Origin of the sequence: Gardnerella swidsinskii, from assembly GCF_023277705.1 — a bacterium.
Taxonomy (GTDB): domain Bacteria; phylum Actinomycetota; class Actinomycetes; order Actinomycetales; family Bifidobacteriaceae; genus Bifidobacterium; species Bifidobacterium swidsinskii.
Genome location: NZ_CP083176.1, coordinates 1,499,211 through 1,602,355 on the forward strand (window position 1 = coordinate 1,499,211; position 103,145 = coordinate 1,602,355).

A 103,145-nucleotide genomic window follows, 5' to 3' on the forward strand; every position below is an offset into this window, starting at 1 on the left:
CATGTAGTCGGGAAGTTGATCTTTTAGAGCATGAAATTCGTCAATAACAATAAGCAATGAAGGTTCAGCTGGGGTTACTTGTGCAATATTATTACATCCATGATGAGCTACTAGTCTTTCTCGTCTATTTAGTTCTAGTTCGAGACCTTTTAGAGCGCGTATTGCGTGTTTAAGATTTAAATCTCCCACATTTCCCATAGCATGTGGGAGTTTAGATAGTATGTCAAAAGTTGCTCCTCCTTTAAAATCCATAAAAACAAACCGTAGCTGCTGCGGACCGTATTGAAAAGCCAAAGCTAAACACCAAGTCGTAAGAAGTACTGATTTACCAGAACCAGTTGTTCCAGCAACTAAAGCATGTGGCCCATTGTTAATTAAATCTAAATAGCAGTAGCCATTATTACTTATTCCAAGTGGAGTTATAAGGTGTTTAGTTTTTGAATTAGGCAAGTAGTTATAAATATTTGTATTTAGATTTTCCTTCATACTATTGGATTTGTTTTTTATGTCGTATGTTCCTGCATTTTTTAGCCATGTTTGCAATACTTCTTTCCAGTGATGTTGCGTATTAGAAATTGCATTTCTTCTCATAAGTAATGTTTCTAAACTTACTGGTGTAATAGTATCTGGCAAACTTTCTACAGTTTGTTGATTATAAGTTACGTTATTTGACGATTGCGTAGTGTTTAATAATTGAATTTGCTGATTTTGTTGAACATTTTGAACAGAATTTTTCTCAGATATGTATTGAAAAATTTGTGGAATAAGACTTGCTATGTACATCATAATGCTTGGAATAATCATGGTTAGCATCATCCAATTATCTTGCATCCATGCCATTATAGCCAATGCTACGTGAGCGAATATGGGAACTATACTCGCTGTCATCTGTACATGCATAAGTACTTTAGTTGTAGACATTCCTGTATTAGATTTGTTACTCATAAATGTATGAGACAATATTTTTGATTTTTGTGCAATACTTATGCAAGATTGTGGTTAAAAGATACGAGTTTAGTGCTTTCTAAGTTGTGGTATCTAATTGAAGTGTTGTTTACACAACAATACTTCGAAATTATTGTTGCTCTGCAAGAGTTCCAACTGATCCAGGTTTATGAGTTCCTGATGCAAGTTGGTTGAATAAATCTAAGTTTTTAGCATCATCGAGAAGCACGGATGAACCAACTCCTGGAACTTGATAATCAGGATTCGTCCAATATATTGTTCCAGATATGCCTGACGGCCCAGTTGCTTCTTTGAATGCTTGAGCCATTTCCCATAATGTTCCTGGATTGGTTTTCTCGTCAAAAATAACTGAAGCAAGTCCCGTTTCAGCAAGTTTTTTTACTTTTCCAAAATTCAATAAGGTATTGTGATCTAATGCTTTTTTCATAATAGCTGCAATAACCATTCGTTGACGTGCAGCTCGTCCAAAATCAGATTCTGGATCTGCGTATCGCATTCGCGAAAATGCCAACGCTGTATTCCCATCAACGTGATGGCATCCAGAAGTCCAATTTAACCCGCTAAACTTATCGCTTACTGTACGGTTGTAGCATAAATCAATGCCATCTATAGCGTTAACAACATTAGTAAGACCGCCAAAACGTATTTCTGCAACATGGTCAATGCGATGACCTGTAATTTTTTCTATTGCTGCTGTTAATGCTTTATTTCCAGCTGCTTGCGCAACGCTATTAATTTTTACTTGTTCGCCATTTAAAGAAACAAGAGAATCTCGAGGAATAGAAATTAGAGAGCTGTGACCATTGCTCGGCTTTGTCAATACAAGAATAGTATCTGTTCTAAATCCTGTTATCTCTTTAGCTTCTTCGCCTTCTCGTTGATCAGAACCAAGAATAAGCCATGCTTTGCCTTGAGTGCTAGGAGTACTAGTAAGCCAAGTAGTGCGGTTAATTCTTGAGTCAACCCAGTTCCATGAATATACCCCAAAACCAGTTACACCTATTGCCAGAACAACAAAAAATGCAATAAATGCATGTAAAATTCTGTGCGGTTTGTGCGGTAGTATTTTTGCTGTACTTCCAACTGCTTTATTTATAGTTGTTGGAATACGCATTTGTGAAATAGAACTTGTGCGCGGTGCTGGTCTTGGTTGCAATTGCGATGTGTAAGAAACAGGTCTAGAAGAACATTGTTCTGGACTTTTTAAGATTCTTGTTCTTTGAGTTGTAGGCGCAAAAGACGGCGCTTGTGATGGAAGTGCATTAGACTCTATTTTGCCTCTTTTTACGCGTTTTGGAGTGAAACTAGGAGGCACGTTCGAGTTAGATGAATCGTTATTATGAGAAGGAGTGAAGATAGGTGGGTTTATATTATCTTCAGAAGGGTCCTCATACAATCTCGAATTCATTCATCCTCCAAAATAAGCATGTATCTTCAATGACTATGAATACATAATATATAAATTTTATGTTCGTACATTATATATTCATAGATTACATCTTGCTTAAGTGTTTATTTTTTTCTAGGCACAGCGCAAAGTACATTGTTTGCATACTTGTCTGCAAAGCCAACGTATTGTCCTGTTTGTGGATTGTGAATAGTTCCATTTTCAGGATTTACAATTCCTCCAGTATTTGGATCAATAAGTTGTCCTTGAGAATTTTTTATTAATCCTGTTTTTGGATCAACACGTCCCATCTTCTTTGGATCTGTAGTTTTATTAAGCTTGTCGTTTTCGTTTATATTGTTATCGTCATCCGTATCTTCATTGTCTTGATTATTCGTATTCTTAGACGAATTATTGGCATTCTTTTTGTTAGTGCCGTTAGTTTTATGATTTAGCGATAGCGGTTTATTTTCACGCATCAAATCCCAAATATTGTTTGCTTCATCAGACCACACAACACGATTTGGATCATAAGGATCTGGAATAACAGGAGTAGTACGAGCATAAATATGTGAAGAATCTAATTTACGCATGCTTAATGCCAAACCGACCAAAGTGGTAGGATTGGCCAAGCCTTCACTTATATTCAATGCTCCCAACGATGCTTTTGCAAGCTGGTAAAGCTCACTTGTCTGAGTAAATAAGTTTTTAGATAGTGCTTGATGTAAAAGCTGTTTAATCAAGTATTGCTGTCTTGTTGTTCGCATTATGTCAGAGCCATCGCTTGCTGTATCGTGGCGCATTCTAGCGTATTGAGTAGCAAGTCGACCATTAAGATGCTGCATTCCTTGTTTGAAATTCACGCCCGTATAGGCATCGCGAGTTGCTGTTGGGATGCACACAGATACTCCACCAACTGCATCAATCATATTGCTTAATCCACTGAAATCAGCGACTATAAAATGATGAATATTTAAACCGGTAAGTGAATTAACAGCTTTTAACGAGCATGATGCTGCTGAAGCTAAATCTCCACCTTGCGCATATCCTAAGGCGAAAATTGAATTAAACATCACATGTTTTCTTGCAGGAATATGTCCTTTTGTAGTGTCGCATGCTGGTGCGTTTACCATAGAATCTCGTGGAATAGAAACGATATTCATGTATGATCTATCTGCGCTAATTTGAACTACCATAGTAGTATCTGACTGATGATCACCAGTTTCGCCGTCATGTGTAAAGCTCTGATTATTCCCATCTCGAGAATCTTGACCTAAAACAAGAAAAGTTACTGGTTTGCCTGCGTTAATATCAAGTGTTTGATTAGCTTCTGGATCTTTAGATATAACGTTTATGACTCTGTTACTTACAGCAGAAGAAAAATCTAACCACACTGCAGCTATGATTGTTGAAAAGAATGTAAGTACTGAAATAACAAACATGCACAGTATCTTGCGCGTGCGGTTAATCATTCTATAACCAAGACTATGATGAGGAGTTGAGTTCCAATCTTCGCCTGGTTGGTACCGCATGCCTTCAGGATACCGTGAAGTTGTCATCGTACCTTCTTTCTCAATAATGAGTAACCTTTTAGGTTGTGGCAATATCATTTCTTTTGTCATCAAATAAATCAATATTCAATGGACACATATAGCGTGTAATTATAGCATGCTGCAGTGAGATTTATGACATCTGGTTGTGTTGAATATTATTTGATATTTTAAAGAAAATTTTAATAAGTTTACGCAAATATTCTAATTAAATTTATATGAAGCATACTGGTTAATATGAGCAAAAATAATTAATAAAATATGTATAAATTTATTTAGAATTACGACTTGTGTTTTGGCGGATACATACCCCCTGCGTAAACTGGTAAGTATGGATTCGATAACCGCTCATAATCTTACATTTGAAGACGAAGTTTTACAGGTGCTGTCATCTGCGAAAGATGCGCATCCTCATGATGTGGATTCGTCCATTATGGCAATGATGTGTGTGGAGCGAGATACTCGTTTTTATGCTGATACGTTACATGCAGTACTAAGTCAATCAATTCTTCCTGGAACTTTAGTAATAGTCGATTGTGCTAGTCGAGTAAAGCAGACTATGCAAACGAATTTACAAATAAAAATTAATTCATCTAAGCTTGCGGGAGCAATTAATACTAGGAAATCATTATTGCAGAATGCTAATAATATCGATTCCAATAATGCAATTGATAGCGATTCAAAATATAGACCAAATACTAATCGCGTAAATAATACTCGCGTAAACAATAGTGAAAATAAATCTGTACACATAATTATTATTCCCATTTCTTATGCTCATTCTTTTGGAGATGCAATAGAAAAATCTTTGCGCAAGATTTTGCCTTGTGCAGGAGTTTCTGCATTATGGCTTTTGCATGATGATTCTCGTCCTGCAGACTTCCATTGCTTAGAATATTTGCGTGAAACTTGGCACAATACTCCGACTGCATCAGTATTGGGAGCTAAACAAGTTGATTGGCAAGGAAATATCTTGCACAACGTTGGAATGTATGCTTGGCGTCACGGTGTTCATACTCTTACTGTTGACGGCGAGCCAGATCAAGAACAGTATGATGGGCGTGGAGATGTGTATGCAGTATCGCTAGCAGGTGCTTTAGTCACATTAACTGCATGGCAGACTTTACGCGGTACGCAACCATGGATGACAACTTTTGGCGAATCAAGAGATTTTTGTCGTAGAGTATGTCTATCTGGAGGTCGTGTTGTTGTAGTTCCTTCAGCTCGTATCGCACACAGGCGTGCAAGGTTAGAAGGTATCCGTACTCGTAACGGTGATGCTAGAAATCATAATAATTCAGGATCTAAGTATGGTGTAGCAGCTTCTCTCGTAGCTAAGCAGCGTTACAAATACACTGATATTAGTATTTTTTTGTGGCCTCTTATATGGATTCTTAGTTTGCCTGCTTGTTTCGTTGGCGCTTTGCATTCGCTGTTTGCTAAACATCCTTATATAGCGTGGATTCGTCTGCTTTTGCCATGGCTTGCTATTATGCAATTACCTAGAGCAGTTTTTGCTCGCAGAAGGGTTGCAAGGAATACTCGTGTTCCCTTAAAACGACTTGTTCCTCTTATCGCAGATCGTCATCAAGTTGCACGTTGGCGTGATCGTAGTTCTGCTTTCCAAGCTCAACAGCATTTCGTGCTGTTAAGTCCTCTAGCGAAGCGGCATTTGCATATTCGAGTGTTGCGTAGGTGGAGTGCTGTTATTCTTGCATCTCTTCTTCTTTTTGCAGTCATATTGAATTTATATGGCTCTCCATGGCGTGAAATTTTAAGTGGCGCTTCTTGGAATGCACAGCAATGGTTACCAACGGGTGCAGATTTCAATCAACTATGGAATTCTGCTATTGGTGCATGGGTTCCTGATGATGGTTTTGGACCTGCAATTCCTCCAGCACCATGGCTAAGTATTTGGGCAATCGCATCAATTGTGGTTGGTGCTAACCCGTTATTGGCTGTCACATTAATGTTCTTCTTAGCTGCTCCAGCTATGTGTTTAAGTTTTTGGGCTCTTGCTGGCGTATTTACGCGCTCGGATACTGTGCGTGTATGCGCTGGTATTTGCTGGACTATGATTGCTATTGCTTTTGGTTTGTTTGCACGCGGTGATTTGCCAATGTTAATGACTATGGCATTTTTGCCTGCAGCATTTGCTTTTGCGTTCCATGCTGTTGGAATGTACGTAACAGAAGATCCTGTGCGTCCTGTTCAATCCACTCAATGTGCAGCATGCGCAGCATTATGCTTTATGGTTCCAGTAGCTGCAGAACCGCAGCTTGTTTTGTCTCTTATTGTTATTTTTATTGCGTCGTTTATTATGGTGCGCTCTCATCGTATTATGTTCGCGCTTATGCCTATACCATCGATAATTGTTTTGCTTCCTACAATAGGAAGTGCTATTAGATATGGCGAATCTGGAATGTGGCGTCAATTGTTCTCTAGTATGGCTTTGCCATTGAGAAGTGTGCAAGGTGCTCCACGCGTAAGCGATTACGCTGATGTTTTGTTGCACGCTTTTAATATGGCTTCTCCTAATGTTGAAATTAATATGCCATTGATGAGCTTAAGAACAATAATAATGGTAATTTTTGCAATTCTAGCTGTTGTTATGGCTGTTACGTCATTAACTTTGCCTTTTGCTTTGCGAGTTTCTCGAATGATGTGGGTTGTGATTATTTCCGGAATGCTGTTATCTCTTATTGCCGCTCGTGTTGTAGTTGCATCCGATATTTCAGGACCTGTTGCTGCAAGCGTTTTGCCTGGAGTCGCATTATCTACTGTCGGCATTTTATCTTGTATGTGCATGGTTGCCGGTCAAGCTGTTCGACGCTTTGAGCCACTACGTACTTCGAAGGAATCTGAGTCTCAAATTTTTGATAACTATAAAACTCGTGCAAGTAGACGTGCTGCAATGCGTCGTTCTGCGGCACAATTGTTGCAGCGCATAATTCGCATAGCACGCGCTGTTCTTGCAAGTAGCATGTTGACTATGGCGGTTCTTTTGGGTCTTTTTGCTGTATTGAGCGGACCTGCTACATCTATTTGCGCAAATAACAATGAGCTCCCTATGGTTGTTTCTGATTATTTGCGAAAAGACGATACTCGGCGAATACTTGCTTTAAGAGCTCAAAGTAGCCATGATTTGTCAATCTCTATTATGCGAACATCTAAGGGAGATGCAATAGACGAATCTCCAGCACTTCGTGTTAGACAAGTAATGTTTGGTGATTCATCAAGCAATAAAGCAATATATCGTGCCTCAGCACAGTTGTTATCTCATGCAGATAATGGCGCAATTTCAACGTTAAAGCAACTTGGAATTGGTGGTATTTATATTGTTAATAGTTCAGAAAATAAGCAGGTTTCCCATAAAACTTCTATGTCAATACAACAATTGTTACATCCTTCTGTGCAAACTGTGAGTAATATTAACAAAGAAGCTACTGAACAATTAATTGCACACGTTAACGCTTCTGACGGTACACAATTGGTTGTTTCATCACCGCAAGGAACTTATTGCAGATTTGATGGTGTGCCTGATTCTAAGTCGTTGTCTTCTACATCTCCGTATTATCGATCTAGGCCTCTTGCGTGGAGAGTTCCTTGGATTATTGTTTCTTCTATGGTATTACTGCTGTACTGTATTGTTGCCGTGCCTCGATTTGGCAGACATGCAATGATAGAACGTTCAGATGACAGGCATGAGGAGGAATTAGATGAACTGGCATAAAAATCCTCATGAGGGCTCTAAGCATGGTGAAGTAAATGCAGATGTAGATATTAATCGCAAGAACAAAATAGTCAGTATTGTCTCACTTGCTATTTTTAGTGCAATAATACTTATTGCTTCTGCATGTGTTGTTGCATTATGCCTACCAATGCCTCACTTTGTAGATAATCCTAATACTCCATCTAGTGGCGTTATAAGTAGTGTTGGTTCTACTCGTTTGCAAACTATTTGTCCTATTCGATTGTCTCTTCCAGATTTGACTCAATATGGTGATAGCGAATATAACGAATCAGAAGGCGATTTACAATCTTCTGCTCGTTATGGTGCTTTTGGAGATGTGTATAGTTCTAGCTTGCGTAACATACGAGATAACAATGATCAATCTATTACGTTGAATTCAAAATCAACTGATGATGATACGTCAGCTTTTATTGCTAACAATAATGTAAATCATGACGCTCAAGTTCTAGAAGGACATTTGTCACGAGTTGGATCTGGCACTGGAATATCTGCTTCCATGGTTTCATGGGCTACTAAAGGTGACGTAAAAGGTTTATCTGCAACTACCTGTTCCATGCCGTCTATGAAACAGACATTCCTAGTTCCAGAATCTGCTGATGGAATTTCTATTCGTTTAGAAGCATTTAATGCTGCTTCAAAATCTACTGTTGTTCGTGTTAAAGCTTGGTCTGCAGAACATGGCAACAATCAGTTAAATCTTTCTACAGGAAGTGCTTTTACTGTTCCTGCTCGTTCTCACGCATATTTTGATCTTGCTGCTGCTTCTCCTAAGACTTCTGGATTATACGTGCAAGTTGAAAGCGAACAGACACCTATAGCATCATTTGTAAAAGTCGTTCATATGAGTGGCTTATCTGTAAAAGGTGTAGATATTGTTCATGAATTAAGCACTCAATCTAATACAAATATTCTTTCAGGTATTAGTGAAGGCGATCAATCTAAGTTATATGTATGGCCAAATAAAGATGGTAATGTAACACTTTCATGGATGAATGATACAGGTTCTAAAGAAGTAAAGAATTTGACGTTAAAAGCGCACCATTTGCAAGTTGTCGATCTTGGAAAAGTTCCAGAGCATGTTAATGCTTTGAGCGTAAGTGGAGATGTTCCTACTCAAGTAATGATGTCTATTACTAAAGATGGCAAAGATAATCAATCAGATGTAGCTTTTATTACACCATCTAGCGTGCAAGGTAGTGGCGCAATTGTTTCACCTGTTTCTGCTAATGAAACAGCTCTATACCTTTCTTCTTCAAGTGATAAAGATACTTCTGTGCGTTTGCAAGGATTTGATTTAAATGGTGTATTAGCTGCTACAAAAAACGTAACGATTCCTGCGAATGCATCTTTAAGAATTCCTGTTTCAGACATTTCGCACGATGTAGTTATGTTTATTGCGAAATCGCATAGCAAAGTTTCTTTGTCTGCCCGTATTCATAAAGATGAAATCGATAAGGCTGGTATAGCAGGTATTTCTTGGCTTTCTGCGCAATCTTTGGAGCCGCAAGAAATGAAGGTATACGTTAAAACTGACAATCATATTGTGCAATAATACGAATAAAAATATTGCTATAAGCGACTATAAATTAATTAAAATACTTGATAATTTTAATTAATTTAAAAATTGTTTACAGACCCCAATCTGGATCAATTTCTTCTGGTCTGCGACCGTATAGTTCTGCTAAGCGTTGCACAAGCTCATCTCTGATAGCATATTGAAGTTCACTTCTGCTGCTTACATGAGTGCATAGCGGAAGCCTATACAATACAATTCTAGATTGCATACCACGGCTAGCTGGAAACGCTTGTGAAAGTATTCTGCGGTTTTGTTCCCATAACAGTGGTTGTGAAGGTGGCACATCTTCTACTGCAAATTGAACGTCTTTAGTTAATGCTCTCCAAGCACTGTTAAGACGTCTAATTTGAGCCGCTACCATAGCATCGAACATTCCGCTAGCGGTTCTATATTGTGGCAGGCGAGTACCAAATATTGGTGCCCTAAGACCTCTACCATGCCTATTTCTATAGTGACGTTCTTCCCAAATTAGACCTGTCATGCTTCCACTTTACGAGAAGGCTAGGGCAATAATATGTAAATAATTAATATGCGGTGTGTGAAATACGCTCACACTATAGAATACTGTATATATGGTTTTAAAAGTCAGGAGGATTTGTAATGCTCAAACCAATAGTGCATGATTGGAATGAGTTTAATCTTGACTTGAGCATTGCTGAATCGTCTCTTATTGCTTTTGATTTAGATAACACACTGGCATGTTCTAAAAAACCTATGCTTAAATCGATGGCTGAATCATTAAGTAAGCTGATTGATATAATTCCTGTTGCTGTAATAACAGGTGGCTGCTTAGAGTTAGTTAAGAAGCAAATTTTAGATATGCTAACTACTGGCACTAATCTTAAAAATATTCACATAATGCCTACTAATGGAACTAGTTATTATCGTGTGAATAATGACATGTCATTGCAATGTGTTTATGAACATACTATCGATTTTAAGCAAGCGCAATGCGTTATTGATGCAATACACAAGTGTGCAAAAAATATGGGCGTTTGGAAAGAACCCGGCGATCCAATGCTGTGGGGAGAACAGATAGAGAACCGCGGTAGTCAAATTACTTTTTCGGCACTAGGACAACTAGCTCCTATTGAATATAAAAAAACTTGGGATCCTAGCGGTTGTTTGAAAGCTCAACTTGCACAAAGCATTTCTCAAGCTTTACCTAATTTTGCTGTACGCGCTGGAGGAGATACTAGCATCGATATATACAGGCGCGGTGACGATAAAGCTCAAGCTTTGCGAATGCTATCTCAATATTGTGATTTTAATATTGAAAAAATTACTTTTATTGGCGATCGTATGTATCCTGGAGGAAACGATTATCCTACTGCCTTTACAGGAGCGTTAGTTGTTAAAGTAAGTAATCCTTCGGATACCTTAGAGCTTTGTAATAAGGTACTTAATATTTTAGAAATATAGAATTTTATTAATTTTTCATTTTAAGATACCTTTTATCCACAATAACATTTTTTATTTGCATAGCCAATAAGCTATCGCATATGCTGTCATTATGGTTGGGAGACGCAAGGTTATAAACCACCAAAACAAAAAGAAGTATAGAAGCGTGACATCTCATGGGGGATTAGCATGTCACGCATCTGTACCTTGTGGTGTATGTGAAAACAAGGATGTTGATTTTATAAATTGGCCTTTTGCTAGTTGGAAGAATGTAGCGATTGCTTTATTTAATTTATTTTTGCCTCGCGCATGTGCAGGCTGTGATACTCCAGATTATATATTGTGTGAAAACTGCAAGAAAGCGTTGCAATGCTGGAAACGTGCACCATTTGCCAGAACAGTATGTGGATATCGCTACGCGTGTGGTTCGTATTCTACGGTTGTTCGCCGCTCAATATTATTGTGGAAGGATCATTTCGATATTGCATGTGACAAAATATTTGGTGAACTTATTGGCGATTTAGTAGTAGAAGTTATATCTAAATTTTTGCGCTCGCATTCTTGTTATATAAGTGAAAAACCTATATTTGTTATACCAGTCCCGTCGTCTAAGCATTCATCAAGGCATCGTGGACGTAAGCATATGTTGCCTGTTGCAAATTGTGTTGCTAAACGATTGTGTAATAGTGGCATTAGAGCATACGTTTTAGATATTGTAAGTATGGATGTTAGAATTACTGCGAAATCAGTGCAAACTTCCGGTTTTCGCGGAAGGTCTAACAGAATTTCTAAGGCATTTAGCATCGATTTTAAAGAATTGAGAAAGCAAAAGTTTGAAAATCAACGCGAGTACAAAGCTATTGTATTGGATGATATTGTAACTACTGGCTCAACTATGAATAGCTGCGTTTCAACTTTACAGAGTAGTGGAATTACTGTTTTAGCATGCTTTTCTTTAGCATGTGTATGCAATAAGGATGATCGTACAGCAGATTACGAATGTTAGTTTGCTATTGTATTGCTATAGTTTAGCGGAAGCGCAATTTCAAAGTTCGGACCGCGTTTATCGTCTACTACTTTTACAGTTCCATGGTGCAATTGTGCAGCCCAACGAGCAATTGATAATCCTAATCCTGTTCCTCCTGATTCTGTGCCAATTCGCTGATTTCCTTTAACAAATCTTCTGAAAATATCGGCGCGATCTTCTTGAGGAATTTGTTCTCCAAAATTCACAACATTGCATATTACAGAGTTTTGGCTGTGATTAATATGAGCACTTATAAGAACACGAGTTCCATCATCTGAATGTTTTAGAGCGTTAGAAATAATATTAGTAAAAAGTTGCGAAAGGCGAGCTTGATCTCCTGTTAATTCAATCTCATCATTAATTTGAACTTCAATATTATGATTATGACCTGAATCAGCTATTTCTAGTGGTTCGATAATTTCGTCAATAAAGTCTGTGAAATTAAATGAAGTTATATTAAGGCTTTCCGCGCCTGCTTCAACTCTAGATAAATCAAGAAGGAAAGTAATAAGATCAGCAAGTCTATGAGTTTGGTTTAATATAGCTTCCATATTAGATGGAGTAGGATCAACAACTCCGTCTGCAAGATTTTCAAGCATCGCTTGTAAAGCAGAAACAGGAGTGCGCAATTCATGGCTTACGTTTGCTATAAGCTCTCTACGCATTTGATCTGCATGTTCAAGTTCTTCTGCCATTTCATTAAATGCAAGAGTTAACTTACCTACTTCGTCACGACGATTTTCTACAGCAACTCGCACAGAATAGTCTCCGTCAGCCATAGCTTCTGCAGCATTTTTCATTTGACGAAGTGGTGCTGTAAGTCCTCTAGAAAAAATGTATGTAATTCCCAGAGCAACAATAAGTGTTAATGGCATTGCAATCCAGCCATTTAGACCAGTTTTAAGTAAAAACCATGCCATTACGAAAGCAATTGCTGTTGCAAAAACAATAATTGCCGAAAGTTCAATTTTTAGAGATGAAAAAAATCCGACAGGTCGATTTGGATAATTATGCTTTACAGAAGAATTCGTAAATCGCATTTTTGACTTATTTTTAAGTTGAGCATTTGAGTTTTTATTTAATAAATTACGTTGTTTAGTATTTTTATATTGCTCAGAATTAGCATTATCTATTTTATTTTCTAATACCATTTACGAATTTTCCGAAGCTAAAGTGTTGTAATTATTTACTATTTATGAAAGTAGTAATTATTTATGAAACTTGTGATTGCAGAACTTTGTCGTAATCACTAATAGGTGGCTCGAATGCGTATCCTATTCCGTGTACAGTACGAATCCATTCCGATCCAATTTTATGTCTCAAAGACTTAATGTGTGAATCTACTGTGCGAGTTCCAGAAGCATCCGGCCAATCCCACACCTCTTCAAGTAACTTTTCACGCTTAAATACAGTATGAGGATGACGAGCTAGAGTAGCGAGCAAGTCAAACTCAGTTGGTGTAAAATGTACCTCTTTGTCGTTTAAAGTTACAAGTCTTTGACGAGGTCTAATAATAAGTGACCCAAAATTAATTGTGCGTTCATGTTCCATTGTCTTTGCTATTTGCGATGCGCGTTCTACGCGTCTCAGCAATGCTGCGCAACGAGCAATTAACTCACGTGGCGAAAATGGTTTAGTCATGTAATCATCTGCGCCTGCGCTTAAGCCAACAATTTTATCGGCTTCTGCGTCGCGTGCTGTTAACATGAGGATAGGAACAGGCATTTTGGAGATAATTCGTCGAGTTGCTTCAATCCCATCCATAATAGGAAGCATAATATCCATAATTATGAGATCAGGTTTTAGTTGTTCGGCAGCTCTAACAGCAGACGCTCCATCTGTAGCGACTCTTGCTCTCCAGCCTTGTGCAGTAATGCGTTGTGCAATTGCTGTAGCAAGATCTGGCTCATCCTCAACAACGAGAATTGTACGAGCATTTACGCCAGCTGATGGAGCGTTTAGCATATTTTAAAAAGACCTTTCAGTGTTGTACTGGCTTCAAGAATACCGCACCTAACGCTGGAACAGTGATTCTTGCAGAGTATGGTCGAGAATGATACTCTTCAGCAGTAGCAGTGAATGTGCCGTTGTGAATATTAGATCCGCAATACTTTGCATCATCAGTTGTGAGTATCTCTTCCCACTGTCCGCCTTTTGGTAACGCAACCTGATAGTCTTGCCAAGCTTGACCTGAGAAGTTTACTACTACAACGATTTCTTCTCCGTCGTCGCCAATACGCATGTAGCTTAAAGTATTGTGATCGGAATCGTCGCTTGTAAGCCACTGGAAACCATCAGGAGTAAAGTCTTGACTCCAGAATGCACGAGAGCTCTTATATAGAGTATTCAAATCTGCAACAAGCTTTTGCACACCTTGATGGAACGGCCATTGCAGCTCATTCCAGTTAAGCGAAGTATTGAAGTTCCATTCGCTGGACTGTCCAATTTCTCCACCCATGAACAGAAGGTTCTTGCCTGGATGAGACCACTGGTATGCAAGCAATGCTCGCAATCCTGCGAACTGTTGCCATTCGTCTCCTGGCATCTTTCCAAGTAACGAACCCTTACCGTACACAACTTCATCGTGGCTTAATGGCAACACATAATGCTCAGAGTATGCATAAACCATTGAGAATGTAATTTCGTTATGATGCCAACGACGATTAATTGGTTCCTCTTTAAGATATTGCAAAGTGTCGTGCATCCAGCCCATATTCCACTTCAAGCCGAATCCTAAGCCGCCCATATCGGTTGGTGCAGTTACGCCTTGATAAGCAGTGGATTCCTCAGCAATCATCATGATGCCAGGATTATTCTTATATGCAGTTGCGTTTGCTTCCTTAATGAAGTCAATTGCTTCAAGATTTTCGCGTCCGCCGTAGATGTTTGGTCTCCACTGTCCTGCTTCACGGCTGTAATCCAAGTAAAGCATTGAGGATACTGCATCAACGCGTAACGCGTCAACATGGTATTCATCAAGCCAGAAGCAAGCATTAGCAACCAAGAAGTTACGAACTTCATGACGACCAAAGTTGAAGATGTAAGTACCCCAATCAGGATGCTCACCTCGCATAGGATCAGGATCCTCATATAATGCTGTGCCATCAAAACGACCGAGTGCAAAGTCATCCTTAGGGAAGTGAGCTGGAACCCAATCCATAATGACGCCAATGCCTGCTTTGTGGAGTTTATCTACCAAGTACTTAAAGTCATCAGGGGAGCCAAGGCGAGAATCTACTGCATAATAACCCGTTACTTGATATCCCCAAGATCCAGAGAATGGATATTGTGTCAACGGCATAAACTCGACGTGAGTAAAGCCTTCTCTTTGCACATAATCAACTAAATGATCAGCAAGTTCGCGATAATTACCCAAATCGCGATTCCAGCTGTTAGCTTGTACTTCGTAAATGCTTATTGGACCATTGTGAGCATCTGTTTTTGCGCGCTCATCCATCCAATCAGTATCGTGCCACTTAAACTCAGAATCAACAACAACAGATCCTGTGTTTGGTGGAACTTCATGAGAGCGCTCCATTGGATCGGCTTTCATAATCCAATTGCCAGATTGTGTAAGAATTTCGTACTTATATACTTCTCCTGCTGTAACTCCTGGAATAAAAAGTTCCCAAATGCCAGAAGAGCCGAGTGAACGCATAGCGTGGCGACGACCATTCCAGTAATTAAAGTTACCAACTACGCGTACTGCACGAGCATTTGGTGCCCACACTGAGAAAGCAGTACCAGTAACTTTCTTTACCATCTTTCCAGTTTCAGGAGATATAAGTCCCCATGAATCTGTTATCGTTTTGACGTGTGCGCCTAATGCTTCCCAAAGACGCTCATGACGACCTTCTCCAAATAAGTACATGTCAAGTTCGCCAACTTGAGGCAAATAACGGTAAGGATCATCATCTGTGGACTCAGAACCGTCTATTTCCACAGTGTAAACGCGATAACTAGGAACAGACCAAGACTTTGTTTTTGTATGCTTTACTGCAGGAATAACAGCTGTAAAGATGCCGTTATATTCGTGTTTAGCTTCGTATTCACCGTTCTTAGTAAGAATAACAACTTTCTTTGCCATAGGGCGCAATACGCGGACGGTTACAGTGTCGGCACCTTTGCCAGTTCCAAGGTGACCTCCAAGAACCTCATGTGGATTGTAATATTCTGCATTGCTCACCGCAGCTAATACGTCCTGTCGGACTGGAACTGCGACTGCATCTTCATTGATGTTAGTAACTGTACTCATGTTGACTATCATACATGCTTTATTGCTGTAAGTCGCGTGTGTTTCGCGCTATTGTGAAAAAAATATGAAAATTTTTTCAAGTCGTGACCTTATGGGAAACTGTTATGAGTTTTTCTGTGCATACGGAGGGTTCTGTGGAATATCAAGTCGGCGATATGGTCGTCTATCCTCGTCATGGTGCGGCTCGTGTTGAAGAAATTAGTGAGCGCACCGTAAAAGGTGTAACTCGTCAATATTTACGATTGGTAGTGTTATCATCTGATGGTTTAGAAATTAACGTACCTGTCGATAATGTTAAAAAAGTTGGCGTGCGAGACATTGTTGGAGCGCAAGAAGTTGCAAAAGTTTTTGAGATTTTGCGTACTCCAATAGTTGAAAAAGAGATGAATTGGTCTAGACGCTACAAGCTTAATGTAGAGAAGATTGCTACTGGCGATGTTAACAATATTGCTGAAGTAGTTCGTGATTTATCTCAGCGAGATGTTGATGAACATGGTTTATCTGCAGGAGAAAAGCGAATGCTTGCTCGCGCTCGCAGTATTTTAATTTCCGAAATTGCTTTGTCTGAAAAGATTGATGAGATTGAGGCGGAGCGACTTTTAGATGTGAATCTTGGATACAAGGAGCCTCAAGAAGGCGATGAAAATCACCATACTGTAGCTCCAGAAGAGCCTGCATCGCGAACTTTAGCGCTGTTAGAAGAGCGTAGCAAGAAATCTAAGAAAAAATGATTTGCGATATGCAAAATAAATAAATAAATAAATAAATATTAATTGTTCATATTATTTTAAGCCCTTCTAAATGTCGGTATATCGGCGAGTTAGAAGGGCTTTTGCTTATATATTTGCTTACGTATTTATTGTATGTTTTGCTTTTGTTCTTGCTTAAAACAGATAATAAAAAATCCTTGCATTTTACAAATGCAAGGATTTTTATGTTTATAGATTCACCTAAATTTACTTACCTGGATCTTGCTGACCTTGGTTAGAATTTTTAGGATTAGTATTCTTTGCTACATGTGGCTTCTCAGTGATTGGCTTTTTTTGAGACTCTTTATCATCAATGTCTTTACGCATATCCTTTGTCGCTTTTACAGCATTATGTAGGTCGTCACAAATCTTCATAATCCATTTATCAAGCTGATCTGCGTATTTTGGCATAAGTTCGCTTACTCGTACTGTAGACGTGTAGCTGCGTCCTGCGATTCCGCTTAGCAAGTTCAGAACATCGTTTCCTTGCTGGCTATCGCTAATCAACACATCAATTTTGCGACCTTCAATAAGCTTCTGAAACTCCTCAACGCTTGAATGTTCTGGTTCATTATTGTTATTTACTGCGTCAACATATTCTTTAGGTGAGCTATCTTTCAAATTGGCATCAGACATTAGCCAGAAAAGAATAGGAGATGTAGAAGCATACTTTGCGTTACCATTTTCTTTAGAGAAATCACTTAAGTAGGTGGTTAATTTCTTTTCCTTTTCCTGCCATTGTGCTAGTCGCTTAGAAAAAGCTTGCTTTTTTGATGGCAAAACTTTGGAGAAGGTGTCAGCCATGGCAGATGCCATAGCATCCCTAGCATCGTGAGAAAACCAAAGATATGGATTGTCTCCGTTAAGTGCTCCTACAGTACCTGCTGCACTAAGCACTTCAGCTTTAGCTGGGTGTACTTTGTTTGCCCAATCATCGTAGCCTGCACCATTTGTAACTAATACTTGTGCATTCTGCATATTTTTTAAATCTTTTGAGCTAGGTTTAAACGACGATATGTCTGTATCTGAGCCAGTCATAACTGATTCAACTTTGACGTCAGAGCCACCAATCTCTTGAGCTAAGCTACCCCAGGTGTCAACAGTGGATACAACAGAAATATTTGTTGCAGCTTTTGGTTTTTCTTTTGGTTTTTCCTCAGTTTTTCCACAAGCTGCAAATCCAAGTATTACTGCAGAAGCAATAAGGCATGTTATGGCAGTTTTTCCAAACTTCTTTACTGCACAAAGAACGGTACGCATCACTGTGACTCCTCCCGTGATAATGGTGCGTCGGCGCACGTAAAATTGTTAGTCGACCCATATCTTCTATACTTCACGATAGCCTATCCTTACGAATTGTGCGAGTTGGGAGGAATTTTTTATGACTATTGTGCTAGATGGTAAGGCTTTAGCTAGTAAAATTAAAAAAGATTTGGCAGCGCGCGTTGCTATTTTACATAAAAAAGGCATTAATCCAGGTTTGGGTACGTTGCTTGTAGGTAGTGATCCTGCTTCGTTGAAATATGTTGCTGGTAAGCATCGTGATTGCGAAGAAGTGGGGATTAATTCTATTCGTTGCGATCTGCCAGAAGATGCTAGTGAAGATGAGATTCTTGCTGCTTTACAGAAATTAAATAATGACCCTCTTTGTACTGGATTTATTGTGCAACTGCCATTGCCAAAAGGTATTGATGCTCAAAAAGTTATTTCTTCTATTGATCCTGCAAAAGATTGTGATGGAATGCATCCATATAATTTGGGTGAACTTGTTACGCATATTTCCGGTAATATTACAACACCTTTGCCGTGCACGCCGCGTGGAATTTTAGCTTTGCTTGATGAGTATGGTATTGAACTTTCTGGTAAGGAAGTTTGTGTGCTTGGTCGTGGCATTACGGTTGGGCGTACTATTGGTCTTCTGTTAACACGCAGGGGAGTAGATGCAACTGTTACGTTGTGCCATACTCATACTCGGAATGTTCAGGAGATTATGCGCCGTTCTGATGTAATAATTGCAGCAATGGGTTGTGCTGGTTTTGTTAAGCCTGAAGATATTAAACCTGGCGTTGTTCTTGTTGATGTTGGTGTATCTCGTGTTTTTGATGAAGAGGCTGGCAGATATCGTGTAAAAGGTGATGTTGATTCAGCTTGTCGAGAAGTTGCTGGAGCGTATTCTCCGAATCCTGGTGGGGTAGGTCCGATGACTCGAGCTATGTTGCTGGCGAATGTTGTAGATATGGCTGAGCGAGCAGCTAATTGCAAATAAAATGCGACACGCCCGAAGTAAAACGTAAATTTTGGCTATACCTGTATATAAAATCGACAAAGCGTGTGCATAGTATGCACATGTAGCATAAATACATAATTAAATATCGAGTAATATCCACCCCAAGAAGAAACCACTAATAACTAATGGCAGAGAATAATAACGAAGTCGCCAAGGTTGCGATTAATGATATTGGCACCGAAGAAGACTTCATCAAGGCAGTCGATTCAACCATCAAGAATTTTGATGATGGTGATTTAGTTGAAGGTACAGTCGTAAAGATTGATCACGACGAAGTATTGCTGGACATCGGCTACAAAACTGAAGGTGTAATTCCTTCCCGTGAACTTTCCATCAAAAAAGACGTTGATCCAGATGATGTTGTCGAGGTTGGCGACACCATTGAAGCCCTTGTTGTAACTAAGGAAGACAAGGAAGGACGTCTTATTCTCTCCAAGAAGCGTGCACAGTATGAGCGTGCTTGGGGTGACATCGAGAAGATTAAGGATGCAGACGGCATCGTTGAAGGTACCGTTATTGAAGCTGTTAAGGGCGGCTTGATTGTTGATATCGGTCTTCGCGGCTTCTTGCCAGCTTCCTTGGTTGAGATGCGTCGCGTGCGCGATCTTTCTCCATACATTGGCCAGAAGATTAAGGCTAAGATTCTCGAGCTCGATAAGAACCGCAACAATGTTGTGCTTTCTCGTCGCCAGTTCCTTGAGGAAACCCAGTCCGAAGTTCGCGAAACCTTCCTCTCGCAGCTTAAGAAGGGTCAGATTCGCGAAGGCGTTGTGTCTTCTATCGTAAACTTCGGTGCGTTTGTTGACCTCGGCGGTGTTGACGGTCTCATTCACGTGTCTGAGCTTTCTTGGAAGCACATCGATCACCCATCTGAGGTTGTTAAGGTTGGCGATAAGGTTACCGTTGAGGTTCTCGACGTTGATCTCGATCGCGAACGTATTTCCCTTTCCCTTAAGGCAACTCAGGAAGATCCATGGCAGCGCTTCGCTCGCACTCATGTTCCTGGACAGGTCGTTAAGGGCAAGGTCACAAAGATTGTTCAGTTCGGTGTGTTCATCTCCGTTGAAGATGGCATTGAGGGCTTGGTTCACATTTCTGAGCTTGCAAACCGTCACGTAGAGAACCCAGAAACTGTTGTTAAGGGTGGCGAAGAAGTATTCGTGAAGGTTATCGACGTTGATCTCGATCGTCGTCGCATCTCCCTCTCCTTGAAGCAAGCTACTGAAGCTGTAGATCCAAATTCTGAAGATTTTGATCCAGCTCTCTACGGTATGCCAGCTGAATATGATGCTGAAGGCAACTACAAGTACCCAGAAGGCTTCGATCCAAACACTAACGAATGGATGGTCGGTTACGAGCAGCAGCGCGAAGAGTGGGAAGCTCAGTATGCTGCAGCACACCAGCTTTGGGAAGAGCACAAGGCATTCGCTGCTAAGGAGCTTGCGGCTGCAGCTGAATCTGCTGCTGCTGACGGTCAGAGCGAAGAAGCTGAAAAGAAGCCAGCTAAGGAAGAAAAGAAGGAAGAAGTTGCTTCCAACTATTCTTCTGAAGCAACTAGTGAAGGTGCTTTAGCTGATTCCGATCAGCTCGCAGCTTTGCGTGAACAGCTTTTGAACGAAAAGAAGTAGTTTCTACTTTCTACTAGAAGCTTGTAAATAAAACAGTAAGATGCCCTCGGTGACTAATCATCGGGGGCATCTTGCGTATTGTTGTTCATAATGTTTTACGAGTATCTTGAGTATATTTGACAAGTATTTTATAACTCAAGTTTTGTAATTAAATATAGGTACAATCAATTTTCTTTTAATAATCGTGATTATATGATGTAAAACGTCAATCGTATTTACTAATCGTATTTACTAAAAGGATGGTTAAAATATGAACACTTTGGAAAACAACCAGCAAAATGCTCAGTTCCCTTCGTACGATGGAAATAGTGAGGAGAACACTAAAGCAACTTTAGTAAGCTCGCGCAAGAAAATTGTTGCAGGTTTGCTAGCGATTTTCTTAGGCACATTGGGTATTCACAATTTTTACCTTGGTTTTAAAGGAAAGGCGATTGCACAGCTGCTTATTTCTGTTCTTTCCTTTGGGTTCCTGTCGATTATTACGGGAATATGGGCATTGGTTGAGGGTATTTTGATTCTTTGCTCAAAGCCTGGAAGTAAGTGGCACAAAGATGCTGATGGTGCCGAGTTAAAGGATTAGTGTTTTATAATTATTGTTAATAAACAATGCCCTGGTAATTATTTGCTGGGGCATTATTTATAATTCATATATGACAATGATGCGGATTGCGGTAAAGGGCGGAATTGCAGCTGGAAAATCTACAGTAGTAAATCATTTGCGTTCGCTTGGCGCGTTTGCTATAGATTACGATGTTTTAGCGCGTGAATGAAACTTCTATCGAAGGTGCTTTAGCTGATTCCGATCAGCTCGCAGCTTTGTGTGAACAGCTTTTGAGCGAAAAGAAGTATTTTTCTACTAAAAGCTTATAAATAAGATGCCCTCGGTGAGTAATCATCGGGGCATCTTTTAATATCTTTAGTAATAACGCTTTGATTTATTAATTTTTTATTATACAGTTTTTAAGAAAATAAATTTCTTACGAGAGAAAGTGTGATTATTGTGAGTGATTTAGATAATCAAACTGGAGATTACTCCGGCTCTGACGGACAGACTCAGTACGGACAACCACAGTACAATGATCAGTCCCAGCAGTATAACCAGGCTCAGCCACAATATAACAACCAATCCCAGTATGGTGCTCATACTCAGTACAATGCTCAGCCACAGTATGGTCAGACTCAGTATGATCAGAATTCATATGCTCAGCCGCAATACAATGCTCAGCCGCAATATGGTCAGTACTCTCAGTCTACTCCTCAGTACAATCAAGCATCTTCATACTCTAACTATGGGTCTAATTATTCATCAAACACATACAGAAGCTCTCATAACAAGATTGCTGCAGGCCTGTTAGCCATTTTCTTGGGTGCTTTGGGTGTGCACAATTTCTATCTTGGTTTTAAAGGCAAGGCTGTTGCTCAGCTGCTTATTTCTATTCTTTCTTTCGGCTTGCTGGCTTTTGTTTCTGGAATTTGGGCATTTATTGAAGGAATTTGCATTCTTTGCTCTCAGCCTGGTTCTAAGTGGCATAAGGATGCCGATGGAGCTGAACTTCAAGACTAATTTTACAATTATTATTTAGCGTATAATGCTCCGGTAATTAGTTACTGGGGCATTACTTATAATTTATATATGACAATAATGCGTATTGCGGTAACGGGCGGAATTGCAGCTGGAAAATCTACTGTAGTAAACCATTTGCGTTCGCTTGGCGCTTTTGTTATAGATTACGATGTTTTATCGCGCGAGGTTGTGAAGCCAGGAGGTTACGTATTTCAGCAAATCGTAAGCATTTTTGGGGAGAATGTCGTTTTGAATGATGGCTCTTTAAATCGCGAGTTTATTGCAAAGCATATTTTTGGGTACTCCGATGAGAGTTGTGCAAATCGTAAGAAGCTTGAGTCGCTTATTCATCCTGCTATTTATGATTGCGCAAAGCTCTTAGAAAGCAAGTATGAAAGCGAGTATATTAGTAAAATTTCTAAGGAAAATCGCAACGTGTTGGACAGTATAAATTCAGTTATTGTGCACGATATTCCGCTCCTTGCGCAAGTAATCGACAGCATTCCATTTAGTTTTGACCATATTATTACTGTTGAAGCGCCTCAAGAAATTCGCGTTAAACGAATGATAAGCGAGCGAAATATGACTGAGGATCAGGCTTTGGCGCGCATAAATAGTCAGCTTCCTAGTAAAATGCGAAAAAATATCGCAGATTTTGTAGTTGATTCCACTAAACCAATGGAATCGATGCTTAACAGTGTTGACAATACGCTAAAATCATGGTTGTGTGACGCAAACAATAAAAGTGCTGAAATGACGAAACTGGGGAAGTAAAAAACTGGGGAAGTAAATACATGTCGAATAAAATTCAGCGCACAAACAAGCCTTTTGTAGTAAAAGCACCATACAAGCCTTCAGGAGATCAACCGCAAGCAATCGACGAGCTGGTTAATCGCATTGAAAACGGCGAAAACGACGTTGTTTTAATGGGTGCTACAGGAACTGGTAAAACCGCTACAACCGCTTGGCTTATTGAGCGTTTGCAAAGGCCTACCCTTATTATTGAGCCGAATAAAACTTTGGCAGCTCAGCTTTGCGCAGAGTTTCGTGAGCTTATGCCAGATAATGCTGTGAGCTATTTTGTGTCTTACTACGATTACTACCAGCCAGAAGCGTATATTCCGCAAACAGACACGTATATTGAAAAAGACTCGAATATTAACGACGATGTTGAGCGTCTTCGTCACGCAGCTACAGCAAATTTACTTACTCGACGGGATTGCGTTGTTGTGGCTACTGTTTCTTGCATTTACGGCCTTGGTACTCCAGAGGAGTATGCCGAGCGAATGCTTATGCTAAGCGTTGGTGAGCAGCTTGAGCGAGACGATTTATTACGCCAATTTGTGAGCATGCAATACAAGCGCAATGACATTGCGTTTACGCGCGGAACTTTTAGAGTGCGCGGTGACACGGTTGAGATTATTCCAGTGTACGAAGAATTAGCTGTGCGAATTGAGTTCTTCGGTGACGAAATCGACAGAATTACTATGTTACATCCTCTTACAGGAGAAGTAATTCGCCAGGAGAGTAGCGTTCATATTTTCCCAGCATCTCACTACATTGCAGGACCGGAGCGCATGGAGCGCGCGTTAGAGGCGATTGAAAAAGAGCGCGACGAGAGAGTAGCTCAGCTTAAAAAGCAGAACAAATTGCTGGAAGCTCAGCGTTTGGAAATGCGAACTACGTACGATTTGGAGATGCTTCGCCAAGTTGGTGTATGCCCAGGAGTGGAGAATTATTCTAGGCATTTTGACGGACGCGATGCAGGCACGCCTCCGCATACTCTGCTTGACTTTTTCCCGGATGACTTTTTGCTAGTTTTAGACGAGTCGCATGTAACAGTGCCGCAAATTGGAGCTATGTATGAAGGCGATGCTTCGCGCAAAAGAACGCTTGTAGAACATGGCTTTAGACTGCCATCGGCAATGGATAATCGACCGTTAAAGTGGAAAGAATTTTTGGAGCACGTTGGTCAAACTGTGTATCTTTCTGCAACGCCTGGAGATTACGAGCTTGGGCTTTCAGATGGTGTAGTTGAGCAAATTATTCGCCCTACCGGCTTGCTTGACCCTAAGATTGAGGTTCGCCCTGTAGAAGGTCAGGTTGACGATTTGCTTGCGGAAATCAAGGAGCGAGTAGCAAAAGATGAGCGCGTGCTTGTTACTACGCTTACAAAGAAAATGGCGGAAGACTTAACTGATTACTTCCTTGAGCTTGGTATTAAAGTTGAGTACTTGCATTCAGATGTTGATACTTTGCGCAGAGTGGAGCTTTTGCGTGAGCTTCGCGAAGGCAAAATTGATGTGATTGTTGGCATCAATTTGCTTCGTGAGGGTTTGGATTTGCCGGAAGTCTCGCTTGTTGCGATTTTGGATGCAGATAAGGAAGGTTTCTTAAGATCCTACCGTTCGCTTATTCAAACGATTGGCCGTGCTGCTCGTAACGTTTCTGGAACTGTTCTTATGTATGCGGATACTGTTACTGATGCTATGAGCAAGGCGATTAGCGAGACAGAGCGCCGTCGCGAAAAGCAAATCGCGTATAACAAGGCTCATGGAATTGATCCTAAGCCTTTGCGAAAGAAGATTAGCGATGTGAACGATATGCTCGCTAAAGAGGATGTTGATACGCAAACTTTGCTAGCAGGCGGTTACAGGAATGCTAATAAGGCTGGGAACTCGCATTATGGCGTGCCAAAAGAGCCGAATCTTGGGCAGCAAAGCAAAGAAAAGCGTATGGCGAATGTTTCTGAGCTTCCGCAAGACGATATTATGTCGCTGATTAAAAATTTGAGTGAGCAGATGCATGTTGCTGCAGAGCAGTTGCAATTCGAGCTTGCAGCGCGTTTGCGCGACGAGATACGCGATCTAAAGAAAGAGTTGCGCCAAATAAGCGATGCTCAAAGTTAGAAAATAACTATTATTCTCAATTATTATTCAACTATTGTTCAAGCATTATCTGAGCGTTATTCAAGTATTATCTGCGATTTTATGTTATTTTCTGTGAGCGTTCACAAAACGCCGAATAAATACAATAAGCGGTCACAATACGTTGATACACTGGAAAGCGGAATTGGGCGTTTTATGGTTTCTATCATTAAATCGCTCATAAAAAATAAACAGAAATAGAAAATAGGTAGGCATTATGCGTAAAGCCAAAATCGTTGATACTATTGGTCCAGCTACCGAATCCTTGGAAGGTATTACCAAGCTTGTTGAAGCCGGTATGGATGTTGCTCGTTTGAACCGTTCTCACGGCACTCCTGAAGATCATTTGCGCGTTTACAACAACGTTCGTGCAGCTTCCAAGTCCACTGGCCGCAATGTTGCTGCTCTTGTTGATTTGCAAGGTCCAAAGATTCGCTGCGGTTGGTTCAAGAAGAACGCTGAAGACGAAGATAAGGTTTATTTGGAAGAAGGTCAGGAGTTCATCATCACTACTGATGATGTTGAAGGTGACGAGCACCGCACTTCTACAACTTTTAAGGGCTTGCCAGGAGATTGCCACGCAGGCGACCCAATCCTTATCGATGACGGTAAGGTTCGTCTTGAGGTAACCAAGGTAGAAGGCAACGACGTTCACACTAAGGTTATTGTTGCTGGTCCAGTTTCCAGCCACAAGGGCATTAACCTCCCAGGTGTTGCAGTTTCTCTTCCAGCTTTGACTGAAAAGGATGAGGCTGATCTTCGTTGGGCTATTCGCACCGGCGCTGACATTATTGCTATGTCCTTCGTGCGTTTCGCTACCGATATTGATCGCGCTCACGAAATCATGGACGAAGAAGGTCGTCGTATTCCAATCGTCGCCAAGATTGAAAAGCCACAGGCTGTTGAAAACTTGGAAGAGATTGTTAAGACCTTCGATGGCATTATGGTTGCTCGTGGTGATATGGCTGTTGAAATGCCTCTCGAAGAGGTTCCACTGGTCACCAAGCGTTGCATCGAGCTTTCTCGTCGCTATGCAAAGCCAGTTATCGTTGCTACTGAAGTTCTTGGCACAATGGTTAACTCTCCAGTTCCAACTCGTGCAGAAGCTTCTGACTGCGCTAACGCTGTTCTCGACGGTGCTGACGCAACAATGACTTCTAACGAAACTGCTGTTGGTAAGTACCCAGATGTTACCGTAAAGACCATGTCCCGTATTTCTCAGTACGCAACTGAGCACGGCTATGATCGCATTCCTGCTGTTGAGCTTGATATGTCTAGCACCGGTGCTGTTTCTTCTGCAGCTGTTGATTTGGCAGATAAGCTTAATGCTAAGGCTATTGTTGCTTACACTCAGACTGGTCGCACAGTTCATCGTATTTCTCGTGAACGTCCAACCGCTCCAATCTTTGGCTTGACTAACAATGAGCACACTTATCGTTGGTTGGCTTTGAGCTGGGGCACTGAAGGCTTCTTGATTGATGAAGATTACCATGACATGAATCGTCACGATTTGATGATCTTCACCGACAAGGTTCTTCGCGAAGCCGGTAAGGTTTCCGATGGTGATCAGATTGTTATCTTGAGCACTGCTCAGGGTGAACGCCAGGCTGGTCGTACTGACTCCATCTACGTTCACACCGTTGGTGCTTGCGACTAATTATTTGATTCTGCGTTCTTGTACTAATACGCTAGTTCTTCTAGTTTAAGTGCATTTGCGCAGTAGTATAGTTTGCATAATGCGCGCTAGCTGTTTTGCAGTTCGCGCGCATTATGTTATGTATGATCAATATTGTTGATTTGCGACACGCGCAAAATGCTTTAACTATTTGCATGTGGCTTAAAGTGTGCTATAGTCGACAAGTCGCAAAAAAATGCGGAAAATTAAAAATGCCCCTGTATCCCAATTGGTAGAGGAAACAGCCTCAAAATCTGTGCAGTGTGAGTTCGAGTCTCACCGGGGGCACGTGCACGACGTCGCTTAGCTTGCTAGGCGACGTTTTTATTTTGTATTTTAATGTCTCGTACATAAACAATAAGCGTATAATAATAAAAGTATTCTCGCACAATGAAAAGTGCTGTACGTATGTGAAAGGAACAACGATGATCCACAGTGCACAATTGCAAGTAAGTGAGCGTAAAAAAAGTAATTATGCTTGCGAATTAATCGATAATTACAAGCGCAATGTAATGTGCTCTTTTACTGCAATTGCTGCAATTGCTGCTGTAGCAACAGTATTAATGTGTATTTTTGCTATTGTCCCAAACTCTTCGGCATTTGCTTCAACTAAATCAACAGACGGTCTTCCGCCAAAAGGTGTGATTGTTACTGCTTTTCAGCAAAATTGGAAAAGTATTGCAAAAGAGTGTAAGCAAACTTATGGTCCTGAGGGTGTGAGTTATGTACAGGTTTCGCCGCCGCAGGATCATATTAAAGGTACAGCGTGGTGGACTTCTTACCAGCCAGTTAGTTACAATCTAAATTCAAAGCTTGGCACTGAAGACGAGTTTAAAAATATGATTACTACTTGCAAGGCTGCTGGTGTTGGAATTGTTGTTGATGCTGTAATTAATCACACAACCGGCGATGGTAATAAAGATACTGTAGGTGTTGGCGGTAGTAAGTATGATGCGGCAAATCAAAGCTATCCGGATGCTGGTTACACAAAAGATGATTTTCACCAAATAGATAAAGATATTTACACATATAAAAATGCGCAAGTCGTTTGGAATTATCGTTTAGTTGGTTTGCTTGATTTGGATACTTCTAAGCCGCATGTGCAAAAAATTCTTGGTAACTATTTTGCAAAATTGCTAAAAATGGGTGTTGCAGGCTTTAGAGTTGATGCCGCAAAACATATGTGTCCTGAGGATGTGAAAGGCATAAAAGAAGCTGCTGCTAAAGCTGCTGGAACGAAGCCTGAAAACATATGGTGGATGCAAGAAACAATTGGTTTCCCTGAACAAGATCCTAAAATTCAGCCGGATCAATATGTTGGTACAGGCGAAGTAGATGAGTTTGAATACTCGTATCGCTTGCGTAATTATTTCTATGGTTCAATTGAGAATTTGTCTCATATTACAGATCAGCTTATTCCTAATAAGAAAGCCGCTATTTTTGTGACTAACTGGGATACTGAGCGTGACAATTCGACTCGAGTTCTCACTTATAAGGATGGAGCAAAGTACGAGTTAGCTAATGCTTTTATGCTTGCTTATCCTTATGGAACACCAAATATTTATTCTGGATATAAGTTCACGCAGCGCGATGATGGTGCTCCTGGTGCAACTGATACGCACATTCCAGATGTAAAGTGCGGCAAGAATTCAAAGTGGCAATGCGCTCAGCGTTGGACTTCGATTCGTGGAATGATTGGATTCTATAATGCTGTTAAGGGCACGAAAGTGACTCAATGGCAAGATGACAACGATAATAACATTGCTTTTAGTCGCGAAAACAAGGGATTCTTGGCGATTAACAATACTGACAAGCCTAAAAATGTGAGTTATAAAACTGATTTGCCTGATGGTGAGTATTGCAACGTATATGCTTCACGTAAATGCTTTAGCACAGTTACTGTAAATGGTGGGAAAGTAGAGACAACTATTCCAGCTTATTCTGCTATTGCTTTGCATGTTAAGGCTGTAGAGCATTTTGGAAGTACTTCTGTGCTGACTACAGTGTTGATGATTGTAGTTGTTTTCGTTGTTCTGTTGATTGAATTAGTGCTGATTCTGTGCAAGAACAAGGCTGATTCTAATAAAAAGTTAGGTTCTGGTAAAAATTAGATTCTAACAAAAGTTAGATCCTAGTAAAAATTAGATTCTAACAAGTAAGCTGATTTTAATAAATAAGCTGAAAGCAGATACTGATTGTAAATAAATTGGTATTGTAGTGTTTGAATGATACAATTTTCTCCGCTGATTATACACATTATGGGCGATGGTTAGCATCATGGTTGTGCTAGCCATCGCTTGTGTATTAAAGCTATTAATGCATCCAAGGAAGAAGCGCGTTAATACCAATGGAGGAAAGGATACTGATGAGTCATCGTCGACACTTTGCATCGAAGATGGTTGCTGTTGTTGCGTCTGTTGCAATGCTTGTAACTGGTTTTGCTGTTACAATTAGCGCAAACGCTGCGACTAGCGGGGAGTCTAGCAATAGCAAAGAAACTTCTACTAATGTAACTCTTAAAAGTAAGGGTGTTATTGTTACTGCATTCCAGCAGAATTGGAAAAGTATTGCAAAAGAGTGTAAGCAAACTTATGGTCCTGAAGGTGTGAAGTATGTGCAGGTTTCGCCGCCGCAGGATCATATTAAAGGTAAAGCTTGGTGGACTTCTTACCAGCCTGTGAGCTACAAATTAAATTCTAAACTTGGCACTGAAGCTGAGTTTAAGAATATGATTACTACTTGCAAGGCAAAGGGCGTTGGGATTATTGCTGATGCTGTGATTAATCACATGGCTGGCGTTGATAATAAGGATACTGTTGGCGTTGGTGGTAGTAAGTATGATGCTGCTTCGCAGACTTTTGAAGACGCTGGATACACTAAGGATGATTTCCATAAGAGCACTGAAAATATTAAAGATTACACGAATGCTGAAGAAGTTTGGACTCACAGACTTGTTGGTTTGCTTGATTTGGATACTTCTAAGCCGCATGTTCAGCAAGTTTTAGGTAAGTATTTTGCAGATTTGTTGAAGCTTGGTGTTGCTGGTTTCCGTGTTGATGCTGTAAAGCATATTTCGCCAGAAGATATGAGGGGCATTAAAGCTTCTGCTATAAGGCAATACAACGAAAGTGTTGAAGATAGCAAAAAGATTCATGACATCTGGTGGATGCAGGAAACTATTGGCAATCCTTCAGAAGCTCAACAAATTCAGCCAGCTGCGCATTTGAATGAAGGCGAAGTTAACGAGTTTGGCTACTCTTACCAGCTTATGCAAAGTTTCAAAGGCTCGCTGATGAAGGCAAGCAAGCCTTTGAACAAAGTTCAAGACGGAATGGTTAAGAGCGATAAAGCTGCTATTTTCGTTACGAATTGGGATACAGAGCGCGGTAACAGCGTGCTTACGTATAAGGACGGTCGTCGTTACGCTTTAGCAAACGCTTTCATGCTCGCGTGGCCATACGGCACTCCAAACGTGTATTCCGGATACAAGTTCGATAAGAATGATGATGGTGCTCCTGGTGCAACTGAAACGTCTGTTCCGGAAGTAACTTGTGGTGCTAATTCAAAGTGGCAGTGCACTCAGCGTTGGACTTCGATTCGTGGAATGATTGGATTCTACAATGCTGTTCAAGGTGCGAAAGTCACAAATTGGCAGGATGATGGCGATAACAACATTGCTTTTAGCCGCGAAAAGAAGGGCTTCTTAGCGATCAACAATTCTCTTGACGAAAAAGAAGTTTCTTATAAGACTGATTTGCCTGATGGTGAGTACTGCAATGTGTATGCTGCAGGAGACTGCTCTAAGACTGTTAAAGTTGAAAAAGGTGAAGTTAAAACCAAGATTGGCGCTCGCGAAGCAGTAGCTTTACATGTTAATGCCACAAAGGCTAATCATCCGGCAGGCTCTGCCGCAGACGCATCTGATCCTCAATATGGTGAAGAAAAGCCTGATGCAGGCATGCCAGAAGACCCTACAACGACCATTTACTTTAAGCCAGATGAAAAGTTTAAAGATAAAAAAGTATATGTTCATTACGGCATAGGCTCAAGCTGGACTACAGTTCCTGGCGAAGAGATGCAAAAGGCTTGCGACGGTTGGTATAAGAAGACAATTACAACCAATGGCAAAGCTTATGAAGCAGTGTTTAACGATGGCAAAGATTACTGGTATCACGACGAAGGAGATAATAATAATAACTTTAAGATTCCAGCTCACACTGATTCGTATGTAGCTCAAGATTACAAGGGTAGCGTTGGAGTAAATCCTTGCCCAGTAGCATATAATCCAAAGACTACTGTTCGCATCCACTACGCACAAAAAGTGAGTGATACTCGCGATATTGGCGTTTATTTGTGGGGCAAAGACAAGGATGGTAAAGATTTACCTGGAGCTTGGCATGAGTTCAATGGCAGTGATAAATTCGGCAAAGTTTTTGAAACTACGGTTGATGGTTCTTTTGAAAACAAGTCACTTTCCTTTATTACTACTACAAAAGATTGGAATAAAGACGGTGGCGATCGTGCTATTGAAAACTGCGCAAGTGGTCTTGCTGAAGCTTGGGTAACAGGCGGAACGGGTACTACGCAGTTTGCTGCTCCAGACAATCTTAAGAAGAAGCCAAAAGAGCTAAAGGTAACAGTTCATTATCGCAGGAATGCTGGCGATTATGAAGGCTGGAACATGTGGACTTGGAATGACGGAACCGGTGGTACTGCTCGTTACTTTACTTCGCATGATGATTACGGCAAGATTGCAACCTTTACTGCTAAGAATGATGGCGGTATTGACAGTGTTGGCTTCAAAGTTAGAAAGTCTACGCCAAATAATGCTTGGGATAAACAAGATCCTAGCGATCGCAGTATTCCAAACAACGCGATTAAGCTAGATCCAAGTGATCCAAACAAGGGTAGTGCTGAAGTCTGGTTAATGCAAGATGACATGACAGTATACTTAAACGCTACTATGCCACAGCTTGCAGCTCACGTGATGTCTGCTGATATTGTTGGCTTAAAGAAGTTAGTTGTAAAAGTGTCTGGTGACGTGTCTTCTGTAAAAGATTCTGACGTAACACTTTTGGATGCTAGTGAAAATCCTAACAAGACTGTTGAGCTTAATTCTGTTAAAGCTAGTGGTTCAGAGATTACTATCGAAACCAAGAATGACCTTAATATTAAGCATAAGTATGAGTTGAGTATTAAGGGATTAGCTACAGGTATTAAGCTTTCTGCTTCCTCAAAAACTGGTGCTAGCGTAATTCGTACCGATGAATTCGATAAGAAATACGCTTATACTGGCGATGATTTAGGTGCTGTGTATTCTGCTTCTTCAACTACTTTCAAGCTTTGGGCTCCAACAGCAACTGAAGTAAAGCTGATTACTTATAAGTCGACTCAAGAAAACGCTGAAAAAGACAAAGAAACAGCTATGAAAGCAGAAGATCATGGTGTATGGTCTGCAAAGCTCGATGGCGATAAAGCTAATACAGCTTACGCATATGAAGTTCATTTTGCTGATGGCACAGTGAATGTTTCTGCTGATCCTTATGCGAAAGCTGCAGTAGTAAACGGCGAGCATTCTGTTGTATTAGCAGATAAAGACGCAGGTAGTGCTGGAAAGCGTATGCCAAAGTTTACGAATCCAAGTGACGCAACAATTGCAGAAATGGATGTTCGTGACTTCTCAATCAATCCAAACTCTGGTATTAGCGATGCTCATCGCGGTAAGTATCTTGGCGTAATAGAAGAAGGTACTAAGACTACAGATAAGCAGAATGTTTCTGGCTTTGATTATTTGAAGTCTCTAGGCATCACTCACGTGCAAATCATGCCAATGTATGATTTTGGTTCTGTGAATGAAACTGGTGACTTGAGCTATGGAAAGCCAGGTGCTCAAAACTGGGGCTATGATCCGCAAAACTACAATGTTCCTGAAGGATCTTACTCTACGGATCCTGCCAATCCAACAACGCGAGTTCAGGAAGCTAAGCAAATGATTGCTGGTCTTCATAAAGCTGGCTTGCGTGTGATTATGGATGTTGTTTACAACCATGTTTACGACGCACAAAATCATTCGTTTAACAAGACAGTTCCTGGATACTACTTCCGCTATAAGGATGGTGCTCTGAATGGTAATTCTGGATGCGGTAACGATACTGCGTCTGAACGTCAAATGATGCGCAAGTATATTTTGGATTCTGTGAAGTATTGGGCTACGCATTACAACCTCGACGGCTTCCGATTTGATTTGATGGGCTTAATTGACCTGAAGACTATGCAAGAAGTGCGTGCTGAGCTTAATAAGATTGATCCTTCAATTATTGTGCTTGGTGAAGGCTGGGATATGAATGAACTGCTTCCTAAGAGCGAGTCTACTATTCAACCAAATGCTTATAAGATTCCAGGAGTAGCGTTCTTTAACGATTCATTCCGCGATTCTGTAAAAGGTTCTGTGTTTGCTGCTAAGGGTACTGGTTTTGTCAATGGCAATACAGATAAAGGTGTTAAGGCTTTGCTTGAGCATAATTTGCTTGGTTGCCAATTTGGCACGAGTAGTACTGTTAAGTGCTGGAATGGTAATGCTGAAACGCACTTTGCTGATGCAGGTCAAATTGTTCAGTATGTTGAAGCTCACGATAACTTGTCGTTGTACGATAAGCTAAAGGTCTCTGCTCCTAACGACACTGAAGACGTACGATTGAAGAGAGTAAAGCTTGCAAATTCAATGATTTTGCTTTCGCGCGGCATGCCGTTTATTCAGCTTGGTCAGGAATTCTTGCGAACTAAGAATGGTAACGATAATAGTTACAATGCTGGCGATAAAGACAATGCTCTTGATTGGAATCGTGCTGCTGACAAGTCTGATTCCGTGAACTATTTCAAGGGATTGTTGAAGCTACGCAAGAGCATTAAATCTCTTCGTGATTTTGATTATGCAACAATTAACAAGAACATGAAGATGATTGATGGCACTCCTGATGGTGTAATTGCTTACACACTTAACGATGCAGATAAGCAATATGTTGTAGTGTTCAATGCTAATAATGCTGAAACTCAAGTAAAGATTCCAGCAGGAAAGTATTCTGCACTTGTTGCTAATGGCAAAGTGAATGATACTGCTCAAGACGCAACTGTTGCTGATGATGGCACATACAAGATTGCTCCTGTTTCTACAGCAGTATTGCTTAGTAAAGATAAGGAATCTAAGCCAATTCCTCCGGATGCAAAGCCTGGTGATGAGCCTGGCAAACAGCCTGAGAATCCGTCTGAGCCTGGTGAAAAGCCTGGTGAAAAGCCAAAGCCTGGTGAGGATCCTAGTAAGAAGCCTGAGAAGCCAAAACCTGATCAGCCTGGCACAAAGCCAGCTCCAGCTCCAAAACCTGGTGAGCATCAGCAAGTTCCTGCTCCTGCTCCGAAGCCGACTCCGTCTGAGTCCAGTGAACAATCAAAGCCGTCTAAGCCTTCTGTTCCGTCGGAAAAGCCAGTTCCGTCGGAAAAAACAGAAAAGCCGGCTCCAGCTGATTCTGCTAAACCAGCTCCAGCTAAGCCAGCAGAATCTACTCCTGTACCTGTTGCTCCGAAAACAGTTCAGCAGCTTAATCCAGAATTAAAGGGAACTCTTAGCGTTGGTAACAATAACGTTGCAACTGCAGGTGTTGTTAACAGTGTGAGAATTAATGTTGTAAACAAAGAGTTCACCGAGCGTTTGCAGCGTGATGGAGTAGTTTATGCTTACGCGTATATCTATTCATCTCCACGCTTGCTTAAGGGTGCTGATGGTTCAAAGTTTGTGACTGTTCGCATGGTTAATGGCAAGCCTCAATTTGATGCTCAGTTCCCAGCTGGATATACCGGAAAGCATACGGTTGTTTTGGTTGACGAAAAAGGTAATCAAGTTGCTTGGACTGAAATAACAGTAGTAAATAATGCTGTTAAGAAGAATGTTCATGCGTTAAGTTCAACAGGCAGTAGTGTAGCGCAAATCGCATTTATTATTGCAATATTGTTGCCTGTTGCAGGTGCTTTCTTGATTAAAGTAAGGCGTTCTAAGCATCTGTCTTGCAATTATTAAAATCCAAAGTGCTTTTCGCATAATTTTGTGTTTTGTGATTAAGTACTGAGGTTTTAATAAAAAATGAGGGTAGTAGCAATTGCTAAGCTATTACCCTCATTTTTTATTTTTGCTTGCGTGTTGCGCTTATTTTTAGAAATTTTTTGCTTTGAATAATTTCGGGCGTTTTTTAAAATTATAGTAGCTGTTTTCCTTATGTAAGAATGGTTTATAGGAGATTTTTAAAAAGTAATGTTTTGCTTATATTTTTGAAAATATGATTATATTTTACGAATCAATATTTGCATTTGTACTTTTGCAGTGTTAGCATCATTTCCAACACAAATAAATATCGAATACTTCGGTTGAGGTTTGTGTGTGAGCCACAGTCAGCTAATGAGCTTAAGGAGGCAGTTATCATGCGTAACATGAACATGAATGCTGAATCTCACAATGCTCTTAACGCTGCTCGTATGTGGTGGTGGCAGTCTTCTCTTTGGTGTGAGTTTACTCTGAAGTTTTAGAAGCTGCGTATAAAAGCTTATAAAAGACCTCCGGGGTAAGCCCGGAGGTCTTTTTGTATATAAGCTTAAATTTTAAAAAATAACCAAATCACAAATCACAAATAACAACAAAATATTCGATAGCTTTGTATTCAAATAATATGAAGCTTAAACAAGGAGAGAAATCATGGCTCAAGAAATTAACGAAACCGTTAAGGAAGCTTACAACAATGGTGCAAACGCAACTACAGATGCTGCAGCTGCAATGATGCAAAATGTGAAAGTTAAGAATCACGCATTAGATATTACTTCACTGGTGTTAGTTGCAGTGCTTTTTGCTGCAGGATGCATTCTTGACTTTACTGTTGCAAAGTCTCTTTCTATTGGAAATATTCAGCCTGAGTTCGTTATTGCTTCATTCTGCTTGTCGATTTTGCTTGTTAGACCGAAGATTTACCAGGGTGCTATTATTGGTGCTTTGGCTGCAACGTTAATTCAATTTAATACTTCGATTCCGTTCCTTGAGTATGCTTGTGATATTCCAGCTGCAATCATTATGACTGCAATATTAATTGGTTATATTCGCGTGTTCCCAAAGGATGCAGCTCGTAAAGTAAGCGTATTCCCATTTATTGCTACTTTCATTACTACAGTAATTTCCGGTTGCATTTTTGCTCTTATTGCAGCTTTCTTTATTCTTCACTCTCCAAATATGGTAATGGTTATGTTGCCAATTATTTTGGGAACTGCAGTATTTAATGCAGTTGTTGTTGAAGTGCTTTACGCTCCAATTCGACTTGTTTTGCACAAGTAAAACAACATTGAAGAATAAGTAAATAAATTAACTTGAATAAACGCAAACAAATATAAACAAACATAAATGAATGTAAGTAAGCATAAATAAATATCAAAAGTCGATAATTAAAATTTGATTATCGCATTATGAAGGAGAAGATTATGAATCAGGAAATTAGCGAACATGCAGATAGCATGATTAATGCTGTAAGCATTAAAAAGCATGCTTTAGATATTACGTCTTTAGTGTTGGTTGCAGTTCTTTTTGCAGCAGGATGTATTCTTGACTTTACTGCTGCAAAAGCACTTTCAATTGGAAACATTAAACCAAACTTTTTAATCGCATCATTCTGTCTTGCAATCTTGCTTGTTCGTCCAAATGTTATTCAGGGCGCGATTATTGGTGCTTTGGCTGCAACTTTGATGCAATTTAACGCATCTATTCCTGGTCTTAATTATGTTTGCGATATTCCGGCAGCGATTGTTATGACTTTGATGATTATGGCTTATGTTCGCGTTTTCCCTAAGGATGCTGCTAGAAAGTTCAGTATTTTCCCACTTATAGCAACTTTTATAACTACAGTTGTTTCTGGTTTAATATTTGCTTCTACTGCATCTTTCTTTGTTCTTCATTCTCCTAAGACGATTTTTGTTATGCTTCCAATCATTTTTGGAACTGCTGTGTTTAATGCTGTTGTTGTTGAAGTGCTTTACACCCCAATTCGACTCGTTCTGCATAAGTAAGTGTTTGAATTTGTTTTGGATGATTTATTTTAGATGATATGTATTTTGGATAATATGTATTTGATGATTTTGTTGAATAGTTTGTGCTGGATAATATGCAGCAAGTCATATAATCATCAAAGAATATAATCGCAGAATAAATATAATCGTAAGATATCATTAGTAATTGTAATTGTTAGGTTTCTAAGAGTTAGGAATTATTGTGCCTTTGCTTGAGCTAAAAGATGTGTCTTTTAAGTATGTGAATCGGAATAAAGATGATTCTTTAGACTCTTCAGAGGCACAAGATTCCACTTTTGCACTAAAAGATGTAAGTCTTAGCGTAGAATCTGGCGAATTTGTGGGAATTATTGGTCCTTCTGGCTCTGGAAAAACAACTCTTGCTTCGCTTTTTTCTGGCGCGATTCCGCATCATTATTCTGGCGAACTTTTAGGAAGCGTTAAGATTGCGGGTCAAGACACTAACAATCTTGCTTTAACTAACATTGCTTGCTTGGTTGGATCTGTTATTCAAGATATTGATGCGCAAATGGTTGCCGCAAATGTTGAAGATGAGATTCTTTTTGGCTTAGAAAATTTTGGCGTTGCGCATAGCGAAATACCAAGTCGAATAGATGAAGCTTTGCAAATTGTTGGCATTAGTGATTTGCGTAACCGTGATTTAGACACTTTGTCTGGAGGTCAAAAGCAGAAGGTTGCAATTGCTGCTATTCTTGCGCTAAAGCCTAAAGTTATGGTGTTAGATGAGCCGACGTGCGCTTTAGATCCTGTTTCTTCTAAAATGATTTTTTCGATTCTTAAAGATTTGAATAAGAATTTTGGAATAACGGTTGTTGTAATTGAGCAAAAAGTTGCGCTTTTAAGCGAGTATTGCAAGCGTTTAGTTGTGCTTTCTAATGGCATTTTGTCGCTTGATTTGCCTGTTAGCCAAGCGTTGAAAAATATGGATTTGCTTTATTCTATTGGAATAAATTATCCGCGTACTACGCATTTGGTTAATGATTTACAGCGTGAGAATATTTGCTCTAAAAGCGATTTGCCTGTGTCTGTAGAAGATACAGTAAATACTATTGTTAATACGATTAATAGTGAAAAATCTTTGACTTCACATGTTGATTCACATAGTGAATTTGATAATCGTGAATGCGATTCAAATAAATCGGCGCTTGCTTGCGACTTTTCACACGAATCGCAAGTCTCTACACAATCTTACGCACAAAATAAATCGAAAAACGATTCACCATGTCTTTCGCTTAAAAACGTCAGTTTTTTGTATCAAAGTGGCGTTAGTGCGCTAAAAAACGTGTCTTTTGAAGCTTACGCTGGAGAGCTCGTAACTCTTGTTGGTAGAAATGGTGCTGGCAAAACAACTATTACCAAAATTATTAATGGTTTATTAAAACCAACAGAAGGCAACGTAACAATTGATGGCGTTGACACTAAGTCTCTTCGTATTAGTCAAATAGCAAAATATGTATCTACCTTATTTCAAAATCCTGACCGACAATTATGCAAAGAAACGGTACTTGAAGAAGTTACTTTAAGCTGTATTTTGATTGGTCAGAATGAGGACGAAGCTAAAGCTCACGCAATGGAAATTATTGATGAGTTGGAGCTGGATTCTGAAGCTAGCCCGTTTATGCTCTCTCGTGGCCAGCGTCAAATGGTTGCTTTAGCTGCAACAGTTGTAACAAATCCTAAGATTCTTCTTCTTGACGAGCCAACTTGCGGTCTTGATTACAAGGAATGCATGAGAATTATGCAAGTTGTAGAGCGTTTAAGAAAAAACGGTTGTTGCGTGATTATGGTTTGTCACGATATGGAAGTTGTGCTTGATTATGCAACTCGACTTATAACAATTAATGATGGAAAGCTTATTATTGATGGTTCAGCGTACGATGTGTTTGAAAAACCGGAAGTGTGCTCTGCTGCAGCATTGTATCCACCATTATTGTGTTCCGTTTCTCAAGGCTTGGTTGCGCATGGATTTAATAAGTGCAATGGCTTGTATGTGCGCGAAGAATTAGTAGAAGCGTTGCGCGGCGAAAAAATCACAAAACAGACTGTACAGAATCAGCAGAATTAACAGAAGCAATAGCAAATAAAAGTAGCAAATAAAAGTAGAAGTAAAGGCGTCTGATATTTATGAAAACGAGATTATTAACTTACCAGCCAGGTAACACTTTTCTTCATCGCACTAATCCTATTGCAAAACTAATTCTTGCTACGAGTGTTGTAATAAGCGTGTTTATTGCTAAACAGTATTCCGCGCTTATTGCGCTTGCAGCTATTATTTTTATTGGCATGGCTTTTACTCGTGTTGTTAAAACATTATCTGGTCTTATTAAAGCTATGTTAATAATTTCTTGCGTAATGTTTTTGCTGCAGACTGTTATTGCTCAAAGTGGCAACTATATTTTCTTGTGGTTCACATTGCACGGCATTGATATTGGTGCAAAAGCTGCTTTGAGATTGTTCTGCTTTGCTTTTCCTCTTGTTACCGTACTAACAGTAACTAAATTAAACGATCTTGCAAATGCTGTAGTCCAATATTTGCATATTCCATATTGTTACGCTTTTACTATAACTACTGCGGTTCGTTTTGTGCCTATTTTTGCGCAAGAAATGTCTCAAATCACAGAAGCTCAAATGGCTCGCGGAGTTGAATACGATAGTAAAAATCCATTTAAAAAATTAAAACTTATGATGCCTCTTATTGTGCCTCTTTTGGTTTCTTCAGTGCGTAAAGCAGATAGTTCTGCACTAGCAGCGGAAGAGCGCGGTTTTTATTTGCGCACACGCAAGTCTTCGTATTACAAATACCCATTCGGATGGCGTGGATTCTTGTCTCTAGTTATTTCTGCACTTATTATTGCTTTACCAATATGCACTTCAATCTTTTTGCCAAATTTAGTATAAAATATTTGTGTAAATCATAAATAAATAAATCATAAATAATTTATGAGGCTTTTGATGAAAAGTGTAAAAATTTGGCTTAAGGGTGCAAGAATTTACACGCTTCCAATAGGCTTAGTTCCTGTTGTTATGGCGTTTGCGGTTTCATTTAGAATGATACGATTTTCGTATTTTGAAGAACCAGTTATGCATCTAGAGCAATGTTTTATACAATTTTTCTTGTGCTGCATGGTTGCTGCGTTTATACAAATCGCCGTCAATTATGCCAATGATTATTGTGACGGATTGAATGGCTTGGATGAGAATCGTAGTTTGCGTGCTTTAAGTAGCAATAATTCAAAACCTTTGTGCGATGTATCTTGGCGCCTTGCAAATGCTGGAATTTCCGCGAAATCTGTGCTTAAAGCCGTAATAATTTCTGCTTTTATTTCTTGTATTTTTGGTTTGATTATTGTTTTGCGAACTGGAATATATTGGTTTATTTTACTTGGAATTGCGTGCTTTGCTGCAGCATGGTTTTATGCAGGAGGTAAACATCCTTACGGTTATAAGGGTTGGGGAGAAGTAAGTGCGTTTGTATTTTTCGGCCCTGTTCCTTTTATTGGTTCGTTATGCGCAATTACATATGGAATTGGTATTCCAGAAACTAGCATATTTATCAATAACAGGCAAAGGATTTTGGCTTGTGTGCTAATATCTTGCATTCCTGGTGCTTATTCGGCTTGCTTAATGATGGTAAACAATCTTCGAGATATTAAAAGCGATAAAGAACATGGAAAAATAACTGCTATGGTTAAAATTGGCGAGCGCAATGGCAGACGTTTATGTGCTGCTATGAGCATTGTTTCTGCTGTTCTTTTGATTGCATATTCTGTTTTGATTATTGCGTTACCTTCAGCAGTGCCGTCAATATGGCGCTTTTATAGTGTTGAAATTTTCCTCAGTTTTAGTGCAATTGTATGCAATTCTTCGTGGCATTTATTTTTTGCTACTTTTCAGTGGATTTTATTGTTAGTTATTATTATTAAAGCCTATAAATTTACTAAATGTGTGCTTATGGGTGACTATAAGGATGCTTTTCCTATGTGCGTTGCTCAGGCAATACTTGGTGCGTTGGCTGTATTATTATCTGCGATTATATAAAATAAGCAAAATAGTGCTAATTGTATGTGCTTGTTCGCGCGTCTTGCAATTCTTATGATATTATTAATTGACACGAACATGGTGCGCATGCGGTATTTTAATGACTTGCAGATTGTGTTATGATGCGCAATTTTCGCTAGTGTTTGTGAGTGTGCCGTTGCGCGAACGCCATGTTAAAGATGCATGGCGATGTTGCCCTGTGAATGTGTGGCAATGAAGTGAGGTTTTGGATATGCCAGGTATGGATGAAAATGAAGGGACAGAGCCAGCAATGCCTGAGGTACTTACTGATGATGAGCTGCGCAAAGCTGCAGATGATGAAGCTGTTCAGCGAGAAGCTAAAGAAAAAAAGGCCAATCATATTCGTACTGTAGTAGTTGCAGAAGATGAATCAGTTAATCGTATGGATTTAGTTGCAATGCTTGAAGATAACGGATATCAAGTTATAGGTCAGGCTGCTAACGGTCAAGAAGCTATTGAGTTGACTCGTGAAAATCATCCAGATGTTGTATGCATGGATGTTAAGATGCCTGTTATGGATGGCATTACTGCCGCTGCAACAATCTGTGATGAGAATATTGCTCCTGTAGTAATGCTCACTGCTTTTTCACAGTCAGATTTAGTAAAACAAGCAACTGGTGCTGGAGCGATGGCGTACGTTACTAAGCCATATGAAGAATCTAAACTTCTTCCTGCTTTGGAAGTTGCTATGGGTCGCTTTAGTGAAATCAACGATTTATTAGATAGTGTTGAGCGTGCAGAAAACAAGTTACACGATGCTGAAGATCAGTTGAAGAAAACAGAAGAAAAGTTGAAGAAAGCTGAAGATACTTTAGAAGAACGTAAGCTTGTAGACCGTGCTAAAGGTCTTCTTATGGATAAGGCTGGATTCTCTGAGCAGGGTGCTTTCCGCTGGATTCAAAAAACTTCTATGGATCAGCGTATCCCTAAGAAGCGTCTTGCAATGGCTATTATTGCAAAGTATAGCGATGATAAAGTAGAATCTTCATCTGAAAATTAGTAGGGTTATATTTATTCATTTTTATATAAGTGCATAGTTATTTATTAGTAATTTACGGAACGTGGGTGAGTAGTCAACAGTGAATACCGACATCGTTGAAGAACATTCTTCGGAACTTAAGAATGAGAAAGGAACGTTGTTGGTTGTCGATGGCCATTCTCTTGCGTTCCGTGCTTTTTTTGCAATATCTGCAGATAATTTTTCTACTCGCTCTGGGCAAGCAACAAATTCCATTTGGGGATTTATTACTATGCTTTCACAGGTTGTAAAAAAAGAGAAGCCTGACCGCTTAGCTATTGCTTTTGACGTTAAAGGTGGAACTTTTAGAAATACTATGCTGCCTCAATATAAAGGTACTCGTGATGCTGCTCCACAGGAGCTTCTTTCGCAGCTTCCTATCATTCAACAGATGCTTAAAGCTCTTGGTGTCACTTATATTGAGAAACCCGGTTATGAAGGTGATGATGTTATTGGCACTCTTGCAGTAATGGGTTCGAATGCCGGTTATAGAACTTTAGTACTTTCTGGCGATCGTGATGCATTCCAACTTATAGATGACAATATTACTGTTTTATATCCAGGACAGCATTTTAAAGACTTAAAAAAAATGGATAAGAATGCTGTTTATGAAAAATATCATGTTACGCCTAAGCAATATCCTGATCTAGCAGCGTTAAGAGGAGAAACTGCAGATAATATTCCAGGAGTTCCAGGTGTTGGAGATGGGTACGCTGCTAAATGGATTAATCAATTCGGCAGCCTAGAAAATATTATTGAACATTCGAATGAGATTAGCGGTAAAAAGGGAGAAGCTTTAAGAGAAAATATTGATCAAGTTCGTTTAAACCGTAAAGTTAATGCTTTAGTTTGCGATTTGGATTTAGGCGTAACTGTAGATGATTTGTGCTTTGGTGATGTTGATGCTGTAAAATTAGGAATCTTGCTGTCTCAACTTGAATTTGGCGAATTAAAAAAGAGAAAGATTCTCAAAACTTTTAGCAACGGTATGCAACAATCTATCGAAAATAATATGCGTATAATGTTTTCGTCTACGTATGAAGGTGACGCTAATAACGATAAGCTAGCTCAAAGTGCTCAATCAAATATTGACGCAGAAAATTTTCAAGAAATGCTAGCAGGCATTGACTTACATCATGTTAAAACTGTAGAGGACTTTATTGATTGGGAGAATTCAGTTTCTTCTTTGCTTTATACAAAAATAAAGAAAGATTCAAAAAATACTGAAGATACTTTTGAAGAATTAAATTCCGAAAAAATTATAAATAATTCTCGTAAATGTGCCGAACCTATACTGAAAAATCAAGAAGTTGTAATATACGCTCATGAGTGCAATAAGAATTCAAAACATCATTTTGAGTTGATTGCAGATTGTTTAATAATTCTTATTGCTAATAAAGCTGCAATATTATATACGACTGATTTGCAATCGTCAGATCAAGCTTTGCTTGAGATGTTACGAAAGTTCTTGCAAAAAAATTCCTCAATAACAGTATTGCATGATTATAAAAAGCATTTGGGATTGCTAAAATCGCTAAAATTATTCGATTCGAATAATTCATTTGGCACTCCACTTCTTGATACTCGATTGGCATCATATTTATTGGAGCCTGATTTTCGAGCTGAAACGTTAGAAAATATGGCTGAACATTATTTAGATATTCAGTCAGATGAAGATAATTTGGGTGAAAATGAAGCTAAGCAGGGTGAGCTTGATCTTCTTATTGACGATGGAATGCCAGCTAGTGAAGAAGAAACTAATGAAAAGCAAACTCAAGCGTGTGAAGCTAAATTCTTAAGAACTACGCTTCTTATTCGTCTTTTGGCTCTTCATTTTGCTTCAACACTTGATGATAGAAAACAAACTGGTTTGATGACTGATTTGGAAATGCCTATTTCGCGAGTTTTGCGTGGCATGGAAGACGTCGGTGCTGCAGTTGATATGCAACGTTTAAGTAGTATGCTTAAGCAATTTTCTGCAGATGCTGAGTTTGCGCAAAATATGGCTTGGAAAGTTGCAGGTAGTTCTGTTAATTTACAAAGCCCTAAGCAGTTGCAACAAATACTTTTTGAGCATTTTGGTCTTAAACCTACTCGTCGCACAAAGAATGGCTCGTACACGACTAATGCCGAAGCTTTGCAAGCTATGTACGTTAAACTCGATCCCGAAGAACCTGCAAGTCAATTCTTGGGTGCTTTACTTAAACATCGCGAAACTAATAAATTGAAACAGATTGTGCAAAGTTTAATTGATGCAGCTCATTATGACGATAGGCGCATCCATACAACTTTTGAGCAGACTATTGCAGCAACTGGTCGTTTAAGTTCTGCTGATCCTAATCTTCAAAATATTCCTAATAGGAATGCTGCTGGTCGTGAAATTCGTGCTGCTTTTATTCCAGGAGAAGAATTTGAATATTTAATGAGTTGTGATTATTCACAAGTTGAGCTTCGTATTATGGCCCATGCATCTCATGATAAAACTCTTATTGAAGCATTCCGTTCCGGCGTAGATTTTCATAAATATGTTGCTAGCTTAGTTTATAAGATTCCTGTTGAACAAGTAAGTCCGGATCAACGTTCTCACGTAAAAGCTATGAGCTATGGATTGGCATATGGATTGAGTACTTATGGGCTGGCAAAACAGCTTTCTATTAGTCCGGCTGAAGCTGAAATGTTAAAAAATAAGTATTTTGATACTTTTGGCAATGTTCATGACTATTTGGAATCTCTTGTGTCGAAGGCAAAAGAACTTGGGTACACAGAAACTATGTTTGGTCGACGTAGGTATTTCCCGCAACTTTCTTCCAATAATCGTGCATCTCGTGAAGCTGCTGAGCGCGGAGCTCTTAATGCTCCAATACAAGGTACTGCCGCAGATATTATGAAACTTGCTATGCTTCGTGTTGATTTGGGATTGCGTGAAGCAAAAGTGCGCAGCCGCGTAATATTGCAAATACATGATGAATTGATTCTGGAAATTTCACATGGTGAGCAAGCGCGGGTAGAAAATATTGTGCGTAAAGCTATGGAAAATGCTGTGCATTTAGACGTTCCTCTTAATGTTTCTACTGGAGTTGGTGTAGATTGGCAACTAGCAGCGCATTAGCACTGCTTAAAGGTAGAAGAAATGATTAGATTAAGCAAAGTAATTGAAGCTATAGAAACATTGTACCCATTAAGCTTTGCTGAAGAGTGGGATGAGCCTGGTCTTATTGTTGGAGACTTGAATTCCCAAATTCAGCGAATCGTATGTGTTAGTGATCCTACGATTAGCGCAGTTGATCGAGCGTTATCAATGGATGCAAACCTATTAGTGACTCATCATCCGCTATTTTTCAAAGCTGTGCATGGAGTTTCAAACGAAACTGTTCGTGGCGAAATTGTGCAGCGCTTAATTAGTAATAATTGTGCGCTATGGGTTGGTCACACTAATGCGGATGTCGCGTGGCGCGGAGTTGCTCATGCTGCGGCAGAGTATTTTGGTCTTCATAATTTGCGTCCAATTGTTGTTTCTAAACAGATTGATTCTGCTGGACGTAACATTGGCTTAGGCAGAATTGGTGTTTTGGATGTGCCAATATCATTGCGTGATTTTGCGCAAAATGTTTTTAACGTTCTTCCTCATACAAAAGTTGGTGTTCAAGTTGCTGGAAATCTTGATGCGAAAGTTAGTACAGTAGCTGTTTTGCCTGGTTCTGGGGAAAGCTTGTTAGATGAAGTTCGCAAGGAAAAAGTTGACGTATATGTTACAAGCGATTTGCGTCATCATCCTGCACTTGATGCAATTGAGCGAGCTAAATATGAATCGAAACTGCGTCTTTCTTCTGGTGAAGATTACATTCAACACACATATCCTATGATTATTAACACTTCTCATAGTGCTATTGAATCATTGTGGTTTACTTATGCGATTAATGATATTGCTGATTGCATAGAAGAAATGTATGGAGAGCGTCCAGAAGTTGCTTGGTTAGGTGAAGCTTGCGATCCATGGAATTACGTTATTAATTGAGGCTTTCATTTAAATTCAATCTTTTTTTAAATAACGTCAACATGACGTGAAAACTACTCGAATATATGAGATACTTATATTATGCATATACGACCAGGTTCCATGTATCCGCTTGGCGCAAACTATGATGGCGCTGGCGTGAATTTTGCGCTGTTTTCCGAAGTTGCAAAGCGCGTTGAATTATGTTTATTTGATGAGCATGATAACGAAACACGTATTGATATGACTGAGCAGAACTCATACGTGTGGCATAACTATGTTTCAGGCATACAGCCTGGTCAGCGTTATGGTTATCGTGTTCACGGACCTTATGATCCTTCTCATGGTTTATGGTGTAATCCTCATAAGTTGTTGCTTGACCCATATGCCAAGGCGATTGAAGGAAATATAGACGGTGATGAGAGTCTTTTCTCGTATTGGTTTGATAATCCAGATGATATTTCAGCAATGAATACTTTAGATTCTGCAGACCATACGATGAAGGCTGCAGTTATTAACCCGTATTTTGACTGGGGTAATGATCAGCATCCTATGATTCCGTATCATGATTCTGTTATTTACGAAGCTCATGTTCGTGGAATGACTAATCTTGATAAACGTGTTCCTCCAGATATTAGAGGCACTTATGCTGGACTTGCACATCCAAGCGTTATTTCTTATTTAAGGAAGCTTGGTGTTACTGCAATAGAATTGATGCCTATTCATCAGTTTGTAAACGATTCTTTCTTGCAAAATAAAGGATTAAGTAACTACTGGGGATACAACACTATTGGTTTCTTCGCTCCTCAAAATTCTTACTCCAGTTCTGGTCAGCGCGGAGAGCAAGTTAACGAATTTAAATCAATGGTTAAGGCATATCATGCTGCAGGTATGGAAGTTATTCTAGACGTGGTTTACAATCACACTGCTGAAGGCAATGATCGTGGTCCTACTTTGAGTTTCCGTGGTATTGATAATCGCGCATATTATCGCCTTGTAGATAATGACCAGCGTCATTATTTTGATACTACCGGTACTGGTAATTCCTTACTTATGCGTTCTCCAAAAGCATTGCGGTTAATCACAGATAGTTTGCGTTATTGGGTAACTGAAATGCATGTTGATGGCTTCCGTTTCGATTTAGCAGCAACTCTTGCGCGTCAGTTCCAAGAAGTAGATAAACTTTCTGCATTCTTTGACATTATTGAGCAGGATCCTATTATTTCAAGTGTAAAACTTATCGCTGAGCCTTGGGATATTGGTGTTGGTGGATATCAAGTTGGTGGATTCCCTCCAAGTTGGTCCGAATGGAATGGAAGATATCGCGATTGTGTCCGCGACTTTTGGCGTTCACAACCATCTACATTACCTGAATTTGCCAGTAGACTTATGGGTAGCTCAGATTTATATGAGCAAAATGGACGAAAGCCTGTAGCTTCCGTGAACTTTATTACAGCTCACGATGGCTTCACTATGAACGATTTAGTTAGCTATAACGAAAAGCATAATGAAGCTAATAAGGAAGGCAATTGCGATGGTGCGAACGACAATCGTTCGTGGAATTGCGGTGTTGAAGGACCTACTAATATTCACGATGTTAATGAATTGCGTGAACGTCAAATACGTAATTTGTTCTCAACTCTTTTAATGAGCCAGGGCATTCCTATGATATGCGCTGGTGATGAAGTCATGCGTACGCAGAAGGGCAATAACAATGCTTATTGTCAAGATAACGCTATTTCGTGGATAAGTTGGGATTATAACGAAACTCAACGAGATATGTTCGATTTCGTTTCCAAGCTTATTCACTTGCGATTAAAGCACCCTGTGTTGCATCGTCGTCGTTTCTTTACGGGTCGTTCTGCTGGAGATGATGTAAGCGATATTCCACAAGTTGAATGGCTTGATCATAACGGTACTGTTATGGATATGGAGGACTGGTCAAATACTCATGCTTTATCTGTGATGATTTATTTGAATGGTTCGGATATTCCAGAAACTGACTGGTATGGAACGAGAATGGTTGATAATGACTTTATTCTTATTTTTAATGCGCATTATGAACCTATTACTTTTACTTTGCCAGATAAACGTTATGGTGAGAAGTGGAAGTTGATTGTGGACACATATAATCCAAAGGGTCCAGAATTGTTATATGAGGCAGGATTTAATATTGTTGCACAATCTCGTAGTTTCTTGCTTCTTATGAGTGAGCATAAACCAGAACATTAAATATTATGTTTTATTTGTAAAGAATTTCGTGACTTGTAAAAAACTAAAAGCAGCGCAGAAATTTAAGTTTCTACGCTGCTTTTGTTAGTTTAATTATCTTTTGTTCTTATTCTATTTGTGCTTTTGAGCTTCTATTTAATACTAAAGCTTGATTTATTTTTGATTGAAGACGATCGCTTTGCATAGCCGCAACTTGTCGTGAAAATACAATAATCCATCCAAGAAATAGCAGACACGATAATGCTTCAACATTTGTAAGAGTATTATTTCCATGTATCCACTGATTTCCTGCCCACGCAGTAAGAATAACCGCTAAATCGGAAGCAATATAGAATGTGCGAGAAAGCTTAGGCGCAAGCCATGGAAGACATACAAGCATTGTGCAAATTAATCCTGTTACTCCTCGAGCACACAAATCATGTAAGAAAGGATGTGGTGTGTATCTAAAAGTTCCTATTCCAATAAACGATATTCCTCCAAGAATCAGCAAAGCTGCCATAACAGTTGTGCGCATCTTGAAGTATTTAATTAGTTTTTGGCTATTGTGTTGCAGCATTTCATGCTGCGTTGCAACGAATTCAGTAATAGCAAAGTAGCTCGTTATAATAATGCAAATTCCTGACAAAACAAGTGTTGCATTAAACATACTAGCTGCAAATGTTGTGCGGTCTCCAAGTTGAGAGAAATTATTGTTATACCAGTACGGATCATCTGTCGTAAGACCTGCAGTTGCAGCTCCAGAAATAACGAATAATGGCAGGAGAGAAGCCACTGTTTTAGCTTCGAGAAGTTCAGCTTGAATAAGAGTTGCGTATCCAACAATTCCAGATAATGCTGAGCATAATACTGGTAAATAACTGTTCATTGCTGCTCTGCCAATAATACTATTAATAATAGATAGCAAAGCAAAAGACATAAGAAACATTGTCGCGCCGTAAATCGTAGAAAGTGCTGTTATTTCAAACGCATGCTTAGCTACTCGAATTAAGTGATGGCTGATAACTTTTTTATTTGTACGCAAGTATCCAACAATAAAAGCGCCTACGCTGCACAAAGACACAATAGTTGAAGCTGTAAGGAATAGTCGCTGACTAATTTGCCAAAACGCTGGCATTGTTACTATATACATTCTCATAATAATCATTCCACAAGCTGCGCAAACTATGAATGATATTAAGCCCATTGCCTCTGTTCGCTGGAAGCGTCCCATACTTAGCCCCTTTTTCTTCAAACTAATTCTATTGTATCGTTTGGTAGCTAGTAATGAGTTTTGCTAGTTGAATTTTGTAATGAAGAAAAAATTTTCATAATACGTGTGTCGTAATTTGCATTTGTCTGCAAAGTGCGCTATTGTAATTGATTGTGCTTGGAACTGGTAATCAGTTCAAAAGTCTCGGGGTGTAGCGCAGTTTGGTAGCGCGCCTGCTTTGGGAGCAGGATGTCGCAGGTTCGAATCCTGTCACCCCGACTTTTTATATCTAATGAAATATGCGTATTTTTGCTTTTTTATTCTTATTTAGCAGTACATGTTAATCGATAGTATTCATAGTATGAGTGATATTAACGATATTGCAGATTGCACTACTCCTTGGAAAGCACCGTATGCTAATCATCAATTAAAAGCTTATATTGAGGTTCCTGGCAGTAAATCTTTGTCGAATCGTTATTTAATTTTGGCAGCTTTGGGCACAAAATCAGTAGTTTTACAAGGATTATTGCGCTCGCGCGACACGGATCTTATGATTAACGCTTTATCTACATTTGGCGTTAGATGTGAGTCATTAAATGAAGATGGAACTAAGCTTCGTGTAATTCCTCCAGAAGACGGAGTTTTTAGGGTTTCAGATAATGCTGAAGTGTATTGCGGTTTAGCTGGAACTGTAATGCGTTTCGTTGCAGCATTAGCTTTATTTGCAAATAAAGCTGTGCGATTTGATGGCGATAAGCAAGCTTATGCTCGTCCTATGAAGCCAGTTCTTGACGGTTTAGAGCAGCTTGGTGCTCGCGTAAAATATCACGAAGAAGAGGGTTTTTTACCTTTTACTATTACGCCACCTTCAGTCGAATTTAAAATAAATAATTTTTCTGAAAAAATCGTGCAAATTGATTCTTCTTCATCATCACAATTTATTTCTGCGCTGCTTCTGATTGGTTCACGTATTCCTGGTGGATTAGAGCTTAAACATATTGGTGACACATTGCCAAGTATGCCACATATTCGCATGACTATGGACGATATTTGCAAAGCGGGTGGGTCTGTAAATATGACTAGCAACGCAATGTGGCATGTTAAAGAGAGTAAAATAAATCTAGCTAACGTTGTTACTATAGAGCCTGATCTTTCTAATGCTGCGCCATTTTTAGGAGCATCATTGATTGCTGGAGGAAGTGTCAGTATACCTAATTGGCCGTTTTCTTCAACTCAACCTGGAGGATTGCTTCCTGGAATATTAGAAAAAATGTGTGCAAAAGTTAATTTTGAAAAAACAGGTGATGATGCTGGAATAATGCATGTGGAAAGCGATAGTGCGATTAAAGCAATTCCATATCTTGATTTGAGTGCAGCAGGGGAGATTGCTCCTAGTATTGCAGCTATTCTTGCTTTTGCGGACGGTCCAAGTGAACTTCATGGTATCGCGCATTTGAGAGGGCATGAAACGAATCGTTTGCAAGCGTTAGTTAATGAATTGAATCGAGTTGGGATTGGCGCTAAAGAGCTCGAAGATGGAATTCGTATTGAGCCAAGTAATCATATGCATGGGGAAGTAATGGAAACTTATGCGGATCACAGAATGGCAACTTTTGCTGCAATGCTTGGATTGCGCATAGAAAATATGAGAATCAAAAATATTTCTACTACTCGCAAAACGATTCCTGATTTTCCAGGCATGTGGCATAAAATGCTTGAATAACAAATAATCCCGAGCCTTTTTGACCCGGGATTATTTATATCTATTTATTTGTTTGTTCTACGCAGTTAAGCGCAAACAATTTAGTGCTTGAACTTGTTGCCGTAGCTATCTTCGCCAGCTTCAGCAATAGCTGCAGCCTTGCGTGCGATAGCCAACTCTTCGTTCGTTGGAATTACAGCAATAATCACAGAGCTGTCTGGAGTGGAAATAACGCGTGGCTCCTTAGAACGAACCAAATTCTTTTCCTTATCGAGCTTAACGCCGAATGGCTCAAGCTTTTCGCATACGCGAGCGCGCACGATTTCGTCGTTTTCGCCGACACCAGCTGTGAAGGTAATGACGTCAACGCCGCCCATTTGAGCAGTGTAGTTGCCAATGTATCCAACAATGCGGTGCACGTATACGCCGAGAGCGAGCTTAGCGTTTTCATCGCCTTCTGCGATGAGCTTGTGAATATCACGCAAATCGCCGTGACCAGTCATGCCCATCATGCCGGAACGCTTGTTGAAGAGAGTGTCAAGTTCGTCCACGTTCATGTGAGCGTTGCGAATAAGGTGGAACACTACAGCTGGGTCAATATCGCCAGTGCGACCGCCCATCATTAAGCCTTCGAGTGGAGTTAAGCCCATAGAAGTTTCAACTGGCTTACCAGAAATCTGAGCAGAAGCAGAAGCACCGTTACCAATGTGCAAAACAATCTGCTTCAAACCTTCTGCAGGCTTACCTACAACGCTTGGAACAACAGAGCCAATGTATTCGTGAGAAGTACCGTGAGCACCATAACGACGAATATGATAGCGGTCTGCAATTTCCTTATTCAAAGCATAAGTTGCTGCAACCTGTGGCAAAGCATGGAAGAAGGAAGAATCGAATACCATAATCTGCGGAACATCTGGCAAAAGTTCAGTCATGACTTCAGCGCCAACAGCTTCTGGGCCGTTGTGAAGTGGAGCCAAAACTGCCAAATCCTTAACCTTATTGATTGTCTTTTCATTGACTAATGCAGGCTTAGGGAATGTTAAGCCACCCTGAACAACGCGGTGACCGACAGCAACAATGCCAGACTCTGAAAGCTTTGGACCATATTCTTCGAAGAATCCAAGTACGCGCTTCAAGCCCTGCTCGTGGTCGTGAACTGGCTCATCGAACTCATGCTTTTCGCTATTGAATACGTGCTTGTAGTGTCCGTCAACTGGCTCGCCAATCTTCTCAACGATGCCGGAAGCGATACCTTCACCGCTTTCCAAGTCAACGAGTTGATACTTAATCGAACTGGAACCAGAATTGATAACAAGAACGGTTTTTGCCATGTGGGCATCCTCCATAAGTATTGATAAGGCTTATAAATTGCCACGCTCTAGTTTAGCGTTAAGTTCCTACAAACTTAAAGATATTGAGTGCAATGCAATACCTAAAAATCGTGTATGCACTGTGGTGCTGTTTTAGGAGCTTTATTATGTTTATTCTGATTGTGCTTCTAACGCGGTTAAAGCAACGGTATTAATAATATCTTGTACTAAAGCTCCTCTAGACAAATCATTTACAGGCTTATTTAATCCTTGCAAAATTGGACCAACAGCCAGTGCTCCGCTAGAGCGTTGCACGGCTTTATAAGCGATATTTCCTGCGCATAAATCAGGGAATACAAATACATTCACATGACCAGCAATACTATTATTTTTTGCTTTTGCTGCAGCAACTGTAGGAGACCATGCTGCATCAAACTGTATAGATCCAACAATTGCTAAATCAGGTGCTTTTTCTTTCGCAATGCGTGTTGCTTCCTCTACAGTATCAACATCTGGCCCTTTTCCTGAACCAAGCGTTGAATAGGATAGCATTCCAACTTTAGGGTTGAGTCCGAAAGTCTCAGCAGTGTGTGCAGACTGAATAGCAATATCAGCAAGCTGTTCTGCACTAGGATTTGGGTTGATTGCACAATCTGCAAATACAGATACGTGATCTTTGAAGCACATAAGAAATGCTCCAGAAACCAGCTTAGAACCAGGCTTAGTTTTGATAACTTGAAGAGCAGGACGTACAGTGTTAGCGGTTGAATTAACTGAACCAGAAACAAGACCGTCTGCTTGACCTAGTACTACTAGCATGGTGCCGAAGTAGCTTGCATCTGTTAGTTGTTCACGTGCCTGTTTTTCTGTCATTCCTTTCTTTGCTCTTAATTCGCAAAGTTTTGTAATCATATGGCTTAGCATTGCTTCATCGTGCATAGATTGGAAACTAGCTTTGCAAAGAGAATTGAGGTTTAGTTCTTCTGCTCGAGCAAGAATAGATTCGCGTTCTCCAATGATAATTAGATTTACAATATCACGTTCTAGCAAATAGTTTGCTGCTTTAAGAATGCGATCTTCTTCTCCTTCTGGAAGAACTATAGTTTTCTTATTTTCTTTTGCTTTTCCTAATAAACTGTATTGGAAAGCATAAGGTGTAGTTGGAGCTTTAAATGGTTGGTGGAGAGCATTAAGAACATCATTTTCTCGAACGCAATTTACGAATGTTTCTAATGAAGAATTTTTAGTTTCTTCATCTATTGGTGGCAAAACCCATAATGGAGTTTGGCTTACTCGGGATGCTTCGTCGTCTGAGTTTGCATAATTCCTAGAGCTATAGTCACGCATCAACTCAGCTCCAAGTTCTGGATCGCAGTTTGTAACAAATACTCCTAAAACCTGTGTGCATGATTTAAGAACGCAAGCATTAGCAGAATCTATAGTTTGTAAAATTTGTTGTGAGTTTCTGCCTTGAGCTGAAACTGTGAGAAAAACAGGTGATGCCAAGTCAGCTGCAACAGTTGCGTCGAAAGAAAACAGTTCTGGATCATATGCTGGGTTTGCGTCACTAGAAACAATAATAGAAGCTTGAGCAGAAGTGGATTGCAATAATTCGTTATAGCGTGCAACGATATCTCCGCGCACTGTATCTTTATTTGTTCTAACTATTTCTGGAGTTGTTGCAATAACTTGCTCTAATTTCGTTGAAGTATTTGCGATACCCAAAAGTTGTTTAGTAAAAGTGTCATTTGGTTGAGCGCATGGACGAAAAACAGTAGTGCTGTAGTTATTAGACAGAATATGTGTTATTCCGAATGCAACAGCATTTCTGCCGTACATATCTTCGTTGCCGATAATTGTTACATTAATATGCGACACGATGCGTTCTCCTTTGATACTTCGTGTTACTGCTAGGTTTATATTGTTAATGTAAGTTTTGCATTTTGCAATATAAACAAACTTTTTCTATTGTACGGCTTATCTACGTTGTACACGCACAAAATAGTAATTATAAATGTAATTTATTTTGCATATAACCAGTTTTATTGCATTGTTTGTTTTTAATAGATGAAGCTTTTTTGTTTTAATACACAAAACGGGAGCCAACCTTTCGATTGACTCCCGAAATGTTTTAGCTAACCAGTTTTAACTTTATCAGCTTAAAACTACTCGTTATCGCCTGCGGTTGCAGCGGTAGCGGTGACAGCGCCTGGCTTGTCGGTCTTAACGCCTGGCCATACCCAATCGGTGTAGTCTGGGTGATCAAGACCCTTGTCGACTGCATACTGGAAGGCTTCGAGGCGGAAGTCCTCGAGCTTCTTGATTTCGTCGGCATACTTAGCTGCGTCAACCATGCGCAAAGCTTCAGCGGTAAGCTCGTAACGATCCATGTCGTTCACGCGAACCATGTCGTATGGCGTGGTGGTGGAGCCCTGCTCCTTGTAGCCATGAACGTTGAAGTTATCGTGGTTTGGACGATCATAAATCAAGCCGCGAACGTCATGTGCATAGGAGTGATAAGCGAAGAGGACTGGCTTGTCAGCAGTGAAGAGTTCAGTGAACTCTTCGTCAGTCAAAGCTTCGTTGTTTTCCTTAGCGGACTGCAACTTGAGCAAGTCAACAACGTTAACAACCTTGAACTTAACGCCAAGCTTGTTCAACTTGTCGGCAGCTGCCATCAATTCCTGCTGTGGAACATCGCCAACACCAGCGAGAACAACCTGAACTTCGTCATTGTTCTTAGCGTTGGAAGCCCACTTCCACTCAGCAGCACCCTTCTCGAGCTCTTCGCGAGCTTCGTCGAGAGTCAACCAAGTAGCAGCTGGCTGCTTACCAGCGAAGATAGCATTAATCATGTTGGTGGACTTGTAAGCCTTTTCAGCAACAGCAAGCAACATGTTGGAATCTACTGGGAAGTAAATGCCAATTACGTGATCGTTGTTGAAGGTCTTGTTCAAGAGCACGGAGGTTACGCCTGGATCCTGGTGCGAGAAGCCGTTGTGATCCTGACGCCATACGTGAGAGGACACCAACAAGTTCACAGAGGAGATTGGCTTACGCCATGGAATCTCGCGAACGGTAGCCTCAAGCCACTTTGCGTGCTGGTTCAACATGGAGTCGATAACGTGTACGAAGGACTCGTAAGAGCTCCAGATGCCGTGACGACCGGTGAGCAAGTAACCCTCGAGGAAGCCTTCCATCTGATGCTCGGAAAGCTGCTCGGTGACCTGACCGGTAACAGCCATGTGCTCATCGACTAAGCCGGAGAGATAGCCAGCATCCCACTGCTTGTTGGTTACTTCGTAAGCAGCCTGCAAACGGTTGGAAGCAGTCTCATCTGGTCCGAAGATACGGAAGGAATCTGGGTTGTTCTTGATGATGTCACGAGTGTAAACACCAAGACGACGGGTAGCTTCGAGCTGACCCCAGCCGTGACCGAATTCCTTAACTTCCTTGACTTCGTAATCTTCAAGCTTTGGAAGCTTCAAGTCTTCACGAATACGACCACCATTGGCGTTTGGATTTTCGCCAATACGGAGTTCGCCCTTTGGCATGAAGGAAAGAACGTCTTCCTTAACAGCACCCTTTTCATCGAAGAGCTCTTCAGGCTTGTAGGACTTCATCCAGTTCTTCAAAACCTCGAAGTGAGCTTCGGTATCGCGAGCAGATGCCAGTGGCACCTGGTGTGCACGCCAAGAACCTTCGGTCTTCTTGCCATCGATGAACTTCGGGCAGGTCCAACCCTTTGGAGTGCGGAAGATAATCATTGGGTAGTAAGGACGAGTTACATCGTTAGTTTGAGCCTCAGCCTTAATATCGCAAATTTCATCGAAGATAGTTTCGAACATGTCAGCGAAGCGACGGTGGATGGACATATGATCCTCATCGTCGAAGCCAGCAACGAACTCGTATGGTTCGTAACCCATGCCATGGAAGAACTCATGAAGCTCTTCATCGGAAATACGGGAAAGAATTGTTGGGTTAGCGATCTTATAGCCATTCAAGTGCAGGATTGGAAGCACGATACCATCGGTACGTGGGTTCACAAGCTTGTTGGACTGCCAACCGGTAGCCAAAGGACCGGTCTCAGCTTCACCATCGCCAACGATTGCTGGAACGAACAAGCTTGGGTTGTTCATAACAGCGCCGTAAGCGTGGGAGAGTGCATAACCAAGCTCGCCACCTTCGTGGATGGAGCCTGGGGTTTCAGGAGCGAAGTGAGAAGGAATACCGCCTGGGTAAGAGAACTGGCGGAAGAACTTCTGCAAACCAGCTTCGTCCTTTGTAATCTTTGGATAGTACTCAGTGTAAGTACCGTCGAGGTAGGACTGAGCAGTACCAGCTGGGCCGCCGTGGCCTGGACCCATGATAATCACGGTATTCTGCTGGTGGTCAGCAATGAAACGGTTGATGTGGCCGATAAGGAAGTTAAGACCTGGAGTGGTGCCCCAGTGGCCCACCAGACGATGCTTAACATCTTCGCGAGTGAACGGCTCCTTCATTAGAGGGTTGCTGCGAAGATAAATTTGGCCAATTGCAAGATAGTTGGCAACGCGCCAGTACTTGTCTACGCCTTCGATAGCTGCCTCGGAAACTGGAGCGTTGAGCTTCTTCCAAGGTGTGCCAATAACAGGACTCGTCATGTGTACTCCTGTACTCAAGCACTTTTCAGTGCAATTTGATCATTACCATTTGGTTATAGAGACTGGAAAACAAATGTATTACAGCTCTTTTTCCATCCGTTTCAGTATAGTGCCAGCGTCTGACTTTTGTTCGTTTGGTTACTTCTTCGTGCATTTGTGTTGAAAAAATGTGTGATTATGTGCGTAAAAAATGAGCCATTTGTATAGATTATGTTATATTTAATGTTCATTTTATACTTTATAGTTAAGCGTTTCGCACAAAAATCTGTCAACGTTATTTTGCAGTGTTAGACTGTACGTGTAACTTTTGTGTTTAATTTTCGGCGTTTTGTAATTACGTAACGTCGCAAAGTTTCACTATTATAAGTTGAATCGTATTAGAACTTATATATAAGGAGAATCATGGCAAAAGGACCAGTGCTTGTCGTTGATTTTGGCGCTCAATATGCTCAGCTTATTGCTCGTCGAGTGCGCGAAGCAAATGTGTATTCAGAACTTGTTCCTCACTCTATGCCAGTTGACGAAATGCTTGCTAAGGATCCTCAAGCTATTATTCTTTCAGGCGGTCCTGCTTCTGTTTATGAACCAGGTGCTCCTGACATTGATCCAAAGATTTTTGAAGCAGGTGTACCGGTTCTTGGTATTTGCTATGGCTTCCAGGTAATGGCTCATGAGCTTGGTGGCGATGTCGATAAAGCTGCACTTGGTGAGTATGGCAAGACTGCTGCAACTATTGATGATTCTGAAGGTTTACTTTCCGGATCTCCATCTGCGCAGAATACTTGGATGAGTCACGGTGTTGCTGTTAAGCGTGCTCCAGAAGGTTTTACGGTCTTGGCTCACACAGAAGGTGCTCCAGTTGCAGCAATGCAAGACGAAAGTCGCAAACTTTACGGTGTGCAATGGCATCCAGAAGTTAAACACACTCCATTGGGTCAGGAACTTATATCTACATTCTTACATAAGTGTGCAGGACTGAATAATAATTGGAATCCTTCTAACATTATTGAAGATCAGGTTGCTAAGATTCGCGCAGAAGTTGGGAATGCACAAGTTATTTGTGGTCTTTCTGGTGGCGTAGATTCTGCTGTTGCTGCAGCATTGGTGCATAAAGCAATTGGCAATCAGCTTACTTGCGTTTTTGTTGACCACGGTTTGCTTCGTAAAGGCGAAGTTGAGCAGGTTAAGCATGATTTTGTTGAAGCAACAGGCATTAAACTTATTGCAGTTGATGCAGAAGATGACTTTTTGAACGCACTTAAAGGCGTGAGTGAGCCGGAGCGCAAGCGCAAGATTATTGGCGAAAAGTTTATACGCACTTTTGAAAAAGCTCAGCGTCAAGTTATTGAAGAAGCTGGTAAAACTGGAGCTGAAGTTAAGTTCCTTGTGCAAGGCACACTTTACCCGGATGTAGTTGAGTCCGGTGGTGGTGATGGTGCTGCAAATATCAAATCTCATCACAATGTTGGAGGTTTGCCAAAAGATTTGAAGTTTAAGCTTATTGAACCTTTGCGTACTTTGTTTAAGGATGAAGTTCGTGCTATTGGAACTGAGCTTGGACTTCCAGATGAAATTGTTTGGCGTCAGCCATTCCCGGGTCCTGGTTTAGGTATTCGTATTGTGGGTGAGATTACACGCGAACGCTTAGCTGTTCTTCGTGAAGCAGATGCTATTGCGCGCGAAGAGCTCTCTAAAGCTGGATTGGATCGCGATATTTGGCAATGCCCAGTTGTTTTGCTTGCTGATGTTCATTCTGTTGGTGTTCAGGGTGATGAGCGCACATATGGTTCTCCAATTGTTTTGCGTCCTGTGAGCTCTGAGGATGCCATGACAGCTGATTGGTCTCGTGTGCCTTACGATGTATTGGCAAATATTTCTACTCGAATCACGAATGAATGTCGTCAAATTAATCGTGTAGTGCTTGATGTAACTTCTAAGCCGCCTGCCACGATTGAGTGGGAGTGACCGTCAAAGTAAATATGTAATCTGTAACGATTATTTAAGTCTTCTTAAATTAAGATTATATAAATTAATTTGTTTATAACTGAAATAGATTGTCAATGACTTTCAAAAGTAGCATGCTTAATTTTAGAAGTTTTATTTTATGAGTCGCGTTTACTATTACCAGTGTGTTTTTAAAATGACGTGGATATGTGTGCCCCTTTCCTATAAATGTTTAGAAAAGGGGCACATGTAGTATCAGAGTGAGTTGCAGAAAGTATATCTGTTAATGATTTTGTATTGTAACTTTTTCATTTCTTATTTGATGTATCATGATTATAATTAGTTTTGTATTGGTAAAGATCTTGGATAATACGTATCAATTAATAGATATTTATCTATAATCTATAGATTGAATTATTGTTTATATTTGTTGTTTAAATATTATGATTCTTTGTTTGCTGTTTTGCAAAAGTAATATGAAAAGTTTTTTATACTCTTATAAATGGGAGTTTTCAATAAAAGTTGTCTTTTGTCTGGTCCTCATCGAATTTTTTCGCCTATAATCCGAGTTGTGTGCACGGCTCATTAATAGTTGGTGTTTTACTCTAGAGGTTTTTATTTTGCAAAGACATAGGCTATGACAAACTTAGCTATTCCTGTATTGTTTGAAGAGGATCCCTAACGTTGTTGAGTGGTGAAGTTATTTGTAGATATGTTTTAAAAGCTATCATTTTAGTATGAGGAATGTTTATGATGCTGTGTATTCAATAGCTTAGGTGAGTTGCATGTATCAAAAACTAACATGAAGATATATATCTTATGCATAGAACTACATGTACCCTATAGTGGACAAAATATGCATGTTGATGGATAGGCACTTTTATATTTGTGATTATTAAATTGTCCTAAGTAACTAGGAATAGGTGAAGTTCTTCCTAATCTCTATTGACTACATTATTTTATTTGGATACCTCAAAGGAGACGAACATGAAAGATGTACTTGTTGAGATTACAGATGCTGAATTAGATGAAATTCTCGGTGCTGGAGATGGAGTCATGCATACATTGACTCATGAATGCCATATGAACACTTGGCAATTCTTGTTAACCTGCTGTTAAGACCATAAAGAAGTTAGGAAGGATTTCACCTAAAATGGTTACTGATGAAACCAATGAGCTATATCAGTTTAATGGTGTATTCGAAAAAGTTAGAAGTGCTGATATTCGTCTTATAGATACTTCTAATCTGGAGCTGGAGCATGTGCTTGGGCCAACGATAGTACTGTTCCTAGCGAACTATAAAGCCAAGAATGGGAAACCGTCTTTTGCTGATTTCATCAGTCGTTTAGAGCATGATGATACTTTCTTTTCAGAATTCATGCATTTAGCAAGGCATAGGCTAGAAAATGTAGCAAAACTAGAATTAAAAAAGAAAGAATATAAAAAATGGGTTACAGGTTGTTTGCATAGTGATGTTCATCAGATAAACAAGGTTTTCAATTATTCTTTCAATAAGAATAATAAAATATTAACTAAAGTTTGCGGTGATTTACATGAAACACCTCCTTCTTTCCTAGTAGAATCAAAAGACTTTAAGTTGTATTTGAAGCGTGGCTCAAATGGTAATTTACAAGTATTGGAAGTTCTATGGAGCTTAATATCTGAAGATGAGAAAATATTGGATTTGGTTTGGCCAAAAAGTTTAAATTTGGGGGATCATTCTTGGTATGAATCTATTGATCGCAAACCATTATCATCAAAAGAACAGGCTTCAAGATACTACCGGAGATTTGGACAAATTATGTGTTTGGCTTATGCGTTGCGTATGAGCGATTTGCATTATGAAAATATTATTGCTCATGGAGAATATCCTGTAATTATTGATTATGAGACACTAGGTGCGTTAAATATAAATGAAAGTTATCGCAAGAATGATGTTAGTTTTAATTATAAACTATTGAAGCGGATAAATAACAGTGTTCTTATGACAGGAATGCTTCCACTAGCTGCAAATCAATCTGAGCGTGATGATGTTGGTGCTATATCTTCAAAGAGAATACTTAGATCTGTTAAGGAACTGGTTGATATAGGAACTTTAGATATGAGGTTTGAGAGAAAAGATAGAATAGTCTCTACTAACACTGCCTCTCCCTTCTTAAGTAAATATGATGGTGAAGAAAATTTGGCATGGGAAGATTATTACGATGATATATTAGATGGTTTTCATTATACGTATACAGCTATTCTTAAAGTGCGTAAGGAGTTGATTGCTAAGTTAGAAAGTGTTGCTACATCTATAGAAAGTAGAATTTTATTACGTAATACCCGAGAATATGCTGCTGTTATAGAGGCGTTGAAATCATATCGTTTTCAAGAACGTAAGGAATATATTTGGAAGATTTTTTGCGAAAAGAAGTATGGTATTTTATCTTCAAATTTAGTTGACTACGAGCGTTCGGTTCTAGAAGTTGGACTTATTCCGTCTTTTTACTGTAGAGCAAATTCAAAAGATCTTTATGGTGGGAATAAACAGCTACTATGTGAGCTTTCTTTGACTCCTATGACTTTAATGAAACAACAACTTGAAAGGCTGAATACAAAAGATCTTAAATTTCAAGTTGATGTGATTGAGTTTTCTCTTAAAGGTGTAGCTACAGTGCAAAACACGCAATGGATAACCTATTGTGAGACTTGCAAAAAAAATAGTTTAATTGCGCTAAAGTCACAAACACAGATAGCTTCCGATTTATCTTTTAGTATTGAAGAATTCTTTACAAAGTATGCTGTAATTGATAAACATAATTCGAAGAATAGATATTGGTTTGGAGCCAATGTTGATGATCGGGACAATCTAGTTATTGATGTTGTTTCCAGTAATTTATATTCTGGAAGAGACGGTATTGAGACTGTTCTTAAAAATAGTCTTCCCGATGATAAGAATGGTCAATTTACATCTAGTTCAGTTTATTTGAGTTATATGTCTCGTTTGATTGTTGGTGAAGATCGTAATCGATTTTCATCGTGCAATATTAATGAAATCTTGAATTGTGTTCGAAAAGATAGTGTTCATGATGTTCTTGGAGGGAACGCGGGTTTTATTTTTTCTTTGGCTGATATGCACACTGATTATACGCATGTTCTTATTCAAGAAGCTGCATACAGTTTAAAGAAAAAAATGATCTGTGAAGAAGGGATTTTGCGATGGCCTATCGGAAATGAAGTAAGAAAAGCTAATGCCAGCTTTGCGCATGGTAATGCTGGCATAGGATTGTCGCTTCTTAAGGCTGGAATAGTTCTCCATAACGAAGAATACGTCGATCTTGGATTAAAAGCTATAAAGACAGATGATTCATTTATAAATGCAAGTGGTTTATGGGTGGATACGCGTCATATTCCATCAATTCCAACTGCTAACTGGTGTAATGGAACAACTGGTATGGTTCTTAGCCGATATTTATTATTGGAATTGGATAAAACAGTAGGATTTCTAGATTATTTTGAACGTCAAAAAGCTCGTGAAGAAATTCATTTAGGGATTCAACATATTCTTTCTAGCTTTTATTCATTAACAAGTTTTTCTATGTGCCATGGCATTTCAGGTAACCTTAAGTTGCTAATATTTCTTGATAAGCAAGGTCTTTTATCTGTAAATCAAAGTGTTGAATTGAGTCGTCAGATTAAACTATTCCTACGTTATATTGTTGATTTTGGATGTGGGTTCGGTAATAATCGTTTTCAATCTTTAGGACTTATGACAGGACTAGCAGGGATTAAATTGTTCCTCGATGAACTCTCTAATGACAAAGCAACTTTGTTTCCTCTTATTCCAGTAAGGAGTGATGCAAATGAAAATGATTAAACAACAGTCAGAAAAAGATTGTTTACTCGCATGTTTTGCCATGGTTTTGTCTGTTTATGGGATTAGCAGAGATCCATATTCGATTAATCCTGAACACTACCTATTTGAGTCTGATGGATTACGAGCATCTAGTTTGCGATCTTTATGTGAAAAATATGGTCTACTGTTAAAAGCATATCGTATTAATTCTTTAGAGTTGTTGGAATATGCCAAGCAAAGTGATTCAATCTTGATTTTACATTTGATCAACAATCATTATGTTGTGCTATCAAAAGTAAAAAAAGAGTTTTTAGTTATAAACGATCCAGCATACGGTATAAGACGTATTCGTATTGATGAACTTAGTAGAATTTTTTCAGGAACAGTGTTGTCGATTTCTAAAGATTCTTCATCAAAAGTGAAAATCGATAAAAAAGATCCTGTGAAAAAAACTAATGTTTTTTCTTTATTTTCAAAAACTGGTTTTTTGTGGATGCTGCTTTCTTTTATTTGTATTCAAGGTGTTTCATTATTATACGCTGCGTTATTGCGTTGTATAGTTGAGAAAAACAATAGTTTTAACTATTTGTTTATAGCAGTAGGGTGTATAGGGCTAATTACTGTATTGAATTATTTTGTGCAGGTAAAAGCATTAGAAAAAGGGGCTAGAGATTTTGATAGGGCTTATTCAAATCGTCTAATCAAATCAATGACACAACAGCCATTATCTTATTTCGAACGTTCCAGCATAGGTGCTTTAATCGAGAAGTTAGCTTTACGCACTACGGTGCGTGATACGCTACAAAAGGCAATCATTCCTCAACTGTTTTCAGCTATATCTTCTACTGTCCTTCTTGGATTCATAGCCTATTTTACCCCTATTATTTCAGTCGTTCTACTTTTAGGGTTAGCTTTTTTTGCAACCATTAACTATTTCATTGTTAATAGACAAAAAGAATTGACGTTTGATTTTATTCAATCTCAGCAAAACTTATCAACTAGAATTCAACATGATATTGAAGATATTGCTGTTCTTATTTCTACTCGTAAAACCAATTATATTGCAGATAAATGGATTCAATTAAATGATTCACTAACGTCTAGTTATCTATCGCTAACAAAACTAGTTACGTTAGCTCAGTCGTTCTCTTCTTTTTTCACATATGCTTCAAATATTTTTCTGGCCGTTTATCTAGCATTTTGTTTCAAAATGGGCAGTGTTAACCTGGGTGAAATGCTAATGATACAATCATGTGCAGCACTATCTGTATCAGGATTAAAAGATGTGCTTAACTCGTTTACTGGATATGTAACTGTACGACAAAATCTAGATAGGAATAATGACCTTACTGCTACGCAACCTAAACAATTATTTGTCGAAGATTCTTCTAGCTCTGAATTAGTTGCTACAAATTTGAGCGTAACTTTACCAGGAAATAAACATTTAGATTATGGGACTATTCATTTCACTCCTGGAGAGAAGGTATTTCTAATAGGCAGATCTGGTATTGGAAAAACAACCTTTATTAAGACTCTGCTTGGTTTAATACCTCATCAAGGTCTGTTGTATCAGCCGAGTAGTTTTAACGATAAAGTTGGAGTTTCGTTAGCTGATACACCTTTAGGCGGATCTACCATCCGAGAATTTCTTGTGGGTGAATATGATAAAAAAGATGCTAACTTACTTTGGTCGGCACTGGAAATAGTTTCTTTAGATCAACGTATAAAAGAATTTCCTTTAAAATTGGATTCCTTATTGTTGGAAAATGCTTCTAATTTGTCAAGTGGAGAAAAAAAGAGATTAGCTATTGCTCGCGCTCTTGTTTCGGCTCAAAACGGATGGGTTTTTTTGGATGAGCCTTATATTGGGTTAAATCAAGAACTTATAAAAACTATTCATTCGAATCTTAAAAACAACAAACAATTATCAATTATGTTAGTTACGCACAACTTGCGAATGTTGAAACCGCAAGACAAAGTTATATTTTTCAGTGATATTGCATCACCAGAAATTGGTACACATTCGCAGCTATTGAATAGTAGCGAAATGTATCGAAATTATTACAAATCACAAATGAATGGAGATATTAATGTCTAAGTACGCAATTGAAACTTGTAGACTATCAAAAGTCTATGGTGATCAGGCTGTAGTGCGGGATTTGTCTATTCATGTTCCACGTGGAAGCATCTATGGTTTTCTTGGACCAAATGGTGCTGGCAAATCAACAACTATGAAGATGTTGCTTGGTCTTGTTAAACCTTCAAGTGGTCAGATTGTAGAGTTTCGGAATTCTGCAAGTAATGGTAGCTCTAAGAAAGTGTTGCCGGGGTTATTGGTGGGATCGTTGATAGAAGGTCCGGCATTTTATCCTAATTTAAGTGCCTTAGAGAACGTTGATTTGGTTTGCGATTATCTTGGCATTGTTCGTGCTCAAGGTCGAGAAGCACTCGACATGGTTGGGCTTTCAGGTATAACTGGTAAAAAACCAGTGAAAGCGTTTTCTTTAGGAATGAAGCAGCGTCTAGGTATAGCGCTAGCTTTGGCAGCGAATCCACCTGTGTTGATTTTAGATGAGCCAACAAATGGTTTAGATCCTGCTGGTGTAGTAGAAATGCGTCAGCTAATTGTTAATTGGGCGCATAACCGTGGTACGACGGTGATGATTTCATCTCATATACTTTCTGAAATTGAACAGATGGCTGATTATGTGGGGATTATCTCAGCAGGAACTTTACGCTTTGAGGGGCGTATGCAGGATATTTGTTCTGCAGGGTACTTGCAACTACAAGTTTCTGATATGCAATCTGCAGTAGTTCTATTATCTAATTGTGGTATTGATTATAAAGTGGAAGAGGCTAGTAGATCCCTAATATTGCCAATTATATCTAATGAAGTAGTAGCAAATTTGGTTGCACATCTTGTGAATCAAAATGTGAAAGTATATAGGGTACAAATGGTTCGTCAATCTTTGGAAGAAGCATTCTTAGAACTAACAGATCCAATTTACACATCAAAGGTGGTCGCAAAATGAAGCAGTTTATTTTAACGCTAAAAAGTTTGCGTCATCGACAGATTTTGCTGATTACATTATTATTCATTGCTGTTGTTGGCTTATGGTTGGGTGCAGCGCTTGCTAAACGTGCTCGTGGCCCCAAAGAGATTCACCTTTATTTGCTAGCATTGAATGAGGTGATGATGTTAGCTATCTACGTGTTACCGATTATTGCTGCAATTGTCGCCTCTAGGGTGGTAACCACATCGCGTGATGGTGGTATGGATACTAAACTGCGTTCTATGGGAATTTCTGCTAGTCGCCAGTTTGGTGCAAATCTTGTTGTAACTATAATGATTACTACGCTAGTTGCTGTTTTCATTTTGGCATTAGCGCTCGTATCATCGTTAATATATGGATTTAATAGACCAAACAACATTACAATAATATCATTATCTGCTTTACTTGCACTGGTAGGAGATGCGATTGCTGTAAGTGCTATACATACATGGGCTGCTACACAATTTTCACAACAAGGTGTGACTCTTGGAATGGCTGTGGTTGCTGCTATAGGTACATCTGCACTTCCATTTGCTGGTTTAAATTATTTATCTTGGATTTTGCCTTGGGGTATTGTTAGTGCTGCGAATCCGGTACTTGGTTCAACTGGTGGCGTGGTTACTATTAGCTCCGAAGCACTACTGTTTGGCGTAGTAGCAGTGATTGTTGGGATTTTCTGGTCTAGTGTGTGCATGTTTTTGATTAAAATTAGAAAGGTGGAACAATGATAAAAAAAACATTTGCTTGGGAATGTAGGAAAAATAACATTACTTGGTATTGGATTGCTTTATTGTGTACGTCTTTTCTTGGATTGCTTATGGGAATTAGTCAATATGAGTCATATGAAGCAGAGTTCAAGGCTCAAGGAGTTACCTATTTAGCAGTATGGGGTCAGTCTGCGTTGTTGCCAACGACATTATTCTTTCCTATATTGCTTGGTGCACTGCAAGCGCAGAAAATGTCTAATGAGCATAATGGCCGTAATATTGCTCGTTTAAAGGCTATTGGAGTTGTTAATAAGTATATTACAACATTGACGCTTCATTCCTTTGTTATTTCTATGTTTTCTGTATTGCTGTTTGGCACTTTACAACTTGTTGCTGGCATATTTCTTCATTTTCATATTTCTGATGTATTTTCTCTAGTTCCTCGTTTATTTGCGATTGCATTAGCGATGACAGCTTGGCAACTGATTGTAGTGGGTATTGGGGTTCGCCTTTCAGGATTTTCTTCAATTGTTACAGTTGTGTTGGTTTCATCACTCATAGGATTTGGAATGGCTATTGTTGCACCCGCATTATCTGTTGTTTATCCACCGGCTCTTCTTGCGTATGCAAGTGCTGTACGTTGTATAGGTGATTTTTATGCGGTAGGTTCGATTGTTATCTCTGTTATGATGAATCTAATGTGGATAATTTTAGGAATGATATTCATAAAGGTTCAATTCAAACGAGCAAGGCTATGAGCACTTATATGCGTGAGAAAGCTTTATTTCATCACGATTATAACGCTAGACGAATATCCTCAAGTAGTTACCGGCTTGGGTTCTTTGACCAAATATATGCAGCTTGGATAAATAACTCTGAGCCGGTATGGATTATTGGAATACTTTCGACTATCTATCAAATAATAATTGGATTACGTAGTGATGCTGATCCGATTATAGTGTGGATGACGGTTGTGCTAACTTCTATTGCAGTATTTGGTAGGCGCCGATATTGGCATATTTCTGTTGCTTTATCTCTTATGGCCGCTAGTATATCTGCCTATTGTGGAGATGTAAATATTGGATTGCTTACCATGTATATTCTGGCTTCTTCAGGTATATGTTTGCTTGATATGCGAAAAATGTTAATAGGTATATTAGCCTTAGGTGCTGGAGTTGTCTTATCAACTCTTTATGGATATGTAGTCTTCGGCAGGAAATTAATTATTCCTGCCATTTCTGTTTTTGTATTTACATCTCTAACTGCTGCTCTAATACGAATGAGAGCAAATCAGGTCAGAGAGAAACAACAAGAACAAGCCATATTATCTGAACTACATGAGAGTGAATCCCAAGCACGAGTTAATGAGAAAGCTACGAGAATGGCAACTGTGCTACACGATTCTGTTGGACATTGTCTTACCGCAATTATTAGCCTCACTGAGGGTCTGCAAGTAGATGATGATTTAGATGTGAAACAGCATGAAATAGTGAAACTTATCAACGAATATGCTAGAAGTGGCTTACGGCAAACGAGAACTCTAGTTAACTCGATATCTGGTGGAGAACAAGATAGTAATAAGGAACATTCTATTACCGATATTGAAGAACTGGTTGCAGGAATCAATAAACTTGGAATACGTGCACAGCTAGAAATAACACCAGTAGTTCCAGAAGTGGGGGTTCAAATTCAATGGGCATACAGGATTATTCGCGAATCTATAACGAATACTTTGAAACATGCTACACATGCTACAGAAATTAGTGTTCAAATCACCATAACGTTGAAAGGAGAACTCGAAGTTGTTGTAATTGATAATGGCAAACAGATGGGTATTCATGAACAGACTCCGTCTACTGGTTATGGTCTTGCTCATATCGCTGCTGATTTAGTCAGTATTGGAGGCTCTATTACTGCAGGGGTCTATGCTAGAGGTGGCTGGAGAGTGCATGCAATTATACCAAAGGAAAATATCTATGATTGATCGCAAAAAAATCCGAGTTATTATTGTCGATGATCAGAAAGCTATCCGTTATGGATTTTCAATGATAATTAACAAATCTGCTACATGTACTGTCATAGGATCTTGTGAAAACGGGCTAGTTGCATTAGATATGCTTGAAAGGTTATCTGCATCGGGTGAGCAGTTGCCGGAAATAATAATTATGGATATTAGGATGCCTGTTATGAATGGGATCATTGCGACAAAACATATTAAAACTAAATACAGAAATATTAAGATTCTTGCACTTACTACTTATGATTATGACGACTATGCATTTAAAATGCTAAGTTCTGGAGCTTCCGGTTTCCTACTAAAGGATGTGCGCGGACCGCAACTTATATCTGCTATTGAAGCTATTAATGCAGGAGATGCTGTGCTAACTCCAAGAATAACAGGAAAGATATTAGCTCGTCATGTTTCTCAAATCAGTGCAAGTCAAGATGTGCAAATAGCTAGAGCTAAATTTGATGCTCTAACAGAACATGAAATTGAAATAGTAAGCCTTGTGTCATGTGGTCTCAATAATGCAGAAATTGCTGAGAAGCTTTTTATTGAACCTGATTCAGCCAAAAAAGCTGTCTCTCGTATTCTTGCAAAACTGGGGATGCGTGATCGCGTGCAACTAGCTATAGAATGGATAAAAACTTCTAATTGAGTAAAAATAAAAGTCATACTCTAATTAGACATATGTAAGACAATTCACATTTACGAAATAAATCGAAAAATTTAATAGTTTTGCACTCAAAAACGATAAAAACAATTATGTGGTATGAACTGTGCTAAAAATTAAAAATATTTTACTCAGCAGTTTTATATGTATTGTATATTTGAAAAAGTGGGAGTGACAGTTTTTGATGAGAATTATTGACCGAAATATAAACATATGTTTATACAGTAAAACATATGTTTATTTTCATTAAAAACTGTAATAATTACTGATTTTATAAAGCACTTCGTGAAAATGGAGTGCTTTTTTCTGTATATTGGTGTGTCGAATTTTCTAAAAACAGGTAAAAATTTCGAATTTTATTGATATTTAATAAATATTTTAGTTATAAATAGTGTTATTTTAATTGTTTATAATGTTTAAACGATATAATGAATTTGACATGAAACAACAGTATGAGCTGTAACAGTAGTTGTTGGCTGGGTATAAAAACTACTGCTCGTAGTAGCTCTTACTACTTTGCTTCATTGCGGAACCGTGAATTTTGTATGTGTAGTTTTACTGTGCTACGAAACTAATCGTGTATTTCGAATAGTTTCGCCTACGGTATCGTTTGCGAAGTTTGTAAGATATTTTTGCCGCCAATAATTGCGTAAGCCGCTCAAACTATATCGATTAATATGGTAAGGAGAGTTACGTGGACGGAATTCTGTCAGTACTGCTCGATATTTTCAGACAGCCATCTGTTATAGTTGCGCTTATTTCTTTTATTGGGCTTGCAGTGCAAAGAAAGAAATTCTCGGATATTTTGCAAGGATCAATCCGTACTCTTGTTGGTTTTCTTGTTTTAGCAGCTGGTTCTGGAGTTATTACTGAAGCGTTGAACCCCTTTGGCAAAATGTTTCAATACGCATTTCATGTGCAAGGCGTAGTGCCGAATAATGAAGCAATTATTGGAACTGTTTTATTGAAGTATGGCTCTGAATCTGCGCTTATTTTCTTCTTTGGAATGATTGTTAATATTATTCTTTCTATTACTTCTCGTTTTAAATTTATCTATTTAACGGGTCACGTAGCTTTCTATATGGCAAGTATGCTTGCAGTTATATTTAATGTTGCAGGATTTAGCATGTGGGAAGTTCTTTTATGGGGTTCAATTGCTCAAGGATTGTTTACGACAATTTCTCCAGCACTGGTGCAGCCGTTTATGAAGAAAGCTTCAGGCAAAGATGATGTTGCTTTAGGACATCCTGCTGGTACTGGTGTTGCTTTAGGTGCGTTAATTGCAAAGCTTACTGCTTCAAAAAAGCGTCCTTCTAAGTCAACTGAGGATATTAAATTCCCAGCAGCATTGGGATTCTTGCGTGATACAACAGTTCTTATCACGCTTTCTATGGCTGTTATTTATATAGTAGTGGCACTTTTTGCTGGATCTTCGTATGTCGAAACACATTTATCTAATGGTCAAAACTTCATTGTTTTCGTTATGTTGAAGGCTGCAACTTTTGCTGCAGGTGTTTATATTATTCTTGCAGGCGTGCAGATTGTTCTTGACGAAATTGTTCCAGCTTTTAAGGGAATATCGGAAAAGCTTGTTAAAAATGCGCGTCCTGCTTTAGATGCACCAATGACTTTTGGCTTTGCTCCTAATGCTGTTCTTATTGGTTTCTTAGCTAGTTTCTTTGGCGGTTTGCTTGGAATGACGCTTATGGCGATTTTGGGAACGACAATTATTATTCCTGGAATTGTTGCGCATTTCATGGCTGGTGGTGCTGCAGGAGTATTCGGTAATGGTCAAGGTGGAATACGTGGTTGCTTGACTGCATCATTTATTAATGGTCTTTTTATTACTTTCCTTCCGTTGTTCCTTTTGCCAGTGCTTGGCGATTTGGGAAGCGCAAATTCTACATATTCTGATGCGGATTATGGTGTATTTGGTGTAATACTTGGTCACGCAAATATTGTCGGTGGTCGTACTGTTTTAATTTCTGTAATACTTATTGCACTAATATTGTTCTATTCTGTTTCGATATTGATGAATAAACGCGATTCTAATAATTTTGAAAAGGTTGAAGAAATAAAATAAGTAAAGAAAATAAAAATACAATTAAATAATTGTATATACATATAAAAATTAAAAATTTTTTTACTCATTTTCTTATTTATTTGTACATTTTATTGTATGACTGGTAGGATAACAGAGTTATTAGTTTTGCATGAGCCGTTGTTACTATGCTGTGTTTTACACAAACTAGTATCAACGGCTTTTTCATATTAGCGTTTAGCTAGGGGAGAGTGATAATGGTCGAAGGTGTGCCTAAATACATTGCTGTGCGAGATAATCTACGCGCTCGCATTGATTCTATGGAAGCGAACGAACAATTACCTCCTGAAATTGAATTGTGCAAACAATACAATGTGAGCCGTATTACTTTGAGGCATGCAGTCGATAACCTTATTACTGAAGGATTACTTGTTCGTGAGCAGGGTAGAGGAACATTTCGAGCTTCTTCAATTATTCCTAGTTATAGTCAAGAAGTAATTTCTGATCGTGCGCAAGGATTTTACGAGCAGACTTATTCTAATGATGCAAAAATTAGAATAAAAGTTATTGAAAACGATGTTATTCATGATGAAGATGCTGCTGCTCGTTTAGGCCTTGATCCAGTAGATGAATTGATATGTTTGAAACGCTTGCGTTATGTTGACGATGTTTTATCGCGTTATAGTGTGCTCTATTTGCCTGCTTCTCGTTTTCCTAAAATTTTGACGCATGATTTTTCAGATGAGTCGTTATCTGATTTTTTGCTTAAAGCGTACGCTGTTCAACTTGTAGAAAATGAAGTGTCTGTGCATATAGAAAATCTATGTGACAGGCTTGCAGCAGTACTTAACCTTGAAGTTGGAACTCCTGCAATTACAGCTTATTCTACTGTAAAAGATAAGTTTGGTACGATTATTGCTTTTGGTGCATCTGTTTATGCGCCAAATTCTGGTGAGATTCGTTTCCACCTGCATTCAAATGCTGCTTAATTAAACTTTAGGGCTAACTAAGAATGTCTTAGCTAGCCCATTTTTGTGTTAAAAAACAATAAAACCTTGCTGGTTTTCCAGCAAGGTTTTTTCGTGTCCGGAGCGGGAGTTGAACCCGCACGCCTGTAACAAATAGGCACTAGCACCTCAAGCTAGCGCGTCTACCATTCCGCCACCCGGACAGGTGTTTTAGACAACAGATAAGACTATAACATCTTTTTTTCTTCTTCGCTTCGGCGTGTTGAAAAAATTACGAATTTTCAAAATATTTATATATGAAAATAGTAATAATAGTTTTAAATTATGCTATTTTCAGTATAAAAATCTCCTTTACTATCTTGTTTAAAATCAATAATATTCACTGACTTTTTTGCCAAGTTTCCATCAAAGTCAATGAACGAGTGTTGTGGCAATGAAGAAATATCATGTTTTGGATAGTCTCTTCTAAAGAAAGCACCTCTAGATTCATGTCTAGCAAGTGAAGATTGCAATGCTGCTTTTGCAAGTAGTGACATGTTCTTTATTTCCCATATTGCAGTAATTTCTTGGTTAAAAACTAAATTATTGCTATGGATGTGTAATGATTGAATTTTAGGATCTATAAATTCTTGTATGTCATTGAGTGCTTTTTTAATTGATTGTTCGTCACATGATATTGCAACAGCGTTTTCCATGATTTTTCCTAAATCTGCAAATAATTTATAAGGATTATCTTCTTCTATTTGTGAAGACTCGTCGTTATAGCTGTTGTTTGTAAAATCTGTAGCTTGCTTCGCACTTGTTTCCATAAGCTGATTAAGTTCATTATTTCTTTGTTTATATAAGACTTGTAGTGCAGTATTATTTGAGAAAGTTTTATTGGTTTCGTTGGTTTCGTTGGTTTTGTTACTGTTAGTTTCGTCATCCTTGTTTAAGTTTTTCAATTCTTTTGCTATTGTTGCTCCCGCGCGATTTCCAAAAAGGCATGCGTCAAGCAAGGAGTTTCCTCCTAATCGATTAGCTCCGTGCACTCCTACGCATGAGCATTCTCCGGCAGCGTATAAACCATAAACAATAGTTTGGTTGTTATTTTGCCATCTATATACTTTTCCATCCAAAGTTATCGGTATTCCGCCCATTGTGTAGTGAGCTGTAGGACGAATTGGGACTAAATCGCAAGTTGGGTCAAGATGAGCATATTTTTCAATAGTTTCTGTGACTTGTGGCAAGTATTCTAACATATTTTCTCGGCTGATATGTGTCATATCTAGCCAAACGCAATCGTTATGTGAATTGCTTTGTTGCGTAGTTGTTGAATCGTTTACACCTCTGCCTTCGCGAATTTCTTGGGCAATTGCACGAGAAACAACATCTCTTGGAGCTAAATCTGCATGTGCTTCATCGTATTTTTTCATAAAAGCTTCGCCATTTGAGTTCCTAAGCACGCCGCCTTCAGCTCTTGCTGCTTCTGAAAGCAGAATACCAGTATGAGCTAGTCCAGTAGGGTGGAATTGAATGAACTCGCAGTCTTCAAGTTGTAATCCTGCTTTTAAAGCTAAAGCCATGCCATCGCCTGTTAAATCCCACGAATTAGATGTTGTTGCAAATAATCTTCCCGATCCGCCTGTAGCTAAAAGTAGGAATCTAGACTTTATTGCTCGCAAGTCTCCTGCAGATAAATCAAATGCAACAATTCCTTCAACGCTCATAGTTTGATCGTTTATAGCAACATCTGTTACGTAACAATCTTCAGCAAATACAATATTCTCGGAAACACATTGTTGCCATAAGCTATGTAAAATTTGGTGACCAATACGATCTGCAGCAAAAGCTGCACGTTCAATTGGATTCTTTCCAAAATCAGCAGTATGTCCACCAAAACGGCGTTGGTTAATATATCCATTTTGTGTTCGAGAAAATGCTACGCCATCATGTTCAAGCTGAATAACTGTTTTTGGTGCTTCTTTTGCAAGTAGCTTTGCTGCATCTTGATCGCTTAGCCAATCTCCGCCATGAACTGTGTCATAATAATGCCATTGCCATTTGTCGTGCTCTACATTCCCAAGGCTTGCTGCTATACCTCCTTCAGCAGAACCCGTGTGTGAACGCAATGCTGGCACTTTAGAAATCACTAAAATTGATGGTGTTTTTCCTTCTTTTTTCATGCATGCGTATTCTTCGGATTTAATTAATCCTAGTGCTGCAGATAATCCTGCAGCTCCAGCGCCAACAATAATAACATCGTAGTATTCGCTTGATTGCATACTTTTATTTTCTCACATATCTTGTATTGAGCGCGTTATTTTACGCTACTTTTTGCTGTGATAATGTTAAATTTTCTTTATTTTGTACAATAATTCCTTCCAATTCTAGCAATGCAATTTTTCCAGAAATTTCAGCAATAGATGGTATGTAATCTAATTGTTTTTCTTTGTAAGAAGTTTTTATTATTTCGTATATTCTGTCAACATTTGCAAGTTCGTGTTTGCGTTTGCACGTTGTAATTGCGTCGATAATTAGTTTTTGTGTATTGTCATAATTTTTATAGTCTATACTTAATTTTTCTGGTTTAGGTTGAGAATAAGCAAAGTAGTGATGAGATTGAGGAAACAGAATATCTATATCTTGAGTTGAACACAATATTATAGCTTGTGAATCGTGTATTAGCTTGTTGCATCCCGCATTATTAGGCTGATTGATATCTCCTGGTATAGCGTATAGTTCGCGATTTAAATCCGTTGCCCATGTTGCAGTATTTAGCGCTCCGGATTGTAATCTTGCTTGAGCAACTATAATTTTTGATGCTAGAGCTGCAATAATTCTATTTCGCAATAAAAATCTGTGGCCTACTGGTGTTGTATCTGGGCATAGTTCGCTAATACACACTCCGCCTTTTGCAATAATTTGTTCAAAAAGCTGATAATTGCATCTGGGGCCCATATGATTTAATCCTCCTGCAAATACAGCAATGGTTTTTCCTGTAGGCTTATTTTCATCTATATCTTGTGCATCTAATGCGCCCCAATGTGCTGCTGCATCAATTCCGTACGCTCCACCAGAAATAACAGTATGACCTTTCGAAGCGCAATCATAAGCAAATTGATATGCGAGTTCTCTTCCGTAGTCTGTGCAAGAGCGTGAACCAACAATAGCAAGTGGATTATGACATTGTGTTAATGTTTGTGGATTCCCTACGCCCCACAAGCATAAAGGTGGTGAGAAATGACTCTGAAAAGCCAAATCTTGTAATTGTTTCGGCCAATATTTGCTGTGTGGTGCAATAATCCATTGCTTTCCGCCACAAGTGAACCATTGACATAGTGATTCACTATTCCATGTTGGCAAATGCAATAATCGAACGCACCATGTTGAAATAGAATTGTGTAGCACTTCTAAAGATTTAGGCGCATTATTGTTGTGATAACCCCACGCTGTTAAGCCCTTCTTGAAATAATTTTCTAAGAGAGCAAGCTCTTTATGTTTTTTTATGAAACTTAACATTGTAGATACTAATTCTTGATTTTTGTTACGTTTTCTTGAGGTAAAAGTTTTAGAATTGGCATCGTTTTCTTGATCTGCTACTTCACTAATAATTGGAAGTTGCATTTGTTGAGCTGAGCATGCTGATTGTTGTTTCGTATAATTTTTCACAATTGTTTTTAATAGAGAAACAATTTCTTTAGCGCTTTTAGATCCCAATAGTAGTGTGTACATAATTGCATCCGCTCCTTCAAGGCAGAATGTAAGTATTGCACGAGATATTGTTTCTTCGTCTGGTGAAGAAAAATCGCTAGATGTACTAATGGTTTCTTTAGTGTTATCCGTGTTGTTTATGCTCTTAGTATTCATATTCGTGTCCTTAAACTGATAGCTTGTGCAATGTCTGTCATGTCTGGTGAAGTGTGTCCAGAAAGATCAGCAAGCGTCCACGCGAGTCGCAATGCTCTATCTGCTCCGCGCAAACTCAGTTGATGCTTTTCTAATGCACGGTTGATAAGTCCTACAGCTTGCTGTGAAGTGTATTTTCTAAGCCATGTTCCAGATGCTTGTGCGTTGCAATCCCAGCCTTGTTTTATAAAACGGTCGCGAGCAATTTTACGAGCTTCTATTACGTTATCTCGCATTGTTTTGCTATTCAGATACGTGTTTTTAACTGAGTTTTGTGCATTGTCGTGATGATGGTTTGAAATAATAATTCGTTCTACTGGAGGCACATCCATTTGAATATCGATACGGTCAAGAATTGGACCTGAAAGGCGTGAAAAATATCGTGCTCTTTCGCGCTCTTTGCAAGTGCATCGTTCTCCATTTCCGTATGCGTATCCGCAAGGACAAGGATTTGCAGCAACAACAAGCTGGAATTTAGCTGGATAAAGAGTTGTCCCTTTTGAACGAGAAATAGCAATATGCCCTGATTCCAATGGTTCTCTTAGGGTTTGCAATACTCTAGGAGAAAACTCTGGAGCCTCATCCATAAACAGCACTCCGCAATGTGCTCTAGTAATAATCCCAGGTTTTGCAACTCCTGTTCCTCCTCCAATAAGAGAAGCTGCTGAAGCAGTATGGTGAGGTGCTTCAAATGGTGGAATATTGCTAATTCCGTAGTAGGGAAGTGTGCCACAAAGTGAACGAATTGAAGCAACCTCAAGCTGTTCTTGTTCGTTAAGTGGACACATAATGCTTGGTATTCGTGAAGCTAGCATGGTTTTTCCAGATCCTGGAGGTCCAATCATCATCACGTGATGTCCTCCAGCTGCAGCAACTTGTAGAGCCCATTTTGTATGTTCTTGCCCTATTACTTCAGACATATCTCCAATTTCATGTTTTGGTTCAATTTGTAGTGGGGAAGTGCTTTCTTCGTGAATTGACGGATTATAATCTTCTTCTCCATTGTTATAATTTCCATTTCGTTCAAGAACTTGCATATGTTTATACGCAGGGTCTTCTTCAATAAGCTTTAATGATTCCTCGCTCAAACTGCCATGCAATTGCGTCACTAAATCTAAAATATGGTGTATTCCAATAGATTCAATTCCATCTACAAGTTGTGCTTCGGCAAGATTTTCTTGTGGAATAATCATTCGTTTAAAATGCATCTTTTTTGCGTAAAGTGCAATAGGAAGAATGCCTTGAATAGGTAATACTGTCCCGTCAAGATTTAGTTCTCCTAAAATAATTGTATTTTCTAATTCTGTAAGTGGAATATACTTTTCTGCGCTTAGTATGCTTGCTGCGATAGCTAAATCGTATGATGCTCCGCTTTTTGGCATTGAAGCAGGTGATAAGTTTACTGTTACCCTTCCTTCAGGCCATTTGCAATGCAACGCAAAATGAGCTGATTTAACGCGCTCTCTTGCTTCGCTTAATGAAGTGTCAGGTAAGCCGATAATAGAAAAGTTTGGCATATTTCCAGATATAAAAGCTTGCAGCTGAATAGTAAAAGCTTTAAGACCAATAAGCCCTATTGACGTTGCGTTTCCAATATGCATTAGAATGCTCCTTGAACATGCTTGAATTGGATTGATGAATTATCTTCAATTTCTTCCAAAGATTGCAATTCATATGCAGAATCTGGATAAGTGTATTTGTTAATAATAAGAATTGATACAGCGTCAAATCGAATACGGTAATGAGGTATGTCGCTTCCGAATTCTTCCAGCCATTTCATACCAGTTGTACGTAATTTGCTACGTTTTTCTTGAGTAATTGCTTCAAGTGGAGTGCCACAACGTACGCTTCTTCGAGTTTTTACTTCCACGAATACCAATTTTTGTTCTGGAGTAATCATCACCAAATCTAGCTCTCCATTACGGCAATGCCAGTTTTGGTCAATAACGTGCCACCCTTTTTGTATGAGTCGCAAAGCGGCGTATGTTTCTCCCAGTTTTCCCAACTCTTTACTTTCAAGAGAATCATCTTGAAGCTCGTTGGACACTTGTTCAAGTTTTTCTTGCAAAAATACTTGAGCAGTTTCAGCGTCGTCAATCTCGTCAAGCGAGATAATTTCATCGTCAATAATGTGTTTTTGTGTAATCATGCTGCTATTTTCTGTGCTTATTGAGCAGTAATCCAGATTTTTTAAGCATTGTGGATAAAAGCTGCATACGGCGTGTTGTATTAGAAATTCAGTATATTTTCTGTATTTTTCTAAAACAGATTTCGCTATTTTTTGCAAACTGTTAATTCGTTATAGCTAATTTTGATAACCGCAGGTATGTACGAATGAACCATAGTGGCATATTGTCGTTATCACTTAAATAAATATGTAAACAGAAAACGGAAAAGTAAGTGGATGCGCAAAGTAAGCTGAAGCAAACTAATCTACTGTTTAAAAAGTCGCAAAACTGGAGGGGTATTATGAGCGATATTGAAGAAACGCAAGGAAAGTATCATTTTGAAACCTTGCAATTGCATGTTGGCCAAGAGCAGGCGGATCCGGCAACTGATTCTCGTGCAGTTCCTATTTATCAAACAACAAGCTACGTGTTCCATGATTTTGATCATGCTGCAGCTCGTTTTGATTTGCGTGACGCTGGGAACATTTATGGTCGTTTAACGAATTCTACTCAAGATGTTTTTGAGCGCAGAATTGCTGCTCTCGAAGGTGGAACTGCTGCTTTGGCTGTTGCTTCTGGCGCGGCCGCTGTAGACTATGCTATTCGTAACATTACGCAGCAGGGCGATCATATCGTGTCTTCAAAGAATGTGTATGGCGGCACTTATAACCTGCTTCGTCACACTCTTCCTAGAGATGGTGTAACAACCACTTTTGTTGATCCTAAGAATCCTCAAAACTTCGAGGATGCTATTCAACCAAATACAAAGCTTGTGTACTTTGAAACTTTTGGTAATCCTAATGCTGATTTGCCTGATTTTGAGGCTATTTCAGAGATTGCGCATCGACACAACATTCCTGTTTTTGTTGACAACACTTTTGCAACTCCATATCTTTTCCGTCCGCTTGAGCATGGTGCAGATATTGTAGTTGAGTCTGCTACGAAATTTATTGGTGGTCATGGTACAACTCTTGGTGGCATTATTGTTGAAGGCGGCAATTTTGATTGGGCTAAAGTCCCTGGAAAATTCCCAACTCTTACAGAAGCTGACCCAAGTTACCACGGTTTGAACTTCTATGAAGCTTTAGGACCTGTGGCTTTTGTGACGCGTATTCGTGCGATTATTTTGCGCGATACTGGTGCTTGCATTAGCCCATTTGCAGCATTCTTGCTTTTGCAAGGCACGGAAACCTTGAGCTTGCGTGTTGAGCGTCACGTTGATAATGCGTTGAAGGTTGTTCAATATTTGCAAACTGTGCCAGAGGTTGAATCTGTAAGTCATCCTTCTATTGAAGGTCGTTCTGATCACGAGCTTTATAAGCGTTACTTCCCGAATGGTGGAGGCTCTATTTTTACGTTTGATATTAAAGGTGGAAGGGATGCAGCTCGCGTATTTATTGACAATTTACAGCTTTTCTCATTGCTTGCAAATGTTGCTGACGTGAAGTCATTGGTTATTCATCCTGCATCTACTACGCACTCTCAGGAAACTCCTGAAGAATTGGAAGATCAAGGCATTCATGAAGGCACTATTCGTTTGTCTATTGGAACTGAACATATTGACGATATTCTTGCTGATTTACAGCGCGGGTTTGATGCAGTTCGTAAAGCAGGACTTGCTTAAATAGAAAAGAGAAAGCAAAGCAAAAATTATTAATTAAAAATATTCCTGAAGATCCATTATCGTTTTATTCGGAGCGCATATTGTATTTGTATGTGCTCCGATTTTTATACATTTTGTAAATTTGTGCATCATACTTTAGGATGAGATGCTGATTTTTTCTCAATAATTTCCGCCTTACGTACGATGGTAATCAGCTGTATTTTTCCGTAAATTTAAGTATTAGCAATAGATAACTATGCGATTACTACTTTTTAAGAAAAGGAGCAGTTATGAACAGTCCGTACGAAACAAGCTCATATGAGCAAGAAAATGCTTTAGATTTTAGAGCAGATTTTAATCAAAATTTGATTGGTGAGACTGCGGTTGCAGCTTTGCATGTTGTTAAAGATTTTGGCAAGGGTGCAGGCATTGTTCACGCTTTGCGAGATGTAAGCGTAAGTTTTGAACGCGGCAAGTTTACGGCGATTATGGGTCCTTCTGGTTCCGGAAAGTCAACTTTAATGCACTCTTTGGCTGGTCTTGACAGCGTTAATTCTGGAAAAGTTTTGGTAGATGGCCTAGATATTACAGGCATGAGCGATAAGCAGCTTACGCTTATGCGACGCGAAATGGTTGGATTTATTTTCCAAAGTTTTAATCTTCTTCCAATGTTTAGTGCTGAGCAAAATATTCTTATGCCTCTTACTTTGGCAGGCAAAAAGCCAGATAAGCAATGGTTTAATACTTTGGTTAATACTCTTGGCTTGCAAAATCGCTTAAAGCATAGGCCTGCTGAGCTTTCTGGAGGTCAGCGCCAACGCGTTGCGATTGCTCGAGCTTTAATCTCTAAGCCTTCCGTAGTTTTTGCAGACGAGCCTACCGGAAATCTTGACTCTGCTTCCAGCTCAGAAGTTTTGCATTTCTTGAAGAAGTCCGTAACTGAGCTTGGTCAAACTGTGATTATGGTTACTCACGACGCTGTTGCAGCCTCTTACGCGGATCGAGCAATCGTGTTTGCAGATGGCCAAATCGTTGAAGATGTGCAAAATCCTACTGCGGAAGGTATGAGCAAGATGCTTATGGAACGCAGCGAGGCTGGTATTAGTAATCAGTCTGCTCAATTGCAATAAAAGGTGGTGAAGTTAGAATGTGGAAAATCGCGCTAAAACTTATGCGTAAAAGCGTGCGCATGCTAATCGCCTCTGGAATTGCAATTCTTATAGGCAGCATGTTTATGAGCGCTACTTTGCTTTTTGTAAACAGTGTTGACGACTTGATGGTTCGCAATGCAACGGAAGAATTCCATAGCGCAAATTATGCAATCTCAGCTAAAAGCTCTAACAGTTCTCCGAATAGTGGAATTCATTATAAAGACCTTCATTTAGACGAAATATCGAAGATGCCTGGTGTCAACGGTATTCGTAGTGACGATGCGACTGCGCTTGTAAGAGTAGAAAAAGGTGATAAATCAGTTACAAGTATTGCTTGGTCTAGTGGTTTGTATGGAAATCTTCCTGTGTATAAATCAACAGAAGGTAGAGATCCGCAAAAAATAGGCGAAATTACGCTTATTAAAAGTATTGCTAAATCCATACATGCAAATATTGGCGATACTATAACCTTGGTTAAAGTAGATGAAGCTGGCGGAAATAAAGAAAAATCATACGATGTTCGTGTGGTTGGTCTTGTTGACGATGGAGAACATTCTCAAATACCAATTTCAAATCGCGGCACGTATCTTGGTGGCATAACGAATGATTTTTGTGCAAAACTCAACAATCTTAAAAATTTTGACAATCAAGTTGTGCAAAGCAAAGTATACATGAGTATTGATGAATCTAAAATAAACGATTTATCTCCTAAGATTAACGCTTTGCTTCCAGAGCAATTTTCTCTTATGTCTAGGCATGAAGTTGGTGTAAGAGCTGTTCGAAGTGTGTCAAACGGCACAAATTTTGTGACTATGTTCTTGCTATCGTTTGGTGTTCTAGCGTTGCTTATTTCTTCGCTTGTTATAGCAAACACATTCCAAGTTTTGGTTGCTCAACGCAGACGCACTCTTGCGCTTTTGCGCGTAATCGGTGCACAATCGCATCAGCTTTATACAGCAGTTTTGCTTGAAGCTGCAATACTTGGAGTTATTTCTGCGGCTATTGGCGTGCTTTGCGCAATCGGATTTATGGGCGCAATTAGTAACGTGAATATTAATTCTGGACCGTTATCTAAAATTCCTTTGATTGTTTCACTTCCGGCGATTGTGTGGCCAATAGTAATTGGCGCGATTGTAACAGTTCTTGCATCTATGGGTGCTGCGCGATCTGCTACAAAAGTAACGCCTATGGAAGCGTTGCGACCAATGGATTTGATGAAAGATAAGCGTGCAAGCATTATTCGCGCTGTTTTTGGCGTTCTATTTATTGTTGTAGGTATTTTATTTACGGCTTTAAGTTCTACTTCTTTGGCAAGCATGATTGCTCAGCAGTCACCTAATGCTGGTGCTGACTCTTGGAGGACTTTGATTGGAGCAGTTTTTGGATGCGCGCTTGTGTTTATTGGAATTATTATTACAGCAACATTCTGGATGCCGTTTGCTATGAAGGCAACTGGCGCAGTTATGGCACTTTGTGGGCCTGCTTCTAAAGTTGCTAACGCAAACGTGCAACGAAACCCTAGAAGAGTTGCAGCAACTGGAACAGCTTTGCTTATTGGAGTAACGCTTGTTTCAACAGTAGTAACTGGCGCAATGTGCGGTAAAGCAACTCTTAAAGGTGTTGTTGATGACCGTTACAGTGTTGACATTATTATTCAAGGCAAGAATGTTGATGAGTCTTTAGCTGCAGATATTTCAAAGATTAGTGGAATAAAGCATACTGAGTTGCTTCCTGCAGTTCCTATGACTTTTAAGAACGCTAAGGGCAAAACTGAGTACGCTATGGCAGCTGGAGTTGATAATGTAAATCAACTTAGAAATGTAATGCACACTGACCTTGATGGCGTTAATATAAACAAAGATTCTGTGCTTTTGCCTAAGTTTAATGATGAAGGTGGAGAGCCTTTTGATCTTAAAAAAGGAAGTCTTAATCTGCAGGCTTATGTAGAAAAGTACAGTTCTGGTGAAACAGACAGTGATAATATTACGCCATTTACTGGCATGAATACAGACTCTAGTAATAACGATAAGAGCATTACTGTAAAGCAAGTTCAGTTTAAGACGTATCGAAATGTTGGTGTGTATTCAAATAATACTGCTTTTGTGAGCAAATCCTACTTCAATAACTACCTTAAGCCTACAACGCATATTTTGCTCATTTCGGTAGACTCTAGCAAAGCTAATCTTGTAGATATTGCTAAAAACATTCGAAATGTTACATCTAGTTATGCGGAGGTTATGTCTACTGGAAGCGTGTTTGAGCGAGCAAAGTGGGAGAGTACTATCGACGCAATGATGATGGCGCTTGTTGGCTTAATAGCAGTAGCTGTTGTGATTGCTTTAATAGGTGTTGCAAACACATTAAGCTTGTCTGTTATTGAGCGAACCAAAGAATCTGCAACTTTGCGCGCAATCGGCATGACAAGGGGACAGGTTAGAAGGTCTCTTGCATTGGAAGCAACGTTGATTTCCTTAACAAGCACTGTTTCAGGCTTGATTGTTGGAACAGCGTTTGGGTGGATTGGATCCTACATGGTGTTTAGCACAATTGGCAAAGTTCCGTTTGTAGTTGATTGGACTATTTACGCGGTTCTTGCTCTCATCGCTTTGCTTGCAGCGCTTCTTTCCAGCGTGCTTCCAGCTCGTAGAGCAGTGAAGTCTTCGCCAGTAGTTGCGCTCGCGGAGGACTAAATTTCGTAAGAACATATGTGAAAAGATAGTCTGTAGAAGTTAAGTTGCAGAAAAAATAGAGATAGTGCCGGTATGTAAATTTTACTTATCGGCATTATCTTTTTCTTAGGCTTTTTCGACACTCTGAAAAAATTTGTAATATTGTTATTATTTTTTTATTAAAACGTGCGTATAATTATGCGACTAGCATAATATTATGTAAAAAAAGAGCATTTTTTATTAGTAATATTCAAAAATAATACGATTATTATTCATCATGACAAGTTTTATCGGAAATATTCCGAATAAATGGCATTGAAAATGTATTTATTTCTTTGTTATGCTCAAAATGACTGCTGACATAAGTTAGACATGAAGGCCGCTACGAGCAAGGAGTAACAAATATGGTAACGGTCAAGAAAAAATCTGCCGCAGCAATCGCAGGATTTGTTTTGTTCCTGCAAGGTCCAATGCCAGCATGGGCGCAAGAAGCTGCTGAGGTTGTACAAAATACGCAAGCTCAAACAGAGGTGACTGCAAAAGCATCTACTGAAGAAGCAATTGAAAAAGCTGAAGAGCAGGTTCAGCAATTAGAAGCTCAAATTGAAGAGTATAAGAAAAAAGTTGCAGAATTTGACGATCTTTTAAATAAAATCTCTGAAACTGAAAAAAGATTTGAAAACGTTGAGAAAGATAAGGAAAAGGAACTTTTAGAAGCTGAAAATGCATTGAAAATGGATTCCGAAGCTGCAAAAGTAAAAATTGCAGAATTTGAAAAATCCAAAGAAGAAAAGGATAACGAACTTATTGGATTAAAAGCCGCATATGAACTTTTAAAAGAGCAATATGATAATGCAAAATTAGCTCTTGATGCTTTGCAAAGTGACGAAGAAGAAAAAAGTCAAACAAAAGAAAGAGCTACAGCTAACATAAAACAATATGAATCACAGATTTCAAATCTTCACAAAGAAGTAGATAATCTTAAGGAATCTATTGCAAGCGATTCTGCTCAAATTAAAGAGTATGATACAAAAATCAGTGAATTAGAAACTGCGTTAGAAAAAGTTGATCAAAACGATGCCGGTAATATTTATTCTCTAGCGGACCAGTTTAGAAAAGTCTCTAATGATCAAGTTTCGCTTAGCAAAAAAGTTGAAGAAAATAAGAAACTTGTTGCTGATAAAGAAAGAGCTTTGAACGAATTAGAGACTCTTTTCACAACAGCAAAGCAAGAATTTGAAAAAGCAGATGAAGAACTTCAAAAGATTAAAGATCAAATTGATGAGTCTAAGAAAAATGTAGCTAGTAAGCTTGAAGCTTCTAACAGTAAAGATTCTGAAGTAAAGAAAGCAGAGTCTGAAACAAAGCTTCTTAATAATATTATTGAGAACTATAAGTTAGTTGACGACAAAAAGAAACTAGATGAAAAAATTAAATCATTAAGAAATGGCTTTGAAGGCGCTAAAACATTTAAAAACAATCAGATTCAGCAGAAAACTGAGAAAAGTGATTTAAAGAAGAAAGCTGAGGATTCTTTAAAGGACGCAGAAAAGAATCTTGAGGAAGCTAGAGTTAAAGTTGCTGCCCTCAAAGCTCAATTGGAACAGGAAAAAGTTCAAAAGAATCAGCAAAGTGGTAGCAGCTCTGATGGTAATAATAATGCCAAAGAATCTGAAAAACAGACTAATCCTGTTGCTCCAGTACCTTCTGATTCTGAATCTAAAGAGCATGTTGCTCCAGTACCTGTACCTCCTGAAGCATCTGCTCCGAAAGTAACTGCTCCAGTTCCTACAGTGCCTGAATCTAAGATTCCAGCTCCGTCTATTAAAGCTCCAGCTATGCCACCTGCTTCTGTTGTTCCTGCTACCCCAGTAGTGCCAGCAGTTCAGGTTGAAGATAATTCAGCTCCTGCAACGCCTTCTGCATCTGTAGTTCCTGTAGCACCTGCAGAAAATCCTACTGTTGCAAATACTCAGAAGGCAGTAACTCCAGCTGCTGAATTGGTTAAAAGTGTTTCTTCCGCAGCTGCATCTCATGCTCCAGCTGCTGCTAGTACTTCAGCTGCTGTGGCTCCGTCGAACAATACTTCGCAAGCAGATAAGTCAACTGAATCTCAAGTTTCAGAAGAAAACTCGAAGAAGCCTGAAGATAATAATGGTGAAACTGAGGAAGTTGAAGAAAAGACTCCTGTTGAAAGCAATAAGCCACAAGCTCAAGCTAGTGCTACAGCCGAGAACAAGTCTTCTGGCAATATGCTTAGCACTATAATGCTGGGTGTTTTGGGTGTGCTAACCATTTCTGGAGCTGCTGCTGCCGGCGTTACTGTTATGCGTCACCGTCGCCTTCCGAGAGCATAAATTAAAAAAACTACTCGGTACGTTGATAATCTGAATTTGCGGCTATTTGTGTCTATGCATAAATAGCCGCATTTTTATATGCTTACGACTTAACTAAGCCATTTTCGTAAGCGAAAACTACAGCCTGCACGCGGTCTCGAGCACCGATTTTTCCTAAAATATGCGCAACATGAGTTTTAACTGTTGGCAAACTAATAAATAGTTTGTCAGCAATTTCCTGATTTGAAAGTCCGTGAGCAATTTCAACAAGAACTTCGCGTTCTCTATCAGTAAGTTCTGTAATAGCTGAATTTGTGTACGCGCAACTTTGTGTTTCTTGCGCAGCCGGATTTGCTTGTACGTCGTAACTTACTTGTGCAGTGTAATTCGCAGTGTAATTCGCAGCACTGTTTTCTGTAGTATTTGTTGCTACTTTGCCTTGCTGAATCATATTTTCAATCAAACGCTTCGTAGCAGTCGGAGCAATAATTGCGTTTCCTTGATACACTGTTCGTATTGAATTAAGCAAAGTTTCAGGTTCAGTATCTTTCAAAAGGAACCCGGAAGCACCAGCATGAATTGCAGCCATAACATATTCGTCTAAATCAAAAGTTGTTAGAATAATAATTTTAGTATTTTCGTTAGTTTTTTGCTGCAGAATTTTGCGAGTTGCTTCCAATCCGTCCATTACAGGCATGCGAACGTCCATAAGAATAATGTCTGGATTCTGGCTTTTAGAAAGCTCTACAATTTGTGATCCGTTAGAAGCCTGATATACAACGTGCATATCTTGCTGCGAATTTATTACCATCGCAAATCCTGCTCGCACAAGCTCCTGATCGTCTGCTATTGCAACGCGAATTACTTCATTGTTTTCCATATTTTCCATAGTATCAACTTACTCTTGCTTATTTAATGCACTGTGTTGAATTTGCTCATCGAGCGAAGGAGCAGGGCGAACTGCAATTTCAGTTACATTCGCAGCATTATTCGTTGAATTAACGCTGGAGCCGGTTTCTCGTAAGATTCCAAGCAGCTTTCGCATGTATTTAAGTGCTGAACGACCTTCGTCGCTAATATTTTTGAAAGATTCTCTAATTGCTTCACTTTGTTCAAGTGCTTGCTCTGGTTTTACGCAGTTTTGATTTTCTATATTATTTCTTGCTTCTTCGTATTCGTTGAGCATATCGATACCGCTATTTGCGGCATCAATTACTTTGTGTAGTGTAACGGCAACTTTTTGCTGAATATTTGCGCTAAGTCGTTGCCTTTCTGCGTTTGCTGCAAGAATTGCTAGCTGTTTTTGTTCTTTCTCAAGTTCCGTTCTGCGCGATTTTAGAAGCAGTAAATTATTGTCATCATTTCTTCGGGAATAAGCAAACGCAATAACTGTAAAACAAATTATTGCAACTATGAAACCAAAAACTAATCCAACGGACGCCATTTGCATAATGTCATAAAAATTGGTTGTGACAATATTCGATGTAAAGAATCGTATTGGAGTTTCATTTTGTGGAATATTTCTTGTAACAATACCAATTTTTACTGCGAAAATAGCAGATTCGGCAAGCACTACTGCGCTAACCCATTGCCATGCGCGTTTTTTGCCGTAGAGAACCGCAGCGTAAATAATATTTGGTATGAAAAAATTAGCGAATAAAATGTTAGGCAGGAATATAAGCTGTATTGCAGAAAATACTGCTGCAACAATTGCGCACGTAGTTGGAGATTTTCTACGTAACATGAATGGAATCATGGTTGTAAGAGTAAATACTCTATAAAGTATTTGTGATGAAAGCGAGCTTGAATATTGTGAAGTCATTCCAGTTCCAACAGTAAAATCGTAAGTTGGTATAAAAAGCATCATAACAACCCAAGGTGATGCATAAATAATGTCTCCAATAAGCCAATGTTGTTCAAACCATTGAGATACTTTCTCAATCCTATTTTGTGAAGCATTTGTTTCTGGTAAAACTTTTGGCAAAACTTTTGATGAGGTTGGAACATTTACATCTGCTGGTTTCACATTTGCCGGTTCTGCTTGCGCCGCCGATTCATTATTAACTTTTAGATTTTTATGAGTAACGTTAGGAATACTATTTAATACAGAAGCAGTAGTGTTTGATTGGTCTGTGCTGTAAGAATATGGAATAAAAGCAACAATACTAAACGTTCCATCATTGAGTTTCCCATAATCAAGCGTTCCGTGAAGATTTTCAAGTCGCTCTTTCATACCAATTAAGCCATAACCGTTTTTATGTTGCGCATTGCTATTTTGCGTTTGGTTAGCTTCGGTTTTGTGTATTTCATTCGTGATTTTTAGTGTTAAGCCTTGGTTCTTCCACTGTTCATGAATGTTTATTTTAACGCCATCTCCTGCGTGCTTTCGAATATTAGTAAGAGATTCCTGAACAACGCGGTATGCAACGGTTTGTGCGTCAGTGTTAAACCTATTTTGAGAATTTATGCCATCAACAGTATGCCAAAAAATATTTTTAGGAGATGCAATTTTTGCTTGCTCAATAAGCGAAGGTATGTGATTGAAATCCAACTGACCCGATGGAGCGTCTGTTAAAGCTTCTAGAAGTCGGCGCATGTCATGAACGGCGCGCTCGGCTTCGTTTTTAATAATATACATTGTTTTTTTAGCAAGAGAAATATCTTTGGTTGCTGCATAACGACCACCATCTGCTTGAACAATAATAATAGAAAGCGTGTGGGCAACAATATCGTGCATATCTCTTGCAATTCTTGCGCGCTCTGCAGTAACAGCAATGTGTTGAGCTTTTCGGCGGTACGCGCGAATAGCATTATTGTGATCTTGCAAAAGTTGAATAGTATGCACGTGAGTGCGCTGCCAGTAGCCAATAATAACCGTAATAGTAGTAATAATAATCGCAAAAATTATTGAAGGAATTGCAAAATTAAGTATATTTGAAACGCAATTTTTTATGTTACTACTATTTATATTTTGTACACTACAAGTATAACTAGCTTTTGAATGATTGTTGCCATATATTGGCCCCATTACGATATTCCACGATATTATTGCGCAAGATAATACTGTTGTTACGTAAGCTGCAATAACAAAAGCTTTTGAATGTTCTGGATTTCCGCGCGCAATAGCATTAACAAGTAGCACGAAACCAAAGAAATCAGCGAAAAGTTGAGTAGAGCCAAATGCTACTTGCACAATGCAAATAACAATAAAAATAGTAGCCGATTGTTCAGGCCATAGTTTTCGGACTGAAAGTAGTAATGCAACAACAATATTGATAAGCGTTACTGTAATAAGCGAACCTTGAGTCAAAAAGCCATCAACGTTGCTTATAACGTAGCGATCGCTTGAAAGCATAAAAAGAATAAACGGAATAATACCCCATAATATGTCGTTTAATGAGAGCTCTTTTCGTAAGCGCTGTATAACACTTTGAAACATATTAGGTACTTTCATAATTACTAGGCTAGTGCATAGTACTTTATAGAACAATCAAACTTGAGTATGATTTATAAATAGAGTGTGTAATTGATAGTTGCAATGTAGCACGAAAATAAAGAAAGGGATGGCAAGATGGCATTGCTTACAAGCTATTATGTTCCGGGATTGCATATTGAAGAACGAGCGATTGATGTGCCGCTTGATTGGGAGGGTAACACTCCGGGTGGTGCTATCAAAGGTGAGACTATTCGCTTATTCTGCAGAGTAGTTTGCGCTCCTGAGCATGTGCATGACGATTTGCCGCTGCTTGTGTTCTTGCAAGGAGGCCCAGGCGGGCAGTGCCCACGTCCGCTTTCACCTTCTAGCGATGGTTGGATTCAAGAGGCTATTAAGCATTTTCGCGTAGTTTTGCCGGATCAGCGCGGTGTTGGACGTTCCTCAAGGGTAGATGCTTCAACCATGAAGCGTATGTTGGATGACGGCGTTAGTGTTGAGCGTCAAGCATGGTATTTGAAGCGTTTCTTAGCTGATTCAATTATTCGCGATTTTGAGCATTTGCGACTTACTGAGTTTGATGCGAAGCCGTGGGTGTCTTTGGGACAAAGCTACGGCGGTTTCCTTACGCTTACATATTTGTCACTGTTCCCGCAAGGATTAATTGCAAGCTTCACAACCGGCGGTATTCCTCATGTTCCGGCGAATGCGCGTGAAGTTTACGAACACACGTTCCCGCGTATGGCTCGCAAAACAGAGCAATTCTATGAGCGTTATCCGCAGGATGTGGCTCGCGCCGCTGCTATTGCAGACCGTATTGCTCAAGGAGACGTTATGCTTCCAAATGGCGAAAAACTTACGGTTGAACGATTCCAAATGTTGGGCTCTTCCTTTGGTATGAAACCAAGTTTTGAGCGAGTGCACTGGCTTCTTGATTCCGCTTTTTCTGACGGTGACGGTTCGCTTAAAGCTTTCAAACACGCTGGCGGTTCTGTTGCTGGTAGTTTAAGCGACGAGTTTGTTTACGGTGTAATGGATGCTACTGCTTCGAGCCCGCTGTACTGGCCGTTGCAAGAGTTTATTTATGCTGATGGCGAATTAGAGCATCCAATTTTGTGGGCTGCCCAGCAGGTTAGGGAAACAATGCCAGAGTTTTCTGGTTCTGCTCGTCCTCTTCTTTTCACTGGCGAAGCAATGTTTCCTTGGATGTATGATCAAGAGCTTGCTTTGCAACCATTCCTTCCAGCTGTTGACTGCTTGATGAAAGATAAGCAGTTTGGCAAAATTTACGATCAAGATCAACTTGCTAATAACGAAGTTCCATTGCAATCTGCAGTTTACTTTGATGACATGTACGTAGATTCTGGTCTTCAGCTTGACACTCTTTCTCATATTGCCAACTCTCACTATTGGACGACGAACGAGTTTGAGCATGATGGTTTACATGGAGATATTGTTTTCCGTCATTTGTTTGATGAGGCGTTGAATCGCGGCGATTTAGAGGGAATTTACAAGAGATAAGCCGTATACAAAGGTAATAATTTTAATATGCGCAATGATTATAGTGCACTCTTTGCTATGCTATACATCTGTTTGCTTAGTAATGAGTGCACTACTGTTTTATCAATGCGCTAAAGGGAGTCATGTATGGGTACTTGTGTATCTGGAACTGTTGGTTTTATAGGCTATGGCAATATGGCACAAGCAATCGCTAAAGGTGCGCTGAATGCAGGAGTATTGCAAGGTGAAAATATTGTTGCGTGCGCGCATAATTTTGAAAAACTCGAGCGTAATACTTCACTAATTGGCGCTCGCGCTATGCGTACTGCTCAAGAAGTGTGTGAAGCAAGTGATGTGATTATTATTGCTGTAAAGCCGTATCAGGTTGCTGAAGTGCTTAAGCCAATTTGTGAAGTTATTAATGAACGAGGTATTGCTGTTATTTCCGTTGCAGCCGGTTGGACGCTTGAGCGTTACATGGAACTGCTTGGCAAGAATGCTCATGTTCAGTGCATTATTCCGAATACTCCTATTGCGGTCTGCCAAGGCGTGACTTTAGCTGAAACTACTCATACGCTTAGTGATAGTCAACTTTCAATGTTTAGTGCTTTATTTGAGCCAATTTCTTTGGTAGAGCGAGTGAATAGTGATCATATGAATATTGCAATGTGTATTTCTAGCTGTGCTCCAGCTTTTACAGCAATGTATATGGAAGCATTGGGCGATGCTGGTGTGAAATATGGTTTGCAACGTGATTGTGCTTACCGTTTGGCTGCAAAAATGATTGAAGGAGTAGGTGCGTTATATATGGATTCGCGCACTCATCCAGGGATTATGAAAGATGCAGTGTGCTCTCCTGGAGGAACAACTATTCGTGGCGTTGCTGAGCTAGAATCTCGCGGATTTAGGGGAGATGTGATTGCTGCAGTTGATGCTATTGAAAATAAATAGTAAATAAAATCAAGTTGTGTCGGCTTTCCCGGCGCTGGTCTAAACTAGGTAAATATGTCTTTAACTATTGGAATTGTTGGATTGCCAAACGTTGGTAAGTCCACTATGTTTAATGCTTTAACCCGCAACAACGTTTTGGCGGAGAATTATCCGTTTGCAACTATTGAGCCTAATACTGGTATTGTTCCGCTTCCGGATCATCGTCTTCCAGTTTTAGCTAAATTAGTTAATACTGAAAAAATTGTTCCAGCAACAGTTACTTTCGTTGATATTGCAGGAATTGTTAAGGGTGCCTCCGAGGGTGAAGGCTTGGGCAATAAGTTCCTTGCTAATATTCGCGAAGCAGACGCTATTTGCGAAGTTGTTCGCGCGTTTAATGACGACGATATTGTGCATGTTAACGGAAAAGTAGATCCTGCTGACGATATTGACACGATTAATACTGAGCTAATTCTTGCCGATATGCAAACTATTGATAATGCTTTGCCAAAGCTTGAAAAAGATTTGCGCGGTAAGAAAGTTACGCAAGAATACGTAGACGCTGTAAATAAAGCTAAGGAAATTCTTGAATCTGGCAAAACTATTGACCAGGCTCATAACGAAAAGCTTATTGATAAAAACGACGTGTATGATTTGCACTTGCTAACTGCTAAGCCATTTATTTACGTGTTTAACGTGGATGATTCGGAGTTGGCTGATGAAGATTTAAAGTCTAAACTTTCTGCATCTGTCGCTCCTGCAAAAGCAATATTCCTTAATGCTCAATTTGAGTCCGAACTTACTGAGCTCGACGAAGCAGATGCTCGTGAAATGCTTGAAGATGCTGGTTTGAAGGAATCTGGTTTGGATCAGCTTGCTCGCGTAGGATTCGATATTTTAGGTCTTCAAACCTATTTAACTGCCGGTGTTAAGGAAGTTCACGCCTGGCAGATTCATAAAGGCTGGACTGCTCCACAAGCTGCTGGTGTGATTCACACTGATTTTGAGCGTGGATTTATTAAGGCAGAAATTGTGTCATATGATGATTTTGTTGCTGCTGAAGGATCTATGGTCAAAATTAAAGAGGAAGGCAAGCTTCGTCTTGAAGGCCGTGATTATGTTATGCAAGACGGCGATATTGTTGAATTTAAGTTCAACGTATGAGATTGTTTGCGAAAATAAAAGCAGTATGATTCATATTTAATATTGCTGAATTAATAAGTGAAAAATATTGCTTTTTGCGCGTTGCATCTAATAATTTCCTGCTAAACTATTGGATGCAACGCTTTTGCATTTATATAGGAGACATAATGCAGTTTATTCGTAACATAATGAATGACATTAAAAAGTGCATTCGCATTGCTGCGAAAATGCGCAACTGGTGGAGGAGAAGCTCTAAAGCTGCTCGTATTACGTCTTCTGTTTTATTAGCTTCTTTGCTGATTGCATGGTTGTGCTTTATTATTTTCGAAACTGTTAATATGGTTTCTTACTCGTCTAGATACAGCGCAAAATTGCAGAATTCTGTATTAATTCAGCGCGAAAAAAATGCTTATAGTAACAATCTTGGTAATAAAAACAATGAGGTTGCTGATAATAAGTCGTTCGAAAAATATTTCGATAAATATTGCAAACAAAAGTTAGATAAATCAACGGTTAATCATGTTTTTTGGAAACATCCTACTGGTGGTGAATATCCAAATCTTTCAGGAGTTAAAGTTTCTGACTTAAAAGTTAATGTGGACTTAAAAAAGCAACGAGTGCATATTCTTGCCAATGGTAAAACTGTATATACAATGATTATGAGTTCTGGAATGGGTGATTCCACTCCTCATGGTGATTATCACATTAATATGCGCGGAAAACATTTCTTTAATGATGAGGAAAAAGTTGGTGCTGATTATTGGGTTGGTTTTATTGGTGGAGAATACTTATTCCATTCGGTTCCAACGCGCTACAACTTTGGTGAATATATTCCATCGGAAGGCATGAAGCTTGGAAAGCCTGCATCGCATGGCTGTGTGCGTTTAAGTGTTGCGGATGCCAAATGGTTTTATAAAAATATTCCTGATGGAACGGCTGTGCATATTAGATAGATTTTTCAAGAATACACGAAAATAAATTATCGAGAATATAAAATGAGGGTCTTCAAACGAAGACCCTCATTTGTTAAGCAAAACTATTTTGTAATGTTTTATTTAGAAGAACAGTACTGCAGCTGCATAAGCCAAAGCAACTAAAACAATAGAAGCTAGGAAGCTTGCTGCAAATGCTGCGCGACCTTGCTTGAAAATGGCTCGGAAGTTTACGTTAATTCCAAGTGCAGCCATAGCCATGCCAAGGAAAACGTATCCTGCTTCTACAAGAGTTGATGCGTGTGCTGCTACGAAAGGAACGTAAGTTCCAATAACAGATGCTGCAATAAAGCCAAGCATAAACCATGGGAAGCTAATCTTATGCTTTCCGCCATTTTCAACTTTGCTATGACGAGCATTCCACCAAATTGCAATAAAGATGGAGGCTGGAACGAGCATAAGAACTCGCGAGAGCTTCATGATTGTTGCAACATCGATACTATTGAACGCTCCGCCAGCTGCAACAGCATGTGCAATTTCGTGAAGTGATGCACCTGCTGTAATGCCAAGCTGCTGCTTAGTCATGCCAAAGTTAGGCAGGATGAAGATTTCAGCAAGAGCGTAAATAGTGCCCATAATTGCAACTGTTGCAACAGCCATAACTTCGTTCTGTTCTTTCTCATCTTCCTCTTCTGGAAGAACTGGCATTGAGCCAGAAAGACCCATAACTGCGGCAGCTCCACAAATACTTGTGCCTCCTGCTGTAAGCATTGCAAGCTGAGGATTTACTTTCAAGAGTTTAGCAATGTTATAAGTTACGCAAACCATTATTGCAACTAACACAGCTGCAATAGGCAAGCATTTAATGCCCTTGGTAAACAAATCATGCAAATTCAGCTTAAATCCGAGGAGAATAATACCTAGACGAAGAAGTTTGTTTGCAATCAAACCAGCAGCGCTTTTAACGCCTGCTCGCCTTGAATCATTATTCATTTTGTACACGTGCAATGGCAGCTGCAGAGCCATGCCAACAAGCAACGCAATAATAAGAGCACCAAGTAATTGGAAACCTGGGTACTGCTTAAGCCAGCTGCCAATAAAGGATGCTAGAAGTGTCAATACAGCAATAAGAGCCATATCGATGGTGCAGATTTTCTTTTTCCATGTATCAAAGAAATTAACCATTTAGCCAAGTATTCTCCCATAATCGGACAAAAACGAACATAAATTAAAAAAATTAAGCAAATTTTATATAATTTTGCTGCAAATAAACGCGACACGCCGACATAAAATCACATAATCGAACATAATAACTCAATTTATATCGCAGATATCTTTTGCTAGTAAATAATTCCTTGAAAAAATAAATAAAGCTGCGATTATGGTAAACGTATAAAGGAGATTTTATGAACAAGTGCACTGTGAAGATTAAGCGTGTGTATGAAACGGTTAGTGAAGATGATGGTGTGAGAGTCTTGGTTGATAGACTTTGGCCGCGTGGTATAAGCAAAGAATATGCTCATATTGACAAATGGCTTAAAGATATTGCTCCTACTTCGCAGTTACGCAAGTGGTTTAATCATGACCCGGAGCATTTTGAAGAATTTTCACATCGTTATGTTGAAGAACTTGATTCAAATCATGAAGCTGTTGGTGTGATTATGGATTTGTTTAATAAGTATCAAACTATAACTTTGTTGTATGCTGCAAAAAATCCAAAAGTAAATCACGCATTAGTTTTGCAAGAATATTTACAAAAATTACTTGCTTGAGTATGTGTTTACTAATTTTGCGATTGTTTAACTTTGCCTAACTTTAATTATTTTATAAACATAAGTTAGTAAGTATCAACTTTAGTTGGTGTTCATTGCATTCTTTTCAACACGCCGACCTTGCTTGATATTCCAACAAAAATAAAAAACAAAGCTGTAATTTTTTTCTTATGCTCGACACTTTCGTTTTGCGACATTAGAATGTCCCTTTGGCATATGGGTCGGTAGTGCAATGGACCTCCCAGAAGCTGCCATCCCAGCGCTCAATGAGTGCTTGTTTTTTAGCGACACTTGTTTACACAACATTTTGCATAGCTTGTTTTTGCAAGGAGAAGAAATGAATTCATTATTCACGTGGCAGCTTCACGGTAATGGCAAAACGTTAAAGCCTGGTGAAGTTGTAGAGCCAGACGAGCGTTTGACTTGGACTCGTACTGCTGGAATTGGTGCTCAGCATGTTATTGCAATGTTTGGTGCTACGTTCTTGGTGCCTATTCTTACGGGCTTTGATCCATCAACAACATTGATGTTCACTGCTATTTCTACAGCACTGTTCTTACTTATTAACGCAAATAAGCTTCCTAGTTATCTGGGAAGCTCTTTTGGTCTTATAGCACCTGTTATGGCTGTAACAACAGCTCATAAAGGTATTGCAGTTGCAAGCTTTGGCATTATGTGCACAGGTTTGCTTCTTGCTCTTATAGGTGTGCTTGTACATTTTGCAGGAGCTAAGTGGATTGACATTATTATGCCGCCTGTTGTAAACGGTGCAATCGTTGCAATTATTGGTTTTAATTTAGGACCTGCAGTTTGGACTAACTTCCAGAAAGCTCCAGATACAGCTCTTGTGACATTAGTTGCTGTAATGCTTATTGCTGTAGTATTTCGCGGTCTTCTTGGTCGTTTAAATATTCTTTTAGGTGTTCTCGTTGGTTACGCTTATGCATGCTTCCAAGGTCAAGTCGATTTTAAAAAGATTGAAGAAGCTTCTTGGATTGGTTTTCCTAGATTCCACACGCCACAAGTTGATTTCTCTGTTCTACTTATGTTCTTGCCGGTAGTACTTGTTCTTATTGCAGAAAATGTTGGTCACGTAAAGTCTGTAGCTCAAATGACTGGTCGCGACTATGACTCTAAGATTGGAACTGCATTATTCGCAGATGGTTTTGGTACAGCTATTGCTGGTTTATTTGGCGGCTGTGGTACCACCACATACGGTGAAAATATCGGTGTTATGGCTGCAACAAAGGTTTATTCTACTGCAGCTTATTGGTGTGCTGCAGCTTTTGCTTTTATATTGAGCCTTTGCCCAAAGTTTGGCGCTGTTGTAAATTCAATCCCAGCTGGTGTTCTTGGTGGCGTGACCACTTTGCTTTACGGCATGATTGGCATGATTGGCGTAAGAATCTGGGTAGAAAACAAAGTTAACTTCGATAAGCCAGTGAATATTATGATTGCTGCAATCGTTATGATTATTGGTATTGCTAACTTCCAGTTTGCTATTTCTGGAATTCAGTTCAACGGTATTGCAATCGGAACCGTTGTGGTGTTGGTTGTATACCACTTACTGAAGGCTATTGGAAAGCTTACTGGTACGATTGCTAAAGATGATCCTGATGTTGCCTAGCTTAAATACTCCAATTTGATTTAATTTAATCGCTTTAAGCGCGTTCGCATTAACTTGCGGGTGCGCTTTTTGTAATTAATTTTGATTACATAATATATAGATTGGGAATAATTAGTATAGTATCATTAACCTTATGTTGAAGCTCATCATAGAAGTAATTATTGGCATTATGTGGGTTGTTGCTGGTGCATATATGGCTAAAAATAATAAAAATAGTAAGAGCAGTGCGAGCAATAAAAGTAACAAAAATGTACAGACTATATTCTCAATGATGATGAGAAAGATAACAACAATAAGCTTAAGAATGAAAGAAATTGTTCTATGAAAGTTAATCTGAATTTTGCAAAATTTACTTATACTGCAAAAAAGTGGAGGTGGATTCTTGCGATAGTAGTGTTAATTGTCGCGTTTGCTGTAGCTGCAATATTTGCTCTCGCAAGGTTCATAACTGATTGCATGTGGTATTCGCAGCTTGGATTTGAAAGTGTTATTTGGATTCAGCTTGCAGCAAAAGTGGGCGTTTGGGTGCTTTATGCAATATTAATGTCTGCTTTTGGATACTTGTCTGCAGCTTTGGCAATAAAAGCGCGTCCAAGCAATGCAGATGGAACTTATATTCGAATTAAAGGCAATGTTATTGATTTAAAGCAGGGAATTAGTTCAAAGCTTGCTTTGCATGTTGCAGGAATTTTTTCATTGATTGTAGGCGCAGTATTTGGATTTAAATTCTACAATCATTGGGCGCAAATTTTGTTAATGTTTAACGCCCAACCTTTTGGCATTAAAGATCCACAATTTGGAATTGACAATGGCTTCTATGTATTTGTGCTTCCAGGATTAAGGTTATTTATAAGCGCATTTGTGCTTTTATTGGTAATATCTCTTGTTTTCTCTATTATTACGCACATTCTTATGGGAGCAATTCGTTTTAGTATGCCTATCGATGGTAAAGGCATATTAAGTATTACAAAACGAGCACGTAGACAAATTTCTGTATGGTTTATGCTTGTGATTTTGACATGGGCACTTCAACAGATTTTAGACATGTTCGCTTTAGTAACTCTTGATGGATCTCGAATTACAGGCGGCTCATACACTGACATGAATGCTGGTGTTCCTGGAAGCATAGCAATGGCAGTGATAACAGTGTTAGTTGGTTCTGTTATTGCATTTTGGTTTATGAAATCTCATGCTTTATCTGTAGAAGCACCAATTTCAGTGCGTTTTAAAACAGCAATTAAGGCATGGAAAACACCAATTATTGCTTTAGCTTTTATGATTGTTTGCTCAATTGTTATATCTTTCGCTTGGCCGGCACTTGTGCAGCGATTTAAAGTTGCTCCTAATGCTCAGGAATTGGAAGCTACTTATATTCAGCGTAATATCGATGCAACAAAGTTTGCTTACGGGCTAAATAACGTAAAGAAAGAATCGTATAACGCTACTTCTAAAGGTAAATCAGGTGCATTATCAAAAGAAGCAGAGTCAACTGCGCAAATTCGTTTGTTAGATCCACAAGTTACGTCTCCAACGTTCCGTCAATTGCAGCAATCGAAGCAATATTACACTTTCGCAGATACGCTTTCAGTTGATAAATACGATATTGACGGTGTAAGTCAAGATACGGTTATTGCTGCGCGCGAGCTTGATTTAGCTGGCAACGATAATCGAAACTGGGTTAATGATCATACAGTTTATACGCATGGCTATGGAATTGTTGCAGCTTACGGAAATAAAGTAACAACAGATGGACAGCCACAATTTATGGAGTATGGTATTCCTGCTCAAGGCAAACTTACTAAGTCACAAAAGTATGAACCGCGTATTTACTTCTCACCAAATGCTCCTGAGTATTCTATCGTTGGTTCTCCAAAAGGGACATCTCCATGGGAGTTTGATTATCCGACTGGCTCTCAAGGTGCTTTAACTACTTTCAAAGGCAATGGTGGTCCAAGTTTAGGAAACTTCTTCTCTAAACTTTTGCATGCAATTAGATTTGAGTCTGATCAGATTCTTTTTTCTGACCGTGTGACTTCTGAATCTCAAATTTTGTATGATCGTGATCCTAAGACACGCGTGTCTAAGGTTGCTCCTTACTTAACTTTGGATGGTCGAGTTTATCCTGCAGTAGTAGATGGTCGCGTTAAGTGGATTGTTGATGGCTATACTACTTCTGATTCTTACCCTTATTCTCAAATGACTGATTTTGGTAAGGTAACTCAAGATTCCACAACAACAACTTCTCATTCTATTAAAGGGTTGACAAATCAGCGCGCAAACTACATTCGTAATTCTGTGAAAGCTACAGTTGATGCTTATGATGGATCTGTTGATTTGTATGTGTGGGATACGAAAGACCCTGTGATTAAAGCATGGCGTTCAATTTTCCCAGGTCATTATCATGACATTTCTAAGATTTCTGGCGATTTGATGAAGCATTTGCGTTACCCAGAAAGCTTGTTTAAAGTTCAACGTCACTTATTAGCAAAGTATCACGTCGATACAGCAAGCCAATTCTTCTCTGGAGAAGACTTCTGGCAGATTCCTGTTGATCCAACTGAATCTCAAAAAGCACAAAAAGAAGATATTTTGCAACCTCCATACTATTTGACTTTGCAAACTGGAGACGCAAAGAAACCAGTATTTTCGCTTGTTTCTACTTATATTCCGGCAGGTAAAAGTACTCGTGAAATATTAACTGGTTTCTTGTCTGTTGATTCAGATGCGGGGGATACTCCTGGAAAGATTGGTCCAAATTACGGTAAGATTCGTTTGCAAGAATTACCTAAAATATCTAATGTTCCAGGACCTGGTCAAGCTCAGAATAATTTCAACGCTAATGCAAATGTTTCTAAAGAATTGAATTTGCTTGAATCCGGTTCTACTAAAGTTAAGCGCGGCAATTTGATTACATTGCCTCTTGGCGGTGGGCTGGTTTATGTAGAGCCCGTTTATGTGCAATCTAGCGGTTCTACTAGCTATCCTTTGCTTAAGAAGGTGTTAGTTGCGTTTGGAGATCAAGTTGGATTTGCAGATACGTTAGATGAAGCACTTAATCAAGTATTTGGCGGAAACTCGGGCGCTTTGGCTGGAGATGCTTCTAATAATTCTTCTTCAAACAATGCTGCTGAAAATAATGAATCTAAGGATGCTGATTCTAAAGAAGGTACTTCTAAGGAAAATGAGTCTACGAATTCAGAAAAATCTCATTCTATGAGCCAAAAAGCTAAAGAAGCACTTAAACGTGCGGCTCAAGCATTAAAAGATTCTGATTCTGCTATGCGATCCGGAAACTGGGAAGCTTACGGAAAGGCACAAAAAGAGTTGAGCGATGCTATTAATGAAGCAATGAAAGAAGAATCAGGTAAGTAAGTAGGTTTTCGTTAATATATCAGTTTGTGAGTTACAAAAGTAGCGAATGTTACGTTATTTTCGTTACTTTTGTAGCTCACATGGGCTATTTTAATTCATTTCACAATTGGTTATCTGGATCCTCATCTTCGTCTGCTGAGCCAAGCAGAATTCTTTCACAAACGTTAACGATGCACATAAGAAGCGCAGTAAGAATTATTATTACTATTGTTGCAGAAAAAATAAGTGGTGTTCTAAATGAGTTATAAGCGAATTGAAGCCAAATTCCTAGCCCATCTTTGGCTCCCAAATATTCTGCAGTTGAAGCAGTTCCAAAAACATAAGCTGCACTAATGCGTATGCCACCAAAAATTTGGCGAGCTGCAACTCTTAATTTAACATGCCACAAAGTCCAAGTTCTGCTTGCTCCACAAGTTAAAGCAACATCTGTATAAAAACTTGGAACAGCGTCAAGACCTCGTATAGTTTGCACAGCAATAGGGAACATGCTGAAAACCATTACTATTACAATTTTTCCAGATATTTCAAAACCAAACCAAATCAAAAAAATTGGCGCAATAGAAATTAATGGCATAGTTTGCGCTGCGCATAAAAGCGGGAATAAAGCAGATTTAACAAGCTTACAAACATGGAAAATAACACCTAAAAGAATTCCAACTACTATTGCAATAGAAAAACCGATAACTGTTTCTTGTGTTGTAATTAATGCTGCAGGTAATAGAGTTGGCAAAGCGTCAGCTGTTGATTGAGCAATTGAAGATGGTGTTGGAATCAAATTTTCCGAAATTTTATAATATTCGCATGCGTACTGCCAAAAAACAAGTAAAACTATTACAGAAAATACAGTTGGCAGATATTTAATTAGCATACGTTTAAAACGCGATTGCGTCATGAAAACTCGATTCCTTTCTGTAAATGACTTCGATTGCTGCCCCAACCGAATTATTTAAGACTACAAATAGCATGTACATTCTATTAGAAGCGCACAACTTCTGTGAATTTAATAGTGTACATGATTTTTATTTGTCTCTTTAACCGTGCATAATCTAAATGTTTCGTGAGTCAATGTGTGGCAAACTGTAGCAGGTTGAATCTGCGCAGGGGCATTGAACGGCGCGGGCTAGGTCCTTTGTTACCGTTTTCTGCCGAGTTCGTGTCACTTTCCCAGAAGAACGGTACAAGAAACAAAGTAGGGAACTCATGAATATGCGTATTGTAAAGCGTACTCTTGCGTTTATTCTTTCTGCGTGCTGCGTATTTTCTTTCTCGGCATGTGGATTTGCAAGTAGTAGTAAGAATGCAAATCTTCGTAAAGTGTCGTTTATGCTATTTTGGGCACCGGATACTAATCATATTGGTATTTATGTTGCTAAGCATAAAGGATGGTTTAAAGATGCTGGATTAGATGTCAATATACTTGCTGTTGCTCAGACTGGTTCGGAACACGCAGTTGATAGTGGTGCTGCTGATTTTGCTCTTAGTACTTTGACAAATGCTGCTGATTTTTCAACAAAGGGAGCAAATCTTGAGCAAGTTATGCAAGTTCAGCAAAAGCCAAGTGCTATTTGGTGTTCACTTGCTTCGAACAATAAAATTCATTCTCCAAAAGATTTTGATGGTCGTACTTTTGCAACTTTTGGTTCAGCTGAAGGTGATGCTGTAATTCGTAGGATGATTCAACACGATGGTGGTCAAGGTAAGTTCGACAAAGTGACTGTTGGAACTTCAACTTTTAGAACTCTTGAATCTGGCAAAGCTGATTTTGGTGGTTTTTACGGCACTTGGGAAGGTGTACAGTCTGAAATGTTTGGACCAAAGCTTCGCTGCTTCATGGAGGGCGACTACGGTGTACCAGGTCAGCCAGATACTATTGGAATAATCGCAAATAAGCGTACTGTAGCTAAAGACCCTAAGCTTGTTCGAGCATTTGTTAAAGCTGCAAAGCGCGGATATGAGTATGCTTATGAACATCCTGATGAGGCTTCTGAAATTCTTGTGAAAGAAGCGAAAGATGCTAATCTCGACATAAAGTTTGTTCAGCGTAGCATGAAGATGATTGTTGACGGTCAATATTGGGGCAATCGCGCGGATATTAAGAGCGGAAAATTTGTGTTCGGAACCACTGATGTTAAAGGCGCTCAAGCTTACTTTAACTTCTTAAGTAAGGAAGGTGCTTACACTGATTCTAAAGGCAAAGTAACTCATAAAACTCCGCAAGCAAAAGAATTGTCTACTGACGAATTTTTGAAATAAATAACATAATGACTTGAGTCTTGATAGAATAGGCTGAAGTATATAAGGGCGTATCGAGTAGTTGTAATTTTACGTTCAGCTACAATCGATGCGCCCGTTTTGTTGTTTTGCTAAATATTTGAATGGGGAGTGGTCTGCC

67 protein-coding genes, 3 tRNA genes and 1 pseudogene (1 of these 71 only partly in view) are annotated in these 103,145 nt (G+C 39.2%); 50 read left to right on the forward strand and 21 right to left on the reverse strand.

Going from position 1 to position 103,145, the window contains the following annotated elements; genetic code table 11:
* The 3 genes from K9E37_RS06080 to K9E37_RS06090 form a co-directional block, all read right to left on the reverse strand.
* On the reverse strand, positions 1–840 hold the start of the coding sequence (locus K9E37_RS06080; RefSeq protein ID WP_248893259.1) for an FtsK/SpoIIIE domain-containing protein. 984 nt of this gene lie to the left of the window's left edge; only the first 840 of its 1,824 coding nucleotides appear in the window; it begins with the start codon at positions 838–840; its stop codon lies beyond the left edge, outside the window.
* 235 nt (positions 841–1,075) lie between these two features.
* Positions 1,076–2,374, reverse strand: coding sequence for an LCP family protein (locus tag K9E37_RS06085; RefSeq protein ID WP_064621658.1), 1,299 nt, complete (start codon positions 2,372–2,374; stop codon positions 1,076–1,078).
* Between the two features lie 104 nt (positions 2,375–2,478).
* Positions 2,479–3,912 (reverse strand): LCP family protein, encoded by a 1,434-nt coding sequence (locus tag K9E37_RS06090; protein ID WP_041160486.1) that lies wholly within the window; start codon positions 3,910–3,912, stop codon positions 2,479–2,481.
* Between the two features lie 322 nt (positions 3,913–4,234).
* Between K9E37_RS06090 and K9E37_RS06095 the strand changes: the two genes are divergently transcribed.
* Together K9E37_RS06095 and K9E37_RS06100 are read left to right on the forward strand one after the other, a co-directional pair.
* A complete protein-coding gene (locus K9E37_RS06095; RefSeq protein WP_248893261.1) occupies positions 4,235–7,636 on the forward strand; it encodes a glycosyltransferase family 2 protein in 3,402 nt (1,133 codons plus the stop codon).
* Positions 7,623–9,209: a DUF5719 family protein gene (locus K9E37_RS06100; RefSeq protein WP_064340686.1), complete on the forward strand. Its 1,587-nt coding sequence runs from the start codon at positions 7,623–7,625 to the stop codon at positions 9,207–9,209. The genes K9E37_RS06095 and K9E37_RS06100 overlap by 14 nt, the downstream gene beginning before the upstream one ends.
* 76 nt (positions 9,210–9,285) lie before the next feature.
* Here the strand turns inward: K9E37_RS06100 and K9E37_RS06105 are convergent, their stop codons facing one another.
* On the reverse strand, positions 9,286–9,714 hold the full coding sequence (locus K9E37_RS06105; protein ID WP_004119868.1) for a metallopeptidase family protein: 429 nt from the start codon (positions 9,712–9,714) through the stop codon (positions 9,286–9,288).
* Between the two features lie 119 nt (positions 9,715–9,833).
* Here K9E37_RS06105 and K9E37_RS06110 point away from each other — a divergent pair, with 119 nt between their 5' ends.
* Positions 9,834–10,655 carry an HAD-IIB family hydrolase gene (locus K9E37_RS06110; protein ID WP_248893263.1) on the forward strand — a complete coding sequence of 274 codons (822 nt, stop codon included), beginning with the start codon at positions 9,834–9,836 and terminating at the stop codon, positions 10,653–10,655.
* Positions 10,656–10,746: 91 nt separating this feature from the next.
* Positions 10,747–11,640, forward strand: a complete 894-nt coding sequence (locus tag K9E37_RS06115; RefSeq protein ID WP_338085947.1) for a ComF family protein — start codon at positions 10,747–10,749, stop codon at positions 11,638–11,640.
* On the opposite strand, the gene K9E37_RS06120 is transcribed toward K9E37_RS06115, so the two are convergent.
* The 3 genes from K9E37_RS06120 to glgB all read right to left on the reverse strand — a co-directional run bounded on the left by K9E37_RS06120 (position 11,637) and on the right by glgB (position 15,916).
* Positions 11,637–12,812 carry a sensor histidine kinase gene (locus K9E37_RS06120; RefSeq protein WP_004110763.1) on the reverse strand — a complete coding sequence of 392 codons (1,176 nt, stop codon included), beginning with the start codon at positions 12,810–12,812 and terminating at the stop codon, positions 11,637–11,639. The genes K9E37_RS06115 and K9E37_RS06120 overlap by 4 nt on opposite strands.
* Positions 12,813–12,873: 61 nt before the next feature.
* Entirely contained in the window at positions 12,874–13,626 is a 753-nt protein-coding gene (locus K9E37_RS06125) for a response regulator transcription factor (protein ID WP_102155265.1), read from the reverse strand.
* A gap of 16 nt (positions 13,627–13,642) precedes the next feature.
* Positions 13,643–15,916: a 1,4-alpha-glucan branching protein GlgB gene (glgB, locus tag K9E37_RS06130; RefSeq protein WP_033888684.1), complete on the reverse strand. Its 2,274-nt coding sequence runs from the start codon at positions 15,914–15,916 to the stop codon at positions 13,643–13,645.
* A 134-nt stretch (positions 15,917–16,050) separates the two neighbouring features.
* On the opposite strand from glgB, the gene K9E37_RS06135 reads away from it, so the two are divergent.
* Positions 16,051–16,647, forward strand: a complete 597-nt coding sequence (locus K9E37_RS06135; protein WP_012914048.1) for a CarD family transcriptional regulator — start codon at positions 16,051–16,053, stop codon at positions 16,645–16,647.
* A 225-nt stretch (positions 16,648–16,872) separates the two neighbouring features.
* Here the strand turns inward: K9E37_RS06135 and K9E37_RS06140 are convergent, their stop codons facing one another.
* On the reverse strand, positions 16,873–17,925 hold the full coding sequence (locus tag K9E37_RS06140; protein WP_116431780.1) for a metal ABC transporter solute-binding protein, Zn/Mn family: 1,053 nt from the start codon (positions 17,923–17,925) through the stop codon (positions 16,873–16,875).
* Between the two features lie 121 nt (positions 17,926–18,046).
* Between K9E37_RS06140 and K9E37_RS06145 the strand changes: the two genes are divergently transcribed.
* From K9E37_RS06145 to glgX, 20 genes and pseudogenes are all read left to right on the forward strand, one after another.
* A complete protein-coding gene (locus tag K9E37_RS06145) occupies positions 18,047–18,931 on the forward strand; it encodes a bifunctional methylenetetrahydrofolate dehydrogenase/methenyltetrahydrofolate cyclohydrolase (RefSeq protein ID WP_004110747.1) in 885 nt (294 codons plus the stop codon).
* A gap of 146 nt (positions 18,932–19,077) precedes the next feature.
* Positions 19,078–20,580 (forward strand): 30S ribosomal protein S1, encoded by a 1,503-nt coding sequence (gene rpsA / locus K9E37_RS06150; RefSeq protein WP_012914051.1) that lies wholly within the window; start codon positions 19,078–19,080, stop codon positions 20,578–20,580.
* A 250-nt stretch (positions 20,581–20,830) separates the two neighbouring features.
* Entirely contained in the window at positions 20,831–21,160 is a 330-nt protein-coding gene (locus tag K9E37_RS06155) for a TM2 domain-containing protein (protein ID WP_004111099.1), read from the forward strand.
* A gap of 70 nt (positions 21,161–21,230) precedes the next feature.
* Positions 21,231–21,347, forward strand: a pseudogene (locus K9E37_RS06160) (dephospho-CoA kinase); the annotation flags it as partial.
* A 224-nt stretch (positions 21,348–21,571) separates the two neighbouring features.
* Positions 21,572–22,144 (forward strand): TM2 domain-containing protein, encoded by a 573-nt coding sequence (locus K9E37_RS06165; protein ID WP_248893267.1) that lies wholly within the window; start codon positions 21,572–21,574, stop codon positions 22,142–22,144.
* 69 nt (positions 22,145–22,213) lie between these two features.
* A complete protein-coding gene (coaE, locus tag K9E37_RS06170) occupies positions 22,214–22,918 on the forward strand; it encodes a dephospho-CoA kinase (RefSeq protein WP_248893269.1) in 705 nt (234 codons plus the stop codon).
* Between the two features lie 20 nt (positions 22,919–22,938).
* The gene (uvrB, locus tag K9E37_RS06175) at positions 22,939–25,053 is read left to right on the forward strand and encodes an excinuclease ABC subunit UvrB (protein ID WP_248893271.1); all 2,115 of its coding nucleotides are present in this window, start codon (positions 22,939–22,941) and stop codon (positions 25,051–25,053) included.
* A gap of 235 nt (positions 25,054–25,288) precedes the next feature.
* Complete coding sequence (pyk, locus tag K9E37_RS06180) at positions 25,289–26,728, forward strand: pyruvate kinase (RefSeq protein WP_116431777.1); 1,440 nt, start codon at positions 25,289–25,291, stop codon at positions 26,726–26,728.
* A 232-nt stretch (positions 26,729–26,960) separates the two neighbouring features.
* Positions 26,961–27,034: transfer RNA gene (locus K9E37_RS06185), tRNA-Leu, on the forward strand.
* Positions 27,035–27,258: 224 nt separating this feature from the next.
* Entirely contained in the window at positions 27,259–28,857 is a 1,599-nt protein-coding gene (locus tag K9E37_RS06190) for an alpha-amylase (protein ID WP_420842990.1), read from the forward strand.
* Between the two features lie 284 nt (positions 28,858–29,141).
* Positions 29,142–34,814, forward strand: coding sequence for a type I pullulanase (pulA, locus tag K9E37_RS06195; RefSeq protein WP_248893617.1), 5,673 nt, complete (start codon positions 29,142–29,144; stop codon positions 34,812–34,814).
* Positions 34,815–35,483: 669 nt separating this feature from the next.
* Positions 35,484–36,110 carry a hypothetical protein gene (locus K9E37_RS06200; protein WP_004111317.1) on the forward strand — a complete coding sequence of 209 codons (627 nt, stop codon included), beginning with the start codon at positions 35,484–35,486 and terminating at the stop codon, positions 36,108–36,110.
* A 143-nt stretch (positions 36,111–36,253) separates the two neighbouring features.
* On the forward strand, positions 36,254–36,835 hold the full coding sequence (locus tag K9E37_RS06205; RefSeq protein WP_012914058.1) for a tryptophan transporter: 582 nt from the start codon (positions 36,254–36,256) through the stop codon (positions 36,833–36,835).
* Positions 36,836–37,037: 202 nt separating this feature from the next.
* The gene (locus K9E37_RS06210) at positions 37,038–38,921 is read left to right on the forward strand and encodes an ABC transporter ATP-binding protein (RefSeq protein WP_103013977.1); all 1,884 of its coding nucleotides are present in this window, start codon (positions 37,038–37,040) and stop codon (positions 38,919–38,921) included.
* A 59-nt stretch (positions 38,922–38,980) separates the two neighbouring features.
* Positions 38,981–39,754 (forward strand): energy-coupling factor transporter transmembrane component T family protein, encoded by a 774-nt coding sequence (locus K9E37_RS06215; RefSeq protein ID WP_004111322.1) that lies wholly within the window; start codon positions 38,981–38,983, stop codon positions 39,752–39,754.
* A gap of 54 nt (positions 39,755–39,808) precedes the next feature.
* A complete protein-coding gene (gene menA / locus K9E37_RS06220) occupies positions 39,809–40,894 on the forward strand; it encodes a 1,4-dihydroxy-2-naphthoate octaprenyltransferase (protein ID WP_033888750.1) in 1,086 nt (361 codons plus the stop codon).
* Positions 40,895–41,126: 232 nt separating this feature from the next.
* Positions 41,127–41,915: an ANTAR domain-containing response regulator gene (locus K9E37_RS06225; RefSeq protein WP_004111325.1), complete on the forward strand. Its 789-nt coding sequence runs from the start codon at positions 41,127–41,129 to the stop codon at positions 41,913–41,915.
* Positions 41,916–41,994: 79 nt separating this feature from the next.
* On the forward strand, positions 41,995–45,042 hold the full coding sequence (polA, locus tag K9E37_RS06230; protein ID WP_248893275.1) for a DNA polymerase I: 3,048 nt from the start codon (positions 41,995–41,997) through the stop codon (positions 45,040–45,042).
* 21 nt (positions 45,043–45,063) lie between these two features.
* The gene (locus K9E37_RS06235) at positions 45,064–45,948 is read left to right on the forward strand and encodes a Nif3-like dinuclear metal center hexameric protein (protein WP_004111331.1); all 885 of its coding nucleotides are present in this window, start codon (positions 45,064–45,066) and stop codon (positions 45,946–45,948) included.
* An 81-nt stretch (positions 45,949–46,029) separates the two neighbouring features.
* Positions 46,030–48,159 (forward strand): glycogen debranching protein GlgX, encoded by a 2,130-nt coding sequence (gene glgX, locus K9E37_RS06240; protein ID WP_012914065.1) that lies wholly within the window; start codon positions 46,030–46,032, stop codon positions 48,157–48,159.
* A gap of 106 nt (positions 48,160–48,265) precedes the next feature.
* Here the strand turns inward: glgX and K9E37_RS06245 are convergent, their stop codons facing one another.
* Positions 48,266–49,369, reverse strand: coding sequence for a hypothetical protein (locus K9E37_RS06245; RefSeq protein ID WP_064621525.1), 1,104 nt, complete (start codon positions 49,367–49,369; stop codon positions 48,266–48,268).
* A 184-nt stretch (positions 49,370–49,553) separates the two neighbouring features.
* Between K9E37_RS06245 and K9E37_RS06250 the strand changes: the two genes are divergently transcribed.
* Together K9E37_RS06250 and aroA are read left to right on the forward strand one after the other, a co-directional pair.
* Positions 49,554–49,627: transfer RNA gene (locus K9E37_RS06250), tRNA-Pro, on the forward strand.
* Between the two features lie 82 nt (positions 49,628–49,709).
* Positions 49,710–51,071: a 3-phosphoshikimate 1-carboxyvinyltransferase gene (gene aroA / locus K9E37_RS06255; protein ID WP_248893277.1), complete on the forward strand. Its 1,362-nt coding sequence runs from the start codon at positions 49,710–49,712 to the stop codon at positions 51,069–51,071.
* A gap of 80 nt (positions 51,072–51,151) precedes the next feature.
* On the opposite strand, the gene K9E37_RS06260 is transcribed toward aroA, so the two are convergent.
* The 3 genes from K9E37_RS06260 to K9E37_RS06270 form a co-directional block, all read right to left on the reverse strand.
* Positions 51,152–52,381 (reverse strand): acetate/propionate family kinase, encoded by a 1,230-nt coding sequence (locus K9E37_RS06260; RefSeq protein WP_162863123.1) that lies wholly within the window; start codon positions 52,379–52,381, stop codon positions 51,152–51,154.
* A gap of 150 nt (positions 52,382–52,531) precedes the next feature.
* Positions 52,532–54,238, reverse strand: coding sequence for a phosphate acetyltransferase (gene pta, locus K9E37_RS06265; RefSeq protein ID WP_116440594.1), 1,707 nt, complete (start codon positions 54,236–54,238; stop codon positions 52,532–52,534).
* A 287-nt stretch (positions 54,239–54,525) separates the two neighbouring features.
* Positions 54,526–57,003: a phosphoketolase gene (locus K9E37_RS06270; RefSeq protein WP_004111342.1), complete on the reverse strand. Its 2,478-nt coding sequence runs from the start codon at positions 57,001–57,003 to the stop codon at positions 54,526–54,528.
* Positions 57,004–57,405: 402 nt separating this feature from the next.
* Between K9E37_RS06270 and guaA the strand changes: the two genes are divergently transcribed.
* The 11 genes from guaA to K9E37_RS06325 all read left to right on the forward strand — a co-directional run bounded on the left by guaA (position 57,406) and on the right by K9E37_RS06325 (position 72,250).
* Complete coding sequence (gene guaA / locus K9E37_RS06275) at positions 57,406–58,968, forward strand: glutamine-hydrolyzing GMP synthase (RefSeq protein WP_004111344.1); 1,563 nt, start codon at positions 57,406–57,408, stop codon at positions 58,966–58,968.
* A gap of 966 nt (positions 58,969–59,934) precedes the next feature.
* Positions 59,935–60,066, forward strand: coding sequence for a lacticin 481 family lantibiotic (locus tag K9E37_RS06280; protein WP_004111352.1), 132 nt, complete (start codon positions 59,935–59,937; stop codon positions 60,064–60,066).
* Between the two features lie 34 nt (positions 60,067–60,100).
* Positions 60,101–62,806, forward strand: coding sequence for a DUF4135 domain-containing protein (locus K9E37_RS06285; RefSeq protein WP_248893278.1), 2,706 nt, complete (start codon positions 60,101–60,103; stop codon positions 62,804–62,806).
* A complete protein-coding gene (locus K9E37_RS06290; RefSeq protein WP_004111355.1) occupies positions 62,793–64,883 on the forward strand; it encodes a cysteine peptidase family C39 domain-containing protein in 2,091 nt (696 codons plus the stop codon). The genes K9E37_RS06285 and K9E37_RS06290 overlap by 14 nt, the downstream gene beginning before the upstream one ends.
* Entirely contained in the window at positions 64,876–65,817 is a 942-nt protein-coding gene (locus K9E37_RS06295) for an ABC transporter ATP-binding protein (RefSeq protein ID WP_004111357.1), read from the forward strand. The genes K9E37_RS06290 and K9E37_RS06295 overlap by 8 nt, the downstream gene beginning before the upstream one ends.
* Positions 65,814–66,566: an ABC transporter permease gene (locus K9E37_RS06300; RefSeq protein WP_004111358.1), complete on the forward strand. Its 753-nt coding sequence runs from the start codon at positions 65,814–65,816 to the stop codon at positions 66,564–66,566. The genes K9E37_RS06295 and K9E37_RS06300 overlap by 4 nt, the downstream gene beginning before the upstream one ends.
* Positions 66,563–67,303, forward strand: coding sequence for a hypothetical protein (locus K9E37_RS06305; RefSeq protein WP_004111359.1), 741 nt, complete (start codon positions 66,563–66,565; stop codon positions 67,301–67,303). The genes K9E37_RS06300 and K9E37_RS06305 overlap by 4 nt, the downstream gene beginning before the upstream one ends.
* Positions 67,300–68,529 carry a sensor histidine kinase gene (locus tag K9E37_RS06310; RefSeq protein ID WP_004111360.1) on the forward strand — a complete coding sequence of 410 codons (1,230 nt, stop codon included), beginning with the start codon at positions 67,300–67,302 and terminating at the stop codon, positions 68,527–68,529. Before K9E37_RS06305 ends, K9E37_RS06310 begins: the two co-directional genes overlap by 4 nt.
* Entirely contained in the window at positions 68,522–69,205 is a 684-nt protein-coding gene (locus tag K9E37_RS06315; protein ID WP_004111361.1) for a response regulator, read from the forward strand. The genes K9E37_RS06310 and K9E37_RS06315 overlap by 8 nt, the downstream gene beginning before the upstream one ends.
* 709 nt (positions 69,206–69,914) lie before the next feature.
* Positions 69,915–71,303: a PTS ascorbate transporter subunit IIC gene (locus K9E37_RS06320; protein ID WP_116440596.1), complete on the forward strand. Its 1,389-nt coding sequence runs from the start codon at positions 69,915–69,917 to the stop codon at positions 71,301–71,303.
* Between the two features lie 215 nt (positions 71,304–71,518).
* Positions 71,519–72,250: a GntR family transcriptional regulator gene (locus K9E37_RS06325; protein WP_012914074.1), complete on the forward strand. Its 732-nt coding sequence runs from the start codon at positions 71,519–71,521 to the stop codon at positions 72,248–72,250.
* Positions 72,251–72,344: 94 nt separating this feature from the next.
* Here the strand turns inward: K9E37_RS06325 and K9E37_RS06330 are convergent.
* The 5 genes from K9E37_RS06330 to K9E37_RS06350 all read right to left on the reverse strand — a co-directional run bounded on the left by K9E37_RS06330 (position 72,345) and on the right by K9E37_RS06350 (position 78,266).
* Positions 72,345–72,432 (reverse strand) — tRNA-Leu (locus K9E37_RS06330).
* Positions 72,433–72,546: 114 nt separating this feature from the next.
* The gene (locus K9E37_RS06335) at positions 72,547–74,493 is read right to left on the reverse strand and encodes an FAD-binding protein (protein ID WP_116440597.1); all 1,947 of its coding nucleotides are present in this window, start codon (positions 74,491–74,493) and stop codon (positions 72,547–72,549) included.
* A gap of 40 nt (positions 74,494–74,533) precedes the next feature.
* Positions 74,534–76,078, reverse strand: coding sequence for a DNA-processing protein DprA (gene dprA / locus K9E37_RS06340; RefSeq protein WP_004111365.1), 1,545 nt, complete (start codon positions 76,076–76,078; stop codon positions 74,534–74,536).
* Positions 76,075–77,718 carry a YifB family Mg chelatase-like AAA ATPase gene (locus tag K9E37_RS06345; protein ID WP_004111366.1) on the reverse strand — a complete coding sequence of 548 codons (1,644 nt, stop codon included), beginning with the start codon at positions 77,716–77,718 and terminating at the stop codon, positions 76,075–76,077. The genes dprA and K9E37_RS06345 overlap by 4 nt, the downstream gene beginning before the upstream one ends.
* Complete coding sequence (locus tag K9E37_RS06350; protein ID WP_116994797.1) at positions 77,718–78,266, reverse strand: YraN family protein; 549 nt, start codon at positions 78,264–78,266, stop codon at positions 77,718–77,720. The genes K9E37_RS06345 and K9E37_RS06350 overlap by 1 nt, the downstream gene beginning before the upstream one ends.
* 320 nt (positions 78,267–78,586) lie before the next feature.
* Between K9E37_RS06350 and K9E37_RS06355 the strand changes: the two genes are divergently transcribed.
* The 4 genes from K9E37_RS06355 to K9E37_RS06370 all read left to right on the forward strand — a co-directional run bounded on the left by K9E37_RS06355 (position 78,587) and on the right by K9E37_RS06370 (position 86,065).
* Positions 78,587–79,909: an O-acetylhomoserine aminocarboxypropyltransferase/cysteine synthase family protein gene (locus K9E37_RS06355; protein ID WP_102703033.1), complete on the forward strand. Its 1,323-nt coding sequence runs from the start codon at positions 78,587–78,589 to the stop codon at positions 79,907–79,909.
* 269 nt (positions 79,910–80,178) lie between these two features.
* Complete coding sequence (locus tag K9E37_RS06360; RefSeq protein WP_082915503.1) at positions 80,179–81,018, forward strand: ABC transporter ATP-binding protein; 840 nt, start codon at positions 80,179–80,181, stop codon at positions 81,016–81,018.
* A gap of 17 nt (positions 81,019–81,035) precedes the next feature.
* Entirely contained in the window at positions 81,036–83,729 is a 2,694-nt protein-coding gene (locus K9E37_RS06365; protein ID WP_248893280.1) for an ABC transporter permease, read from the forward strand.
* A 383-nt stretch (positions 83,730–84,112) separates the two neighbouring features.
* A complete protein-coding gene (locus tag K9E37_RS06370) occupies positions 84,113–86,065 on the forward strand; it encodes a chromosome partitioning protein ParA (protein WP_102703035.1) in 1,953 nt (650 codons plus the stop codon).
* Positions 86,066–86,147: 82 nt separating this feature from the next.
* Here K9E37_RS06370 and K9E37_RS06375 read toward each other — a convergent pair whose 3' ends face one another.
* Complete coding sequence (locus tag K9E37_RS06375) at positions 86,148–86,933, reverse strand: response regulator (RefSeq protein ID WP_248893283.1); 786 nt, start codon at positions 86,931–86,933, stop codon at positions 86,148–86,150.
* Positions 86,934–86,942: 9 nt separating this feature from the next.
* On the reverse strand, positions 86,943–89,498 hold the full coding sequence (locus tag K9E37_RS06380; RefSeq protein WP_248893285.1) for a sensor histidine kinase: 2,556 nt from the start codon (positions 89,496–89,498) through the stop codon (positions 86,943–86,945).
* A gap of 117 nt (positions 89,499–89,615) precedes the next feature.
* Between K9E37_RS06380 and K9E37_RS06385 the strand changes: the two genes are divergently transcribed.
* From K9E37_RS06385 to K9E37_RS06400, 4 genes are all read left to right on the forward strand, one after another.
* Positions 89,616–90,998, forward strand: a complete 1,383-nt coding sequence (locus K9E37_RS06385; RefSeq protein ID WP_102703038.1) for an alpha/beta fold hydrolase — start codon at positions 89,616–89,618, stop codon at positions 90,996–90,998.
* Between the two features lie 126 nt (positions 90,999–91,124).
* Positions 91,125–91,928, forward strand: coding sequence for a pyrroline-5-carboxylate reductase (gene proC, locus K9E37_RS06390; RefSeq protein ID WP_064621611.1), 804 nt, complete (start codon positions 91,125–91,127; stop codon positions 91,926–91,928).
* Positions 91,929–91,982: 54 nt separating this feature from the next.
* On the forward strand, positions 91,983–93,071 hold the full coding sequence (ychF, locus tag K9E37_RS06395) for a redox-regulated ATPase YchF (RefSeq protein ID WP_102703039.1): 1,089 nt from the start codon (positions 91,983–91,985) through the stop codon (positions 93,069–93,071).
* Positions 93,072–93,217: 146 nt separating this feature from the next.
* Complete coding sequence (locus K9E37_RS06400) at positions 93,218–94,003, forward strand: L,D-transpeptidase (RefSeq protein WP_102703040.1); 786 nt, start codon at positions 93,218–93,220, stop codon at positions 94,001–94,003.
* Between the two features lie 102 nt (positions 94,004–94,105).
* On the opposite strand, the gene K9E37_RS06405 is transcribed toward K9E37_RS06400, so the two are convergent.
* Positions 94,106–95,167: a YeiH family protein gene (locus tag K9E37_RS06405; RefSeq protein WP_033888753.1), complete on the reverse strand. Its 1,062-nt coding sequence runs from the start codon at positions 95,165–95,167 to the stop codon at positions 94,106–94,108.
* A 221-nt stretch (positions 95,168–95,388) separates the two neighbouring features.
* Between K9E37_RS06405 and K9E37_RS06410 the strand changes: the two genes are divergently transcribed.
* The 3 genes from K9E37_RS06410 to K9E37_RS06420 all read left to right on the forward strand — a co-directional run bounded on the left by K9E37_RS06410 (position 95,389) and on the right by K9E37_RS06420 (position 100,753).
* Positions 95,389–95,754, forward strand: coding sequence for a DUF488 domain-containing protein (locus tag K9E37_RS06410; protein WP_101892149.1), 366 nt, complete (start codon positions 95,389–95,391; stop codon positions 95,752–95,754).
* Between the two features lie 337 nt (positions 95,755–96,091).
* A complete protein-coding gene (locus K9E37_RS06415) occupies positions 96,092–97,381 on the forward strand; it encodes a uracil-xanthine permease family protein (RefSeq protein WP_116994792.1) in 1,290 nt (429 codons plus the stop codon).
* Between the two features lie 321 nt (positions 97,382–97,702).
* Positions 97,703–100,753, forward strand: a complete 3,051-nt coding sequence (locus K9E37_RS06420; RefSeq protein ID WP_004111392.1) for a UPF0182 family membrane protein — start codon at positions 97,703–97,705, stop codon at positions 100,751–100,753.
* Positions 100,754–100,853: 100 nt separating this feature from the next.
* On the opposite strand, the gene K9E37_RS06425 is transcribed toward K9E37_RS06420, so the two are convergent.
* Positions 100,854–101,645, reverse strand: a complete 792-nt coding sequence (locus K9E37_RS06425; RefSeq protein ID WP_004111394.1) for an ABC transporter permease — start codon at positions 101,643–101,645, stop codon at positions 100,854–100,856.
* 308 nt (positions 101,646–101,953) lie between these two features.
* Between K9E37_RS06425 and K9E37_RS06430 the strand changes: the two genes are divergently transcribed.
* On the forward strand, positions 101,954–103,006 hold the full coding sequence (locus K9E37_RS06430; RefSeq protein WP_248893288.1) for an ABC transporter substrate-binding protein: 1,053 nt from the start codon (positions 101,954–101,956) through the stop codon (positions 103,004–103,006).
* Positions 103,007–103,145: the final 139 nt, after the last annotated feature.

What these genes read in the sequence shown, in the direction of transcription:
- K9E37_RS06085 (WP_064621658.1), bottom strand. Translation starts at nt 2,374, where the DNA reads ATGAATTCGAGATTGTATGAGGACCCTTCTGAAGATAATATAAACCCA.
- K9E37_RS06090 (WP_041160486.1), bottom strand. Translation starts at nt 3,912, where the DNA reads ATGACAACTTCACGGTATCCTGAAGGCATGCGGTACCAACCAGGCGAA.
- K9E37_RS06095 (WP_248893261.1), top strand. Translation starts at nt 4,235, where the DNA reads ATGGATTCGATAACCGCTCATAATCTTACATTTGAAGACGAAGTTTTA.
- K9E37_RS06100 (WP_064340686.1), top strand. Translation starts at nt 7,623, where the DNA reads ATGAACTGGCATAAAAATCCTCATGAGGGCTCTAAGCATGGTGAAGTA.
- K9E37_RS06105 (WP_004119868.1), bottom strand. Translation starts at nt 9,714, where the DNA reads ATGACAGGTCTAATTTGGGAAGAACGTCACTATAGAAATAGGCATGGT.
- K9E37_RS06110 (WP_248893263.1), top strand. Translation starts at nt 9,834, where the DNA reads ATGCTCAAACCAATAGTGCATGATTGGAATGAGTTTAATCTTGACTTG.
- K9E37_RS06115 (WP_338085947.1), top strand. Translation starts at nt 10,747, where the DNA reads ATGGTTGGGAGACGCAAGGTTATAAACCACCAAAACAAAAAGAAGTAT.
- K9E37_RS06120 (WP_004110763.1), bottom strand. Translation starts at nt 12,812, where the DNA reads ATGGTATTAGAAAATAAAATAGATAATGCTAATTCTGAGCAATATAAA.
- K9E37_RS06125 (WP_102155265.1), bottom strand. Translation starts at nt 13,626, where the DNA reads ATGCTAAACGCTCCATCAGCTGGCGTAAATGCTCGTACAATTCTCGTT.
- glgB (WP_033888684.1), bottom strand. Translation starts at nt 15,916, where the DNA reads ATGAGTACAGTTACTAACATCAATGAAGATGCAGTCGCAGTTCCAGTC.
- K9E37_RS06140 (WP_116431780.1), bottom strand. Translation starts at nt 17,925, where the DNA reads ATGCGTACCGTTCTTTGTGCAGTAAAGAAGTTTGGAAAAACTGCCATA.
- K9E37_RS06145 (WP_004110747.1), top strand. Translation starts at nt 18,047, where the DNA reads ATGACTATTGTGCTAGATGGTAAGGCTTTAGCTAGTAAAATTAAAAAA.
- rpsA (WP_012914051.1), top strand. Translation starts at nt 19,078, where the DNA reads ATGGCAGAGAATAATAACGAAGTCGCCAAGGTTGCGATTAATGATATT.
- K9E37_RS06155 (WP_004111099.1), top strand. Translation starts at nt 20,831, where the DNA reads ATGAACACTTTGGAAAACAACCAGCAAAATGCTCAGTTCCCTTCGTAC.
- coaE (WP_248893269.1), top strand. Translation starts at nt 22,214, where the DNA reads ATGACAATAATGCGTATTGCGGTAACGGGCGGAATTGCAGCTGGAAAA.
- uvrB (WP_248893271.1), top strand. Translation starts at nt 22,939, where the DNA reads ATGTCGAATAAAATTCAGCGCACAAACAAGCCTTTTGTAGTAAAAGCA.
- pyk (WP_116431777.1), top strand. Translation starts at nt 25,289, where the DNA reads ATGCGTAAAGCCAAAATCGTTGATACTATTGGTCCAGCTACCGAATCC.
- K9E37_RS06190 (WP_420842990.1), top strand. Translation starts at nt 27,259, where the DNA reads ATGTGCTCTTTTACTGCAATTGCTGCAATTGCTGCTGTAGCAACAGTA.
- pulA (WP_248893617.1), top strand. Translation starts at nt 29,142, where the DNA reads ATGGTTGCTGTTGTTGCGTCTGTTGCAATGCTTGTAACTGGTTTTGCT.
- K9E37_RS06200 (WP_004111317.1), top strand. Translation starts at nt 35,484, where the DNA reads ATGGCTCAAGAAATTAACGAAACCGTTAAGGAAGCTTACAACAATGGT.
- K9E37_RS06205 (WP_012914058.1), top strand. Translation starts at nt 36,254, where the DNA reads ATGAATCAGGAAATTAGCGAACATGCAGATAGCATGATTAATGCTGTA.
- K9E37_RS06215 (WP_004111322.1), top strand. Translation starts at nt 38,981, where the DNA reads ATGAAAACGAGATTATTAACTTACCAGCCAGGTAACACTTTTCTTCAT.
- menA (WP_033888750.1), top strand. Translation starts at nt 39,809, where the DNA reads ATGAAAAGTGTAAAAATTTGGCTTAAGGGTGCAAGAATTTACACGCTT.
- K9E37_RS06225 (WP_004111325.1), top strand. Translation starts at nt 41,127, where the DNA reads ATGCCAGGTATGGATGAAAATGAAGGGACAGAGCCAGCAATGCCTGAG.
- K9E37_RS06235 (WP_004111331.1), top strand. Translation starts at nt 45,064, where the DNA reads ATGATTAGATTAAGCAAAGTAATTGAAGCTATAGAAACATTGTACCCA.
- glgX (WP_012914065.1), top strand. Translation starts at nt 46,030, where the DNA reads ATGCATATACGACCAGGTTCCATGTATCCGCTTGGCGCAAACTATGAT.
- K9E37_RS06245 (WP_064621525.1), bottom strand. Translation starts at nt 49,369, where the DNA reads ATGGGACGCTTCCAGCGAACAGAGGCAATGGGCTTAATATCATTCATA.
- aroA (WP_248893277.1), top strand. Translation starts at nt 49,710, where the DNA reads ATGAGTGATATTAACGATATTGCAGATTGCACTACTCCTTGGAAAGCA.
- K9E37_RS06260 (WP_162863123.1), bottom strand. Translation starts at nt 52,381, where the DNA reads ATGGCAAAAACCGTTCTTGTTATCAATTCTGGTTCCAGTTCGATTAAG.
- K9E37_RS06270 (WP_004111342.1), bottom strand. Translation starts at nt 57,003, where the DNA reads ATGACGAGTCCTGTTATTGGCACACCTTGGAAGAAGCTCAACGCTCCA.
- guaA (WP_004111344.1), top strand. Translation starts at nt 57,406, where the DNA reads ATGGCAAAAGGACCAGTGCTTGTCGTTGATTTTGGCGCTCAATATGCT.
- K9E37_RS06280 (WP_004111352.1), top strand. Translation starts at nt 59,935, where the DNA reads ATGAAAGATGTACTTGTTGAGATTACAGATGCTGAATTAGATGAAATT.
- K9E37_RS06285 (WP_248893278.1), top strand. Translation starts at nt 60,101, where the DNA reads ATGGTTACTGATGAAACCAATGAGCTATATCAGTTTAATGGTGTATTC.
- K9E37_RS06290 (WP_004111355.1), top strand. Translation starts at nt 62,793, where the DNA reads ATGAAAATGATTAAACAACAGTCAGAAAAAGATTGTTTACTCGCATGT.
- K9E37_RS06295 (WP_004111357.1), top strand. Translation starts at nt 64,876, where the DNA reads ATGTCTAAGTACGCAATTGAAACTTGTAGACTATCAAAAGTCTATGGT.
- K9E37_RS06300 (WP_004111358.1), top strand. Translation starts at nt 65,814, where the DNA reads ATGAAGCAGTTTATTTTAACGCTAAAAAGTTTGCGTCATCGACAGATT.
- K9E37_RS06305 (WP_004111359.1), top strand. Translation starts at nt 66,563, where the DNA reads ATGATAAAAAAAACATTTGCTTGGGAATGTAGGAAAAATAACATTACT.
- K9E37_RS06310 (WP_004111360.1), top strand. Translation starts at nt 67,300, where the DNA reads ATGAGCACTTATATGCGTGAGAAAGCTTTATTTCATCACGATTATAAC.
- K9E37_RS06315 (WP_004111361.1), top strand. Translation starts at nt 68,522, where the DNA reads ATGATTGATCGCAAAAAAATCCGAGTTATTATTGTCGATGATCAGAAA.
- K9E37_RS06325 (WP_012914074.1), top strand. Translation starts at nt 71,519, where the DNA reads ATGGTCGAAGGTGTGCCTAAATACATTGCTGTGCGAGATAATCTACGC.
- K9E37_RS06335 (WP_116440597.1), bottom strand. Translation starts at nt 74,493, where the DNA reads ATGCAATCAAGCGAATACTACGATGTTATTATTGTTGGCGCTGGAGCT.
- dprA (WP_004111365.1), bottom strand. Translation starts at nt 76,078, where the DNA reads ATGAATACTAAGAGCATAAACAACACGGATAACACTAAAGAAACCATT.
- K9E37_RS06345 (WP_004111366.1), bottom strand. Translation starts at nt 77,718, where the DNA reads ATGCATATTGGAAACGCAACGTCAATAGGGCTTATTGGTCTTAAAGCT.
- K9E37_RS06350 (WP_116994797.1), bottom strand. Translation starts at nt 78,266, where the DNA reads ATGATTACACAAAAACACATTATTGACGATGAAATTATCTCGCTTGAC.
- K9E37_RS06355 (WP_102703033.1), top strand. Translation starts at nt 78,587, where the DNA reads ATGAGCGATATTGAAGAAACGCAAGGAAAGTATCATTTTGAAACCTTG.
- K9E37_RS06360 (WP_082915503.1), top strand. Translation starts at nt 80,179, where the DNA reads ATGAACAGTCCGTACGAAACAAGCTCATATGAGCAAGAAAATGCTTTA.
- K9E37_RS06365 (WP_248893280.1), top strand. Translation starts at nt 81,036, where the DNA reads ATGTGGAAAATCGCGCTAAAACTTATGCGTAAAAGCGTGCGCATGCTA.
- K9E37_RS06370 (WP_102703035.1), top strand. Translation starts at nt 84,113, where the DNA reads ATGGTAACGGTCAAGAAAAAATCTGCCGCAGCAATCGCAGGATTTGTT.
- K9E37_RS06375 (WP_248893283.1), bottom strand. Translation starts at nt 86,933, where the DNA reads ATGGAAAATATGGAAAACAATGAAGTAATTCGCGTTGCAATAGCAGAC.
- K9E37_RS06380 (WP_248893285.1), bottom strand. Translation starts at nt 89,498, where the DNA reads ATGAAAGTACCTAATATGTTTCAAAGTGTTATACAGCGCTTACGAAAA.
- K9E37_RS06385 (WP_102703038.1), top strand. Translation starts at nt 89,616, where the DNA reads ATGGCATTGCTTACAAGCTATTATGTTCCGGGATTGCATATTGAAGAA.
- proC (WP_064621611.1), top strand. Translation starts at nt 91,125, where the DNA reads ATGGGTACTTGTGTATCTGGAACTGTTGGTTTTATAGGCTATGGCAAT.
- ychF (WP_102703039.1), top strand. Translation starts at nt 91,983, where the DNA reads ATGTCTTTAACTATTGGAATTGTTGGATTGCCAAACGTTGGTAAGTCC.
- K9E37_RS06400 (WP_102703040.1), top strand. Translation starts at nt 93,218, where the DNA reads ATGCAGTTTATTCGTAACATAATGAATGACATTAAAAAGTGCATTCGC.
- K9E37_RS06405 (WP_033888753.1), bottom strand. Translation starts at nt 95,167, where the DNA reads ATGGTTAATTTCTTTGATACATGGAAAAAGAAAATCTGCACCATCGAT.
- K9E37_RS06410 (WP_101892149.1), top strand. Translation starts at nt 95,389, where the DNA reads ATGAACAAGTGCACTGTGAAGATTAAGCGTGTGTATGAAACGGTTAGT.
- K9E37_RS06415 (WP_116994792.1), top strand. Translation starts at nt 96,092, where the DNA reads ATGAATTCATTATTCACGTGGCAGCTTCACGGTAATGGCAAAACGTTA.
- K9E37_RS06420 (WP_004111392.1), top strand. Translation starts at nt 97,703, where the DNA reads ATGAAAGTTAATCTGAATTTTGCAAAATTTACTTATACTGCAAAAAAG.
- K9E37_RS06425 (WP_004111394.1), bottom strand. Translation starts at nt 101,645, where the DNA reads ATGACGCAATCGCGTTTTAAACGTATGCTAATTAAATATCTGCCAACT.
- K9E37_RS06430 (WP_248893288.1), top strand. Translation starts at nt 101,954, where the DNA reads ATGAATATGCGTATTGTAAAGCGTACTCTTGCGTTTATTCTTTCTGCG.